Here is a 115343-nt window from a genome sequence, read left to right as displayed (position 1 = left end):
CAGACGCCGGAACAACGGCTTCAACCTCGATTTCCAGACGTCCAAGCAACTGACGCACATCAGACTCGGCCTGAACAATCTTCGACTCATCAAAGCCCAGGACGTCCGACTTGTTCAGCAGCACGATGACATGTCGGATACCGATCAGGCGCAGCAACATGGCATGACGCCGCGTCTGCTCCTGCGCGCCTTCCTGAGCATCCACGACCAGAACGGCAGCTTCCGCATCAGCAGCACCCGTAATCATATTGCGCAGAAACTGGCGATGGCCCGGCGCATCCACGATCACGAACTCACGCGAGCCCAGACGGAACGGAATTCGGGTGGAATCGACCGTCACGCCCTGATCGCGCTCGATCTGAAGGGAGTCGAGCAGGAAGCTCCACTCCACCGCCAGACCACGCTTGCGGCTGCTCTCGACGATCTGCGCGAGTTTGCCGTCCTGAAGACTGTCCGTGTCGTACAGCAGACGACCGATCAGCGTGGACTTTCCATGATCGACATGTCCGACAATCACGATTGGCGTGGCTGCTGCGCGGTGTGCAGCAGAAAGAGTCTGGGTTGCGATATGATCACCCATTTTACAGATACCCCGCCACACGGAGACGCTCGAACGCATCTTCCGACTCATGATCCATGGCACGCCCGGCACGCTCGGACGTCTTGCTGCTTTCCAGTTCAGCAATCACCTCGGCCACTGTGGCCGCATTGCTCTCGATCGGGCTTGTGATGTCCTGATCGCCCAGCGAGCGATACCGTTTGCCATCCTTGGCGAAATACAGGTCCACAAGGGGAATGCCCTCGCGCTCGATGTACCGCCAGATGTCGATTTCACGCCAGGCCAGCAGCGGATGCACACGGATATGCATGCCATCTTCATACGGCGTTGCGTACTGATCCCAGAATTCGGGCGGCTGATTGCGCACATCCCAGCGATGACCGGCGCCACGTGGGCTGAACACACGTTCCTTGGCACGCGTAGCCTGCTCGTCACGACGGATACCGGCAATCACGCCACGCAGCTTGTGTTTGTCGATCATGGCCGCCAGACCCGCCGTCTTGCGGGCCGCAGAGCGCGCGGCAGGCGGCAGGGACGGATCAATCTCTTCAACCGGCGGGCAGTAGCCCAGAAGCAGATCCAGATTCCACTTCTTGGTGTACTCGTCCCGGAAAGCATACATTTCCGGAAATTTCTTCTCGGTATCAACATGCATGACCGGGAACGGCACGCGCCCCATGAACGCCTTGCGCGCCAGCCAGACCATGACGTTGCTGTCTTTTCCGAGAGACCACAGCAGCGAAAGGGGTTTCAGTTTCCGGTAGGCTTCACGCAGGATGAAAATGCTCTGAGCTTCGAGCTGGTCAAGATCATCCATGACGCGCGGTTCCGCCAGGGTGTGTGTCCGCGTCATTGTCCGCTCCATATTCATGCCGGCCGATGAATGCCGCATTCTGTCTTGGTCAGACCGGCCCAACGACCAGCCCGCCCGTCTTCTCCTTCTCCAACCGGGCGCGTACAGGGCGCACAACCGATCGAAGGGTATCCTTGTGAAACCAAAGGATGCCTTGGCAGATTCCGCCTGCGCATCTCGGATTCAATCTTTTCCGGTCCCCAACCTGCCAGGGGGTTGAGCTTCACGGTCCCATCCGACTGCGGATCCACCACCGGGAGCGCAGCGCGTGTAGAGGCCTGACTGCGCTTGCGACCCGTCAGCCAGACGTCGAACTCTGGTAACACCAGTTCCAGCGGCTCAACTTTTCGCAGGGCACAGCAGGCATCGGGATCGAACGCGGCAAGCTGATCCTGCGGATCCCGGTTTTCAAGTTCCCGCGCCGCGGGTGAAATGGTCCGTACATCCAGAAGACCCAACGTGTCAGTCAGCTCATCACGATAGGCTAGCGTTTCTGGAAAATGCCGCCGGGTATCCAGAAAGAAAACTGGTACGGAAGGATCAAGACGGGCGACTTCATTCAGCAGAATAGCTGATTCCGCACCGAACGAGGAAATGACCGCAACCCGCCCCTTCAGACTCTCAAGAGCTTCCTCAAGCGCGTGTGCTTCCGGTGTATCCAGAAGATGTCGCAGTTCGGATTGTGAAAGTGGCATTGACTGCACCCATATCCATATTCAGCCGCACCATAAGCACGGTGTGAAGGACACATAGGCGCGTAACAACCATTATTCAACTATTTTATTTTGTATAACTATTTTAAATAGTCCATATTTATATTTTTTATCGATTTTTATTCGACCCGAATTTTGGTCATTTTGGCCAATCCAGTGTCAGTTTCCCCACTGAAAACTATCTATCCTTGAAGATTTCAGGAAGTATTCCATTAGAAACCGGAATTGGCACAGATCCTGCATGCCTTTCTGGCATGAACGTTGTTTTATCCTTTTCTGGTCAGAGCTTTCCGGGCTTCCTTGTCCGCAAGTCCATGGACGCGCAGATGATGCCGGAACTGGTAATAGGTCAGTCCCAGAAGGTCGGCAGCCTGCCTTTGGCTGAACTGCGCCTCACGCAAGGCCCCTTCCAGAAGAGCACGCTCATGATTTTTGACCGTCTCGGCAAAATCAACCGGGAAAGTCTGAGGAGAATCGGCGACAGCTTCCGGAACGACCATGGAAGAGGCATGCGCCGAGACAGTCCAGTCCGGCGTCACGAATGGATCAAGAACAATCCCGTCCAATTTTCGATCAGGATTTTCCATCCGGTACACGCTGCGCTCAACAACGTTCCGCAACTCGCGCACATTGCCTGGCCAGTCATGGTCCAGAAGACACTGAAGTGCTTTCTGGGAAAAGCCGGCGAAGAGCTTACGGTCCAGTTCCGCGCTCATCCTCGTGGCGAAATGATCCGCCAGCAAAGGAATATCATCCTTGCGTGCGCGCAAAGGTGGGACATTTACAACATCAAAAGCCAACCGATCAAGAAGATCGGGCCGGAACGTCCCTTCACGCGCCATGGCAGGCAGATCCGCATTGGTCGCACCGATCAGACGCACATCCACGCGGATCGTCTCGCTGCCACCAACACGCTCGAAACTGCCGTACTCAATAACACGGAGCAGTTTTTCCTGAACGGCAAGCGAGGCTGTACCAATTTCGTCCAGAAACAGCGTCCCGCCGTCCGCACGTTCAAACCGCGAGAGACGCCGCTTCTGCGCACCGGTAAACGCACCAGCCTCATGCCCGAACAGTTCGCTGTCCAGCAGGGCTTCCGGCAACGCCGCACAGTTCAGCTTCACCAATGGCGCGTCCCAGCGCTCCGACAGGAGCGCAAGTCGGGCGGCCACCAGCTCCTTGCCTGTCCCACGTTCCCCGATCACCAGAACGGGGCGCTTCAACGGGGCAAGACGGGAGATCTGGTCCAGCATCGCCAGAAATGCCGGAGCCCGCCCGATGGGTGTCGGAACTTCGTCCGCTTGGGTGGATCTCGCCATTTCTGAGCCTCATTCGCCACTTCAGATTGTCACAACCATAACATCCCCAAAACGAGCCCGCTGACAAGACAGGTCATTGTGCTCTAATCCAGTTCTCAGGAAGGAAAGCGTCATGGGTATTTTTTCTCGACTCGCCGATATCGTGAACTCCAATCTCAATGCGATTCTCGCCACGGCTGAGGACCCGCAGAAGATGATCCGTCTCGTGATCCAGGAGATGGAAGACACGCTGGTTGAAGTCCGCAGCCAGGCCGTCCGCACCATCGCGGAACGCAAGCAGCTTGAACGCCGCGTGCGCACCATGATGCATGAAGAAGACGAATGGCACCGCAAGGCCGCTCTCGCCATCGAACGGAACCGTGACGATCTCGCCAAGGCCGCTCTTGCCGCCCGTCATACGGTCGAACAGTCCCGTGAAGGACTGGAACGTCAGATCGCCCAGGTGACGGAAGGGCTGGAGCACCAGAACGACGATATCGCCAAACTTCAGGCCAAGCTGGCGGATGCGAAATCCCGCGAGAAGACCCTGACCATGCGCGCCCGCACGGCAGAAGGTCGCCTCAAAACGCGCGAAAAGCTCTACGATACTCGCATTGACGATACGCTGGGTCGTTTCGAGCAGGTGGAACGTGCGCTCGATGAGTTGGAAGGCAAGGCAGAAGCTTACGATCTGGGTCGCAGATCCGGTCGCCCTTCTCTTCACGAAGAACTCGCTGCGCTTGAAACAGATGCTGCGGTAGAAGATGAGTTTGAAGCGTTGAAGCGCCAAATTTCAGAAAAGAAGCGTGATGCCTGATGAGAGCAGGAAGAAAGTCTGACTTATGAATGAGGACTTTGTTGGCCTTGTCGCCGTCGTCCTGACCCTGGGGTTCATCCCGGCGCTTATCCTCGGGCCACGCCTGCTGCGCGCCCGCGCAAGTGGACCTGTGAAACAAGGGAGACCAGACCCACATCTTCAGGCTGCCCTGACACAGGCCGAAGCCCATGCTACGCGTCTGGAAGAAAGGATCGACCAGCTCGAACGCATCCTCGACGAGGATATCCCGGGCTGGCGCGCTAGGAGTTCACGATGACGTCCCGCACCGCCCTGCGCATGCTGCTGCTGGCCACGCTGGCAGGGACAGTTTCTGTCCCTTCGGCCAAGGCCGCGCGCGTTTCCATGTCCGGCGAAGACCTGGATCTGGCGATTCCGTGCACAGGTCAGGTGCGGATCGTCGTGGACTCCACAATGAAAGATGGCGCGACTCTCGACAGCAGCAGCGCCACACAGGTCACCATGCGAACAGGCAAGGAAGAAGCGGACAGCCGCATTTCCATCGCCACCAAAGCCTGCGCGCCCAATGGCAAGCTGACCATCAGCGTCTCGCCCTATACTGGCGTTTCCATCCATGACAGCCATGACACAAGCTTCGTGATAAAGGGAAAGCTTGCCTCGCTGGATGCCAGTCTCGATTCCAACACCATGGACGTTGAGAATACCCAGTCTCTGGACCTGAGCATGCATGGTTCTTCCAACGTCCATATCGGCTCTCTTGAAAGAGCCGCGCAAATCGTTGCGTCAGGCACCTCGACGTTCACAGCCGACTCTGCCCAGCTAACGGCGCTCTCGGCACAATTGACCAATCAGGCCTCGTTCACGATTTCCCAAGGCGACATCGAGGCCCTGACAATCGTCACTGCGGATAATGCCTCTGCCACCGTTCTGGGCAATGCCTCCGTTGCCACAGTCACGGCCAATGGCACAGGCACCGTAAATATTGAGCGTGTCTCAGGCCCGATCGTCCGGTCCGGTAGCGGGTCTGTGCGTGTCGGCGCACAAAACGGCGTTGTCTATCGTCCGACTGACGCTGCACCTGCCGTACCTGAGACACCACCGCCAGTAACCATACCCGAACCCACTCCCACTCCCACTCCAGCGGCACCCGTCGCACCACCCCCGCCTATCGCTGCTCCTCAAACCAATACATCGCAGCCCAGTGCGCCTCCTGTGACACAGGAAAATTCTCAGTCATCAAACAGACTGACCCCAGCCCCGTCCCAGCCTGTGCAACCCCCTTCTTTGCCCTCCCAGACTATTGCCCCTCAAAGTCCAGCTCCCGCCCCTGAACCCGCAGCCCCAACGATTACACCCCCCGTCGTAAATCAGTCGGAGCCTTCTCCCCCCCAACCACCTACCACCTCTCCATCCACGGCTTCTGCTCCGTCCGAAACGCCGCATATCGATCCGGCTCCATCCGCTCCTCCTCCGACCGCTTCGAAGCCAGCCTCGGATGAGGCAGGCAAGCAAGGAGGCTGACGAATGGCCAGAATCCCTTTCCTGCTCCGTCTCGGTCAGGGGAGCGCAGCTTTTGCCCTGATAATAGCCTTTACGGCTTCCACTCTGGCACAGACCCTTCCTGAGCCACCTGCGCCTCCCAAGCCACCAGCACCACCTACAGAGAGTACGCCGTCGTCCGGCCCCTTTCTTGATCTGGCTCCCAGTTGCCTCACGGACCTTCATATCCGCGCGGGCCTTACGCCGTCCGTCCTGAGCGGAAACGCTGTTCTGACCGACACAGGTCAGGACACTCTGGAACTCAGTCTCAAAGATCAGTCCTGCAATACGGAGGGCAGTGCAGACATCCAGGTTCCAGAGGGAACAAGTCTAAGCTTTCGGGGCAATGAAACGCAGATCACAGCCACAGGCATTCTGGGGAACATCAGCGGCTTCACAGCAAATGGTGACGTTGAGATTGAACAGGCCCGTGACGTCTCACTCCGGATGACCGGATCGGGAAATGTCTCGATCAATACCCTCGTCGGCACTGTCAAAATCCAGAATTTCTCTAATGGCGATCTTTCGATCGGATCGCTAAGCTCTCCCAAGACCGACCTCTCAGCCACATCCAGCGGCGATTTGCTCATAAAAAGCGGCTGGGTTGACGCTCTCTCGATCCGCGATATGGGTTCGTCAGATATCTCAGCCCATGTCCGTGCAAAGACTGCACATGTAGCCGTTTACGGAAGCGGAAACGTCACGGTCGATCATGTCTCGGAAACCGTGTCCCAAACACATTACGGTAGTGGCAGCCTGAATGTTCAGACAGATCCCGGCGCACGCGTCGAGGCGCCGAACAGGATAGATGGAAACGCTATTGCCAGGGATGTTCTGGCCAGCGTCGGAAGCAGACTGGAAAATACGGATCTCAGCCACTCCCCGATCATTCTGAACACCCACTTGTCTCATCATCACAGCCTTCTGCGACTGATCCTCACACTGGTCATCATAGGGCTGATCCTGCGCCATGCGCGGCGCTATCGCGAACGCACCGGCCAGTCGTTTTTCGCAACTCTCTGGACCAATGCTGCCGAAGGTTACGCCTCGTTCGTTCGCAACTGGGAAGCACGGATGCGGGAACGGCGCGGCGAAGAAGCCCATACACCCGTCGAGCCGCCCCACGTTCATTATACCCGCCGAGCCGTAGATCTCTATCAAGAGATCATTCACACCGCTCGTGAACAGAAGCAGCGTCATGCCAGCCAGACAGGTCCTGCCACTCCAGATACTGTAACCCTCAGCCCGGCGCTGATCCGACTGAACGACCGGCTCTCGCGCCTCGAACCAAGGCTCGCGCGAATGGAACAGTTCGTCACGTCTCCGGATTTCGCTCTGGAACGGCAGTTCCGGGACCTGGAGCGGTCGGCTTGAACAAGACAGACTTTGACGTAGGCGGTTGGTCAGGGTAGGGGCAGAAGGGTGAATGCCGTTCTTGATCCCATAGCGGCCCTTGGCCGTGCCGTCCTCGGCCTCGTCCGCCAGTCGGGCGCTCTTGCCATGTTTGCGCTGGAGGCGCTGTCGCATCTGGTGCGACCGCCGTTCTACTGGCGCATCTTCCTGTCCACGCTGATCGAAACGGGATTTTTCTCCCTGCCGGTCGTCGCGCTGACGGCCCTGTTCTCGGGAGCGGTCATCGCCCTACAGTCCTATGTTGGCTTCGGGCAGTACCATGTGCAGAGCGCGATTGCCGGAATTGTAGTGCTGGCTGTCACCCGTGAGCTTGGTCCCGTTCTGGCAGGCCTGATGGTCGCCGGGCGTGTTGGCGCGGCCATGTCTGCCCAGATCGGCACTATGCGCGTCACAGACCAGATCGACGCACTCACGACGCTTTCGACAAACCCCATGAAATATCTGGTGACGCCGCGTCTGCTCGCCGGAACGATAGCACTGCCCTGCCTCGTCATCGTGGCGGACGTTCTGGGTGTCCTGGGCGGTTTCACCGTCTCGGTGGCAAAGCTCGGATTCTCGCCTTCTACCTACATCACAGCCACGTTGGACTCGCTAAAAACCATCGACGTTGTCGTGGGACTGGTCAAAGCCGCCGTCTTCGGTTTCCTGATCGCCCTGCTGGGCTGCTATCATGGCTATAACAGCCGTGGAGGCGCAGAAGGCGTCGGCTCTGCAACGACCGCTGCGGTGGTAGGAGCCTCCATCCTGCTTCTACTCTTCGATTATCTCCTGACAGATCTGTTTTTCTCCCAATGAGCACACCAAAAATCCGCATCCGCGGCCTCTCGAAGGCTTTCGGCTCCAAGGTCGTGCTTGATGGGATCGACCTCGACGTCGAAACCGGCACCTCGATGGTCATCATTGGTGGCTCAGGTTCCGGAAAATCCGTCCTTCTGCGCTGCATCCTCGGCCTGATCCAACCGGATGCCGGCACGATCGAGATCGATGGCGAGAATATCCTTACTGCGTCTCACAGCCGACAGGAAGCCATTCGCCGACAGATCGGCATGCTGTTCCAGAATGCCGCCCTCTTCGACAGCATGAGCGTGGCCGACAACATCGCGTTTGGTTTGCGCGCCAAGCATTCTGATCGTGATGGCCCAGTCCCGTCCCGCGCCAAGGCACGTGAACTGGCAGGAGGCATCCTTCAGCAGGTGGGTCTCGACCCGTCTGTCGGCCAACTCAGCCCGTCCGAACTTTCCGGGGGCATGCAAAAGCGTGTTGGGCTGGCGCGCGCCATCGCCGGCCAGCCCAATATCCTCTTCTTTGACGAACCAACCACCGGACTTGATCCGATTATGGGGGCAGTTATTGATGGCCTGATCGTGGATTGCGTGCAGAAACTCGGTTCAACCGCCATTGCCATTACGCATGACATGGCCTCCGCCCAGCGCATCGGGAACAGGGCGGCCATGCTCTATCATGGCAAGCTGGTCTGGCAGGGGCTGGCTGCGGATCTGATGAATTCCGGTAATGCCATGGTGGACCAGTTCACCCATGGCCGCCGGGAAGGGCCAATCACCATGGAACTGCGGAAGTGAACACGTTCCGCCGTCCACCGATTTCCAAAAAAGTCTGGCAGCGCCTTGGTCTGACCTATCTTATCGCGCTGCCGATGCTGTTCATCCTGTTCATGCATCCGCCCAAGACCCAGAACCTGCTCATCCAAGCGCTGATGCTGCTGCTGATCGTCACGGCAGCCCGGATCATGGCAAGACTCATCATCCGCTCGGACGATTAACGCCCCCGCTGACTGGATCATAACGGGAACACTCCCTATATCGGGAGGGCATCCCGCCCCCCATCCAGCGAGACATCCCTTGGCCAAGAAACCTACAGCACGTTTTGTCTGCCAGTCTTGCGGAGCAGTTTACTCCAAATGGGCGGGAAAATGCGAAGCCTGTGGGGAATGGAATACGCTGGTTGAGGAAGCGGCTGAACCAACAGCACGCAAAACCGGAAAACTGAGTTCAGGCCGGCTACAAACAGTCAGGCTCGACGGGGAAGCCAAACCGCCGCCGCGCATTACGACAAGCATTGCAGAGCTGGACCGTGTTCTTGGTGGCGGCCTTGTGCCAGCGTCCGTCGTGCTGGTGGGCGGCGATCCGGGGATCGGCAAATCCACCCTGATGCTCCAGACAACCTGCGCCCTGGCCCGAAGCGGCCACAAGGTTCTGTATGTCTCAGGCGAAGAATCCGTGGATCAGATCCGTATCCGGGCGCAGAGACTGGAGCTGGCCAAAGATAGTAAAACGTTGGACTCACTGGATCTCGCAGCCTCCATCAATGTTGGGGACATTGTAGGGTCACTGGAAAACGATCGCTCTCACACGGTCGTCGTCATCGATTCCATCCAGACCATGTGGCTTGAGAGCGTAGAAAGCTCCCCCGGCTCTGTCGCGCAGGTTCGGGCCAGCGCCTTTGAACTGATCCGGCTTGCAAAGACACTTGGTTTTGCTCTGATCCTGATCGGACATGTCACGAAGGAAGGGTCTCTCGCTGGCCCGCGCGTTCTGGAACACATGGTTGATGCGGTCATGTATTTCGAAGGCGACCGTGGGCATCAGTTCCGTATCCTGCGTGCCGCCAAGAACCGTTTTGGCGCAACGGACGAAATCGGCGTCTTCGCCATGACGGACACCGGCCTGACGCAGGTTCCCAATCCTTCTGCCCTGTTTCTTGCAGAGCGACGGGGCAATATCGCTGGCTCTGCCGTTTTTGCCGGACTGGAAGGGACACGGCCGGTTCTTCTGGAAGTTCAGGCGCTACTGTCTCCCAAAGCGGGTGATGGTGCTCCTCGCCGTGCCGTCGTGGGATGGGAAACATCCCGGCTCAATATGCTTTTGGCCGTTCTGGATGCACGATGCGGCCTGAAGTTAGCCAACATGGATGTTCACCTGAATGTTGCAGGTGGCCTGCGCGTCAATGAACCCGCAGCGGATATGGCTGTTGCCGCTGCGCTGATTTCCGCCGCAACTGGGCAACCGACCTCATCGACAGCAGCTTATTTTGGTGAGGTCGGACTCTCTGGCGAGATCAGGCAAGTCAGTCAGGCTGACCTGCGCCTGAAAGAAGTCGCCAAGCTGGGTTTCGGGGAAGCCATCCTGCCAAGACGTGTATCGACCGCATCTGCACGCGCGAAGCCTCCTACTGGCCTTCGACTACATGAGATCGGTCACCTGACTGATCTTGTAGAAATGCTGACGGAAGACAAGAAAAGTTCCCAATAAGCAAACGTAATAATTTCTAAATTTAACGAATTATTACCGAACCAAACAAAGATAATTATGATTTAACAATCCGGAAGACACTTATCTTCTGGCATGCAGCAATTCCGAAGCTGACCTGTCGACTGTTCCTTCTCACACAACAAGGAATTCTCATGTCGATATCTTCCAGTATTTCTACCAACCCGAATAATATAACAGTCTTTTCAGGCGGGATAATTCAAAGTTCTTCAGAGACCAAGAACCCAACAGAAATTTCTGCTGGGACAACAGTTTCGGGAATCACAGCCTCAGGTATTACTCAGTATGTGGCAGGATCTGCCGTCAATACGATTGTCACAGGAAAATATCAGACGGACCCCAGTGACTGGAACGCTTATTTCCAATCAGGAACACAAATCATTCAGTCCGGGGGTGTGGTTTCCAACACGGAAGTCAAATCTGAATTCTACAACTACTACCATCTCCTTAACTCCAACAGAACATCTGCCTCTCAGGTCGTACAAAGCGGGGGCAAAGCCTTCGATACGACCCTGACGGGAGATGCGACAACCATGACACCAGGAGTGGGTGGAAGATACTCACTGGAAACTGTCTCAGCACTTCAGACTGTGGAAAGTGGAGGCATGGCCAGTGGCATTCATGTTCAGAGCGGTGGAGTTTCCATTGTAAATTCTGGCGGTGTGGCGAGCGCCACAACATTGAGTGGAAGCACAGAGCATTTCTTTCTGGCAACTTCCACAACTGACCAGAATGCAGGCACCAAAACAGTTCATATCAAAGGCGCACAGATTGTTTTTGGTAGTACGACGGGAGTGACCATCTTTTCTGACGGGCTACTGGAAGTCGCAGGAGAAGCTACCCAGGTCGTCATTTCAAGTGGTGGCCTGCTTGCCGCAGAAAAAGGCAGTACTCTCTCGGGAATCTCTGTCAGTAGTGGCGGAACTCTCGAAGTCGATGCGGGTAGCACAATCGTGGATCCGGTTTCCGTACAGAGCGGCGCCATTTTTATTTTTGATGGTACAGACAATACCAGTAACACAATCAGTGCCAGTATTGTTTCCAAAAGCGATGATGCTGCAGGGACTGCAACGCTGGAGGTTATTTCCGCAGGCGCCACAATCAGGGAAATTGATGTCCAAGGGGACTTTTCATCTCCCCTATACTTTACCCGCGCAGCATCAGGAAACGCGTTTGAAATGGGATTTGGCACCCCCTGCTACTGTCCGGGAACGCTGATCGCGACCCAAGAGGGAGAAATCCCTGTTGAAAACCTCCAGATCGGAACACGGGTCCAGACAGCATCAGGAAAGATTCGCCCGATCCGATGGATTGGACGACGTGCATATGATCCAATCTTCACCTACGGGAACAGGGATGTCCTGCCAATTCTGTTCCGAAAAGGCTCTCTGGGAAACAATCTCCCGCGTCGGGATCTGACTATTTCCCCCCTGCATGCGATGTTCGTGGACGGCTACCTCATCCCCGCGCTGCATCTGGTCAATGGGCTATCCATCATCCAGATCGAAAAACCCGATCAGATCAGTTATATTCATATTGAATTGGAAACCCACGATATTCTTCTGGCGGAAGGTGCGCCTTCGGAAAGTTTTCTGGATGACGGTTCACGCGGGATGTTTCACAACGCTCAGGAATACAGCAAACTCTACCCGGATGCCCCCGTTCTTCGGGCGCAATATTGTGCCCCACGGCTGGAAGATGGACCAGAACTAGCCCACATTCATCAACGCCTGAAAAACTTTGCGTACCACCATTTTTCTCAAAGTGCCGCGTGAAGAGCAAAGGATAAGCCGGAACTGTGTCGAAGCCTCTGGTCGGTTATATTGATGTCTGTGACCGGGAGCGGGTCGCAGGCTGGGTTGTCGACCTGGCGGCAGAAGATCATCCCGTTCGCCTGCGTATTCTGATGGACGGCCACCTTGTTGACGAAAGTGACGCCAAGACGTTTCGGGCTGACCTGCTTCACATGCCAAGGCAAGGTCAATGCGCTTTTGAATGTGTATGGCCTGAGCCCCTCCCTCATGAAGGGTGCATGATAGAAGTCCTGGACAGCCTTCTTGATCGACCCGTCACGGGATCTCCATTCTATATTGAGCCTCTCCCCAGTAATCTTGCAGGATCAATCGACAAGACCGATCGGCTCCATATTGCCGGCTGGGTCCGTGATGACCTCAACCCGGAACGGACAGTCTGGCTGACAGCCGTCATCGACGGAAAATCAACCACCCGTTTCCCAGCCAACCATTTTCGACGAGACCTGCGCGAAGCGGGTCTGGACTCCGGCCGCTACGGCTTCGACTACGTCTTCAGTGCGCCGCTGGACCCATTGAAAGATCACGATATCCAACTGTTCCACGGTCAGGAACGCTTTGGCACACCCATCCACATTCCCAGATCCCAGATGCTGGACGAGTCCTTCAAACGCCATTTCTCGACACTGATTCACAACCTGACAACGGATCAAGCCCGCAGTGACGCTCTATCCTTCCTGACTTCAACCGCTGACACTCTCCGCAGCAAGAGTGGGGCAGACCTCGTCAGCCTCAGGGAACGAAATCTGAAACAACGGGCTACACGCCGCCAGGAAACAGTCGCCCCCATCGCCCCTTGCGCCCTTTTCATTGATGACCGCGCACCTGATCCGACGTTTGACGCAGGCTCCGTCGCCTTGCTGTCTCATATCCGGGCTGCACAGGCTCTAGGCTATATCTGCAACTTTATTGCTTCCCGACAGCCCCCTTCAGAACAGGATCGGATACGACTGGCCGCATTAGGCATCACTTGCCTTATGCCCCCTGTTTTTACAGGACCGGAAGAGGCGCTCAAACGCCTCGGAACGGGTCTGGAAGTCGTTTATCTGCACCGCTTGAACAATGCTGAAAGCTACACCGCTTTAACGCGCGCCTTTGCCCCAACAACCACACTGATCTGGAGCATCGCAGATCTGGCCTCATTGCGCCTCCATCGACAAGCTACCGTGGAACGACGGCCAGAACTTGACCGGGTGGCAACACATCTCGAAGTGCGCGAGAACATGTGTGCATGGACTGCCGATCATGTTCTGACGCATTCTCCCATTGAAGCCGAATGGCTGGAGCGCGTTGTCCCAACAGCCAATGTCCATGTCGTTCCCTGGGCCGTTCCCGTCAAACCCCGCACACGTCAGACATCCCAAAAACCCATCATCGCCTTTGTCGCGCATTTTGGTCATGCCCCCAATACGGATGCAGCCAAATGGCTGGTGCTGGACATTCTCCCTAGGCTGAAAAAGCACGTCCCGAATCTTGTCTGCCGTCTGATTGGCAGCACCATGCCCCATGCCGTCCATATGCTGGCGGAGGAGGGCGTAGAAATCGTCGGGCATGTTTCGTGTCTTGAGCAGGCTTTGAAAGATGTCTCTCTTTGTGTCGCCCCTCTCCGCTACGGCGCAGGCATCAAGGGTAAGGTTCTGGAAGCATGGTCTGCGGGCCTGCCAATCGTTATGACACCCATCGCAGCCGAGGGATTGGTCGACAGCAATGATCCTGTATGGCGGAAAGCAATTGCTGAGACAGCCGAGGACTTTGCCCAAAAAACTGTAGAATTCCTGAAACCCGCGGCAGCAAGAGCACAGGTTACAGCGGCCCGGAAGTTGCTACGCGAACGCTTTTCGGATGCTGTCATTCAGACCTTGCTGGAAGATATTTTTCCTCCTGTTATGGAGGACGTGAGTCCTCTTCCAGAAGATACGTCCAAAACGGTTCTGAACTGATTTTCTTTTAAAACCTGAACGTCACATTGGACTGCGCGTAACTGCCACTCTGTGCGCCCGCTCCCCGCAGACTTTTCGACGCCATGAACCGCGCACCATAAACCTGCCACGTCAGGTGATGGTTGAGCTGTAATGTCAGAGAAGCCTGCGGCACAACGCCCACATACCCTCCCCGATAAGACCGGGCGAATGTGTAGGGACCAGACGAACTCCAGATGGCTCCATTTGCATTTTGCCGCCACATGAAAGGCGCTTTCAACCGTAGAGACGCGAAGCCTTTCCATGGCGTGATGCTCACAACAGGCGAAAGGCTCACCAGATTGGATGGCGAAACATAGGTTGTCGTGTCCAGATAGTTCGTCTGTGGATTGAACGGTGCCATATACGTATGAATTGTGCCGTTCTGACCGTCTGACCCACCAGAGTACACATCTGCCTGCATCCCCAGAAAAGGGTGCAACGGTGATGGCGTATGGCGGTATCCCACAATCGTATTCACGGCCCAGGCCCGCACACTGCTTTTCCGTTCAGTGCCTGCGTACTGAAATGTACCGCTCTGATAAAGCGCGCCCACCGAATATTCGACTGAAGCCGATGTACCGTACCAGCGAAACCCCAGATTACCTCGGGACGATGTTCCCTTAAGAGCACGAGAAGCCGTCGGCACGGCAGAAAGTCCGCTGTTATAGCGATATCGGATATAGAACAGATCCAGGAAGGAGTGCACCTTCTCTCCGCCAACCGCAAAGGACGGGACAATTATCGTAGTATTGCCACCATAAAGTCGCGTTCCGTAATCTTCCATATTGTGAAACATTAGACGGCTATCAGTTTTGGTCTGGACAAAATCGTACGCGTCTACACGAATACGGGGCCAAAGCGCATAAAATCGACCGCCATTCCATGACAGCGGAACATTCGGCGTTTCACGATTATAAAGCATGTAAGACGGAGCATCGAGAAACTGCTGGCGCCCAAACATAAATCCGCTTTGTGCCCCAGCGACTTTGCCTTTTAATTCGATAAAGCCCTGTTGCAGATCCAACCTCTTCCGATAGGTCGAACCATACCCATATCCTCGCCAACCGCCTGCATCCGCATTGATAAGCTGCCCGAAAAGCCGCACATGCTGACCCAAATGAAGATCGGCCCCCAAAAGATTGCGGACACCAAAACGTCCTGAATTCGCCTTGCCGCTTCGCCCCAGAAATGGGTCTTCCTCATACCAGTTTCTCAGACGCGACTCTCCAGACAGGGTTAGCCAAATGGTGCGGCTGTTATTCAGCGCGATGAATTTCAGGGGATCGAAAAAATCTGTGCGTTTGCTCTTATCCCGCAAATAACTCCAGTCCTCTGCCCAAGCCGCCGCACCGTAGCGACCAACCGGACCAAAGCCTGCCGCTTCACCGTTCCCATAGTTGAAATCGCCCCAAGGGCCCTGATGACCGTTTGGTGCGCGATTCTGCTTTGCCGTGATCCGGCGGGGCTGCCCCACGACACCGGCATGAGGATAATCCTGAATGATTGGCCGTTCGGTTGATGGAACCTTGATCCATTCCTCATCGGCAGGTGGCTGCTCCAATGGGTTAGTTTTCAGGATAGCCGTCTGAGCGTGTGCCTGACTCCCAAGCCCTGCGACCAGAACGAACAGACCGGCAGAAAGACGCCTTTCCTGACGGTAACGGGGAACAGAAAAGACCATTGAGACCCACGGATCGGCGAAAATGAACCAGAACAATGAGTGAGCCTCATATTACACATTATGCAAAGTGTAATTTTATTTATAACTTTTTTATATAGTTATTATTAGTCCGGTCGACTGATGACCATTTGCCCGCGCGTCAGGTCCCGGAGATAATCCGTCACTGTATCTGCATCCTCAACAGGAACAGCCAGCGTTAGCCAGGCTCCTTCCGCATCGAAATCGCAAAGGGTCTTTTCAGCACGCCATCCGGGCAGCTTGGCTTCAACCTGAGCATAGACCGAGAAAGGGCAATGAAACCGCAGAGGCAGCGTTTCAATACGTTCGATTTTGGCCGCTTCACGCAGGCAGGCGGCGGCGGCCCCACCATACGCCCGGACAAGTCCACCGGCCCCAAGTTTCACGCCCCCGAACCAACGCGTCACAACGACCATCACATTATCGAAATCCTGCCCCTCAATGGCAGACAGGATCGGGCGTCCGGCCGTGCCGGAAGGTTCTCCATCATCGCTCGTGCGATACCGCTGTCCGGTCCGAAAAGCCCAGCAATTGTGTGTAGCATCCGGCACCGCAACCTCGTTGAAGAACGCCAAAGCCGCTGTTTCATCAGGCACAGGAGCAGCGCGCGCAAGGAAAGTACTTCCCTTGATCACACTTTCATGTTCAGCCATGCCATCGAGAGTCCACGTCATGGCATCCATTGTGCCTCATGATGGCGGAAATGTCAGGTTGGGGTAGGGAAATGCTGCCCGTTCTGTTAAGGGTAGGCCCCATGTTTTCGGATCTGATCGGCCGGCTGAATGCCGCCTGTGCACGTCGTGCGCCACTGGTGGTGGTTCTGTTTGCGCTTCTCTGTGCGGGATGTGTCGCACTAAGTATCACGCGCCTCAGTGTAACAACTGACACGGGCAAGATGTTTGCCAGCAGTCTGCCCTGGAAACAGCGGACAGACGAGATGAACCGTCTCTTCCCGCAGGATGACAATCAGCTTGTTGCCATCATCGACAGCCAGATTCCGGAACAAGGCCGGGCAACGGCCCGGGCGCTCGCCGCCGAACTGAGTAAGGATCATGACCATTTTGAGCTGGTCAGCCTTCCGGGTGATAACCCCTTCTACAACAGCCATGGCTTTCTGTTCCTTGACAAGAAAGATCTGGAACCGCTGCTTGACTCCATCGTCTCTGCCCAACCTTTCCTTGGAACTCTGGCCGCAGATCCATCAGCCCGGGGGCTGTTTGGTGCTTTGGGCCTGATCGGAGACGGTATCAAGGCAGGTCAAGGTATTCCCAGTGGTTTTAATGGTGCTTTGGATGGATTTGCAGAATCCCTGACCAAAGCCGCAACAGGCCATCCTCAAGATCTCTCTTGGCAGAATCTTCTGGTTGGACGGCTTGCTGAACTGGGCAGCCGGTATGAGTTCGTCGTTACAAAACCGAAGCTCGATTACAGCTCTCTTCAGCCCGGACAGGGCGCAACAACCGCCATGCGTCGGGCTATCGACAACCTCGAATTCGTGAAGTCCGGGCAGGCTTCAGGCGCCATTACAGGCGAGGTCAAACTGAACGACGAGGAATTCTCGACCGTCGCGCATGGCATGGTTCTGGGGCTGGTGATTTCACTGGTTCTGGTCGCACTTTGGCTGGTTCTGGCCGTTCACTCGATCCGCGTCATTGTTCCAATTCTGCTCACGTTGATTTCCGGTCTTCTCCTCACAACAGGCTTTGCGGCTCTGACGGTGAAGGAACTGAACCTCATTTCTGTCGCCTTCGCGATCCTGTTCGTCGGGATCGCTGTGGATTTTGCCATTCAGTATTGCGTTCGCTTTCGCGGACAACGTCATGACGACGGCACAATGCCCACCCTCCACGACGCGATTGTTCTTACCGGGCGTGAAAGTGGAGCCCAGATTCTTGTAGCCTCTCTGGCAACTGCGGCGGGCTTTCTCGCTTTTACGCCGACCAGCTTCATTGGTGTTGCCCAACTTGGCCTGATTGCCGGGTTTGGGATGCTGATCGCGTTCTTCTGTACCATGACACTTCTACCGGCACTCCTTTCCCTTTTCCGGGCGAAGCTCGGTGCCGGGGAGCCGGGCTTCACATTTATGGCGCCAGTCGATCATCTGCTACGCCATAAACGGAAGAAAGTTGTCGGTATCTTCGCGCTTCTCGGTGTTGTCGGCGTCGCCCTCATGCCGTTGTTGAAATTCGATGCAGACCCTCTGCACACGAAAAACCCGAACACAGAAGGAATGCATGCGCTTCACCTTCTGGAAGACAACCCGATTACCACTCCGTATTTCGCACAGCTTCTGGTGCCAAACAGTCAGGACGCAGCAAAAAACGCAGCAGCTTTTTCGAAGCTGCCCAGCGTGCATGATGTCTTGTGGCTGGGAGCTCTGGTCCCTGATGACCAGACCGACAAACTGGCCATGATTGAAGATACAGCTTCGATCCTTCTGCCCACCATCACTGTTCAAACCCCAGCGCCAGAACCGGATGCCGCCGCCATTCGTGCTGCTGCCTTGGCTGCCTCCGTCAAACTTAATGACGTCAAAGCACAGCTTCCCGCGCCGCTGGAAAAGATCCGTCAGGCGCTCACAGCTCTCTCAACCGCGCCGGATGCCACACTGATCAACGCCAGCCACACCCTGACGCGCTTCCTGCCTGACCAGCTGTCCATGCTGCGTACTGCCTTGCAGCCTCAGGCGATCACAATCGACAACATCCCCGCAGACATTCGCAAGGATTATGCCCTCCCTGATGGTCGCCAGCGCCTGACCATTCACCCGAAGGGACAGATCTCTGAAACCCCCGTGATGCACCAGTTCGTGTCCCAACTGCGTTCGGTCAATCCTGATATCAGTGGTCCGGCCATGGAGATTACAGAGAGCGCCAATACGATCGTTCATGCGTTCACTGTGGCTGCTATTTCCGCGCTCATTATGATCAGCATCATCCTGCTGGCTGTCCTGCGCCGCATCCTCGACGCAGCCCTTGTGATGGCGCCGCTTCTGCTTTCCGCGCTACTGACTGTCATTCTGATCGTCACAGTTCCTGAAACGCTGAACTACGCAAACATCATTGCCCTGCCACTGCTGCTGGGCGTCGGCGTATCGTTCAATATCTACTTCGTGATGAACTGGCGTGAAGGGATCAAAGGCCCCCTGACGTCCCCGACAGCCCGCGCAGTCCTATTCTCCGCCCTGACAACCGCAACGGCCTTCGGCTCTCTGGCAACCTCAGCCCATCCGGGGACAGCCAGCATGGGACGACTGCTACTGATGTCTCTGGGGTGCACACTGATCTGCACACTCTTCTTCGTTCCAGCCCTGCTGCCCAAACGCCCTATCGACGAAGCCTAAAAACAGAAACATTCCGTCATAAACTTTTGAGGGTCCTGGAAACCATGACCCTCGTCCCTCTGTTGAGATCTTCACATCAATGAAGGATCTCTCCATGACCCCAGATCATTCGGGGCTTCCGCGCGGCATAGATCATGTCGGCGTCACAGTTCCAGACATCAATCTTGCCATCAGGTTTCTAGAGGCCGCACTGGGAGCCGTTGCACTCTATCGCAACGTCACCCATGCCACGCCTCAACAAGGTTCCCAGACGGAAGCCATTCTTGGCCTGCCACAAGGAACAGTCGTGTGGGAAATGTGCATGATGTCCCTCGGTCATGGACCAGGGATCGAACTGTTCGAAATGCACGGTCCCGATCAGCGCACAGCGCTTCGTGCCAATGATTTCGGACTTCAACATTTTGCAGTTTATGTTGATGATATCCGTGCTGCCTGCGCTCGCTTCATCAAAGCCGGTGGCGAGCTCCTCACCGACCCACAAGGTCAACCCTCCCTCGAAGCTGGTCCAGGAAACATGTTCTGCTATGGCCGTGCTCCATGGGGCATGATCATCGAACTTCTCTCCACCCCCAGCCGGGAACGCTTCGATGATATTGCGCCCACCAAACGGTATCAGCCTCCTCCACGCCATGAGGAATCATAAAGCATGCGACGCGTTCTGCTTTCCCTCACCGCTATATCTGCACTTGTAACCTACACACACGAAACACTGGCGGCAGATCCGCCACCTCCTACAACCTATTATTGGCACAACTGGACGGACCATAATGGCGTCAGTCACATGACACACTGTCCATTTCATAATTACGTTCTGAAAACCATGTCCAAACCGGCTGGTCCACAATGGCAGGATCACCTCAAAGCAGGACAGGCACAGGTCATCTCCACGGTGCAACCCGCTCACTGGAATGGAAGCTGGCACCCAGATCCGAAAGTTCAATGGATTATTCCCCTCAGAGGAACCTGGTACGTTACGGCCATGGATGGAACCCGTGTCGAGATGGGACCAGGCGATGTGTCGCTCGGAGAAGACCAGATGAGCCGCAAGGATTTAAAAGGTCATGTCGGCCATTTTGCAGGCAACGTCGGTGATGGTTCCGTTACTTTGATGGTTATTCAAACGGACGAAACCCCAACCGTGGATCAACCATGTCGATTTAAGTGATTCAATATTCATACAAAATATTTACAAAAACTTTTAATTATAAAAATTTAAAATACCTTATTAATATCAAAAATATTAATCCATTACATTAAAAACAGTACATATCATAGATATTTAGCATATCAAGATCTTCAAAACAGAAAAACTGCTCAATACGCAATCAAATTACGCGTTTTTTCAGCAAATCCCGTTTCATAAACGTAAAAACAAACGCAATGCAGATATTATAATATTCACAGAAAGATCAGAAAGTCATCCAGATCTGGCACCGCGTGCCTTTAGGTTACACTAGAAAAAGCGCAACAAAAACCCCCAAGATCAAAGAGTTTTTATCAAAACGATATCGAAAAATTCTCATACATAAAAATATTTTACATAAGGATTGAACTATACTTAAGAAACACAAACATGAGCAATTAACACACTTTGAAATAAATGTGTTCATTATGACACACACATGAATTATTGATGTTTATTCTATTTGTTTCTATTGCGGATCAGTGACGTTTCCTCTCAATTTTGTAACCGAAGATACAATTGAAACGTTACGCGCAAGGAAACCGATTCTCATGTCAGAGTCTCCACCCAAGCAAGGTCGCTCCGGGATTTTCTGGGGTGTTTCAACAGGCTTTCTAAAGATTACGCTTCTGGCAGGCATTTCATATTGCGCAATCCCAGTTACAGAAGCCAAAGCACAGACTCCCACCAGACATCATTCAACAAACAAAAAAACTTTATCCAAAGTTACTGCACCTGTTCAGCAGTCGGCTCCTGTCGCTACGACATTGACGGCACAGCATGTACAGAAAAAAGATCTGCAACAGGTCGAATCTGCCCGGTCTGAACACGTTACAGTAACAGGCTCACTGTTACACGATCCCAACGTCAACAGCATGTCACCCATCACACATATCAGCCGGGCAGACATGGCGCGGCGCGGGTTTGCTAACGTAACCGACGCGCTACAGGCGCTGTCTTCCAATGGTGCGGGTAGCCTGACCAACGCTTTCTCCGCGAACGGCGCCTTTGCGGGCGGTGCCTCTGCACCTTCGCTTCGTGGTCTGAGTTCAGATTCCACGCTGGTATTGATGGATGGACAACGCCTGTCTTACTATCCGCTGTCTGACGATGGCCAGCGTAACTTCGTTGATACCAACTGGATCCCGTCATCCATCATGGAATCCACAGATGTCCTGGAAGACGGCGCGGCAACCCGTTACGGTGCTGATGCCATTGCAGGCGTCATCAACTACGTAACTCGCAAAGAAATCAAGGGTTTTGAAGGCAATGCCGAAGGCGGCCTGTCTCAACGCGGCGATTCCGGCCACCAGAAGCTTTATGCAACTTATGGCTTCGGCGATCTGCGGCGGGATGGATATAACGTCTATATCAACTCCGAATACCAGCAGGATGATGCCCTCTATAACCGTCAGCTAGGGTACCCTTATAAAACCGGAGATTTGACCAAACTTGGTGGCGAGAACGGAAACACCAACGTTCTTGGGTCTGATGGCTCCATCTCGAATTTCGGTGCAACTCCCGCAACCGTAGTCCGTCCAAGTAACGGTAGCACCAGTGGTGTTGGACCTTATCAGCTATTGAACCCGTCTGCCGGGTGTGGCTCTTTTGGCTCACTAGTCAGCGGATATGTAGCTGGAACACCTACAGGTTCTGTTAGTCAGGCCTGCACCCAGAATTCTGTGGGCGATTATTCCCAGGTCTCTCCGTCCCTGCGTCGTATTAACGCTACAATCCATACAACAGTGCAGGTTACCCCGCGTTCCCAGTTGACCGCGATGTTCACTTATTCTCAGGCGCTTTCCACTTACACCGGTACACCTGTCAGTATTCGTGTACAGTCTCAGGCTCGTGCAGCGAATACCCTTAGCACACCTCTGCCCGTGTATCTGCCGGATGGATCGCTTAACCCGAACAACCCGTTTGCAGCACAAGGTCAGGCGGCACAGGTTATTGGCATGTTCAGCGATATTCAGCGCGTGAACACCCAATTGAGCCAGAACTTCCGCGGATCCGCCCGTTACAATGGTTCCGCTGCCTCCAACTGGGGGTCTGACTGGAATTACGACGTTAATTTCGTCGGCATGAACACAACGCTTGAACAGACCATTCTTGGCGTCCCGACAATTCGCGGAATTCAAGAGGCCATCACCAATGGCACCTACAACTTCGTCGATCCGTCCAAAAATACGAATGCCGTTCGCAAAGCCATTGCGCCGCCGAACGTCATGAATGCCCGTACGCAGGAATATTCTGGCGAAATGTCGCTTAGTAAGGGCCTGTTCAAACTACCTGGCGGAACGGTCGATCTCGCGATTGGTGGAAACGTCCGTTACGAGTCTCTTAACGACCCCAGCGCTAACCCCTATGATCCGTCCGATCCAACAGCGCAGTACACGGGTGCGATCAATCCGTTCAATGCACAGGGCAGCCGCTGGGTTGAATCCGGCTTCTTCGAGTTGGGCCTTCCGTTCCATAAAATGCTGTCTGGCAACATTGCTGGTCGATACGATCATTATTCGGAAGGCTTCAGCCACTACACACCAAAAGCAGGACTGATCTTCACACCCGTCAAGCAATTCTCACTGCGCGGCACGTTCTCTCGTGGCTTCCGCGTTCCAAGCTTTGCGGAAACGGGCGGCTCCAACGTCGGTTATACAACCTATCAGCCTCGTAATCAGGCTTGGCTTAACCAGCATCTCAACCCGAACGGGACACCGGATACCTATGCTCAATCGTACAGCATTGGATCAAACGTTGCTGGCAACCCGAACCTCAAACCAGAAATTGCCACCAACTTCACTGGCGGTGCACTCATCAAGCCAACCGACTGGCTGAACCTCAGCTTTGATTACTACTACATCAAGAAATCAAATTATATCGCACCAAACCCGGTCAGCACGACCTCTGTTGCTGAGGCCTATTTAGCTGGTGAATCTCTACCACCCGGCGTTAGCGTCACTCCTGACATTGTCGACACCCAGCATCCGGGTGCGCCACCACGCCCTGCCCTCATTAATCTTGGCTACCTAAATACCAATAAGGTCGTCACAGATGGTGTAGATTTCAAAATTTCTGCAACATCCCGTCTACCAGGTGTCCTGCATGATGTGCGCTGGATCAGCACTGGGAGCGCTACGTATGTGCACAGCTTTAATCTGACAACACCTGACGGGCAGGTGCAGCATTACGCTGGAACAATTGGTCCTTATGGTGCCGTTTCAGCATCCGGCACGCCTCGCTGGCGCGCAAACTGGTCGAACACCTTCATTTACAAAAGCTTAGCTGTTACACCGACCGTTTATTACACCAGCGGCTATAAAACAGTAGCTGAAGACCAAACCGGAGCCGGTACCCGCAACACCTGCTCAAGCTTTGCCTCCATTCAGCAGGCCTATACGCCCAACCAGTGCCATACAAAAGCATTCTGGGATGTGGATCTGACCGTCAACTATCGGATCAACGATCGGTGGAACGTTTATGCAAACGTTTATAACCTGCTTGGCTTCAAATCCCCATACGACTTCGCAACGTATGGTTCGTATCTGTACAACTCTGCATGGAGCCAGAAGGGCCTTGTCCTGCGCTCTTTCCACTTCGGTGTGAATGTATCTCTCTGACCCCTCCTCAGAGAGCCAACAAAAAAGGCCGGGAGTTTTCTCCCGGCCTTTTTTGTTTCTACACCTAATTAAGGTTCAGGTGCTTTCTTTGACCTTGTGCTTGACCTTCACATCATGCCCCTTGAGCATTCCCTGCCAATACAGCCGCGGAAAAATCTCTGTTTTCAGCAGCCAGGCAAAGCGGCTCGGCTTACGCTGGTCGTATGGGAAACTGGGAGCAACCTTCCCACCATACAGGAACTCTGCGAGCACAACCTTGCCGTAAGCAACCGTCAGCGGGCAAGCACCATAACCATCATAGGCACCTGTCTGCGGCCGACCATCCAGCGAAGCGAGGAGGTTTGTCACGACAACTGGTGCCTGTTCACGGGCTGCAGCAGCCGTTTTGGCATTGCTCGTGCCCAGAACATCTCCAGCCCCGAACACGGTGTCGTATTTCACATGGCGCAGGCTTGAAGGGTCAACATCCAGCCAGCCGCCCGCGTTGGCCAGCGGGCTTTTCTTCACGAAATCCGGTGCGCTCTGTGGCGGGACGACATGCAGCATGTCGAATTTACGGATGACAGTTTCGTCCGTTCCAACGATCTGGAAAGTCGCTTCCCGCTTCTCACCGTCCACCTTGATGAGATTTTCCTTTTTGTGAAGGTTGACCCCATAAAAGTCGATCTGGCGCTGAAGAGATGGGACAAAATAGCTCACCCCGAATAGGGCATCTCCCGCAATTGAGAAATCAACTTCCGTACGGTGGAGTGACCCTTCCTTACGCCAATGATCGCTGGCCAGATACACGATCTTCTGGGGCGCACCTGCGCATTTGATCGGCATCGGAGGCTGTGTAAACAGAGCCTTCCCGCCATCCAGATGGCGAATGCACTCCCAGGTATAAGCAGCGGTTTCGCGCGAATAATTGGACGTCACGCCATTACGGCCAAGCGTTTCGGGAAGGCCCTCGATCTTGTCCCAGTCCAGTTGCAAACCCGGGCAGACGACAAGGCGGCGATATTCAACAACACGCCCGCTTGCCAGCGTGACAGTGTTTGCATCCGGCTCGAATGACACGGCACTATCCCGAAGCCAGGTAACGTCTTTCGGGATCAGCCCACCTTCCTGGCGCAGCGTTTCCGCCAGTGTCATGACGCCTGCACCAACGAGCGTCCAGCCTGGCTGGTAAGCATGCGTCGTTGAGGGTTCGATAATCGCCACCGAAAGATTGGGGCGCTGACGCTTCAGTTGAGCAGCAATTGTGATGCCAGCGGCACCACCACCAACAATGACAACGGAGAAGCGATCCTGTGGGGTCGGGTCTGACATGTTCGATGCTCCAAAGTCACGGGACTGACGATAAGAAAACCCTAGGTCAAACGGGCCAGTCTTTCCGTCAGACGGGTATAGAACGCGTCGGAGTCAACGTGATCAATCCACAACGCATTGCAAGGGCGATCGGTTACTTTCCAAAGGTCAACAACACTCTGTCCAAGACAGAGCGGGGCATCAACCTCAATTTCAACATTGCACTCCCGACCGCTGAACAGGTCTGGCCACAAAAGCCAGCCAATTGTCAGTGGATCATGCAAAGCACCGCCTTCCCAGCCATACTTCATCTTCTCAAAGCGGTCTTCCGCTCCAAGCATCCGGACGACCATATCGCCAATCGGCGTTTTCAGGTCTGCAATCGATGCAAGTCTGCGCGGCGTAGCAATGGCACGATGAGTCACGTCGAGCGGCAAAAGCGTTGTGGGAATACCTGCCCCCATCACGATCTTCGCGGCATGAGGGTCAACGAAGAAATTGAATTCAGCCGTTGGGGTGATGTTACCACCTTCCCTCTGAGCACCGCCCATCGCCACGAGATGGGCAATTTTCGGGGCAATGTCAGGGGCATGCGTCAGGGCATGAGCCAGATTGGTCATCGGACCCAGGCAGACAAGCGTGATGCTGCCTGCGGGCTCTTTCCGAAGCACATCGACAAGATGCGTTGCCGCATCAATCGCCTGCGCACGAAGCCGGGGTTCAGGCAGGTTTGCCCCCCCCATTCCCGTTTCCCCATGCACATGCTCAGCGCTGATGGGCGCTTTATGGAGCGGACGGGCCGCTCCGGCATAGACAGGGGCTTCCTCGCGTCCTGCCAGTTCAAGCAGGGCACAGGCGTTCTTGGTCGTCTGTGAAAGCGGTACGTTACCGGCGACGGTCGTGATCGCGTCCACCTGCAATTCTGGCGAGGCCAGCGCCAGCAGAATCGCCACAGCATCATCCTGTCCCGGATCCGTGTCAATAATGATCCGGCGTGGGCTGACCTGCGTCATCATGCGTCTTTCGCGTCGTCCTTGAACCAGGCTTCAACCGGCCCAGTGACCTTCAGCGTCATCGGACGGCCCTTACGGTCAACAGCCTTGCCTACGGACAGACGAGCCCAACCTTCGCTGATGCAATATTCCTCAACATTGGTCTTCTCTTCGCCCTTCAGACGAACGCCAACACCGCGCATCAGAACGTCTTCATTGTAGTACGGGCTGTCCGGGCTGGCGCACAGACGATCGGGAGGGGTATCGCTCATGGTCTATCCTTTTCTTACTGTGCCTCTTCTGTAGCGCCGGATGGCCAGTCCTCCAAGTCAGGAAGGCTCCCCGCAGACAACCTCCGCTGCTATGATGCGTTTTCCTGCGCTGGAGATCACAAGCAGCCATGACCCTGATCCGTTTTTGCAAAACACTCAGTACAACGACTCTTTTCGCACTGTCCCTCGCCCTTCTCTCAGCGTGCGCGTCTCAGGACGATGGGGATTCCTACTCGCTGAGCGCACCGGTCGCCGCCGGGCAGGCCATTCAGATCGATCATATGATCTCTCATATGCCGGGACAGGCCTGGCGTCTGACATACCGAAGCTCGGATGCCCGAAATCCCAACCAGCTTGTACGCGTTTCTGCTGAAGTCCTGATCCCACGCGGCACACCTCCCGCTGGCGGCTGGCCTGTTCTGGCGTGGGGACACGGAGAGAGTGGCCTTCACCTGACCTGTGCCCCTTCAGTCATGGGTCTGGGAACGGTGCAGGAGCATTTCTATGCGCCATGGCTGCAACAGGGTTTTGCGATCGTGGCAACGGATTATCCGGGCCTCGGAGAACCGGGGGATGCCCTGCTGCTCAATGCGCGTTCTGAAGGCATGAGCATGCTGGACTCTGTTCGCGCCGCCCATGCCCGCTTCCCGGATATCTCCCTGACAACCGTTCTCAGCGGCCATTCACAGGGCGCTCAAGCAGCCCTTGCAGCCTCCGCCATAGCCACAACTTATGCACCGCAACTGCATATCGTCGGAACCGTCGCTGTCGCGCCGCCTTATCTTGACGCGCAGGGTGTGCAGGATCTTCTCCGTCCGCGCAATCCGCGCAGTTTCTCGCCAGTCGTGCCCGAACTTCTGTCTCTGGGTGCGTCCCTATCGCAAGCCGATCCATCTTTTGATCCGAACGCCGTCTTCACGACGCGAGCCCTGGCGCTCATGCACGACGCTGCCACAACATGCAGTTCAGACTTCTTTCCCATGGCCCACCGTTCTGGCCTGACGCCGGCCACCATGCTGCGTCCCGGTGCGGAAGCGGTTCTGACACCTGCGTTGAAATGGGCAGAATATCCCTCCCTGTCACTTTCCACGCCTGTTATGATCGCAACAGGGACACAGGACCTTCACTCTTACCCCAATGAGCAACAACGTCTGGTTTCTGCCCTCTGTGCGGCCGGGACATCCGTCACCCATCACACTTATGGCGGCGCAAGCCATAACGGGACACTCAGTTCCGTAACGACAGATGCCCATACGTTTGTGCGGACTCTCATGTCAGGTCAAACGCCCCCCAGCAGTTGTCCCGCCCGGTGAAAATCCTGATCACAGGTGCGGCTTCTGGCATTGGTCGAGGGCTGGCGTGCCGTCTGGCCCGAGCAGATCAGCACCTTGTACTGGGAGACTGTGACCCTGAGGGTCTGAACGAAACACGACGTCTTTGCGAAGACCTGGGCGCCACTGTCAAAACCCGCATTCTTGATACGCGGGACCGAGAGGGCATGACCGAGTGGATTCATGCAGAAAGTATCATCCGACTGGACATGATCTTTGTCTGCGCTGGCATTACAGGCGGCCTTCCGCCATCACACACGGCCATTCCTACTGTGGAACGCGAAGAGCATGCCCGTCTCATGATTGAGACCAATCTTCTAGGCTCCCTGAACACGCTCTTCCCAGCCATGGACGTCATGAAGAAGCAGGCTCTTGATCCAAGCGGCCGACGGGGCCGGATCTGCGTGGTCGCTTCCGTCGCCGGGTTTGTGTCCTATCCCGGTACCCCATCCTATTCTGCTTCCAAGGCAGCGCTTGACCGCTTTACGGTGGCAACCGCTCCAACACTGGAAAAATCCGGGGTTACCCTAACCAGCGTCTGCTGTGGCTTTGTAGATACCCCAATGGTTAGAAGAAACCGTTTCCCTATGCCGGGGCTGGTTTCAACAGACACAGCCGTACGCCAGATTCTCCGGGGAACACTGCGTGGCAAGCGACGTATCACCTTCCCGAAATGGCTTGTTCTTGGCGCAAGGCTGACGGATCTTCTGCCGCCACGACTGACAGAACTCTATTACTGCCGCCAACCCTCGGCCCAACCCCACGGAATGCCAGATTACTGATCATTCTCATCGCACGAAATGACTTTTCGTGTCCTAATGGTAATGACCAAAAAGCCGTAATCGAGGATAAGCTGTCGGCATGAATTTCTGCCGCCTGTTCATTGATCGCCCCGTCGCGACGACCCTGATGTCCATCGCCATCTTCATGGCGGGTCTCATCTGCTATCCTCTACTACCTGTTGCGACGATGCCCGATGCAACGACGACCAACATTATGGTCGTGGCGACCCAACCAGGCGCCGACCCACAACAGATGGCAACCTCCGTCACGACGCCACTGGAGCGTCGTCTCGGCTCAATTGCCGATCTGCAACACATCGAGTCCGATACCAGTCAGGGGCAAGCGCAGATCTTTCTGGAGTTTTCTTCTTCCCGAAATATCGATGGAGCCCTGCGAGACGTTCAGGCCGCACTCAGAGCAGCACGGAGTGACCTGCCTTCCGGTACTCTGGATGACGATCCTCAGGCGTTCAAACTCGATGGAAGTGGCTTTCCGGTTTATCTGCTCAGCATCACAACCGATCAGCTGACGCAGGCCGAGCTGTATGATGTGGCGAATATTCAGGTCAAACCCTACCTTGCTCAGGTCAAGGGCGTCGGTCGTGTAGAAGTCGTAGGATCATCAAACCCTGCTGTTCGCGTGGAACTCAATCCCGGCCCCCTCTACAAATGGGGTATCGGATTTGAAGATATCCGGACCGCGCTCGCCTCGGCCAATGCCTTCACCCCCAAAGGCTTCATCGACAGTCACGGCAAGCGGATGTTGCTGTCCACCAACGATCAGGCGGTCAGGGCGGACCAGTATCAGGATCTGATCGTCGGCTACCGGAACAGCTTCTACCCCGTTCGCCTCAAAGACGTTGCCAAGGTCTATGACGGCGTTCAGGACGTTTATCAGACCAGTTACATCAATGGTCACCGCGCCATTACAATGGTCGTCTCAGGGCAACCTCATGCCAATACCGTAGAAATCGTCAACGGAATCAACGCCAATCTGGACAAGCTGAGAGCTGGACTACCAGGAAGCGTAAAACTGGTTGTAGGGCTGGATACGTCTCGCTCCGTCCGGGCCGCCCTCGACGATGCCAAGGAAGCCCTTGTCATCTCGGTTATTCTGGTGGTTCTGGTCATCCTGCTGTTCTTCCGGAAAGTGATGACGACCGTCATTCCTGCCGTCACGGTACCGATCGCCCTGTCAGGCACACTCGCCGCCATGGCGTATTTTAACTTTACGCTGGACGTCCTGTCCTTGATGTCTCTGACAATCGCTGTCGGGTTTGTGGTGGACGATGCAATCGTGGTGCTGGAGAACATCGCCCGTCACATGGAAAACGGAATGGACCGTTATGAAGCCAGTATTGTCGGGTCTTCCGAGATCGGGTTCACGGTCCTGTCCATCAGCGCGTCCCTCGTAGCTGTCTTCATCCCGCTTCTTTTCCTTCCGGGAACCGCAGGCTCGATCATGTTCGAGTTCTGCATGACCATGATTTCCGCCATCGTGATCTCGATGTGGCTGTCCCTTACGCTGACGCCCATGATGTGTGCACGTATGCTGGAGATTGACCATGGAACAGGTCCTCGCACGGGCCTGAGCGGTGCGATCATCCGCGTTACGGAAGCAGGCCTGGACGGCATGGTCCGCCTGTATGCACGCTCCATGCACTGGTGCCTTCGCCATACGGTCCTGATGGGACTGACCCTTCCTCTCAGCTTCATCCTGCTGGTCGGGTCTGTCATCATCATGCCAAAGGAGTTCATTCCTGAGCAGGACATTTCCCTGATCGGTGGCCGCATCAAAGGAGATGCGACCATGTCCTTTGATGAAATTGATCGCCGATTGCGCGCTGTCGGAGCCATCGTCCAGAAAGACCCGGACATTACATCAACCACGATTTTCAGCGACGACAAGAATTCGGGTGAACTTTACCTTCACCTCAAGGAAAAGAGCGAGCGCGCTCCCGTAGCCACGGTCCTTGCCCGTATTCGCAAAGCCGTTCCGGTTCAGCCAGGCGCAGACGTCATGTTCTGGAATGTCGGTGGAAACAGCCAGGGCGGCAGCAGTCAGAAAAACACCGGCGCCTACCGTTATGTGCTCCGCAGCGAAGATATTGCCAGCCTGACCAGCTATCTGCCAAAGATGTTGGGGGCCCTGCGCGCATCAGGGAAGATGATCAATGTTTCATCTGCAACAGAAAGCCAGTCCGTCGCTGCCTATATTACCGTACACAGGGACACAGAAGCGCGATACGGCGTAACGCCTCAGCTTATCCAGAATGTCCTGTATGATTCTTACGGTCAGGCCATTGTTTCCACCATTCACCTGCCCCTCACGACACACCGTGTCATCATGGTCCTTGATCCCAAATATCGGACAGACCCGAATACGTTGCATCAGATCTGGATTTCGACTTCGGCTGGGACGGCTGCCGGTGGCGTAGCATCAAACCTGATCCGGGCCAAAGCCTCTACCACTGCTACGGAAAGCACCTTCACGTCCCTTGCTTCCTCATCTATCCAGAACTCTCTTGCCAACCAGATTTCTGGCAACAAATCGAGCGGTTCAGCCGTCTCGTCTTCGACAGAAACCATGATCCCGCTGGATAATGTGGCCTCCGTTCTGTGGAAGCAGCAGCCACTCGATGTTACCCATCGTTCCGGCTATTATTCGACAGCAATTTCCTTCGATCTGGCTCAGGGTGTCACCTATGCCCAAGGTGTCAAACTGATTCAGGACACCATGAAGGAAACGCACGCTCCTGACGGTATTCTGGGCGAGTTTACAGGCACTGCAGGTGATACGACCAAGGTCATGATCAATGCTCTGATCGCTTTCGCAGCCGCGATTGCTGTCATGTATATCGTTCTGGGTATTCTCTATGAGAGCCTGATCCATCCCATTACCATTCTTTCAACGCTTCCCTCCGCTGGCATTGGCGCGGTCATAGGACTGTGGTGTTTTGGGCTGCCCTTCAGCGTCGTGGCGGTCATAGGGATTATTCTTCTGACAGGTATCGTGAAGAAAAACGCCATTCTGGTCATCGACTTTGCGATCCATGCCGAACGCTCTGAAGGATTGTCTCCCAAAGATGCTATATTCAAAGCGTCCATCACCCGCTTCCGCCCCATTCTCATGACGTCCCTCGCTGCTGCTCTTGGTGCCGTACCGCTGATTATCGGGCATGGGTATGGTAGCGAAATGCGTGCGCCGCTGGGTGTGTCCGTGCTGGGCGGAATGATCGTGAGCCAGCTTCTCACGCTCTATACGACGCCTATTGTCTATCTCTGGATGGATGCGATTGGGAAATGGATGCGCCGACTGAGTGCAAGGATCGTACAGCGTATTCACCGGCTGGGCCGTTCCAGCTCCCAACCAGAGAAAGCCTGACTTTTCAGAGTGTCGGCAGGCTTACCGCCTCCGGGCGGTTCCGGCTGTCAGCAGAGAGAGGCGTGATACCTGGAATGACTTCTACTTCCGTTCTGCCAATAACACGCCCAGTCAGAACCATACGGCTGCTTGCATTATAGACATGCACCATGTCGCCCTTTCCACCTGCTTCCATGACAGTGCCTGACACAGTCAGGTGCAGGCTTGACTGGGAGTAGGACAGAACGACCTGTGATCCTCTTTTGACAAGCTGCGGATGAACAAGCTGCGAAGAGGCGAGAACCTGTCCGGCAGACAGGCTGCTCCTTGTTTCCAACCCCACGACATCATCTATCGATTGCAACGCATCATCCGGAACGTCCGAAGACCTCACCAAGGTTACACTCACATCTTCAGGGAGAATGGGTTGCCCCGGCCGAACGGAATGCCGGAGCGCAACAGCTTTAACTTCCATCGTCACCGTGCCGGTAACAGGAAATGCGGTGCCTTTCCCACCTGTACTTGAAGGGATTTCCATACGAACACTGAAATGTCCTCCCCCATGAGGCGGGCGATCAAGATGCAAAATAGTCGGAGCCGCTGTCTCCTGAGCAGGGACAGGAACCGGTTTAAAGCCGGCCAAGGTTATTTCAACATGCGCATCTTCCGGGAAGTCGAAGCTTTGCCTCAACACGGGCAGCACATCGTCTTCTTCAATCATCCGGGTTGCGCGCGTTACGGTTGTGGAGACGAGAGGCGAAGCGTCTGGCCAGTCCACCCCGAATTGAGCAGCGATCGCTGTAAGCTGAGGTCCACCGACAACGTAGTTGCCTCCCAGCGCGGGCGCATCGCCAATGTCAGCATCCTGCCCGGCGGTCAGACCAGAAAACAGATCGGACAAACGAACCCGTGGATGGTCGACGCGAATATTGGTTCGCAAAGTTGCTGCATGCACAGACCCAGAGGCGAGCAACGCCAACAGGGGTAGGCACGACAACCCACGCCCCATGATTAACGACCACCCAGATTGTTAAGGGTCTGCATCATGTCATCAGCGGAAGTGATGACCTTGCTGTTCATCTCATAAGCACGTTGCGCTGTAATGAGATCAGTAATTTCCGTCACAACATTGACGTTGGAATTCTCAACATACCCCTGCATGACACTACCGTAGCCGGTCGTGTTTGGTGTTCCCAGCATCGCGTCCCCAGATGCAGTGGTTGGCGTGAACAGGTTCTGCCCCATGGCATCCAGACCGTTCTCGTTGGTGAAAGTCGCGAGCTGGATCTGACCAACCACCGTGGAGTTATTCTGCCCGGCAACCGTTACACTCACCTGCCCGGACTGATCGATGCTGACGCTCTGGGCATTGTTGGGAATCGTGATGGTCGGGCTAAGTTGATAGCCGTCCGCTGTGACAAGCGACCCTGTATTATCCATCGAGAACGTACCGTCCCGGGTGTAGGCCAACTGCCCTGACGGAAGCTGGATCTGGAAATAACCTTTTCCCTGCACGGCAAGATCCAGAGAATTGCTGGTCTGCTCCAGACTGCCTTGATCATTGATGCGGTAAATTGCTGCAGTTTTTACGCCGAGGCCAACTTGTGCACCGGACGGAACCGTCGTGCCCGTATCGGAAGAGCTTGTGCCGACACGGCGAATGTTCTGATAAATCAGATCCTGAAACTCGGCACGCGAGCGCTTGTAGCCTGTCGTGCTCATGTTCGCGATATTGTTGGAAATGGTTTCAACGTTGGTCTGCTGGGCCTGCATGCCCGTTCCGGCGATGTCGAGTGCGCGCATGGGAAATGTATCCTTGTCCCGTCAGGAAAACTGTCAGGCTGAAACCTGAACGATTTTGTCGATTGCGTTCTGCTGGCGGGTCGCTTCGGCATTCACGAACTGCGCCATGAAATCAAAATTGCGCTGGATATCCATCATCTTCGTGACTTCAGACATCATCTGCACATTGCTGCCTTCGAGCATCCCCTGCATGACCTGCGGGCGATCAACAGCATTGGTTGGCTGGTCAGAGCGCAGAAGATGGCTGCCTTCTGCCTGAAGCGTATTGTTGTCCCGTGCGGTTACGATTCCGATCTGTCCCGCCTCGCCGGTTTCAGTTAAAATCACACCATCCGATGAAATCGTTAGCCGATGATCGGTTGTTGGCAGGACGATGGGCTGCCCTTCGCGGTCCAGAAGTGCATTACCGGCTTCATCGACGACTGTTCCATCCTGCTGCTTTTCAAAGCGCCCGGCACGCGTCAGTCGCACACCGTTGGCCGTCTGCACCTGAAAGTAGCCTTCTCCGCCCAAGGCAAGGTCAAGCGGATTCCCGGTCTGCTGCAGATCGCCCTGCTGGAAATCCCGATAGGTTGCACGGTCCTGCGTATAAGCCTGCGTCTCAGAACCCGTGGGCTGGTCAGCAGCATGCTGTTTAGACAAATAATCGCTGAACAGGACGCTTTCGCGCTTGTAACCAACTGTCGAGGCATTCGACATATTATCGGCAACGACTGACATGGCGCGCTGCTGGGCATCCATGCGCGAAAGGGCAATATAGGTACTGTTCTCCAAGACTGAAGCTCCGGCATCCCGCTGTCAGGAGAGCTTACCCGTCAGACCCTTTCCCAATCGTTAACCAGCATGATCAGGACGAGTCGTCCTGACGATATGGAGAATAAGCCGCAAGGGCTTCTGCTTCATCGCGAATGGCCGCACGCTCCTCCTCCAGAAAAGCAGCTACAGCATTGCGCAGGCCGGGATCAGCAATGGTATGAGCAGAATGTGTAAAGGCTGGCAGATAGCCACGCTGGATCTTGTGCTCCCCCTGAGCGCCGGCCTCAACGCGGCTCAGACCATGAGCAATCGCAAAGTCGATGGCCTGATAGTAACAGAGCTCGAAATGCAGGAATGGCCAGTCCCCTTCACATCCCCAGTTCCGGCCGAAAAGCGCATCCCGGCCCATCAGATTCAGCGCCCCGGCCACAGGCTTACCCTCATGCTCGGCCATCATCAGAACCACACGGTCCCCCAATCGCTCCGAAAGCAGCGGGAAAAACGCTTCCGAAAGGTAAGCGCTCCCCCATTTTCGGTCGATCGTGGATTGATAAAAGCGATAGAACACGGACCAATCAGCGGGCGTGATATCCTGTCCACGTCGCGTCACGAAGGTCAGTCCGCAGGACTGCGCGGACTTCCTTTCTTTGCGCAAGGCCTTGCGTTTACGGGAAGACAAGGCGTTCAGGAAGTCTTCGAAACTGCCATATCCCTGATTGTGCCAATGATACTGTACGCCAAGCCGTGTCAGGTATCCTGCTCTTTCGAAAGCCGCCATGGACTGTTGGTTACAGAAGGTCGCGTGAACGGACGACAGACCTAATTGGGACGCAGCCTGCATAAGCCCCGCTGCGAGAGCCTGCCCCACAGCGTCTGGGTCTGGCAGGTCTTTCCGAAGCAAAAGACGTGGCCCGGGGACAGGAGAGAAGGGAACAGCGCACTGGAATTTAGGGTAATACCGGCCCCCGGCGGCTTCATAGGCCCGCGCCCAAGACTGATCGAAGACATACTCTCCCATGGAATGGGCTTTTCCATAGAGAGGAGCCAGTGCCAGAATGGTTCCGTCCGGGGTACGGAGAGCAGCATGACGCACGAGCCAACCCGTTCGATCCGCAACGGAGCCACTGTCTTCGAGTGCAGATAAAAACGCGAATGAGACGAAGGGATTTTCATCTCCGGCACAGGCGTCCCATTCAACAGAACCAATGTCGTGAATGGACGCGTGTAGCGTCAGAGACCACTCCGGCTCCGAGGCGTTATTCATGAGGGCTGATCCTGCAAATCTGTCTGACGCATCTGGATAAACGTGTGGCTCAGATGAGGAAAAACAACCTCAGCCCTCTAAATGGTGGGAAGCCTTGAGAGCCTCCCACCTTGGCAGCCTCAGACGACTTCGAACAGAGCTTCGACTTCAACCGGTGCATTCACCGGCAGGCTCGGAACACCAATCGTCGAACGGGCATGACGACCTGCGTCACCAAAGACTTCAACAGCCAGATCAGACGCACCGTTCATGACAACAGCGTGCTCGGTGAATTCCGGCGTGCAGGCAATGAAACCGCCGAGACGCACAACGCGCTTGATGCGCGACAGATCACCGCCCAGCGCTGCTTTGGCCTGAGAAATGACGTTGATCAGGCAGGCGCGGGCGCAAGCCACACCAGCATGGTTGGACACTTCATCGCCCAGCTTGCCCGTGATGAGCAACTTGCCATCGACCAGCGGAAGCTGGCCGGACACGACGAGCAGGTTCCCCGTCAGAACGGTTGTCACATAATTGGCGACTGGTGCAGCAGCCTCCGGCAGGGTGATTTCGAGAGCGGCGAGACGATCTTCAGGCGTGTTGGACATGGATATTTCTCCTGTGAATGGGCTGTCATGTTGAAGCGCCAAAGCCATAATGCCAAGAGTGCTTCACGTTGAAGCACCTTCTTCCCCGGCGAGCGTACGACGACTGCGCTCCAGTTCCTCGGCGTATCGGCGAAGCGCATGCTGTTCCGTGAGGATACCCACCACCTGCCGTGACTGGAAATCTTCGACGACGACGAGGGCATCAGCTTCTGCACGCTCGAACAGTTCCACAGCTTCGCGGACCGTCAAAAGCGGTGTGAGCATGGCATTTTCGAAGTGTGCCAAGGCCATGACGGGTGTGGCGGCTGGCGGAACAGCTTGCAGTTCCGCCACATTGACCATTCCGACATAACGCCCATCCCGATCCAGAAGAACAATCCGCTGCGCCGACCCAAGAGGAAAAAGAGCCTGCACCCTGTTGAGCGGTGTGTCGAAGAGGATCGTCCTGACCTGTCCGCGCATCATACGACGGACATTCAGAGAGCGCATCCAGCCAATATCCACAGCGGAGCGAATGGATTCACCCCGCAGATGAAAGCGCCAGGTTGCGAAACTATACCCGAACAGGCGCCGGACAGTCAGTAACGAGAGCACTGCGGCCACGAAAGTCGCACCACTCATGGAAATACTACCTGTCAGTTCCAGCAGCAGACATACCATGGTCATGGGGCTGCCAATGATGGCCACTGCCATGGCACTCATGCCGATCAATGCACAGGCTGTCGGCGAAACGGACGCCAGACCCAGCCATTCGAGCAGGGCCCCGTACACGGTTCCCGCCAGCGTTCCGAGATAGAGAGAGGCAAAGAAAAGACCGCCCCGAAAGCCGGAGCCAATTGAGATGCAGGATGCCAGAGCTTTGAGCAACAAGAGGCCCAGAGCCATCCAAGGTGTGATCCACCCTGCAAACACTACACGCATTGCATCATGCCCAGCAGACAGAACTGAAGGGTGAAGAATGGCGAGCCCTCCCACAAGACATCCGCCAACGGCAGGTTTCAGCCAGACAGGACCAGGCAGAAGCCGAAACAATGTTTCCGTCTGGGTGACGCAATACATGACGCCAATGGCTGTGAGTGCGGACAGTACGCTGATGATGACAACGCTGAAACTGCCATTCCATGTTAGCACGCCAGGGTCCGCGATCATGACGGCGGCAGGCATATGCCCGAACAGATGTGCGACGCCGACGCCTGCGAGCGCAGCAATCGCAACGGGAGACAGACTGACCAGCGAATAGGAACCGATGACGAGTTCGAAGGCGTAAAATGCCCCGGCAACAGGAGCATTGAAAGCAGCCCCGATGGCCGCGCCCGCCGCAGCTCCAACCAGAACACGCAGATCTTCACGCCGGACACGAAAGGCCTGTCCGATCCGGGAGCCCAGAGCAGCAGCGATCTGAGTAAAGCCTGCTTCGAGCCCGATAGACCCTCCAACCCCGTTGGAAATAACGGTCTGCAATGCGACGATCAGACTGTCACGGACAGACATGCGGCCGCCATGAAGGGCATTGGCTTCGATCGGATCGACGGGCCGGCGGGGCATGATTTTGCTGAAGACAACCCCAAACAGCCCCAGAGCAATACCGCCCAGCGTCAGAACTAGCAGAACACGCCAGGGAGGCAACCATGTCAGGCCAGACAGATGGCCATTCATGGTGTTGCCTCTACCAAACAGAACACTGTGCAGAGACAGCGTCACGGTTGTTATCAACACCACGCAAAAGCCCGATACCGCGCCAACAACCGCTGCCAGAACAGCGAGCCAGATTTCATCGGCACGAACCATCGCTCGCAACGTCACGGGGGCCAGAGCCGGATGACGCAGGAGAGAGCGCATGTGACGCTTCAGACGAAAACGCAATTCGTTACGGGCGGGACTGGTGGACAAGTGGTCTCCCCGACGGCAGGTGTAGTTCTGTTTGGCCGCAACGCTGTTTTCAATCAACTGCTGTCACGGAAGGATCATGCATGAAACTCAATGCCATCGAACGTGGGGATGGGCCGGAAACCGTTGTTTTCCTGCATGGTCTGTTTGGCAGAGCCCGTAATCTCGGGTTTCTTCAGCGGGAAGCCTCCCAGACATTCCGGACGATTGCCCTGGATCTCCGCAATCATGGGGACAGCCCGCATGGTCCCGTGAGCTACCCCGCGATGGCACAGGATGTTCTAGAAACACTTGACGATCTTGGGATCGAGCGTTTTTCGGTCGTCGGTCATTCGATGGGCGGGAAGGTCGCCATGATGCTGGCACTTGCTGACCCGGACCGGGTAACGCGTCTGATGGTGGCGGATATGGCTCCAGCCCGGACCCAGAAGGGCCATGGGGACATGATTGCAAAACTGGATGCGATCACTTTTCCTTCAGAACTGACACGGAGTGGCGCGCTGGACCTTCTCGAACCTATTACCGGAAGCCGGGCCGTCGCCGAACTGATGGCACAGAATGTCTCTCTGGATGGCGCTCCGGGATGGGCGATCGGATTTGATGAGATTACGCAGGGAATTAGTCTGATTGAAGGCTGGCCCGATAGCCAGGCAGCGCCCTATGACGGGCCAGCCCTGTTTCTACGCGGCGGCAATTCAAACTACGTCCGGCCCGAACATCACGCTCTGATCCACGCTCTGTTCCCTCAGGCCCGGATTTTGACGTTGGAAGGCGCCGGGCACTGGCTGCACGCGGAGCAGCCACGCTCGTTCATTGCGACAATGATGGCGTTTCTGACCGGCCAGGACGTCTAGCCCGTAAGTGTGTTGAGGGCAGCTTTCTTGCCCTCTTCCGCAACCCGCCAGCAATACCAGGCAAGAGCAGACCTGTGCGGAGAAAAACAAAGCGTTTCGTTCTTGAGATTTTTAGGTTTAGGAGCCGTCTCCATCTTCTTGATCCGTCGCCAGCCTTCCCGCACACCAAAATCATCGACTGGCATGACGTCCGGCCGGCCCAACGTGAACATCAGAAGCATCTCTACAGTCCATCGGCCCACACCGCGTAAAGTCACAAGGCGCTGAATCAGATCTTCATCTCCAAGCGTTTCCGCCTCCAGCCGTGTCGGTACCAGACCCTCCAGCCGAGCCTGAGCCACGCCTCGCATGGCGATCTGTTTGCTTGCAGATAAACCGCAGGCCCTCAGTGTATCTTCCGGAAAGGCCAGCAAAACCTCTGGTGCTGGGGGCGGCCCAGTCTCGGACGCTGCGGGCCCAAGAAGGCACAAACGACCGAAAATTCGTCGGGCCGCCGCACCATGAAGCTGTTGTCCGGCAATGGCTCGTAACAGCGCATCATAAGGGTCCTGCCCGTCATCTCCACGCAGACGACAGGGCCCAATTCTTCTGATCGCTACAGCGACATCCGGATCAATGGAAAGAGACGATATGAGAGGGTCTGTCATGACGCTGTTTTTCCTGCGAGGTCTGTGGCGCTTTGTCTCTTTCGTGAATGGCCCATTACTGCCATGATAGCATCAGACGCAACGCCAACCCCCAGACCGGATACCAGCCTGCCGGATGACAAACCCGCCCGCCCTGGTGCACAAAGCCTGGCAATGACGTGCCGCCACCTTCCCTCTTCTGAGTGCGCCCGCCCCCTATGAACGGCAGCGTACCTTCTGACAGCGCCAGATCAGGACGCCGCGAACCCAAACTGTTCGCGGGCAGAACGCGCGCGGCCACTGCGCCTGCTCATGCGCCTTCCGGTCTTCGTTCCCGACTGAGGGATTACGTTCCGCCTGCAACAGCCGTTCGCCCGGTTCTGACGCCGATGATGCGGCCGCAGACCATCGTCGAGCCGGGACCTGTCATTCCGTTCTGTATTTCTGCCGGTATTCATGCGGCAGTTCTGTCGCTTCTGCTCACGCAGCATCATGCCATGCATGGATCGCCTGCTGGCAGCGAACCGCAGGTCGAGATGGTGTTCGATCAGCCACCATCCAAGAGTAGCATGCAGGGACCGCGCGCTCATGAAGAAGGAGGGGCACCGCCGCCGCCCTCCCCACAAAGCCCGGAAGAAACCCAGCAGGAGCAGCAGCAACCGGATCAGCAGCAATCCGCGCCGACGCCAGCCGTCCCCACGCCAGAAACGCCGTCGGCCCCGCCCGTACCGCAGGAACCATCTGCCGAACTTCCCAAGACAGCGCCCAGTCCGGCTCCTGTCACCCCCGGCAATGCGCCGAGCCAGCGGAGCCAGCAGACGACGCCACATAGTCATCGGGCCCATCGCTCCGTCCGGCAGAGCAACAACAATCCGCTGTCTCACCCAATGGACTACTCCTTCGGAGAGCAACCTTCGCCTTATCGTCATCGTCGTGGGCGTCCGGCAGGATCTGGCGGCCCGATCGACATGTCTCTCGGGCCACTCAGCATGAATGGTGCCATCAACGCGCCTTATCAGACCCGCACCAGCGTCAAAGGCGTCAGTGAAGATTATGGCAGCGAGATTGATCGCTGGATCCGCTCGCATATGTACTATCCGGAAGACGCGGCCCGGGCTGGCGAGGATGGACCGTCTTCCGTCCATGTGGTTCTGGATCGTTTTGGACATGTAAAAACTGTCCGTCTGACGGGTCAGTCTGGCTCTTATTCTCTGGATGCCGCGACCACCGGCATGTTCCAGGGCGCGCATCTGCCACCTGTTCCGCCGGACATGAAGGGCGATCACTTCGATATCGACGTGACAATCAATTATATCCTGATCCGCCGTTAAGCCACTGTTTCGACATCGTGGAAGTGTTGCCCTAAACTTCCCGATGTCCCTTTACCACTCCGGAGCCCCGATGCGCCGTTTTCTGCCTGTTCTGCTGCCACTCTGTCTGGCTGGGTGCTTTGATATGCCCCATCCATTTTCGGACCCCGGCCAGCAAGCCCGGCAATTGGCCACAGCGAATCTTCCTCCCGCTCGTCTGGCAGTTCCTACGCCTGCGGATTCACTCCTTTCAGACGATGCGGCTCAACTCTGGGCGCACGCTCTGGCCGAAGCCATGGTGGCGCAATCCGTTCCAGCAATTGCCCAGCCGAAGAAACCAGGAGACTGGTGGGTAAAGATGAGCGCGCACACACATAATGGCAGCGTCATTCCCCATTACGTGATCATGATGCCAGACGGTAAAGCCCGAGCGGAAAGCGACGGGCCTGCTGTCGATATGGCAGGGTGGAGTGCCGGGGACGCCATGGCACTCAAAGGCGCGGCAACACAGGAAGCTCCAGAACTGGCCAATCTTCTGACCGGCATTCAGGCAGACATGATGCAGCAGGATCAACACAGCCTGATGCACCGCGCGGCACGGATTTATTTCGCTGGCGTCAGCGGTGCCCCTGGCGATGGAGACAAGTCTCTGGCGCGTGCTTTTTATTCATCGCTACCAGATGCGACAAATTCGGTTCAGACAGAGCCCAAAGGGACTGATTTCACTGTTCGCAGCGTTGTTAAAATCGCCGATGGTGGCTCTCTTGACGGCAAACCAGCCCAGCACATCGAAATCGCATGGCATGTTCTGACGCCAGACGGCAAGGAAGCTGGCGCTGCTACGCAGCTTCACGATATTCCGGCGCACTCTCTTGATAGCACGTGGGGAGATACGGCAGTCATGGCTGCCGAAGAAGCCGCTGGAGCCGTACGAACCATCGTGACCAACTATTCCGGTCGCGATCACACGCCTTTGCCTGTGGCCAATCCGACAACCAAAAAATAAAGCGTCTGAGGCGCTTATAAAAATCTCTGTTTCATAGAGTAACACTCCGATAAGACTTCGTGGCTTTTAAATGCTTCGGAGTTCTTGCATGCGTTCGATACGGGGTCAGGTTTGTCTGACTATTTTGGGACTATCTGGCCTGACTGGCTCCTCGGCCTTCGCAGAAACGGCTCCAGTGGTCGCTGTAAATCGTGAGATCGGTCTTTCCATCACTGGATCTTTTCAGGACGCTCTCTCTTCCGACACAACATCCTACGTTGGAACCACTTATACGAGTACCGGAAGAGCGCGCTCGTATGAAAGCGGGTGGAACAGCGACAGTCGGCGTATCGGATGGACGCCGGGCTTTCGTGCAGACAGTTCTGTCATGTTCGACGCTTTCGGGATCAGCAATCTTTACGCCTCTGCGCAATTTGGGCTGCAGGACGGACAGAGAAATTACAAATATCATTTTGCTTCGCACACTACTGCCAGTGCTCCCTACACATTTCGTTTTGGAGGCAAGGACGACGCAAAAGCGACGTCAACGCGCGGTGAGATTGGAAAGGGCTTCCTGCTGCTTTCCCAGTCGCTGCTTCTGACTCCTTTTGCTCAGGGCGGCTATCTGTCCAATGGTTTTGACAACTTTGGGGACTTTGGAAGCTTCTTTGTGGGAGCAGGCCTCAAAGCAGATTACGCTCTGACTTCACGCCTCGTTTTACGCGGACGCTTTGGTTGGGCCGCAGTTTTGAAAAGCCACACAGGATATGACTATGGGCTGAGTTCATCGGCACATTCCCTTTGGCAGGGCGGATTAGGCGTGGACTATCGTATGACGCAGCATCTGCATCTGACTGCTGGAGGAGATTATTCCTATACCCACCGTGCGCAGGCTGACGCCAGCACTACCAATACTTCAAACAGCATCGGAATTTACAGTTGGGGAAGTCTTCCTCATTTTCAGAACTACTCCAGCAGTCTGTCGAATGACGTGACATTGCATGCAGGCCTGGCTTATCAGTTCTGATCAGGACTACGGCGCACGATCCAAAGTAGTGGTGCGCCGTGTTCCCGATACTACCCAAGGGCGAACTCTACCAACTCGGCCGCAAGCCTTTCAGGGTCAGGAATGCGATAATTCATGTGGAAGCCATGGCCTGCCCCCATACGTTCCAATCCCACAGAATCGTAAAGATATCGGGCATCATTACTATTGGCCATGTCAATCAGACACTGATTAACCCACATATCAGGCCCATGAGCCAAGGTAATGACCCTGCGCTGCGGAAAAAACGCACTCATGTGAAGGCAGGAGTCATTATAGGCAATCACAAGCGGATTTGACGCCCAGAGCTTGAGTTGCTCCCGGAATGTCATCTGATGGGGATGAATGATCCCAATTCCCCGTTCCCGCAGGATGGCCGTCAATGCAGCTTCGTTTTCAACCCGGACATTCCCCGTTTTCAGGGCTTCCTGTGAGAAAAACAGGACCCGCCCCGGCTGAACCTGTGCCCCTTCGGGGAGCAGCTGGCGCCCCAGGTGATGGGTCAGATCTGCAAAAACGGAATGAACCAACGAGAGTTCTTCGAAAGCAGCAGAGGCTACGGTGATTCTGGGGAAGCGAACGGGAGCAAGAACTCGCAAAAAATTCTGCTCCGCCAGACCCAGCGCAGTCACGATATCCCGGAAGTAATCTTCCTGCATCAGTTCTGCGATGGAATGTCGACTGCTGAACGCAACACGGAGTCCAGTTCTGCGATAAGGCGGCAAACTCCAGAAACGGGAAAAAGAGTTGATCAGAAAATGGCCGCAGGATGACTTATCCAGATTACCTGCAAAGACATAATCGAAAGCCTCACTGACAACAGGGCACTCCGGGATTGACTGGGTAGCCCGTGCACATAGCGGCGTATGCAGCCCTCCTGCTCCCGTATAGATCATGGCTTCCGGGACTGTGCGGCCTGAAGGGTCAAAAAGCCCCCATTCCGGCCCACTTCCGGGAGGAATGAACACAGCGTTCCTGACTTCCCGCTGATTGGGAAGGTCCTGAATCAGAAGCTTTCTGCCAACGAAACCCGTACAGTCTTTCAGGGGCATATCCTGACCTTTCCGTAGCATGGAGCGACCTTCGAAAAGGCCGCACAGACAGTCTTCTCATGTGTTTCGCCTGCATCTTCCTCCACATCAAGTCTACCTCTCAGCACAAAGAATGATGCAGAACAGATGACAGCGGGGAAGCACACTGTTAGAAAGCGCGCAATTCTCCCCCTGACGGATACCGGACGAGGCCGTTTTCATGAAGATCGTTGCCTGCAACAGTAATCTGCCGCTGGCCCGTGCGGTGGCGAACGAACTGCGGATGCCGCTGTGTAAAACCGTGGTCAAGCGCTTTGCCGATGGTGAAGTGTTTGTCGAGATCCAGGAAAATGTCCGAGGCGAGGATGTTTTCGTCGTGCAGAGCACCTGCATGCCGACAAACGATCACCTCATGGAACTTCTGGTGATGCTGGACGCGCTGCGTCGCGGGTCCGCCAAGCGCGTCACGGCTGTCATGCCGTATTTCGGCTATGCCCGTCAGGACCGTAAGTCTGGCCCCCGTACGCCCATCAGCGCCAAACTGGTTGCCAACCTTCTGACGGAAGCTGGCGCCAACCGTATCCTGACGATGGATCTGCACGCCATGCAGATTCAGGGTTTCTTCGATATCCCGACGGACAACCTTTACGCAGCGCCGCTCTTTGTCCGAGACCTCAAGACACGTCTGCCAGACCGTGAGCTGATGATCGTCTCCCCGGATGTGGGCGGTGTGGTTCGTGCCCGTCAGTTGGCGCAGCGACTGAACGTCGACCTGGCCATCATTGACAAGCGTCGTGAACGCGCTGGCGTTTCAGAAGTCATGAACGTCATCGGGGATGTTTCCGGGCGCTATTGTGTGCTGGTGGATGACATCGTGGACAGTGGCGGATCGCTCTGCAACGCGGCCAATGCCCTGATGAGCCGTGGTGCGGAAGGCGTTGAAGCCTATGTCACTCACGGCGTTCTGACTGGCAATGCGTGCGAACGCGTGAAAAACAGTCCCTTGAACATGCTGACCCTGACGGACAGTATTCCAGCCACCCAGGCGCTACTCGATACGCCAAACATTCGCCAGATTACGACTGCTAATCTTCTGGCTCGCGCCATGAGCGCTGTCGCAGACGAAAGCTCGGTCTCCTCTCTCTTCGACTGAGTTTTCCCCAACTCCGAAGGTTTCACTATGCCGAAGATCATTGCCAAGCCTTACTGGTATCTCCGCCATGGTGAAACTGACTGGAATCTCCGTGGCCTCTCACAGGGCCGGACAGATATTCCCCTGAACGCTACCGGGCTTGCCCAGGCTGAGCGAGCCGGGCAGGTTTTTGCAGGCTTGTTCCGCAATGGCGAAAAGCCATTCGACCGGATTGTCGCCTCCCCCCTCTCCCGAGCGCTTGTCACAGCAGAACACACCCGGGATGCCATTCGTTCAAGCGGCGGCCCTAACCTTCCTCTGATTATTGATCCAGAACTCAAGGAAGTCTGCTTTGGTGTTCAGGAAGGCCAGCCTATGGGAGAGTGGTACGACCCATGGATTGAAGATGGCTACACTCCCGAAGGTGCCGAAAGCTTTGCGACCCTTCAGGCGCGCGCGGTGGGAGCCGTAAATCAGGCCCTGCAAGAAAACGGAACACCCCTTTTCGTAGCGCATGGTGCCCTGTTTAGGAGTTTGCGCGCCGGAATGAACCTTCCTGTGAATGTTCGACTGCCCAATGCCATTCCACTCCACCTGACTCCTTCAGAAACCGGCTGGTCCATTCTGCCCCATGTTCCGGAGACAGTGTAAAGGCAGACTGGGCCTTAAACGCCATATGGGAAATAAGAAATTTTCAGTGTCCGTATTGGAATCGATACGTTTAAGTGCTTGCTGCACTTTTGCCTCTTGTGTGTATCGTCGGAGACATTTAGGCCAGAAAGGACTTTGATTTACATACCGGAACTTGTCCAATGGCGCGTTTACGTCTTCTGGTTGCCCTAACGGCTTTCAGCGGGCTGGTCTCTCCAGCTCTGGCTCAACCACAACCGACACCATTATCATTTCCTCCGGCGGTGCCTGACCCGCAGGACAAGCCTTTCCCCGGCGCACTATCAGTTTCGGTTGATGCAACAGATACCGCGCATCATATCATGTCCATTCATGAAACGGTTCCGGTTCCGAAAGAGGCCATACAGAAGGGTGAAATGATCCTTTTGTATCCCATGTGGATCCCGGGAGATCATTCTCCTACCGGCGTTATTGAACAGCTTGGCAGCCTGAAGGTTCAGTCTGGCGGAAAAACCATTTCCTGGAAGCGCGATAACGTCAATGTCGCAGCTTTCCACATTCCGGTTTCCGCAACCACACCGACGCTGGATCTGCATTTCCAACTTCTGTCACCCGTGACGTCCGATCAGGGCCGCGTTGTCATGACGCCTTCAATCGTGAATGTGCAGTGGGATCAGGTTTCGCTTTATCCGGCTGGCTATTTCACGCGCGACATTACGGTAAAGCCGAGCGTTCTGGTTCCACATGGCTGGCAGATTGGCTCCGCTCTCCGCGCTCCTGCTTACGGCGACGAGACCCATTTCAACGCGACAACCTACAACACACTGGTTGATTCCCCGATCTACGCGGGCCGTTATTTCCGGAAAATCGACCTGACAGGGCCGGACCATGTGCCAGTGGCTCTGAATGTCGTAGCAGATGATCCAGACTCCCTGAATGCCACTCCCGCGCAGATCGAAGCGCATAAAAATCTGGTCCGTCAGGCGACGACGCTCTTTGGCTCCCATCATTACGACCATTACGACTTCCTGCTGGCTCTGACGGAAGAGCTGGGTATGATCGGTCTTGAACATCATCAGTCCAGCGAAAATGCGGCGGCTCCGGGATATTTCACAGAATGGGACAAAACCTTCCCCGAACGCGACCTTCTGGCGCATGAGTACACCCATTCCTGGAACGGAAAATATCGCCGCCCGGCTGATATGTGGGCGCCGAACTTTAACGTTCCGCAGCGCGGATCCCTACTCTGGGTTTATGAAGGTCAAACTCAATACTGGGGCAATGTTCTGGCAGCCCGCTCAGGTCTCGTAACCAAAGATCAGGGTTTCGAAGCACTGGCCTACATGGCAGCGACTTACGACAATCAGTCCGGCCGTCTCTGGCGTCCACTTGAAGACACCACGAATGATCCGGTCATTGCCCAGCGTGCCCCTTTGTCATGGCGGGACTGGCAACGCTCAGAAGATTATTACGTCGAAGGCCAGTTGATCTGGCTGGACGCTGACACATTGATCCGCAAGCTGTCGAACGGACAGAAGTCTCTGGATGATTTCGCCAAAGCTTTCTTCGGCACCAATAATGGCAGCTTCATTGTCAGCCCCTATCAGTTCGATGAAGTTGCTGCGACGCTCAACAGCATCCAGCCCTATGACTGGGCGAAATTTCTGCATGACCGTCTGGACACGATCCAGCCCCATGCTCCACTCGATGGCCTGAAGAACGGTGGCTACAAACTTGTTTATACGGACAAGCCAACGTCCTTCATCAAAGCCTCGGAAGGAATGCGTCACGGTCTGGACCTGACATTCTCTCTGGGAATGAGCGTCACCAAGTCCGGCAAGACCGCTCGCGTTCACTGGATGAGCCCCGCCTTCAAAGCTGGTCTGACATCTGGGGAAACCATTCTTGCTGTCAATGACATGGACTACACCAGCGAACGTCTGCGTCATGCCATTACAGACGCCCAGAAAGATCCAAAGCAGACGATCCGTCTAATTATGAAGTCAGGAGAGCATATCAATATGGTTTCCATCCCCTATCATGAGGGTCTGCGTTATCCTCATCTAGAACGTGTCGATGGCACCACTGATTACCTGAGCGCTATTTACACGCCGCGCTAAGGACACAGTCGGGATGGTTTTATCCATCCCGACTTTCAACCCAGGCTATGATAAGACGCCAGAAGGGCCTGTAATTTCGTGGGGCTTTGTGGACGCCCCAGCAGATAGCCTTGAGCAAAAGCAATGCCGTTCTGCTCCAGCCAGCTCAATTGTTCATCCGCTTCCACACCCTCAGCCACAACGTAAACATTCATGTCACAGGCAAGACGCGCAATCGTCCGTACAATGGCTGCAACTTTCTGAGACTGGACAATGTCTCTTGTAAAAGACGCATCAACCTTGATTCCGTCTACATCAAACCCTCGCAGGTAGGTCAAAGACGAATACCCGGTTCCGAAATCATCCAGTACCAGTCGAACGCCTATCGCCCGGATGGCTGCAAGCTGCGTCAGGGTCCGCGCTGTCTCAGCAAGAAATACACTTTCCGTGACCTCCAGAATCAGCCGCTCTGCCGGAAAGGATGTTTGTAAAAGACAATCTTCAATCAGAGATGGCAACCGACCGGAACGAAGCTGTTTCGGAGAAATATTGACTGCCACAGGCAACGGTACAGACCAGTTCATCGCTTCACTGCATGCCGCATACAAAACATAAGCGCCAAGCTCTTCAATCAGATCACAACTTTCTGCTGTCGCAATAAACGCATTTGGACCAACCACGCCGTCCGTTGGATGTTGCCAGCGAACGAGCGCCTCCACGGAAATCGGCCTGCGTGTGAGGGTATCAAAAATAGGCTGATAATCGAGAAAGAATTCATTTCGCTCCAGAGATTTTGTTAAATCATCTCTCAATCTGATCCGGTTGAAGTAACTGACTTCCATCCCCGGCTCGAAAAGACAGTAAATATTTCGCCTCTCCTTGGCGGCATATAGAGCGAGGTCAGACCTTCGGAAAAGAATATCTGTTGTTTCTCCATGAACAGGAGACACTGCAATCCCGATACTCACACTTGGCGCCAGCGTAACCTTACCGGCACTCAACTCCTCATTCAGAGTTCGAACGATATCCTGACTATGTGCAGTAGCTTCTTGTTCATTGGCATCCCGGAGAAGAACAGCAAACTCATCACCACCCAACCTTCCGATCAGATGATCGGGTCCAATCACACTCCGAATCCGTTCGGAAAGCGCCTTGAGCATCGTGTCGCCCACTTCGTGCCCGAATTCGTCATTGATGGGTTTGAAATGATCCAGATCAACCTGCAACAATGCAAATGGCTGTTGCTTCACGCAGCAGTCACTCATGAATTCCAGGAATGCCGTCCGGCTTAGAGCCCCCGTCAGATCGTCATGCATTGCCAGATAACGAATACGCTTCTGGGCTTTCCGTTGTTCCGTAATATCCGATACAACGCCCCGGAATCCTAGAAATCTGCCATTACGACCATGCACAGGATAGCCCGTGAATGTCAGATATCGTTCATCGCTGTCCTGATGAAGGATAACCGGAAGATCTTTGAAAGCTTTACGCTGATGGATGTGATCATCAATATCGGGCTGCGCCGGATGTTCAGACTCCAGCCCCAGTGTGCCCAAAGCACGTCCTTCAATCTCTGCTGGAACAGCCTGGAAGAACTGACACATGCGCGCAGTAACATCCCGCAGACAACCATTTTCATCTGTTTCCCAGAGCGAGTCCGATACAACCTGCTCGTACTCTCTCAGAAAGACCTTTAAAGTTTCGTGTTGTCGTTGCAGATTCAAACGGCCGATGGATCGTTCCAGGAACGTCTTGTTCATATAAACGATGCCAATAAAGGCGAAGGCCAGAAACCCGAAAAATGATAATAATGCGACGTTTTCAACCGGTTGAAGCGTTACCAGCGCGGCAATGGTACAAAACAGGCTGACCGGAAGAAAGAAGGCCAGAGCTGCCCGAATTGGCACACCCAGCATCGGCGTTGAGACCAATCCCATAATGAGGCCGAAAACAGCACCTTCTTCACTGGGATGCTCAACCATCATCGCAAAGATATTGACCAACCCGCCCCACACGACCCCCAGAACGAAAAGAATTCGAATGGATGTCCGGATCAATGCATCATGATTCTGGTCCCGACGCCATCGAAGGCTGGCAGCAATCAAAACAAGATAAAGACAGATAATTGCAATATAGAACGTAGAAACCAGCAGCCGGAACCCATTCCCAAACCTCAGGATAAAGAGGGTGCTACTGCTGATTCCCAGAATGGAAAATAACCAGATGACGTGCGACAGAACCGATGCCTGCTCATGACGGAGCGAGGATAAATTTTCATCATCCTGACCAATCTGGAAAAGCTTCCAGATATTTATCAGATACTCGATAGATGAAATTTTTATCGATTTACTATCGCCCGACATTATTTTCTTATTTTACCCAAGGAACTGGAAACAGCATCCAGGATTTTTTCTGATAATCTGCATAAATACCACCAAGATCTGACTGAATAAAACGACGTTCTTCCTGATACGCCAGAAAACCATACCAAACGGTAAACAGAATCATGCCCAGCCATTGCCATGCACCAACACTCAAAGCCGTACCGGTCCAGAACAGGAGATAAGCCAAGTAGAAAGGATGCCGGACTATACGATAGGGACCAGTGCAGTAAAGCTGATGGGGAGCTGCATCATGATGGGCGACATCTGGCCGATTTCTGCGTGTTATTGCGATAGTCCACCAGAAAAGTGCCAAAGCGGAAACAAAAAGAAATACTGTTCCTCCCACTGTCCAGACATCTCCGTGAACAGAGCGCAGGGAAATCAGAAAGAGTCCGTAGAAAACGAGGCTGCATGCAGACAGGACCTTCATCGGAAAGGGCATGCCATTACCCATCTGAAAGTGTCCGCGCACACCCCAGCTGAATGAGAGAAAGTTCAGGGCGGAGAGAATGAGAACAAGAATGGACATTATGCGGCTCCTCGCAGCCAAAGGGCGACACTGTCGCCGGAAAGAAGACCTTCGAGACCGTCGGTAGCACTCGTGAATGGGTCGATCAGAGGAAAAGAGGCCCGGATTTCGTCATACCGTTGCCGGTTCGATGACATGAGCTGCATCGGGCAGTTCAGCCCTGGATAAGGACGAAGTTCCGTCTCAGGCTGGTAACCGAGCCGTTTGTAAAACGACACATGGTTTTTCCGGACACAGGCAAAACCTACCTGAGCATGAGACATCATGCCCAGATAACCGGCTATCCGATATAGCAGGAACACAAGCCCCTGATTGTTCTGCGCCGCAGGGCTTCGAACCAGTCGGGTGAGCTCAAGACCTCGTCCTGGCCCACTGGGGGAAAAGGACGCATCTTTGAGAATTCGCTTTACGGCCTCGGGAAACGTATCGGCTCCCGGAGAGCGCAGATCACTTCCGGAAACAAGAAAAGACACTCGAACAGAAGCCAGAGGAACATCGTCCCTGTAAATAACTACCGTGCGGCTGTTGGCCATTCCATCATAATCATCGATGAAGCAACCACTCTCGTTCGGCTCTATGTACCCAGAATTTAGATAGCTTTCATACCTCAGACGGTATGCGTCTTCTTGGGTCTGAGGATCAACCGCAAGCTTCGCGATATAATCCGGCGAGCTCAGCCGTCGAGGCAATCGGGTGTGAACCGACGCACCCTGGAGGATTGGGGTAATTTTGAGAGACATCTCTTGTGTGCTCCATGTTGTGGGACACACCAAGAGTATTTGCTGGCTGGCCTGCGGTCAGGCATCTTGCAGCCATTATTATGTGAGGAACCAAGATGGCCGAGTTCGAGCCAGTCAGAACGATACCGGAATTCCGGAAACTAGATGATGCCGACATTCTGGAAGGCTATCTGGACGGCTTCCATGGAACAACAGAACCAGGGTCTGACAAATCTCCGTCATACTGCCATGGCTGGCTGAATGGGCAGGTCGATGCCGGCTTCAGAGATCCATCAGAGGCTCAGAACGAGCTTGCACAGGCTTTTCAGAACCTCTGAGAAAAGCAGCCCGTGACCTGTACGTCACGAGACTGCCTCTCTTTTGTGCCTTCACCACGGAACAAGCGACTTTCCGAGTGCCTTCTGCGCTGCCGGCGTCATGCCCAGATCATTGCGGTTCCACCATCCCCCACCAAGAGACTGGAACAGAGCGACACTATCCGAATAGCGTGCCCCCTGTGCCTGCACCAGAGCAAGCCGCGCCTGGGCATTCGCCTGTTGAGCCTGCAACACCATAAGTTCGCTGACATCCCCGAGACGAAGCTGCGCGTGAGCGATTTTCAGGCTCTGAGCTGTCGCGTCATAAGCACTCTGATTGGCCTGCAAAGCGTCTGCATCGAAATCCAGCGCGTGCAGACTGTCAGCCACATCCTGAATGGCAGACAAAACGGTAGCCTTGTAGGTCTCGTTCGCCTGCATCAGATTGTCGCGCGCCTGCCGCTCCGCATGAAGCAGGGAACCGCCCTGAAAGATTGGCTGCATCACGGTGGCGGCAATCGTCCAGTTTCCATAGCCCGGCTTGAAAAAATCGCTCATTGTGCCGACGGCCTGCCCGGGCAGCGCACTAAGTTGCACGTTCGGTAAGCGGTTGGCGATCGCAACGCCGACCTGTGCACTGGCTGACTGGATCTGAGCCTGAGCGGCCCGAACGTCCGGCCGCTGGTTCAGAAGGTCGGACGGCAATGACACTGGAAGCGTCTGAGGCAGAGTGAACTGTTCAAGCCGGAACTCTGGGAGCGGTGAGTTAGGTGCCACACCGACCAGAACGGCCATCTGGTCCCGCGTCTGTGCCAGTTGTAGATTCAACCCCGGAAGTGTGGCTTCAAGCTGCGCAACCGATGCAAGCTGGGACACCATATCCTGCTGGGATGCATCCCCCAACTTCTGACGCTTCGTAATCAGGGCCAGTGTAGATTTCTGAGACGCAATAAGATCCTGCGTCGCGGCAATCTGAGCCCGGATGGAAGCTTCCTCAATCGTGGCATTGACCAGATCGGAGATCATTGTCAGGGCTGTGGCTTCAAGCTGAAACTTCTGGATTTCCGCCTGTGCACCCGCGGCCTCGATGGCCCGGCGCGTTCCGCCCCAGAGATCCGGTACATAACCCACCGTCAACTGAGCCGTGTGAACATTATAGAGCCAGGTATTGTTGTTCGGAACCGGTGAGTAAACGCGAGACGTCTTGTTCCGTGTCGGGTTGAAGGATGCCGAGAGTGTTGGATACAGACCGGCCCCTTCGATGCGCCTTTGTTCCCAGGCTGATTTCAGACCTGTCTGCATGGCTTTCAGGGACTGGTTGTTCGCCAGTGCCTGCTCAACCAGCGTATTGAGCGATGGATTCTGGAAAATTTCCCACCACTTACCCGGAATATCCACGCCAGTCTGAAATGTCTGGGACACACCAGCACCAGTACCGCCATGGCCAGCCGTGGCTGTGCGCGGAGCGGACTGATAGTCCATACCCTTTGGTAAGTCAGGCTTATGGAAATCCGGGCCAACAGCACAGCCCGCCAGAACCAGAATCCCTAGAAAAGCCGTCGAACCTTTGAGAAGCCGCTTCATGACGGGGCTCCATTTTCTTCAACAGGTTTGGCACGACGGGCATTCCGGCGCTCAACCCACATTTCGAGTTCACTGAAATAGACAGGAAGCGCAAAGAGCGTGAGAAGCGTGGCAATTCCTAGACCACCCACCACAACCGTAGCCAGTCCACGCTGTACGTCCGTACCAACACCTGTCGCCATGGCAGCCGGCAACATACCGGCACTGGCGACCGTAGCCGTCATAAGAACCGGTCGGAAGCGTTCTCCAGCCCCCATGATTGTCGCAGAACGAACGGGATGACCTTCTGCGCGATGCCGGTTGATGCTGGAGATCATGATGATGCCGTTCTGCACCGCGACACCGAACAGGGCGATAAATCCAACAGCTGTGGCAATGTTAAGGGTTTCTCCACGCACATGCAGGGCAATCAGGCCGCCTAGCGTTGCTAGAGGCACGACGCTCAGAATGAGCAAGGCATGACGGATCTTGCCGAACTCGATGAACAGCAGAACCAGCATCATGGCAAACATGATGCCCAGAGCAATGCTCAGGCGCTTCTGGGCGCGTTCCTGCTGCTGGAAGGTTCCAGCCCATTCCAGCGTGTACTTTTCCTTGTCGTAGTGGACGGATTTCTCAATCTGTGCCTGTGCATCGGCAAGATACTGCGACAGGGGACGCTGACCGTTATCCACGCGGATCGTAATCTGGCGATGGCTCAATTCATGGGCAATGTTGCTCTCACCCATCCGCAGTCCCACATGTGCGACCTGCGACAGGGGAATATAGGCGCCTTCCGCATCCAGCAGAGGAAGCTGGGCAAGACTTTGAAGATCTTGAGCATCTTTACGGGGAATACGAAGCGTCGCGTTGTAGAAGCGATCATCTTCATACACCGTAGAGATCGCCGCATCACCGATGCCATAGGACACCATATCAGAAATATCGGAGACACTGATCCCATAACGGGCGGCCGCCAGACGGTCTGCCGTCACGGCGATCTGCGGGATCCGAGGTTCCTGGAAGATCGACGCTTCTGCCGTTCCCGGCACCTGATGCAGGACATCCACGATCTGCTGGCCAATCCGGCGCAGTTCCTGAAAGTCGTTTCCGTAAACACGCAGGACGAGCGGACTATGTGCACCGCCCACCAGATCACTCATGTTATCCTGAATAGGCTGGCTGATACCGAAATCAATGCCCGGAACCTGCGCAAGTCTGGCCCGCAGACGCTTGACGAATTGTGCCTTGTCTTCCCCTGAAGGCCATTGATCATAAGGTTTGAGACCGACAGGCATCTCGATATGAGACGGCGTCCATGGGTCCGTCCCATCATCAGAACGGCCAAGCTGCGTGATGGCGTAAGACGTTTCCGGAAACTCCCGAACTGCATTCCGCAATTCGTTGGCAATCTTTTCGCCTTTCTCAAGAGAAATGCCGGTAGGCATCTGCACCTGAATCCAGAGAGCACCCTCATCCAGATCCGGCAGAAACTCGCGCCCGATCGTCATGCCAAGGAAGACGACCGCGACCAACGCGCCAGCACCGCCAATATACGCGATGAATGGCCGGTCGATAAAATGACCCAGCCAATGCGTGTAACGCTCATGCAGCCATTCCAGCGGCTTGTTGCGCCAGATATGACGTGGTTTGCGAAGGGCCAGAAAGCTCAGGGAAGGAATCAGGGCCAGAGCACAGAGCAATGCGCCAAGAAGTGCAAAGCTGACCGTATAAGCCATCGGACGGAACAGCTTGCCTTCACTGCCTTCGAAGGCGAAGAGCGGGCTGTATGCGAGAATAATAACGAGCGTGGACGAGAAGATCGCATGTCCGGCCCGCTTGGCGACGGTCAGAACATCATCCGCATTCAGAGCTTCGGTCGGGCGTTCTTCACGGATGCGGAGGATCGTCTCCATGATGACAATGGCACCATCCACGATCACGCCGAAATCGACAGCGCCCAGCGAGAACAGATTCGCCGCCATGCCGAAGAAATGCATGAGCGTGAACACAACCGACAAAGCGAGCGGAATGGTGACAGCCGTAACGATGGCACTGCGGGGACTTCCCAAAAACAGCGTCAGGATAACTCCAACCAGGAGAATACCCTCGATCATCGTTTCCGTGACCTTATGGGTCGTGGACAGGACAAGGTTGTCCCGATCCATGTAAGGAACGATGCGGATATGCTGAGGAGCCAACTGCTTCTGAAGCTTGGCAACGGTCTGATGCAGATCTTCCAGCACCACGGACGGATTCTCGCCGCTCAGCATGGTCACAACACCCTCGACCATATCGGGGTTGTGGTCTTTACCAAGAATCCCTTCTCGCACCTGATGACCAAACTGGACCGTGCCAAGATCACGGATCAGGACAGGCACGCCATGACGCTGGGCGACGACGATGTTCTCCATGTCCGCCAGAGAGTGGATCATGCCGATACCGCGAACGATGTAAGATTGTTCGCCGCGGGAGACACGCCCACCACCTGCATTGATATTATTGTTGCGGATGGCGGTCAGAACATCTTCCAGCCCCACTGAATAACGCATCAAGGAAGAGGGTGTCAGAACAAGCTGGTACTCACGGGTAAAGCCCCCGAAATTATCAACACTGACAACGCCCGGAACATGCAGCAGTGCCGGAATGACGGACCACTTCTGCACATCCGAAAGCTGCATCAGGTTCTTGTCATCTGATTCCAGCGTATAGCGGTAGATTTCGCCTGTCGGGCCGGAAATCGGACCCAGCGTTGGCTGCGCCCCATTCGGAAGGGCATTGCTGGCCAGAATGGTTTCTACTTGCTGACGCGCCCAGAACACATTTGTTCCATCACGGAAGATCAGCGTGATGAGAGAGAGGCCGAACGTGCTGGTGGAACGACTGTCCGCCACACCCGGTACACTGGCCAGCATCCGTTCCAGCGGAATTGTGACCTGCTGCTCCATTTCTTCGGCGGCAAGGCCAGACTGCTGGGTCGTGACCAGAACGCTGACAGCCCCAAGATCCGGGTATGCTTCAACAGGAAGAATGCGCCACGCAAAGCTGCCCATAAGAGCCAGCAGAACCGCAGCGAAAAAAACGATATTCCGGCGCACGAAGCACCAGGCAATGAAACGTTCGATCATGATGGCTGGCCTGTCCGGTCAGTCGTCGTTCAACAGGATGGCGCCGCTTGTCACGACACGCTCACCTGCTGAAAGGCCGGACAGGACACGAACATCGTCACCTTCATCATACGTGATAGTCACGTCCTGCCTTTTGAAAACACTCGGAGATGTCTCGATGAAGACGGACACCTGATCGTTGTTCATCAGCAATGCGGATTTCGGTACCAGAATGGAGGCTTTTGCAGGAACCCCCAGCTTTGCTGACGCAAAAAGTCCAGGGCGCAAAGTACCATTAGCGTTGGGACACACCACGTAGGCATTGACGCGCCGTGTGTCTGGCTTGAGGGCAGGATCCAGGGTCGCCATGGGCCCGGAGCAGTGCCGTCCGGGCATTGAAGGGAATGTGATATCCAGCGTAACGTTCCCAACGAGATCATCAGTACGGTCTTCCGGCACAGCCGCAGCAACCCACACAGATGAAAGATCCAGCAGCGTCATCTGAACAGCCGTTGAATCAGTAATATTCTCCCCGACAGCCATAGTCGTCGTCGCCACAACGCCATCAACAGGAGAAACGAGGGGAACCTGCCCCTGAGCGGCATAATCAGAGCGTGCACCAAGCACCTGGAGCCGCTGATGTGTGCGTTGGGATTCAGCTTCTGCCTGCGAAAGATCGTTACGGGCAGATTCAAGATCTTTAACAGCATTGCCACCGGCAGCCAGAACACCACGGGCGCGGTCATAAGCACGCTTCGCAAAATCCAGCGCGGCGCGGGCGCGACGATCGTCCGCCCAGGCCTGATCGAGATCGCTGGCTGCGATGGTTGCGAGAACCTGTCCACGGGAAACATGCTGCCCAAGCTGAACCGCCACACTCATGATGCGCCCCGTCGCAGGTGCAAGCACATTCACCTGATGATCAGGGATGGGCACGACCTGAGCTGGCAACACAAGTGCTGTTGTGTCGTCCGCCGACACAACAGGGGTTATAACCAGACGCTTCTGAAGGGGGCTGCCGTCCCTGACAACAATACTGCCGTTCTGCCGAGTCAACATGGACGCAACAGGTGCGACCACATGCGAAGGGGCAAACAGATGAGTTCTCAGAAAGAAACCAAGAAGAAGGACAAGAATCAGCAGGCCACCGGCCAGAGCGCTGACGCGCGCAACACGCATACTTTTTGAAAACCCCGTATCTGCTGGACAGCCTCTGCCGCAACGGCGACAGAAGCAGAAACCGCCCTGCTATTCCTGAACCCCGACGTTTTCATGGCAGGACATTATCCCGCCACCATCAGATCGGAACCACTAGAAGCTGAAAACTCGGATTTTCTAAAGCCTCTCTGCAACGCATTGCAAAAATTTTATGCTTCTGACTTAAAAATTACATAAAAAAAACGGCTCATTCAAAGAATGAACCGCTTTTTCCGATCACCTTAAAACACCGGATCAGAAACGATATTCGATACCCGCTGCGACCGTCGTCGGGTTCAGGCTGTCGCGTGCATGGATATACGGACCAGAAGCTCCACCGCGCTCGTTGACGAAGGCAGGCACAGAAAGCCACATCTGCTTGGCGTCAAAGTTGAAGAACCAGTTGCCGACGAGCTGATAATCGAAGCCGACATTCGCTGCCGGACCAACAGTCGTACGAAGATCAAGCTTCTGCACAGCACCGCCAGCCGGGCTGATGTTGTGGAAGAAGGCCAGAGTCAGGCCAACACCTGCATACGGATTGAAGCGCTTGTGCGGACGAAAATGCCAGGCGAGGGTCAGTGTTGGCGGCAGAACCCATGTGCTTCCCAGATCAACCTTACCGAGAGCAGTGTCTTCAGCAGCCAGTTCATGACGGGTACTGGCAGCGATCAGATCAAGAGAGATATGATCCGTGAAGAAATACTCGAATGTGAATTCCGGAGCGACCTGATTGGTTGCCTTGACCCGGCCACCAATCACTTTCACGCGGGAAGACGTATCCTGCGGCAGCACACCCAAGGCTGACAGACGGATCAGGAAGTCCCCCTTACCGAGACCAATCTTCGTGTTCGCGCAGGTTTCGAACAGACCGCAGTGACCAGAGGCAGGCGGCACGATATTGACCTGCGGAACAGGAGCGGCCGTCATGGGAGCTGAAACGGTAGCCTGCGGGGCTGCTGTCTGTGCGAAAGCAGGAGTAGCCATCAGGCCCAGGGCAGCGACCAGCGCGAAAGCGGAAGTCTTCATAAGGGAGGTTCCATCAACAATAGTTGACCTCAGAAAGCACTCCTCCCTGTCCCTCACCTTGACCTGGATCAAGTCTGGGGAATTATGTGTTATAGGTGTGGCGGCCAGAAGAAATGTTTCATGCCGGAAGAGAACAAAGAGTCATGACGTCGTCGCGCAACCCGGAAGAAATTCATGATCGTTGCTCACGTTGCATCGGTCGGAAGCACAGTATTTGCAGCGCGATTGAAGACTGTGATCTTGCAATACTGGCAAGCGAGTCTTCGAGAATGACCGTTCCTGATGGTCGATCTTTCATAGAAGAAGGTTCTCCGGCACACGATTTCTTCGTTGTCACTGACGGACGGGTCAAGCTATTTACACTTCTTCCTGATGGGCGCCGTCAGATTACCGGGTTTGCCGAAGGTGGAGACTTTCTCGGACTGGCGGCTTCCACGAGCTATGCATTTGGCGCAGAGGCGCTCGGCACTGCGGTTCTGTGTCGATTTCCACATGCCTCCATGCAAAGACTTACAGATCGCTTCCCAAACCTTGAACACCGGCTCCGACAGGAGGCCTCGCGGGAACTCAGCCTGATGCAGGCCAGGCTGACGCTTCTGGGACGCAAGACCGCTCGGGAACGGCTTGCAACCTTTCTCATGGAACGTATCCACCTGCTGGCCCCGCCATGCCACGCAAATGCTTCCCAGGTTGAATTCGACCTTCCTATGCCCCGCACAGATATTGCCGATTATCTGGGCCTGACTATTGAAACAGTCAGCCGGGTACTAAGTGCCTTCAAACGTGAAGGTCTCATAAACATTCGCGGCATCACACACATTACAATCATGCAACCTGAGCGCATTTCTGCCATTGCGGAAGGCCTCGAATAGTCGACTCATCAAGGTGAGGCCACATTCCCGCCATGATGAACTGGTGTCTTCCTGCCAGACATTTACAGGAGACTTCATGAAATCCCGTCTTTTCTTTCGTTCCATGCTCGCCATCAGCCTTCTGACGGGCTCCGCCATGGTGGTCTCTCAGGCGCATGCCGCAGATCCGGCAGCAGCCACGCAGAGCAGCACCAGCCAGAATGATTTTCTTGGAAACCTGACAAAGAAAGAAGACAGCGTGAATACGCGTCTTCAGAACTACCAGACACAGTCCAAGGCTGCGCAGGAACAGCGTACCCAGAAGATCCAGTCTCTCAAGGATCAGTACACGAATGCTCCGGCCAATCAGAAGGCTCGCATCCAGAAGCAGATCAATAGCGAACGCGACAAGCTGAACACCGCGCGCGCAGAGCAGACGGAAAAACTTCAGACGCTGAAGAATGCCCCTCAGGAGCAGAAGAACCGCCTGAATGCTCTCGGCAAGAAGACCCGCAGCGACGCAACCAATTTCCTGAACGGCGGTCTCTGAGACTTTCGTTGTCAGCCGGGCTTTTTCCCGGCTGACAGTTTCCAGATTACAGACTTCTAAATGCGGCCATGGCCCGGTCTCGGCCCTCTTTCAGGTCTGCAACAGGTCTCGGATAGGTTTTCCCAAGCGTAATGCCTGCTCTTTCGAGGTCATCCTCTTTCGCATTCCAGGGTTCGAACAGGTCTTTGCCAGACAACTTCTTAAGCTCTGGAACCCATTGCCGAATGTAATCCCCCTCCGGATCGAATTTTACCCCCTGCCGCGTCGGGTTGAAAATTCGGAAAAATGGCGATGCATCTATGCCGGTCCCTGCGACCCACTGCCAGTTCATGGCGTTGCTTGCCCAATCCGCATCGACAAGTGTGTCGCGGAACCATGCCTCACCCTCACGCCAGTCAATCAGCAGATGCTTTGTCAGAAATGAGCCAACAATCATTCTGGCGCGATTATGCATCCAGCCGGTTTTCCATAACTGGCGCATCCCAGCGTCTACAACAGGGACACCCGTTCTTCCCTGCTGCCAGGCCAACAGGTCTTTTTCACTCTTACGCCAGGGCATCTTCTCAAATTTTTGGCCAAGGCTGGTGTCAGGTAAGCGCAGCTGATGAAAGAGTGTATATTTCGCAAACTCCCGCCACCCAACTTCGGAGAGAAACAGGCTTGCGCCCTCATCATGGACACCTTTCTTTTGAAGAGCGCCCCAAATCTGACGGGGAGAAATAGCGCCTGAGGCAAGGTAAGGAGACAGCCGCGACGTCCCTTCCCGACTCAACTCATCACGCCCCTTGCTGTACCGAGCACAATCATGGCGAACGAAATCCTCAAGGTGCTCATGCGCCTCCTTCTCCCCCGGCTCCCATGATGTCCGTAATCCACCCGCCCAATCCGGGTGCGCAGGAAGAAGGGACGCCTCATCAAGACAGTACTCACCCAAAAGATCGTCTGCCAAAGGATGAAACGACAAAGTGGTCGGAGCATCAAGAGGTTCTGGCACATCATGCTTCTGAAAACCTTTCCAGAACGCTGTGAAAACCTGATAGAATCGTCCTTCCTTGGTCTGTACCTGTGTTGGGTCCAGCAGTACCGTGCCCCAGAATGCTTCGGACATGATCCCATGCTTCTTAAGCGTGGAAGCGACCCGGGCATCCTGTTCGCGCTCTTTCTGATGCAACCGATGATGCCAGTAAACGCTCTGTGCGCCGGTATCATGAGCCAGTCTTGGAATCAGTTTCTCAACCGACCCAGCAAGCGTCAGAAGCGTGCCTTGATGATGGTTCAGCGCCCTTCTGAGGTCTGTCAAAGCACCATGCAACCACCATCGCGCAGCTCCTCCGAGCTTATGAAGAGCCGGTGTTTCGTCATCAAGAACATAGACGCAGATCAGAGGCTGCCCCGTTGCCGCAGCAGCCTGCAACGCTGGATGATCAGTCAGCCTCAGATCCTCCCGAAACCAGACAATGACAGGAGAAGCAGGCGTTTGGTGACCTTTGGCAGACATTGGATCCTCGCTATTATGAAGAGGGGATAGCGTCTGACAGGTCCTTTTGTTCACAAGGTTATGAAACTGCCTTATCTGTTATGTTTCATTTTGAAATATTCCAATCACACAAAATCCTTACCGTCGATGAACTTTCTCTTTGTAAAAGCGTTTTGCCTCCGAACGCTCTTTCGAAGGAGTTATACCGAATGTCCATCAAGTCCATCGCCCGTGTTGCACTGTCCCTGACGCTGCTGTCCGGTGCTGCCGTTTCGCTCTCGGCCTGCAACACTGTTCATGGTGCTGGTCAGGACGTGAGTGCTGTGGGTCACAACGTGTCTCGCGGTGCAAACGCAACACAGGACGCCATCCAGCGCCATACGGATGCATCCACACACTGATCTTTATTCGTTCAGACGAGAAATGGTTATTGATCAACCGCCGGGGGTCTTCGCCGGCGGTTTTTTCATATCCAGCTTATAATATCCATAAAATCACAAAATCTGAGACTTGAGGGATTTTTAACATCTTTGAACGTGATTCCACTTGTAATCCGTCATTTCCCGGTCTCATATCTCAATCTGAACAGACGTTCTCGGGGCGGGGTGAAACTCCCCACCGGCGGTATTGATGGACTTTGGTTTGTCTGAGCCCGCGAGCGCCTTCTTCTTTCAGGGAAGATGGGTCAAGCAGATCCGGTGAGATTCCGGAGCCGACGGTCACAGTCCGGATGAGAGAGAACGCAGCGCTTGCCCAATGTCAGGCAGGAGAGGGTGTGTATTGCACTCTTCTCCAGCACTGGTCATCGGTTAAGGGCGGCGTGCGCCCTGCGGACGTCCCTGATTGGGACCGAAGACCGCAGCCTTGTTGAAACAGACCGCCTTTTCCGCATCTTCAAATCTCGCAACCATCCGGGACGGCTTTCGTGTGGCTATTGCCCAGGCGGTAGACACGCTAGGAGCAACCTCCCCTAATCCTTCCGTTGGTTGTGCTCTGCTGGATGGCAAAGGCCGCATCCTGACGGTTGGCGTTCATCCGAAAGCTGGTCAGCCACATGCCGAAGCCATGGCACTTGCGCAGGCACGGGATGTTGGCGTGCTTGAGCAAGCTCGAACAGCAATTGTGACACTGGAGCCGTGTAATCATACGGGTCGTACGCCACCATGCAGCGAAGCTTTGCGCAATAGCCCGATTGAGCATGTCTGGATTGGAGTTGCCGATCCTACACCACAGGCAGCCGGGGGGGCTGCGCGTCTTCGGGAGATGCCAGGCGGACGGAACGTCACATTTCTGAACGATGTCCCAGAACTGACCGATCTTCACCGAGACTGCCGTGCTTTATTGGCCCCTTTCCAAAATCGTGTGACACGTCATCGTCCTTGGATCAGCGTGAAGCAGGCTCTGGATCAGAACGGATCTATGATTCCGCCAGCCGGTCAAACAACTTTTACATCTGTGGCCTCCCTGACGCTTGCACACAGGCTTCGCCGCGCAACAGACGCTATCATCACGGGTGTTGGCACCGTTCTTGCTGACAGACCGCGCTTCACAGTGCGTCGGGTACGAGACCACGCCGATCGCGCAAAACGTCTCTTGGTCGTGTGCGACCGGCATAGGCGCCTTCCAGCGGACTGGAAAGCTGAAATGGAGCAATCCGGGTTCGATATTCTGACCAGTACGGACCTTCTGGCTGTTCCCACCATGCTGGCGGATCGTGGCATGAACTGGGCCATGGTGGAAGCCGGTCCCGCTCTTCTGAAAAGCGTTTCGGATGCAGGCCTGTGGGACGACTGGCTGACCATTCGCAAGGATGGCGACACCGATCACATCACACTTCAATCGCGGGACGAGAGCCCGCTTCGACTGCTGAGGGAAAACACATGTTCTCTGGAATCGTAGAGCGTCTGGGCACTGTCCGTTCCGTCTCCCTCCGGGACAAAGCCATGGACCTGACCATCGAAACGGGCTTTCCGGATCTGGAACTCGGCGAGAGCGTGGCGATCAATGGTGTTTGCCTTACGGTCGAGACGTTCGATGCCACCGGTCTCGCGACGTTCCACCTAAGTGGCGAAACATTATCCCGCACGCCACTGGATCAGCTCAAGGCCGGCTCGAAGGTCAATCTCGAGCGTGCGGTCGCGGCCAGCACACGCCTTTCCGGGCATATCGTGCAGGGACATGTTGATAATGTAGCGACCCTCGCCAGTGTTCAGAGAGCTGGAGATTCCTATGCCCTCCGCGTTTTTGTACCTCAGGATCTGCGCCAGTATGTCGTGGAAAAGGGCTCCATCACCTTTGATGGTATCAGCCTGACGGTCAACGACCTGCATGACGGGATTGTTCGGGGAAACCAGACGGGATTCGAGGTGGGTCTGACCATCATTCCCCATACCTGGGAACACACAAACCTCTCTTCCCTGGAAATCGGTACCCGGATGAATGTGGAGGTCGATGTGCTGTCCAAGTACGTTGAGAACCTGCTCCGCTTCTCCCCTGCATTTGGAAAGGTTGCATCATGAAGCCATCGCTGAAAGCCGCCATTGAGGCAATCCGCGCAGGCGGAATGGTCGTCATGGTGGATGACGAAAACCGCGAGAATGAGGGTGATCTGGTTATGGCGGCACAGTTCGCCACACCAGAAGCCATCAACTTCATGGTGCGCGAAGCGCGCGGACTCGTCTGCCTTCCTCTGGAAGCCGAGCAGGTAGATCGTTTGGGACTGCCCCCAATGGTCAGCCGCAACCGTGACCCACGCGGTACAGCCTTTACGGTTTCCATTGAAGCGGCCACGGGTGTCACAACAGGCATTTCCGCTGCGGATCGTGCCCGGACAATTGTGATCGCGGCCAATCCGGATGCAACAGCTAAGGACGTTGTTTCTCCTGGTCACATCTTTCCCCTTCGCGCTCATCCAGAAGGTGTGGTTGCGCGTAATGGGCACACAGAGGGCTCGATCGACATCGCGCGCCTCGCAGGCCTTGAGCCAGCGGGGGTGATCTGTGAGATCATGGCAGATGACGGCAGTATGATGCGTCTGCCGGAGTTACGGCGGTATGCGGCAAAACACGGCCTGCCGATTGTTAGCATCGCGGATCTTCAGGAATGGTGCCTTGAGCATGGACGTGGTCCTGTAGAGGACGCCCAACTCATCAGCACGCCTGTTCCAGCCGCTGGGGAAATGATTGCGGCTTCGGCTCTGCCCAGCATTTTTGGCGGCCATGATCTGCGTATTCATGCCTTCCGGGCCGTTGACGGCGTGGAGCATGTAGCACTGGTGAAGGGCGATCCGTCCAAAGGGGTGCCGCTTGTGCGTCTGCACTCCGAATGTGTGACAGGTGATGCACTTGGCTCCCTGCGTTGCGACTGTGGCGCCCAGCTTCGGGAAGCTCTGGAGCGCATCTCCGCTGCGGAGTCTGGCGTGCTGGTCTATCTGCGAGGCCATGAAGGCCGTGGTATCGGCTTGGCCAACAAGATCCGCGCCTATGAATTACAGGATGCCGGCATGGATACCGTCGAAGCCAATGAAGCTCTCGGTCTGCCTGCGGATGCGCGGGAATGGGACGCCGCAGCCGATCTGCTCCGGCATCTGGGCGTAACCTCCCTGCGTCTTCTGACAAACAACCCGGATAAGGAATCCAACCTTGTCCGCTTCGGATTTGACGTTCAGTCTCGTGAACGACTGGAAATCGAAGCCAACCCTTTCAACCGGGCCTATCTCGCTACCAAGCGAACACGGATGGGTCATTTTCTTCAGGAACAGCCCGCATGAGTAAGCATATCCCCGTCGCACCTGACCTGCGCCTTTCGCCTGCACCCAAAATGGCCATCATCGTCAGCCGCTTCAATACAGAGATTACGGGCGGCCTGAAGAATGGCGCGCTTGAGTGGATGGAAGAGCGCGGCATCACAGATGTGGATGTTTATGATGCCCCCGGTGCCTTCGAACTGCCTCTTCTAGCGCAAAAGCTGGCAAAGTCGGGAAAGTATGAAGGTGTGATCTGCCTTGGTTGCGTCATTAAGGGTGACACAGCGCACTTTGAGTTTATTTCCCTTGGGGCCACCATCGGCATCATGCAGGCTCAACTTGCAACGGAAGTGCCAATCGCTTTCGGAATCCTGACGACCTATACAGAAGCTCAAGCTGTTGCCCGCTCCCGCCACGATGCAGAAAATAAAGGCCGTGAAGCTGCTGCTGCGTGTGTTGAAAGTGTTTCGTTTCTTAGGGGTATATGACCCCAGACATTTTTTAAAACCCAACCTGCATGGAGACACTGGATATAGTCTGTAAAAATTTATAGGCTATATGAGTTAACTAGAAAGGTTTTACCTTGATGCTGAATGCAGTCTTAACTCATGACTTACAGGTGGAGGGTTCGAAAAACTCTCTGTTTTTGATGCTTTCTATGTGATTCCCTTTCTTTGGTTTTGGTTGAGGGAATGCCGCTATGAAACAGCTTGGTTTCTTTGATGTTGAAGAGCGGCTTGCCCGTTTGAGCGGGCTTGGCGATCAGCTCGAAGCGTTCTCCCGGACAGTGGATTTTGAAGTGTTCCGCCCTGATCTGGAGCAGGCTTTGGCCTATTCAGACGGCAGTAAAGGCGGGCGTCCGCCGTTTGATCCGGTACTGATGTTCAAGATCCTGGTGATCCAGACGCTGAACAATTTGTCTGATGAACGGACGGAATATCTGATCAACGACCGCCTCTCTTTCATGCGCTTTTTAGGTCTGAGGCTGTCGGACCGTGTGCCTGATGCCAAAACGGTCTGGCTGTTCCGTGAACGCCTGACCCAGGCGGGGGCCATTGAAAGACTGTTTGACCGGTTTGACGCGACCCTGCGGAACGCGGGCTATCTGCCGATGTCGGGCCAGATCCTGGATGCAACATTGGTAGCCGCTCCAAAGCAGCGCAATACGAACGCTGAGAAAGCCGACCTCCGGGCAGGACGTACCCCCGAAGACTGGCAGGACAAGCCGGCAAAGCTGTCGCATAAGGATCGTCATGCACGATGGACACTGAAGTTCACGAAGGCGAAGCGTCAGGATGACGGGACGATCCCCACAACGGATCTGGCCATTCCGTTCTTTGGCTACAAGTCCCATGTCTCCATCGACAGGAAGTTCCGGTTCATCCGGAAATGGAAGACGACAGATGCCGCCGCCAGTGATGGTGCGCGATTGCGAGAAGGGCTGTTGGATAACACCAATACGGCCTCAAGCGTCTGGGCAGACACGGCGTATCGCTCCAAAGCCAATGAAGACTTCATGGAAAAGCAGGGATTTGTTTCGAAGGTTCACAGAAAAAAACCGCATCTCAAACCGATGCCCCGGCATATCCAGAGATCCAATGCAGGAAAGTCTGTGATCCGATCTCGTGTCGAGCATGTCTTTGCCGATCAGAAATCGCAGACGGGACTGTTCATCCGAACTGTCGGTATCACCCGGGCCACCATGAGGATCGGACTGGCCAATATTGTCTACAACATGCGCCGCTTTCTCTTCCTCGAACGATTGAGCGCGAGCGCGTAGTCATCCAGCGGGAAACAGCACTCGATCTGCTCAAAACGCAAACAGAAAACGCCCCAAAGAACCGTCAATCAAATCGCCAAAACCCAGAAATCACGGGCCAAGCACATCAATTGATGGTTCTTCGATCCCTCCACTTTTCTCGAGGTTCTTTTCCCACCTCCGATTTTGAATGCATCGGACATACAGAAACGGAAATTTCCGAATTTGGCCTTCCTATCGTTCCAAAAGACCGAGCCCTTTGGCATAACTGGGATTACATATGCCCAATAATTCTTTCTTGGAAAAAAGAAAAATACGATTATTACGTTGTTACTGAGTCCGATGTTGCAGTGAATTTACCAATTTCTCTTCTCTGTCAGAAAATGCAGGAAGAAAATATTGATCTCATTGTTGATTTCATTCATAAGCCCACGCCCGAGTGGATCTGGTATAAAGACGCTTTAACTGTCAGCGATAATCCTCTTGGATGCCTTCTTTGTGTCTCGATTTTCTCACACAAAGCGCTCGAACTCATAACCAATCAACGTTTGAAGATGGCTGCGGATTACGCGGACGGTACCCGCACCATCTGGCCCTTTTGTGAAACTGTTGTGCCTGCAACCATAAGAGACGCGGGACTGAAAATTGCGGATCTTAAAGATTTCGCAAATTTAAGCCATTTCCATTTCGGGGAGAAATACTCAGAGCATAATCCGGTCGTTAACGAACCTGGAGGCTTTGTGCATTCAGTTATCTCGGGCAAAAAAATCATCGATCTGACGCTTTCCTCACGACCTATCCGCAACTTTATAGATGAGTTACCAAGCAACGAACTTTCACTGCTTCATGAAAATCAGGCGGACGTTCAAAAATCCATCATAAACAGATCTCTTAACGAACCCGACTATGCCGCTACCGCAGTTTTTCCAGAAACTTTAATATAAATATTTACGACAAAAATAATGTTGCCCAATACAAACCCGTTGCGACAAGTTCTTTAAGTATCTTTTCCCAATCTCACATCGCTTCTGAGGCAGACAACCTGACCAATCCTAGGTGGACAGGTGAATTTTCATTTCATACAGACTGCGAACATAATCCCTGGGTTGTTGTCGATCTTCTGGAAAAAACCTTTCTTAAATCGCTTCTTATTGAAAACCGTCATCTCCATTCTGAGCGATTTGATGACTTCACCATTGAAACCAGTCTTGATAGCGAAATATGGCGTACCGAATCTTTTGAACTTTCCAATCACCCTACAGACAAGAAGATTTTTGTTACCTTCAGAGCACCGCCTTCAGCACGTTTTCTTCGTATTACCAGTCTATCCAATGATTGCCTGCATCTACGCTCTTTAAAAGCACAGTCGCTGCCGCTAGGGCCAACTCAGGATCTGTCTCCTTATGCCATAGCTGACATGAGTACAGTTTCCTCCTACTCACAATCAGATGACACACAGGTGGAAGCTTCGTCTCTTTTCGTAGGGGCAGACGATTACAGCATCCATTCCAAAAATGAGTCATACCCTTGGTGGAAAGCCGAATTCGACCGACTGGTTGTCATTGAGCGCGTTAGAATATCCATCCGTTCCGGATGGAACCGGCGCTTTATTCGCTTTGCATTCGAGACGTCTACCGATGGCAAAATCTGGACTGTCATACGCCTGGTTATGGACGGAAAAAGTCCTTCCGAAGCTCCTCAGAATGAGGTTATCTGGTCTCCGTCCAACCCAGCTGCCACACGCTATTTCCGTATTCGGTTACTCGAAAACGGAATTCTGAACCTGCGACAGATAGAAATTTCCGGTCGCCCGGCTCTCTAAAGTATTTCTCGAAAGGTCTCATCTGTCTCATAACTGACAGGATCCAGGCTCAGACCTATCGTACAACCAGTGTGGTTACAATCGACGATAGACAAATTCAGTAGTTGCGCCTGCATGTGTAACCGCTTCTTCAATTCTGTTATGGAATGGAGAGCGGCTACAGACCGGATCCATATTCGCCGCATTTCCTGTCAGGGCCAATGCCTGACAACGACATCCACCCCAGTCGATCTCCCGGCGATCACAGGCGCGACAGGCTTCCGGCATCCAGTCCGTTCCCCGGAACATGTTGAACAGGCGGGAATTATTCCAGATGTCGGCCAAAGATTCATCCCGGACGTTCGGAAACGTCACGTTCGGGATAATTTCTGCCGCATGGCAGGGAAGAACACGGCCCGATGGAGAGATGTTCACGAATCTTTGTCCCCATCCCCCCATACAGGGCTTGGGTCTGTCTGCATGATAATCAGGCGTTACATAATCGATGGCCAAGCCGCCTTTGGCACGCTCTGCTTCAACGGCGCTGGTCGATTCTTCAAGTTGTTCCCGACTTGGTAGAAGAGCATCCCGGTTCTTCAGTCCCCACCCGTAATACTGGGTATGAGCGATCTCCACACGGCCGGCTTTCAGTTCGCGGGCAAGTTCGAACATCTGCGGAATCCGCGCAACATTTTCCCTATGAACAACGAAATTCAGCGTCATAGGAATACCGGATGTCTGAATCAGCCGAGCAGCCTTCAGCTTGCGTTCCTGCGCACCTTTCAGGCCCCCAATGCGCTCGGCCCCCTCTTCCGTGACATCCTGAAATGAGAGCTGGATATGATCCAACCCGGCCTTATCCAGAGCCTCCAGCTTGCTCGCGTCTAGAAGAACACCAGACGTGATAAGATTGGTGTAAAGATTTAGCTTCCGCGCCAGCGCGACCAGCTCGACCAGATCCGGTCGCGCCATAGGTTCGCCGCCAGAGAAATGGACCTGTAGAACGCCCATCTCCGCAGCCTGCTCCAACACTCGACGCCAACCAGCCGTATCCAACTCCGCCGCCTTCCGCTCCAGATCCAATGGATTAGAACAATAAGGACAGGCAAGCGGGCAGCGGTGAGTCAGTTCAGCCAGAAGGCTCATCGGTGGCTGGGGCAGGGTCATGCGCGAAGAACGCCCTTTTCCGTCAGATCAGAAAGAAGCGCGAGAACATCCGTTGAGATGACCTCACGTGGGGCAGAGAACTGTTCTGTCAGTTTCCCGATAATGGTACCGACAGTCTGCTCTCCATCCACAAGACCCAGGATATGTGGGGCGGCACCTTCAATAATGAAAGCCTTTTCGGGAGCCTGAACGAGCCAGAGATCCCGGACGCGATCATGTTGCAGACGATGACCACGCGCGAAGGACAGGACGGTATCTTCCGTCACACTCATGGGACGAAAGAACCCGGTGGAATATGCCCCTCCACATACGCGTAATCCAGCGCATCAAGCATGGACCATAGAACGGAGCACTTGAACTCCAGAGCACCCAGAACTTCGCGCTGTTGTTCCGGCGTACGGGCATTCTCACGCACATAAGCCAGTGCAAAATCGGAATCCCGAGGCGCCTGTGTAAGACGCGGCGTGAAATAGGCGAGCGTTTCTTCGGAAATGAAGTCGTAGTGACGCAGCATCCCCGAGACACGTTCGCTGATGATCGTCGGGGAAAACAACTCGGTCAGGGACGAAGCAATTGCGGCCAGGATGGACTTGTCCCGCACGAAATTCACATACGCATCCACAGCGAAGCGCGTTGCTGGAAGCAAGCCGTCCGTGCTCTCCACATAGTCCCGATCAAGGCCCAGACCGTCCGTCAGTACGAGCCAGCGCGCGACACCACCCGTTCCCGGCTCTGTGCCATCATGATCCTCGATACGGCGACGCCATTCGCGGCGCAGCTCGGCGGTCGGCAGGCGAGCAAGGAGCGTGGCGTCCTTGGCCGGGATCTTTGCCTGATAATAGTAGCGGTTCAGTGCCCAGGCCTGCACCTGCTGCTTCGTCAGCAGACCGTCATGCAGTTTGCGATGGAACGGATGACGGTTGTGGTAGCGCTCAGCCCCGATCTGGCGGAGGCGGGCTTCGAGCTGGTCAGGGGTCAGGAGTGTCATGGTGTTTCCAGTCTGAAAGTCATGCCGTCTTCGGACACGGTCCACCCCGCGTTCTCGACGTCTTTGCGTTCCGGACTGTCTTCCATCAGAACCGGGTTTGAGTTGTTGATGTGAATCAATACTTTACGCGGTTTTGAACAGGACGCGAAGCACTCTACAGGGCCTCCACTGTCCCGAACTGAAACATGCCCCATCCGCTGACCTGTTTTCGGGCTCAGGCCAGCACGGATCATTTCATCGTCGCGCCAGAGTGTTCCATCGAAAAATAGCAGATCTGCCTGGGAAGCACGTTCGATAATTTCTGGTGTGATGTGGGCACAGCCGGGAATGAACAGAACCGTCTGCATTCCATCTGTGATCGAAACACCCAGAGTTTCATCAGGCCGCGACCCTTCTGCCTCAGCGTAAAGGGGAGCCTTCCCAGGGACTGCGAAGGCCGTCAGCGTCAGGCCAGACGGAGTGCCATCTTTCAGGTTGAGTGCTGTCGGTGCGTCCAGCTTGAGAGTCACACGCGGGACAATCGCAGGATCAAGCGCGCCGAAAATAGGATTGGCAGCCAGTTGGTCCAGTGTGGACTCGCTGCCCATCAGCGTGAAAGGCTCACGCTCACGTAGAGTCAGGAGGCCTGTGATGGCGTCGATTTCACCGCAGGTCAGGATGACACTCTGGATCGGCGTGCCACGAAGACTGCCCTGATGATGAAGGGCTGGTGTCTCGATGATCTGCTGCCGCAGGTCGGGAGAAGCATTGAGAACAAACCAGTGTTCTCCATCGGCACTCACGGCAATGGAGGCCTGAGTGCGAGGGCGTGCGCCCTGTCGCGTGCGGGCGGCAACACATCCCGGCGCTGCGGAGTTCCATTGGGGGAATCCACCGCCGGCCGCGGAGCCGAGCACGATGACATCAATCATTTTTCAGAAAACCGTCTGGTAGGCGTCAACAGAAAAACGGCCGCCCCTGTGGGAGGCGGCCGCCATTTCCCCGAAAAGGGAAAGATGATTACTTCTTCTCGCCGCAGACGTACGAGTTGATTTCTGCGCCCAGCGGAATTTCGGTAACTTTCGGCGTGTTCCAAGCCATGGCTGTTCTCCTAGCTCCAGGTTCGCCAACGGAGCAGGCCCCCGTCAGCTCTGATCATTATTTAGTGACCTCTTCCCACTGGAGTTCAAGAGGGTTTTTGGGCAGAACACGCAACTGTGTCCTCTGTCAGGTCTTCTCACCTGAACATCATCTCCTCCGATTCAGGCACCAAACATGTCCGGCCGTTCGACTGAGCCTTCCGCACTTCCCAGCCAGAAAGGCTCTCTTCCGCCGGAAGATGACGCCCCTTGTCCTCTTTCGGACTTTGTTAAAGAAGACGAGGATCTGCCGGACCCCACGCTGGATCGTGACATATTGCGTCAACATCTGAACGTCCGGGATATCTGTGTTCTGATCCTGACGATTCTGGCCGTTTTCTATTCTTTATATTTCACAGCGCCCATTCTTCTGCCTTTCGTCTTCGCACTGGTGGTCAATCTCATGATGATTGCCCCAATGCGTTTCCTTCGACAGAAGCTCCACCTCCCCAAGCATCTGGCTGCGTTGCTTCTGATCGTCGCCATGTTTGGTGTGGTGGGTGGTATTGCCACGACGATCTCCGTTCCTGCAGCTGGCTGGATCTCCCGTGCTCCACAGACCCTTCCGGCACTTCAGAGCAAACTAGCCGTTCTGCGTGGCCCTATTGAAATGATGCAGCGAGACTATCAACGACTGTCCGGAGTGTTTGGCGGGTACCGCCCTTCAGGCTCTCATGCCGTCACGGCCCCTATTGGCGGAGAGACAGCGTTGAGCAAGTTGGGCACCTCTGTTCTTGCCGGCACACGGGAAGTCGCCGGAGGATTTTTCTCCATGCTGCTGATGCTGTTCTTCCTCATGACAGAAGGAGATACACTGCTCCGGCGTATCGTGGAAATCATGCCGACTTTTCGGAAGAAGCGCCGGCTGGTTCAGATCACAACCCAGATTGAGCGCAACGTATCTCTTTATTTGGCGACCATCACCATGATGAATTTCCTGGTGGGTCTGGCGAACATGATCCAGTGCTGGGCGACGGGAATGCCCAACCCTCTGCTCTGGGGTGTTTTGGCTTTTCTATTGAATTATATCCCCATCATCGGCCCGCTTACGGGTGTTGTGGTATATTTTTTCGTAGGGCTCTTTACCTTTCCATCCCTGCTTTATGCACTAGTTCCCCCATCCATCTACCTGCTGATCCATGTGTTGGAAGGCGAAACGATTACGCCGATGCTGCTGGCTCGGCGTTTTACGCTCAACCCCGTTTTTGTTATGGGATCACTGCTCTTCTGGGACTGGATGTGGGGAATTTCTGGCGCGTTCCTGTCCGTTCCAATGCTCGCGGTCTTCAAGATTGTCTGTGATCATATCGAAGTCCTCGCCCCGCTTGGACATATTCTGGGCGGCTCCCGCAGACGGTCACTCAGCAGCGCCATCACGGCACAACTTCAGTCCGAACCCTAAGAAGGTTGATTTGAGGAACATCTGGTCAGACAGGGGGTTTTCGGGGTAGAGGCTGCGGCATTGTCCGGCACAGGAACCATCTCAAGGAGACCTCCATGACCAAACAGTCCCGACGCGGCGTCTGTCTGGTGATCTCAGCCCCCTCCGGTGCGGGTAAATCCACGATCGCCAATGCCCTGCGTGCGTCAGAACCCAGCCTCAAGCATTCTGTCTCTGTGACGACGCGGAGCCCTCGCCCCGGTGAAGTAGAGGGCATTCACTATCACTTCCGGGATATCGAAGCCTTTCGTGCGATGGCTGAGGGCGGCGACCTTCTCGAATGGGCAGAAGTCTTCGGCCGTGGGTACGGCACTCCTCGATCCCCCGTAGAGGAAGCCCTGGATGCTGGTTATGACATGGTGTTCGACATCGACTGGCAAGGACATAGGCAATTGCGTGCTGCGCTTCCGGAAGATGTTGTAAGCTTGTTCGTTTTGCCTCCCTCTCTGGAAGAACTCGAACGTCGCCTTCACAAGCGCGCCTCTGACGACCCTTCTGAAATCGAAAAGCGCATGAACGCTGCACTCAATGAAATCTCGCATTGGGCAGAGTTCGATCATACGATTGTCAACTCCGATCTCGATACCGCCATCTCTCAGGCGCGGTCCGTTCTAACAGCGGCACGGCTCACCACGCGACGTCAACGGAACCTTGTGAATGTTGTAGCGGGATTTAATCCTTCGCGCTGATTGGTCCTATCTTCACATAGAGTGCCTGCAAGGCTGCCCTCAGATAACGGCAGCCTTTTTATGACCTACCCACAAAACGACAAAACATTACGAAATAACAATTATCATAGTATATCGTAACGATTTCATTATGAATTACCGGGACAGCATCAGCTGCATCAAATTCCGTTCCGGGAGTCGCCAGTATGTCATCAAGACGTCTCTTTTTTCTTACAACAACATCCCTACTGGCATCTTCCGTAGAATCACAAGCTCTCGCAGCAACAGATCCTACCGTTGTTCAGGCGCCTCCTTATCGAGCAGCCAGCCATACCAACAGGATGCTGTCCAGGGAAAAGCAACAGATTGTTCATTCCCAGGCAACGCAGGCTGGCAACAACGAAACCATGATCGTTACGGGAACGCATGCAAGCAATAAGCATGCGCGTGAAAGCACGAGTCCGGTGACTGTCGTAACAGCCGCTACACTTCGTCGTTCAGGTCAAATGAATCTGGCTGACGCACTGACGCGAACCTACGCCTCGATCAACGTCTCTGCCAAGGGAAGCGATACGGCTGCTCTGACGTCCTCTATACGAATGCGCGGACTGAATCCGAACCAGGTTTTGATCCTGATTGATGGAAAGCGTCGTCACGTCACGGCCAATATCGTGCAGAATGCCGGACCACAGTTTGGTTCCACGCCGGTTGATCTCAATATGATCCCGGCCAACATGATCGACCACATTGAGGTTCTCGAAGACGGCGCCGCCGCAATGTATGGTTCGGACGCGATTGCTGGCGTGGTGAATATTATTACCAAAAAGCAGGACCATGGTCTGAACATGTCTGCACAGACTGGTGCCAATGCCTATAACGGTGATGGGTGGCAGTACCAGCTTAATGCAGATGGTGGCTTCAAACTTGGCCACGATGGCTTCATGCACATCAGCGGGCAGGTCTATCATACAGACCATTTCGTTGCAGGAGCAAAAGATCATCGTCTTCTGGGGTACTGGCCTGCAGGAGCCAACACGAACGGTTATTACACCGGCGTTGTGGCTAACGCGCGAGGCGTGCCCACAGACTCCAACAAAATCATGAGCACCCCGGAAGAAACCCGTGAAAATCTGGGTATTGATTTCGGAAAGCCCATTACAGAGAAAATCGATTTCTACGGGCAGGTTACATATGCCCACCGTCATGCCGAAGCCATTCAGAATTATCGCGTTCCCAGCATTGCACCAACACTTTACCCATCCGGTTTCTCGCCGCTCGAAGTCATTGACGAAGATGATTATGCAGGAGAACTTGGTCTCAAAGGGCACGATTTTTATGGCTTCGATTGGGATCTGAGCACCGTTTATGGCGCCGACCAGGACAAAATCAGCAACAAGAACACAGCCAATACCGGTATGCTGGGATCGACCTGCAATAACGGTAACGTGGCCAATTATTCCTCAAGCGGTTGCGGTTGGTCCCCAACGACTGTTCGTGCACTAAACTATCGTAACGCGCAGTGGACCAATAATCTGGACTTCCGACGCAAGATTAATATTTTCAATACGGTGCCGATGGTTCTGGCTTTTGGCGGCGAACATCGTCTGGAAATGTATGACATCGTTGCTGGTGAACCCGCATCCTATGAAGTTGGCGGAACGCAGGGTTATGCCGGTCTACGCCCCCAGAATGCAGGCTCCTGGAGCCGTAACATCTGGGCCGCATATATCGATGGTGACTTCCATCCGCTGAAGCACTGGGATCTCGATTTCGCAGGGCGTTTTGAGCACTACACAGATGTTGGCAATGCCCAGAACGGCAAGGTCTCAACACGTTATGATGCGACACCGTGGCTGGCATTCCGTGGTACGATCAGCACCGGCTTCCGTGCTCCAACACTTGCGGAACAGCACTACAGCACCATGAGCGTTAGCCCGACCAGCGCCAGTGGTCTGCTTCCCGTCAGTTCTGCTGCTGCCCGCATTCTTGGCGCCAGCCCACTCAAGCCGGAATATTCTGTCAGTTCCAGCGGTGGTGTTGTAGTGGAACCTGTGAAAGGCTTCCATGTGGAAGCGGACGTCTACCAGATCAATCTGCGTAATCGTATTTCACAGGGTGGTACGACCAAGGGTCAAGCGGCCGTCGATGCCATTCAGGCTATGGGTTATGCTCTACCTGTGAATTCGTTTGATATAAGCAATGTTTCTGCTTATTATTTCGCAAACGTAGCAAGCACGCGAACGCAAGGTCTCGATATCAAAGCAGATTATACGTTCCATCTGCACCGTTATGGCAATCTTGCACTAAGCATGGCGCTAGACCTGAACCGTACCCGCATGCATCATATCGCAAGTGATACGAATGGCAGCCCACTGCTTAATGCACAGACGATCGGCTACCTTACAACAGGCTATCCGCGCAGCAAGATTATCCTCAACGCTTATTATACTATTGGAAAATGGGATCTGAATGTTCGTCAGACCCGTTACGGTGAAACAACATCCATGATGACGTATCAAGACTGGACGCCAGCTTCCGCAACGTGCCCCGCATCCGGTGGAGCGCTCCGCTACTCCAACACCTGCTTCGCTCAGTTCAAGAATACCCCTCGCTGGCTGACAGACCTTGAAGTCGGTTATCGCTTTAACGAACATTGGCATGTCGCTGTTGGTGGCAACAACGTCTTCAACATTCGTCCGCGCAAGCTGCCTGAAGAGCTAAGCTCCTACGGTGCTGCTGTCTATGACTCCAACTCGGCACAGGTGCCGATCAACGGCGGTTACTACTACGGTCGTATCAACGCGACATTCTAATGCCCAACAGGACCGGTGAGGAAAATATCCTCACCGGTTTTTTCTTATTTGGTCGTATAGCCACCGTTGACGAGAATGGTCTGACCCGTCATCCACCATCCATCAGACACAAGCATTCGCACAAACGGCACAACATCCTCAATATCCGTCAGACCCGTTTTACTCAGTGCGGATAAAGCCGCCGCTGTCTTGTGGTATGCCACGGCATCCGCACCTTCCTGTCCATAAAAGAAGGGCGTATCCATTGGTCCAGGGCCAATGGCATTTACGGAAATACCACGCGCTCCATATTCCTTGGACGCCGCACGGGTGAAATGCTCCACCGCTGCCTTGCTGCCTGCATAAGTGGAATAGAATGGCGTGTAGGCTCCCAGAAGGGATGTGACGAGCGTTAGAAGCTTACCGTTGTCTTTGAGATGCAAACCGGCTTCCTTGATAAAAAAGAATGCCGACTTCGTATTCACATCGAACATCTCGTCAAATTCATCTTCAGACGTCTCGGCGATCGGTTTCTTCAGAACCTTTCCGACGGTATTGATGGCAATATCCGGCTGGCCAATCGCCGCCACAGTCTCTCTGAACAGGTCTGCGTTTCCGGCTGCTGTTCTCAGATCTTTCTGAAAGGCTACGGCCTCGGCGCCAGCCTGCCTGAGTGCGGCAAGGGTTTCATCCGCAGCGCCCTTTGTTTCTGCGCTATTATAGTGAATGGCAATGGCACGCACACCTTGAGCCGCAAGGTCCCGGGCAATAAGCCCACCAAGATTCTTGGCACCACCGGCGATAAGAGCCGTTTTTCCCTTCAGCGTATGATCTGCCATGATTGGGTCTCCATCTTTCGCAATTAAGGCCCACAGGCTACCGTCCTGCGAAACAGGACCAAGACCCTATTCCTGATCACACCTGTCAGGAATTTCGAACAAACCTTCCCCAATATGACGAGGTTCTCTTGGATCGGATCGACCTTTTCCGCATTTTCATCAGAGTGGTTGAAACATCCAGTTTTACACGGGCCGCTGACATGTTGAACATGCCTCGATCCACTGTGTCCACAGCCATCCGGGATCTGGAAATCCGGACACGAACCCGGCTTCTGGCCAGAACCACCCGCGCTGTTTCTCCCACGCAGGATGGCAAAAAACTCTATGAGCACTGTCTGCGCCTTGTCGCAGATGTGGAAGACATCGATACTTTGTTTCGAAAAAAAACCGATGGGCTTTCAGGTGTTCTACGCGTCAATCTTCCAGGCCGGATCGGACGGTTGATCGTTACGCCGGCACTGCCAGACTTTTTGTCCTGTCACCCCGACCTCTCCATCGAACTGGGCATGACGGACCGTGCCGTCAATCTCGTAAAGGAGCAGACAGACTGCGTCCTGAGGGTCGGACCACTTCAGGACTCAGAACTTATCAGTCGCAGGATAGGCGAACTCACCCTTCTGAATGTCGCAAGCCCCGCTTATCTGGAACAGTCTGGCACCCCGGAGCACCCGGATGACCTGACCCGGCATCATGTTATCCGCTACGCATCTCCTGTGACTGGCCGTGTAGAACCCTGGGAATGGATGGAGAATGGCGTAAATAAATCTGCCCTTCCTCCAGCCCGCATCACGGTTGATAACGCGGAAGCCCTGATTGCAGGTTGCCTTGCAGGGATGGGATTAATCCAGGTTCCCGCCTATGACGTGCAAGAGCATCTTCGAAACGGAGAGCTTGTGAGCGTCATGCCAGAATGGTGCGCAGAGCCCTTGCCGATGTCCATTCTCTATCCGCATAAGCATCATACCACGGACAGAGTTACAACGTTCGTGGAGTGGCTGGAGCGCCTCCTCAAACGTCATATACTCCCAGGCTGACGTTACTCTGTGGTCGTGTCACGATCCGTTTGCGCTGCTGCCTGAACAGCCGCTGCGAAAGCCGTGGCATTTCCCATCGCATCCGCCATCGTCGTCGGCATCAGGATGGTCGTCCCGCGGTTCTTGTTCATTTCAAAAACGCGATTGATCTGAAGAATCTGCAGCGCAATTGGTGAAGCTTCATACGTCTTGGCCGCAGCGGCCAGTTCCACAGCCACCTGCCGTTCCGCACTTGCCAGCGTCACCCGGGCGGCACGCTCACGTTCGGCCTGTGCCTGTCGACTCATGGCGTCCTGCAGATTGTCTGGCAACTGAACATCGCGGATTTCCACGGCCTGAACCGTAACGCCCCATTCCCGGGTCTTAACCTCAATCAGGTATCGCAATTCATCATCAATGCGTCTGCGGTCTTCCAGCAGAACGGCCAGATCCGAACTGCTGACCACTTCGCGCAGGGTCGTCAGCGCCACCATGGAAACAGAGCCTTCGTAGTCATCCAGTTCTGTAATAGCCCGCAACGGATCATGCACCATCCAGAATACGACCGCATCCACATCCACGGGTGTTGTATCGCGCGTCAAAGTCTGACGTGTGTGGACAGGCACTGTTCGGATACGCTGGTCGACCACTTCACTGATCTGATCAACAAACGGAATAATCAGAAACAGACCCGGCCCACGCAGTCCCTGGATCTTGCCTGCACGAAGAACCAGCGCCCGTTGCCAGGAATTGCACATCTTCAGAGACAGAAGAACAAACGCCCCGACAATCGCGCCAACAATGACAAATCCGATCTGGCGGGTCGCAATCTGAAGACCCACCCCGATTAGAAAACACAGGATCGCCAGTGCTGCTGCCAGCCCATTGAAGGGCAACCCACGACCTCTCCGGGATGAGGACGACGGAAATGTTGGATACTGAATCATGACTGTCCCTTTCCGGGGCCCGACACTGGCGCAATAGAAGATGAAGACTCCAGAAGTGTCTTCATCGCCTGAAGAACATAGTCTGGCTCAAGCCCCAGAGCATGGCTTCGGGCAATCGTTGAAGCTGCGAGATCCATGACCTCGCGCTCCCTCAGACCTGGATCTGGCTGGGGCGGATGGATGCTAACAAAACTGCCACGCGCCCGGAATGTCTCGATGGCTCCAAGTCGCTCTAGTTCCGCGTAAGCACGCTGAACCGTATTGAGATCGACCTGAAGATGGACAGAGAGCGCCCGCATTGTCGGCAACTGGTCTCCGGGTTTGAGCAGCCCGGACCCGATGGCCGTCAGAATACGCTCCCGCATCTGAACACGAAGCGGCAAACCTCCGGTCATCAGAAGCGGCGTGGGAAACAGTAGTGTCTCTATGTTTGCAGACATACATACAAGATAGTCATCATAGCAATCTTTCCGTCAAGAAATTTTGGAAGACCGCCGCTTCGTGATATGCGCTGCTGTTCTCTTTTCATTGGCTGCGGACAGCAAGGACAGACGCCTCATGACAGCGCCTCAGACCGGAACGGACACTTCAGACCGGAGCGGCTCTCCGCTGATCCTCGCCCTCCCGAAAGGGCGGATTCTTAAGGCGTTAGCCCCTGTTCTGAAACGAACCGGTATCGAGCCGGATGCGGATTGCCTTGAAGAAAGCAGCCGCCGCCTGCGGTTCGGGACATCCTACCCCAATCTGGATGTCGTCCGCGTCCGCTCTTTCGACGTGGCGACCTTCGTGGCTTATGGCGGCGCGCACATTGGCGTCTGTGGGGCTGATGTTCTCATGGAATTCGATTATCCAGACATCTATGCGCCCCTGGATCTCGGGATCGGCGGCTGCCGTATCTCCGTCGCACGCCCCAAAACTGTGATCGAAGATCCGGCCGCCTCTCAGTCCCGCCTGCGTGTCGCAACAAAATATCCGACCATTGCCCGCCGTCACTTCGCCTCCCGCGCCATCAATGCAGAAATTGTACATCTGAACGGTGCCATGGAACTTGCACCGACCCTTGATCTGGCCAGTGTCATCGTGGATCTCGTGGATACCGGTTCCACCCTCCGCGCCAATGGTCTGATGGAGACAGAGACCATCGCACACGTCACAAGCCGTCTGATCGTCAACCGCGTGGCTCTCAAGACACGGCCCGAGGAAATTGGCCTTCTGATCGAACGGTTCCGTGCCGCCCTGAGCGAAGAAGCAGCAGCGAAATGAAGCGCCTCAATACCCTCAACGCCGGTTTCGAAAACGATTTTGCCAGTCTGATGGCTGATCGCAGCAGTGAGGAACGGAGCGTCGCCGAGCCGGTCCGTGCCATTCTGACGGATGTCCGTGCCCGTGGGGACGAAGCGCTGTGTGACTATACAGCCCGTTTTGATCGTCTGACGCTTCCGGCTGACAAACTACGGATCAGCGCGGAAGAGATTGCCCGCGAGGCAGACCGTGTGCCTGCGGATCTGATGGAAGCTCTCAAAACGGCCGCCCGCCGCATCGAAGCCTTCCATGCGGCCCAAATACCAAAAGATCTGGATTTCACGGATGACGAGGGCATTCGTCTTGGCATGCGCTGGACCTCCCTGGATGCTGTCGGCCTCTATGTTCCTGGTGGCAAGGCGGCCTATCCGTCCTCCGTTCTGATGAATGCGCTACCCGCTCGTGTTGCAGGTGTGCAGCGCGTGGCCATGTGCGTTCCCTCGCCCGATGGTGTGCTGAATCCACTGGTTCTGGCCGCCGCCCGTCTGTGTGGTGTTGAAGAAATCTATCGCATTGGCGGCGCTCAGGCTGTGGGCGCCATGGCTTATGGCACTGAGCGTATTGCTCCAGTTGATCGTATCGTCGGACCAGGCAACGCCTTCGTGGCCGAAGCCAAGCGTCAGGTCTTCGGCCACGTTGGCATAGACAGCATCGCCGGGCCGTCGGAAGTCGTCGTCGTGGCGGACGGCAACAACGACCCGCGTCTGGCCGCAATCGACCTGCTGGCACAGGCCGAACATGACGAGCAGGCCCAGGCTATCCTCATTACGACCGATGCCGCTTTCGGGGACGCCGTGAGTCAGGCCGTTTTGACGGAACTTCAGACACTCCCCCGCACAGCCATCGCAGCAAAAAGCTGGGCTGACCACGGCGCCGTCATTGTCGTGAAGGATCTGAACGAAGCAGCACGTATCGTAAACCAGTTGGCCCCTGAACATCTGGAAATCCTGCTGGATGAGCCCCGCGCCTTTAGTGCAAAAGTGCGACACGCAGGAGCCATCTTCATGGGACGGTATTGCCCGGAAGCCGTAGGCGACTATGTCGGTGGTCCCAATCACGTTCTGCCCACAAGCCGTACAGCCCGCTTTGCATCCGGCCTGTCCGTCTTTGACTTCATCAAGCGTACGACAACCATCGAAGCCGATGAATCTGGCCTGAAAAAGATCGGCCCAGCCGGCGTGGCACTGGCACAGGCCGAGGGTCTGGACGCACACGCCCTGAGCCTCAGTCTGCGTCTGGATCAGCTTGGGATCTAACACGTCTGCTCGTCGTTCTACCGCGACGGGCAGATCTTCATCCCACTCACTTCCTGACAACGACGCCCCTGTGCAGGCTGAAATCCCCCTACATAGACCTCAAGTGTCCCAGGCTGTTGCTCGGTAGTCGGCATTTCATGATCGCATAACAATCCTTTAGGCGTGCGAGACAAGTAAAATGTGTTGATCGGCCTACCTTGTTCAGCAGACAGGCGAAAAACGGTCATGATCCTATCCGCATCGGGCCCATAAAGGTCCAGTCCACAACCTGATACGGGATAAACAGCCACCTGACGCGAGGATGTGATCAGCCCAGTCAGAACCAGTGTATCAGGCGTAATGGGAAAATCTGCATTCCAAAGATCATGCGCCTGCGCCCTTAAGGAACGCGTATCCAAAAACTGTAACAATGCGCAGAGAACCAACACCGCGCTCCCGACAGGCCTTGAGAAAGCACGGGATGAACGGATAGCCGCAATCAAGAGCCCGTAACCTACTGGCCAGAAACACCGCCCACTCGATCGAAAAACATCTGCAAGCGGCGGCAACAGGGAAATATGCCAAAGCTTGTAAGATCCTGCATATCCGGTGTTGGAAATTGCATAGAGCGTCATAAGACTCAGAAAGAACGATAATCCAGCATGTCGCTTTGCAGCGTTCAGTAATATCCGCCTGCAAAACACAAGATCGCAGATCAGAAGAGCAAGCAGCCCCCCTCCAAGATAAACATATCCTTCAAAGGACTGGGTCTGCAGACCGTAATGCAGCCTAGGAAAATGCTTTAGCAAATCCGATTGCATCGGCCAGACCGGTGACAGGAGGTTCATGGAAAACAATCCATACCCCCCAGCGCCATGGGCATAGCGAAAATATCCCAACATTTTACTCATGACTAAAATAAGGGCTGCGCTTCCCGCGCAGGTGCATGCAACAGCACGCCATTCCTTCCGCCGCATCCACAGCAGCGTTAAAAACGAGGATGCAATAGTTCCAAAGGCCAGCAACATCAAAATGGGATGAATGAGCAGACAAATCCCAAGAAAAAACGGTGTTAAAACCAGAGCCCATGTTCTGCCTTGCACAAGCGAAAAATAGAGCGCGAAAGCCAGAAGAAGCAGGAACTGGCCCATCAGGCTAAGGTGAATGATACGGCCTAGAAAAAATGGTATACAGAGCGCCATGGCAGCACCGGCAATCAAGGCGAGGACTCGACGTTCTCCGGCAGCCGCAAGAGCTAAAACAGCTGATACAGCCTGCATAACAAAACAGAATATCAACCAGAACCTGTAAGGTACAAAACCTACAGGAAGCAGTACAATGAAAGGTTTGAACAACAGAAGCAGCAAAGGCGTGCTGTCTGTCATCGCCACGCTTGCTCCCTTCGGAGCAAAAAGAAATTTCGTGTCCAGCAAGGGCCAGTGCCAAACATCATTCAGAAAATAACGTTGCCCAGCCACAGCCTGGATTCCATCCTGAAATACCGGAAAGCGGCTCAGACTCTCCAGCGAAACCAAATGAATTCCTTCGGCTCCCCCCAGGAAAAGGGCGACAATAATGGTCCAAACCAGTGAAGGCACTCTGTTACGAAACGGTTTCATGCTTTCCTTCGCCAGGCGGGACTAATCCGTAGATGATTGCGCTGCCCCAGCCTTCACGACAAGAGACTCCCAGTCAGCAGCCAATCCTGCGGAAGTACGTTAACAAAACGCATCCTTGAACGAAGAGAACCGATCTTTTCCTGCAAAAATGCCCCAAAAGCTGCGTCAAGCTTGACGTTTGGCCCGACAGTCCGCACATAGCGGAACTGGATTTTCAGGCTCCCATCGGCGCCACTGCCTCGCGCAGACCTCTACCCTGTCTCTGTACCAAGGATTCTCATGTCAAAAGAAGACCTCATCGAGTTCACCGGCACCGTCATGGAACTGCTGCCAAACGCCATGTTCCGCGTCACGCTCGACAACGAGCACACAATTCTCGCTCATACGAGCGGCAAGATGCGCAAGAACCGTATCCGCGTTCTGGCTGGTGACCGCGTGAATGTTGAAATGACGCCATACGATCTCTCCAAGGGCCGGATCACCTTCCGCTTCAAGTAAGAGACTGCGGCGCATGGCCCCCTCCCAGCCTTCACTGTCGGACTCTGACAGTCTGAAGCGCCCGGCGCTTGTTCTGGCTTCGGCCTCTCCCCGCCGTCTCGCCCTTCTGGGTCAGATCGGCATCGTGCCAGATGACGTCGTCAGCACGGACGTGGATGAAGAACCCCGCCCAGGTGAACTGCCCCGTGCGCTGGCGCAGCGTCTGGCCCGTGCGAAGGCGGACTACGCAGCATCACAGCGGCAGGATGCCGCTCTGGTCATTGGCGCTGATACGGTTGTGGCTGTAGGTCGGCGGATTCTTCCCAAGGTGGAAGACGAAAAGACAGCCCGCGCCTGTCTCCGCCTCCTGTCTGGCCGGAACCACAAGGTTTTGACGGCTGTTACCCTTCGCCCGACCGCGGGTTGGGTGGACGGCGTGGCCAACGAGCGTCTGGTGGAAACGTCCGTTACGTTCCATCGCCTGACAGACACTCAGATTGATGCCCTGATCGCTAATGGTGACTGGCAAGGCAAAGCTGGCGGTTACGCGATTCAGGGTGCGGCGGCTGCGCATATCCGACAGATTGGCGGAAGCTACTCCGCCGTGGTCGGGCTTCCGCTGTTTGAAACGGCACAGCTTCTCCGCGGGCAGCCCCGTCGTCAGGGTGGGTGGATCGCGTGATTGAAATCCGCGCCGCCTGTTCCCCGGGCGAGGTACGGATTGCTGTCACGGACCAAGATACGCTTCTCGATATCGGGCTCTGGCGCCCAGGGCGCCCCGATGGTCTCGACGACTGGCATATCGCACGCGTTCAGACGGTAGCTCCGGCTCTGGGTGGGGCTTTCGTCACGCTCCATGACGGAGAAAGCGGCTTTCTTTCCTGTCGCGATACGCTGGTACAGGGACAATCTGTCTCCGTCCGTGTCAGTCGCTCTGCGCAAAACGGGAAAGGCCTGCGTTTTCGCAAGGTAGAAGAGCCTCTTCAGGACAGCAGCGATACACCACGGCTCATCGTCCGGGGACCTACACCTCTTGAAGAACTAGCCGACCGGTATCCCGATGCGTCACTTCATATTGATGACCCCGGCATCGCAGCACGACTGCCTGTGCGACTGCGCCCAAGACTCCAGCGATGCCAGCGAGTCTTTGACAGCACCTTAGAGAGCGAATTCGAGGAACTGCGGTCTGAAACGGCTGATCTGGGCCTGCTAACCGCTAGCTTCTTTCCCACTCCCGCGCTTATTGCGATTGATCTCGATAGTAACGCCAACCCCGACTTCAAAGGGAATGTCGCCAGCTTTCCTGCATTAAGCCAGCAGATCCGTCTCAGAAATCTCTCCGGCACGCTGCTCATCGACCCCGCAGGCGTCAAGACGCGCAAAAGACCTGCGCTGGTCAGCTTCCTTCGCGACGCCATGGCGCTGGACCCGCTCAAGCCTCAGGTTCTGGGCGCAACACCGTCGGGCCTGCTGGAAGTCACCCGCCCACGCAAACGTCCCCCCTTGCATGAACTGCTGTTCTCCCCACATGGCAGGGCGCTGGCAGCGTTACGCACCATTCTGCGGGAAGAGCGGAAAGGCCGCTTTCTGACGGCATCTATCCCCCTCATCCGGGCACTGGAAAGTGACCCGGATGCCCTGAACGATTTCATATCCCGCCGCGCCGCTCCAATAGAGCTGGTTCTGAACCCGAACGCGGCGCCTGAAAGCTGGAGCCTGTCATGAGTGCAACCTGCCCCATCTGTCATCGCCCCACGGAACCCGCCTTCCGGCCGTTCTGCTCCCGCCACTGCGCAGACGTAGATCTGGGCCGCTGGTTCAGTGGAAATTACCGCGTTCCCTCTTTCAGACAGGACAATGAGGAAGAGCTGGACAATAATCCCGAATCGAAGGGTTGATCCCGAACGAATCATGAGCTACACCCCGTTTCCGCAGCGGGTGTTTCACCTTAAGCCCGGTGCCCAAGTAGCTCAGTTGGTAGAGCATGCGACTGAAAATCGCAGTGTCACTGGTTCGATCCCGGTCTTGGGCACCATTTATCCCCTAAAATTTGGTAAAATGCTTTTTTGGGCCTGCTACCGTCTGCTCTGCGTCAGACCTTTCCTGTGCATCAAGACAGGCCATGGCTCCGCGAGATATATTACGGGAAATGCTTTGGTGCTGAAATAAAGCGTTTGCTGATGGCGGACACCAGATTCAGCCTCCGTCACACAGCTGCCCATCCAACCAATTCAATACGCCCTTTACCAGACTACTCCCGGTCCACAGGTTCAATCTGCGTTGGCAGACGTCGATCAATCCACTTGACCAGCACACGCAGAACAGTATTCGCGCCAAGGATGAATGCGGTCAGCAATGCCGCTTCTGCAATCATGTCGCAGCCTGTACAGGCTCCAATCGCCGCAGAGCACCAAAGCGTGGCTGCCGTGTTAAGGCCACGGACATTCGGACCATCCTTCATAATGACGCCCGCCCCCAGAAACCCTACCCCCGATACGACATAAGCAATCACGCGAATGGCAGAGACATCTCCGCCAATTCGCTCGGCCAGATCCACGAATGCAGCCGCCCCAATCGCAACGAGAGCATTCGTCCGCAGACCCGCCGTACGCTGCCGGAACTGTCGCTCTGCACCGATCATCGTTCCGAACACAAAAGCCGCCAGATAGCTTCCAAAAGTATCCAGGAAAGAATGAGCGTCAAATGTCTGGGTAAAATGCACGTCCCTCTCCTTTTCAAAATGCCAGAACCTTCAGCTACATCGCCGTAGACCGATCCATGGTCTTATGAAGCGGATATAGACTCAGGTTCTCAACGGCTGCACCGGCATTAATCGCCTGAAGGCTGAGTGTGTCCAGCGGGCTTGAAGGGAACACCAGCGCCGTCCCGACAGTCGGTCGGTAAAGATCATCGATCTGCGTTCTGATGACAGGCTGATTCACTACCGCAGAATGGTTCCCCGGTTCCTGATGAGAATTGCTTGATTCATCACGATGGGGTGTCAGTGCCGAGATAGGAGTCTCTTCGGCAAAACGGGAAGCACTCACGAAAGCCCCACGGTCAGAATTGAAGCCAGGGCGTCGTGGTGGCCCAATGAAAGCCTATCATTCTGATCCGTCATACCTGACAGCATACAGAACCTCACGGCATCCGACACTCTTTCACGAGAATGTCCATCATGAATGATAGAGAGACCAATTGCATGTTCATTGCGAATGCAGACATATGTTTTCCATGAAGCGTTTTGACCCTTTCCTCATGGCCCTGATCTTCGCGATTATTCTGGCCTCTGTTCTGCCCTGCCGAGGACAGATGCAGCATATCCTCCAGCAGGCAGTGACCGTCCTGATCACCCTGATGTTCTTCTTTCAGGGGGCCAAACTCCAACGTCATGCGATTGTCGAGAGCGTGCGGGACTGGCGGCTTCAGGGAACGGTGCTTCTGTGCACTTTTGCTCTTTTCCCCGTTCTGGGCGTAGGACTGCACCTGCTGTTCAAAAATATTTTCCCGGATGCCCTCTTTGGTGAAGACCTATGGTCCGGTATTCTGTTCCTCTGCTGCTTGCCTTCAACAGTTCAGTCCTCCATTGCGCTGACCTCTATCGCCCGCGGTAATGTCCCAGCAGCAATTTGTGCCGCTACAGTTTCAAATATTGCCGGTATTGCCCTGACGCCCCTCCTGACAGGCCTCGTTCTTGGCCATGGGAATGCTGGACATTCTCCGCTGGACAGCGTGCTGGACGTCGCAAAAGAACTTTTGCTCCCCTTTCTTCTGGGTCAGATCCTACAGACATGGGTGGGGCCCATTGTTCGGCGGCACAAATTTCTCATCTCCTTCACCGATCGCGGCTCTATTGTTGTTGTCGTTTACACAGCCTTCAGCTCTGCCGTGGTTGAAGGAATCTGGCATCGCGTTTCGATGACCCACCTTTTTGAAGTTGCCCTTCTGGACAGCGCACTGCTCGCACTTGTTCTGTTTCTCTCACATGCCATGGGCAAGGGCATGAAACAGTCTATTGAGAGCAGTATTACCTTGCAGTTTTGCGGTTCAAAAAAATCTTTGGCCTCGGGAGTGCCAATGGCCAGCGTTATTTTTCCGGCAGCGTCGGTAGGAATTATAGTACTACCTCTAATGATATATCATCAAATCCAACTTTTTACCTGCACACTTCTTGCGAGGCATTATAGTAGACGACCATAAAAAGAATAAAAATTCTATTTTTTGAAAAAATAATTTTATAATAAGATTATCAAAGTCGTTTCTTTTCGTCACGAGACGATCTTTGACTGCCTTGTATCTATCTTTCACTGTCATCCCATCTTCAAAAATGGGGCTTTCACACGATGCTGCTACATTCTTCGGTGATCAAGGTGCCAGTTGAAGACCAGAAAGACCCCTCCTCTATACCGGACGGCTTCCCTCAGTCTCTTCTTTGCCAACTCTTTCGTATCAGCCAGTTCAATGACATTCATGAGCGCGCTGCAGAACTCCGACTCCCTCTCCTCCTTGGAAAAAAACGCCTGAACCGAATTGAACGGATCCGAAAAGCCGGAACCCTTTTTATTCATGTTCCCAAAAATGGCGGAACTTCTCTTTGTACCCAGCTTTATGACTGCCCCATGATGCACCAGACAATCAGATATTACCGAAGGGTCACACCGGATCTGTGTCGGAATCTGCCAAGCTTCGCTATCTGGCGTGATCCGGTAGAACGCTTCGTTTCTGCCTGGGCCTTCGCCAGAAAAGGCGGCACAGAAACTGTTAAAATTCATCCGTCCGTTAACAACCTTTACAGATCGTTTCACACACTCGATGACGCCATTTCATATGTGGAAAACCAGTCCTCTCCATATGCTGTAGACCACGTCTTCCGTCCACAATCCTGGTATGTATGCGAAAAGGATGGAACCCTCGCTGTTGACACTCTTTTTCCAATGGAGAAAATCTCACAGCTCCCTGATCTGCTTCCTGTCATGAACGGGCAAACCATCCTGCATCTGAACCAGAATCCACACTCTCAGAACGTCACCGCCGAGCAGATCCGTAGAATCCGTAAAGTTTATGCACAGGATGAAGCTTTACGTCCCTGATGAGCAAGAAAGCGAAATATTCTGGTATTTCTCTGAACTGTCACAAAACATACGTGTATTGCCCTATAAATGGCCATTTGCAGCCAAGCTTGTGGCGAAATTACCATATACCCTATGTGTCATAGTATGACTCGCATCATCTAATTGATACCATTTGTAAACCGTGGTTTTCCTCTGCCGAACCACCATGTCTGGCCGAGAAAGACCCAACAGACGATGCGCCTTACACGCCTCCTCTCGACCTCTGCGCTGATTGCATTCGGTACAATGCCGGCGCTTGCGGCTCCCGCTTCGGATGTTTCTGATGTGAAACACCACAAAGCTAAGCCAAAAACGGAAATTTCTGCTCCATCCATGATGGGCAACACGGCTCCAACCGACGTGCATGAAGAGCATGTCTCTGTCAGCGGTCACCATGCATTTGACGGTGTAACCCGTCGTGCGGTCGGTGGCGGTCTGATGGAGAAGCAGGATAGCGCCAAGTCTGTTTCGGCCGTATCTCGTGACTTTATCGAGAAGCAGGTACCGGGCGCAGACCCAATGCAGCTGATCTCCCTGCTTCCGGGCGCAAACGTATCGTCCGGGGACCCGGCAGGTATGACGGGCAGCTCCATGAGTATGCGCGGTCTCGACCAGTCCCAGATCGGTTTTACACTTGAAGGTTTCCCGATCAACGACATCGGAAACTTCGCGGTCTACTCTCAGGAAATCGTGGACTCCGAAAACCTGCGGACAGTTCGCGTTGCCCAGGGTTCGGCTGACCTTGACAGCCCGCACATCAGCTCAACAGGCGGTGTGGTCGACATGTACATGATCGACCCGCAGATGAAAGCTGGCGGCCGTCTCGGCGTCAGCTATGGTTCCTACGATTACACCCGTGGCTTCCTGCGTCTCGACACGGGCAAGATTGGTAACACCAATCTGCGCGCCTACTTCTCTGGTTCTTATGCTACGGAAGGCGTCAACAACAGCGACGCGACAAACCGCAAGCTGCACGCCGAAACCAAGATCGTGAACGACTGGGGCGACGGCAACCGCGTCTCTCTCGCCATCGTTGGTAACCGCCTTTACAACTACCTGACTCCCAACGTGAACATGGCCTCTTGGGATGCCTATGGTCGCGGGATCAAGGATCGCTATGTTGCTCCGGGCAAGAATGCTGCTGGCCAGAACATTTCCAACACGGTCTGGAATTCGACCTATAATCCAAATGCTTCTGACCACGGTGCATCGTATTACAAACTGCACCAGAACCCGTTCACCAATATTTATGCCAGCGCACCTTCTACCTTCAAGCTAGCAGATCACCTTGTCCTGACAGAAACACCATATTTCTGGTACGGCGACGGTAACGGCGGCAGTGCGTACTGGACGAATATGGACAAAATCAATTACGGAAGCACATCACTTAAAGGGACCCTTGAAGGAAAAGGCGGTGGTTACCGTCTTCTTTACAATCCCTCCAACACTCAGACCTATCGTCCTGGCGCTGTCACGAAGTTGACACTGACGACGGGAAACAACCGTCTGATGGTTGGTTACTGGTTTGAGTATGCCAAACAGCTTCAGTCAGGCCCATATTCGGGTGTCGGGCAAGACGGAAATCCATGGGATGTTTGGGGGGCTGCGGCAAACGTCGTACTCTCGAACGGTCAGACCTATATGTACCGTAACACCATTACCCAGACGCGCGTTCACACCATGTTCATCGGTGACACGCTGTCTCTGCTGAACAACAAACTGACGATCGATGCCGGTTTGAAATACTCCATCGTGATGCGCAGCGGCACTAACATGCTGCCGGATACGTCAACCGGGCGGAACACCAGCAAAACCTATTATGAACCCCTGCCAACCGTTGCGATCCGTTATCAGATCAATCCTGAGAACCAGATCTTCGTTTCCGGCGCGACCAACTTCCGTATGCCGACCAATTACTCACTTTACGATGCTGGCGCTTATTATGCTGGCTCCGGATATGCAACCCACGCCAACCTAAACCAAAATCCTGAAATTTCGATTTCGGAAGAAGTAGGCTACCGTTACACCGGTAAGACGATCATGGGATCGATCACCTACTTCCATTACGACTTTACAAACCGCCTGATGTCTTCCAGCCAGTGCATGGACGACGCCTGCACCAATTACTTCTCCACCAACGTCAACGCTGGCGGCCAGACGACCAACGGCGTCGATGCTGAAATCGGTACCCGCCCGATCTTCCGTTACTTCCGCCCATATGTATCTTTTGAATATGTTGATGCCCGCCTTGGCAGCAATCTTCAGGCTGGCAGCGGCTCTGGCATTGACTATCTGCGCACCAAGGGCAAGTTCGCACCGGAAACGCCAAAGTTTCAGGTCGGCTTCAACCTTGACTACGACGACGGTCACCTCTTCGGCGGCTACAACCTGAAGTATGTATCCCGCCAGTACTCCACGTTCATGAACGACCAGTCCATTCCGGGCTATGTTCTGATGAACGCAAACATTGGTTATCGCTTCAGCAACCTCGGATTCCTTCAGGCTCCGAACGTCCGCATCAACTTCTCCAACCTGTCCGACAAGGCCTATCTCGGCTTCGTCAAGGGTATTCAGACCAACGCCAAAAGCCAGCCAGGCATTTTTGGCAAGACGATCAGTGGTTCAACGCCGACTTATGCCATTGCCGCTCCATTCGCAGCGATTGCAAGCGTCAGCGCTGGCTTCTGATCTTTCAGAAAGCAGCGAGTTCCAATCCCCATGCCAGTTCTCTGGCATGGGGATTTTTTTATGGACGGCAAGCAACCATATTACCCGCCGTTGACAGACCCGTTGTCCTACACAGATATAGGATAAAACCCCGTCGTCACGACGTTAGAGGACTCTCATGGCCAGCAGAACCAAATCCGCAGAAAAATCCGTAGTGGATATTTATCTGGAGCGACTGCAGGACCATCTGTCCATTGAAACCAAAACGATTGAAACTGTTCTTTCCGAGCTACCCGTTTGCGCATGTTATGAAACCCTGAACCACCAAATGAGACAGGATCTCGACATGCGGCGCGCTCATGCCGAAGACATCAAAGCCCTATTGGATCGACATGGACAGCCTACCCCAGCAACTCATGAAACAGTCTCTTCAATTCTAAACACCGTCTCCAGCCTCTTTCATAACGGGGAAGACAGTGACCTTCTTAAGGGCGTCCTCACAAATATCAGTTATCGATCCTATCAGGTCGCATCTTTGGATATCCTGTTACTTCTGGCGGGACGTCTGGGCTTCGTAAGTGACATCGCGATTCTCAAGCGTCTGCATACAGAAGAGAATATATCCCTTGACCTCCTTCGTAAAAATTTTCCCGATATACTTACAGAATATTTGTCGACCATTTAATATAATTAGCAATAGATAATAATATTTATAAATTATGAAGTCATTCCGAAATTGGCAATTAACTAACCATCATCCAGAAGGGATGGATTCTTCAAAAATAATTTAATCTAAAGATTTCTGTTTCTTTTTCAAAAAAAAGACCCAAAATGTCTCATCGAAAGCCACTCCCTGCCTTCTTCGAACATTTATGTGGCGCATGAGTCTCTGAAAGAGAAATCTCGGCCGCTACATTAGAAGTTTTCTTAGAGTTTTTTTGCCATGTCCAAAGATGGGCGTTCATCAGAGCTGCCCGCTCGCATTATTCCGCTTGCCACACTTCCCGCCCCTTCACGCGGTTTTGAACCTGTTGTGCAGCGCATACCAGCTTCCTGGCTTCACAAGCGAGAGACACTTACAAAATGCTTCGCACAGGAAAAAGCACTCGTTCTTCTCAGTCCCAATGAAGGCGGAATTCTCTATCTGAGTGCTAGCCACCTTTCTGCGGCTCCTGAAGATGAGGCTGTTCAAGCTGCCTTTCTTTCCTTTCGGGGAAACGGCATTCTGGCTCTTTCCGTGCGAAAAGAAGCGCTTCTCGCTCAGTTGCCAGTCTTGTCCGGGTTGCCGCCTGTCACAATCCAGACCAGATCCGGTCCGGGTCATTTCCTGTTTGTGACCTGCAACCTCATTATTCAGGATATGTTGCTCTCATCTCCGTTGCAGACTCAATCGCGCATTCTCCAACATTTGACGAATCTGCTTCTCACAACCGTTCTGGACGCGCTTGATCTGGATCTCTCAACTGAAGGGCGCCGGCGACATCGACAAAAGCACATCCGCGCCTATATCGAATCTCAGCTGCACGAGCCTGACCTGACCCCGCAGGTCATCGCAAAAGCTTGTGGCATCTCAACCAGAGCACTTTATCTTCTATTCGACGGAGAACCGGGAGCTGTCTCTGGGTGGATTTTAAGCAGACGCCTTGAACGTATTCACAAGGATCTTCAATCCTTGGATTTTGCCTCAGAGACTATTGCCGAAATTGCTCTTAAACATGGCTTCAGAAATGCCGCGCATTTTTCGAGGCGTTTCCGTCAAAAATTTGGCCTGTCTCCCAGAGAGGCCCGGCCAAAACGACTTACCGGGTAAGTCAGATAGAACCTGCATTATTCATATTTCTGACAAGACGGGTGGTTGATTGTCCATTCACAAGATCGACCAGAGCCACCCGCCCCCCGCATGATTTTACGAAATCACCGCCAACGACCTGATCTTCGGTATAATCTGAGCCCTTAACCAGAACGTCTGGTTTGATTGTCCGAATAACGTCCAACGGCGTCTCTTCATCAAACAGAATAACAAGATCTACCGCACGTAACGCGCCAATAACCGTGGCCCGTGCCTCTTGTCTCTGAATTGGTCGACTTGGCCCCTTCAAAGCGGCAACCGACCGATCCGTATTCAGAGCAACAATCAGTTTGTCTCCCTGACGCGCAGCTGCCTGCAACAGGGAAATATGACCCGGATGAACGAGATCGAAACATCCATTCGTAAAGACAACCCGCGCACCATGCCGCCGCCAATTTTCCGCGATACGCGTCGCTTCCTGTACGGTGACCAATGCCCCATTCTCTGGAATTTCCTGTCCCAGTTCGCGCGAAAGCTCTTCTTTCGAAACTGTTGCTGTTCCAAGTTTTCCTACCGAGAGGGAAGCTGCTGCCGTCGCTATGACCACCGCCGTTTCCAGGTCCTGCCCAGCGGAAAGAACAGATGCGACGGTCGCAACGACCGTATCACCGGCTCCAGACACATCGAACACTTCTGATTTCCGTGCGGCCACATGCTGATATGTCCCATCACGCCGCCACAGGGTCATGCCATCTTCCGACCGGGTAATCAGAACATCCCCACCAAACTGGCCTGACAAAGCCTTTGCAACCGCCAGAACCTCTGTATCTGTCCGCGCAGAAAGCCCCGTCGCCTGTTCAGCCTCAAGTCTGTTAGGCGTCACCAAAGTTGCGCCAGCATAAGCTTCAAATGTGCGCCTCTTGGGATCAACAAGAACCGGAATCCCTTTTTCTCGTCCGGCCGCAATAACAGCTTTAAGAACAGCGTCATCAAGAACGCCTTTTGCGTAATCTGAACAGACCACAACGTCCGTATCTTCTATGGCTTTTTTGGCAGCCTGAATCAGACGTTGGCGAACGTCTTCGTTCAGAGGAATGACTTTTTCCACGTCGATGCGAACAATCTGTTGTAAGCCACTGACAACCCGCGTTTTTGTAATTGTTGTCCAATCAGGCGATGAAATAATTCCTTCCTGACGAACAGACGGCCATTCATCCAGAGCATTTTTAAGCTGTTCCGCAGCCTCATCATGACCAACAAGCCCGATCAGTCTGACTTCTACGCCCAGAGCAGCCGCATTGACTGACACGTTCGCAGCACCACCTGGGACACGTCGGATTCCATCATTCAGAAGAACCGGCACAGGCGCTTCCGGAGAAATCCGACTGACACTTCCAGAGACATACTGATCCAGAAGAAGGTCTCCAATGACCGTAATGCGGCCGAAGCGGAAATCATCAATCAAGACCAGTCTCTCCAGAACATGAAATGGTTCAAGCCCAGCAGTCGTCTCACAAGGTCTTACAAAAGAAAAGAGCGGAGGATGTTTCCCCCGCCCCTGCTCTATTGCTCATCTGTTATCAAGCCAGATGATCAGGCTGCCGCTGAACCAGCAAGAAGGCCTGCCAGAAGGCGCGCAAACCCGGTCGGATCAGGAAGAGGCTCACCTTCCTGAACACGTGCCAGATCCAGCAGCACACGCGCCAAGTCCTTGATACTCTCGCCTTTCGACACCCGCTCGGAAAGAGCTTTGATCAAAGGGTGCCTCGGATTGATTTCCAGAATAGGCGGTGCTTCTGGAAGAGCCTGGCCCGATCGACGCATCAGACGCTGCATAGCCAGATCCGGGCCTCCCTCCGACGTAATGACGACAGCACTGTCCGTCAGGCGTACTGTTCCACGCACGTCCTTGACGGTATCGCCCAATGCTTCCTTGAGGGTCGGAACCAGCTTTTCCAGATCGGCAGGTTCGACGGTTTCATCCGCATCTGTCGGGAATTTTTCCAGATCACCATGCGAATACACGACAGAACGCAGGATCTTGTCGTTATAAGAATGGAGCCGTTCCGGCCAGAAACCATCAACAGGATCTGACAAAAGAAGAACCTCCAGGCCCCGGGCCCGGAATCCCTCAAGCTGTGCAGACGCCTTCAACGCATCAAGATTATCGCCCGTCAGGAAGTAAATGACGTCCTGACCCTCCTTCATACGCGAGATATAGTCATCAAGCGTGGTCAGATCATCACTCTGAGTCGTGTGGAAACGAGCGAAACCTGCGATTTCCTGACGGTGCTCGCTGTCTTCCCACAGACCTTCCTTGATAACTGCACCGAAGTTCTCCCAGAACGCCGTGAAAGCATCATCAGCTGTCTTCGCACGGTTCTTGATTTCAGTAAGAACGCGCTTGGTAACAGCCTTGCGAATGCGGGCAAGAACAGGAGTTGCCTGAAGCATTTCGCGAGAGACATTCAGCGGTAGATCTTCCGTATCTACGACGCCCTGAACGAAGCGCATCCAGCTTGGGAGAAGGTCGGCTTCATCTGTAATGAACATACGGCGGACATGAAGGTGAATCCGACTTTCCCGCGACTGCTCCATGAAATCGAAAGGTCGGGCACTCGGCAGGAACAGGAGAGCCGTAAACTCCGTGGTGCCTTCAGCATGCCAGTGCATGGTCGCATACGGCTCGTCAAAAGCACGGGCAATGTGACGATAGAATTCCGTATACTCCTCAGGCGTAATTTCTGACTTTGGTTTACGCCACAGGGCTGTACCCTCATTGGCAGCTTTATCTTCCGTCGTGCCGTCTTCCTTGGTTTCCCTCAGAGTAATAGGCCAGGAGATATGGTCAGCCCATTTGCGGATAATCGACCTTAGACGCCAACTGTCCAGAAACTCATCAGCATCGTCCTTCATATGAAGAACGATATCTGTGCCCGGCGCAGAACGGGTTGAAGGCGTCAGGGTAAAAGAGCCCTTCCCGTCCGAAGACCACGTCCATGCTTCATCAGAACCGGCCTTGCGGGATGTGACGTCGACACTGTCTGCAACCATGAATGCGGCATAGAACCCTACGCCAAACTGCCCAATCAGGCTTGGGCGGTCTTCTGCCTTTGCTGAACTGAGCTTTTCGCCAAAAGCACGGGTTCCGGACCGGGCAATCGTCCCCAGATTTTGAGCAAGCTCATCATGGGTCATGCCGACGCCATCGTCAGAAATGACCAACTCTTTCTTGTCTCTTTCCGGCGTAATGCGGATACCCGCATTTTCCGGCAGAGCAAGAGCTGAGTCTGTCAGAGCTTCAAAACGACGCTTGTCGGTTGCATCCGCAGCATTGGCGACGAGTTCACGGAGAAAGATCTCACGATCCGAGTAAAGGGCATGAACAACGAGATCGAGCAGACGTCCGACCTCGGCACTGAATTCATGCTTTTCAGCCTGACCCTGGGTTGCATTCATGGCTACAAATCTCCTTTCAGGAAAGTAATCTGGATATGCGACGTCAGGCCGAGTTTTTCAACGCTCCTTAAAGATAACTTGCAAGAGTCATGCCCTTCATGTCCGCAATGATGGAATAAGACGCCTGTAACTGATTGCTGGTGTCGTTAATCTGCACTGAAACCTGTGCGAGATCAGCGTCTTTTGTTGTTCCCAACTGCGTCGTAAGCGCGGATTTCATCTGCTCCAGCATAGCACTCTGAGTGGTGAGGCTATTCTGCTGAACACCCAACGCTCCGCTCATATCCGATAGACCATCTATCGCTGTTGTGTTTGTATCCTGAAGGCCCTGAATAAGCTGGGTATAATCTGCAGTTCCGGGGTCCACTGACCCAAGCGCTGCGACAACCATCAGGTTCCGCATCAAATCCCGAATGGGCGAACCTGTGGAACTCCCGGAAGACGCGCTTCCCTGCGTGGCAACTATTCCTGCCGTTGCTGTCTCATTTTTTCCCGTCACAATCTGTAAATTCTGTGCTGATGCTGTTGTGGGGTCTGTCGAAAGCGATGAGGAAAATGGCTGATTGTCAGCAGTGTTCCCCGCCAATGCCAAGGTTGACGACAGAACTGAGGACGCATCTGCTGTTCCCAGTTGGTTCACTGCCTGAGAAATGGATGATGCCAGATCAGAGTTTCCTGGATCACCACTCACCGGTGCTTCTGAAGACTGTAAGCCGGAGAATATATAGCTGTCTCCCTGCTGGGTATTAAGCAGATTACCAAGCGACGTAAGAGCTGTTTTAGCCTGCTGGGCAGCAGTGTCTATTGCGCTTGAGGACATACTCCCGGCGAGGGTGGACAGTGTTTCATTCAGATCACTGGCAATGGTCGAAATCTGGCTCAGAACAGACTGCGTTGTGGTTAACCTGTTCTGAGCAGTCGTAATATTACCACTCCATGCACTGACCTGTGTGATAGCAGGCTGAAGTGCCAAAGCCTGTGCCCGCGAATTTCCAAGTCCTGCATAACTGTCTGACACTACACCGGTGGAAGCCTGTGCCTGCAAACCATCCTTTTTCTGAGACAGTGACGTCAGATTCAACGTCTGCTGAAGAGAAACGCCGCCATACCCAAAAGAAGTCACTGTCCCTGTCATTTTCAGCTTCCAACCGCATTCAGAAGTGCCGTAAACATACTCTGGACAGAGGAAATAACTTTCGCATTTGCGGAATAGGCATTCTGCAACGTCACGATATTAGCCATTTCTGTATCTACAGAAACGCTGGACGTTCCAGAAAGACTTGAAGACAAGCTGCTCTGTGTTGTCTGAGCAAGAGAAAGGTTACTGCTGGCTGTATTGGCCGTTGCCGCTTGGTTAGCAGTCAACGATGTCGCAAGCCCGATGAGACTTTGAGAACCACTGTACCCCGTGGACAACTGACCAGTCATTCCAAGGCCGGTACTCGGTGCTTCCGTCTGGCTACTCCCATCTGATTGGGTTGTACCAAATGCATACGACAAAACGTTCTGGATAACACTCGTACTACCAGAAACAAGCAGGGACGGATCATCCTGATAGGCTTGAGAAACCTGGATATCCTGTGCAAACCCTGCACTTCCTGCCGGGGTGATCTCTGTTTGGGATGCTCCAGGAACAGTGCCATCAGAGGTAGTGAACAATGTCATTCCCTGCGCACTGAAACGACTGGCCGCTGTATAAGCCAGGGAATCAAGTTGAGCCTGCATTGTTGGAAGAGTTGTATCACGCAGAGTGATATTAGCCCCCAGGGTTCCGCCTGTCAGATGTCCGGTAATATCTTTTCCATTCAATGTAATAGCTGGAATGGAATTAACGTCTGACGTTCCTGGATAGCTCATACTGGTCGAAATTTGAGCTTCTGAGGTCGTCAGAGGCCATGTGCTGGACACCGCATTGGTCGCTCCTGACGTCGTATTATGCGTGGGCAGCGTCAGACCATCTGATGTCGTAATGGACATGTCGCCGTTGGTTGACACTTTCCATGAAACGCTCAAATCACTGGAAAGCGAAGATAATGCCGTGAACCGTTGATTTTCCAGATCAGCTGTATCAAGACCCTGACTTTTCAACGTCATGATTTTTGTTGAAAGATTTCCGATCGTTGTCAGGTTGGTATTGATATCTGACACAGATGAAACAACAGCATCCTGTGCGTTTTGACGCTGAGTCTGCGTCGCTTCTGCCAGGGCGTTGAGCGATTGAGCAAAACTACTGGCAGCAGCAAGAACCGTACTTTGGGTTGTCGAACTGGAGGACGTTGCCGTTAGGGATGTCAGTGCTGATTGAAGATTTCCCAGTTGGTCTGAAAGCGTGCCACTACTGCCCGACGTCGCAGATGTAGACCCCTGAAGAGCGGTGATGGCTGAAAGGGAATTGCTGGTCGCTGTGTATTCTGCCACGTCAGCATTCTGTGAATACATGGCGGCCTGAATATTCGTATTCGTCGCCAGAGTCGTCGTTGCCCGACGAACACCACCACCTGTTCCATCATTGACAACAGACTGAACGTTGGCGACTTCCTTGATATAGCCACCTGTAGATGCATTGGCGACATTTTGGGATGCCGTGGACATTCCATACTGCACAGCCTGCAGGCCGGATGCGGCAATCGAAAGTGAATCTGTCAAACCCATGATTCAGATCTTCCTTCCATGCAGCCTTACTGGATCATCGCCAGAGTGGTCTGAAGAAGCTGGTTGGCTGTGGTGACGATCTTTGTATTCGCGCCATAGGCCTGCTGGGCTACGATCAGTTTGGTCAGATCGCTGGTGAGATCTGTCGTGGAGCTTTCGGTAGAACTGGTGCTCAGCGTGCCTGCGCCATTTGTATTGACGGCATTGACAACCGGTGCCCCTGAAGACGCTGTAGCAGTATAGGCCTGTCCATTCTGCGCCGAGAGACCATTCGGGTCTGCGAACGTGGTCAGTAGAATCTTGGCCAGCAGTTGAGACAGACCATTATCGAACGTCGCCATGACTGAGCCATCTGTCTGCATCGAAAGACCGGTAAATGTTCCGCTTGTTACACTGTTCGTCGTCATGGTCGGATTTGTGCTGTAGCTTCCGCCATCCGTCGAAAGGCTAACTCCCGAACTGCTTCCAATGGTTCCAAGACTGACCGTCATGTCCTGAGGCGACCCTGTGTAAGAAAATGTCGCTGCAGATCCCGTTGACTGGGCGGCCCCGTTTACGGAGGCCAGTGTGCCGTCACTATTAAATGTTACGGTCGCCGAGTTACTGGCATCCGCCGAATTACTGACAGTCCATGTCAGAGGGTCTGAACTGGATTGCGCCCAGTTCAGGCTAACAGTCTGGGCATTTCCCTGAGTGTCATAGGCCGTTGCCGTTGAGGTGTTGCTTTGGCCTGTTCCTGTCGTGCTGCCGATAGCCGCAGAAAGCGAAATCGTCGTACTTTTCGTCGGCTGGAATGCAACCGAGTCCGGGATATGGATCGGAGCCAGCGTGCTGCTCAACGCACCTGTCGACCCCACCTGATAACCCTCAAGGTAATAGCCAGATGTGTTGACCAGATAGCCTTGATTATTTTTGGAAAAATCACCGTTCCGGGTATAAAACTGCTGGCTGTTAAATGTAGGGGCCGTACTAGAGCCCGTACTCCCCGTTGGCTGCACAACATTGAAAAATCCGTTCCCGGAAATCGCAAGAGAGAGCGTATTGGTTGAGGAAACAACCATGCCCTGCGTATCTGTATGCTGCCGGGTTGTTGCGGCGACACTGTCGCTGAGAGACTGCCCGTCACTCGCCAGGTCATTACTCGTCACATAGTCCGCAAAGCTTGTCGTGGTGGCCTTGTAACCCGTCGTCTGGCTGTTTGCGATGTTGTTGGAAAGATCGCTGAACGCATGAGACTGGGCGTTGAGGCCACTGACAGCTGTGTTGAGAGAATTGATGATCGACATGGCGGACTCCGACAGAACTGAGGCTTCGGGCCACGCGCCCGATTGGTATCTGGCCTGACAGTTCCACAGGAAGCGTTAATGAAACCTTTACATGCTGGCTTTTTCCCAGAAGGCTTGGCCCTTTCCCTTGCTGATACTCTTCGAGAGTTCCACCAAACAAAGCATGATGACCTACTGGCTCTTTGGGCTGGAACAAGGCAATATATGAAGACATGCCAGTACCATCCGATGACTCTTCGAAGCCCAGAATCCCTGACGATTCTCCCGTAAAACCTGCAAGATTTGTGCAGGGCAGCATCATGCGCCACGTCATCACGATGGCTGGGACAGGCGCTATCGGTCTGATGGCTGTTTTTGCGGTCGATCTTCTCAATTATTTCTACATTTCCCATCTGCACGACCCTGCCCTGACGGCAGCCATCGCCTTTGCGACATCCCTGAGTTACGTGCAAATCTCGGTCTCAATTGGCATGACCATTGGTCTAGGGGCCTGCATCGGGCGTCTAATTGGTGCCCGACAGCACGCTGAAGCCCGGCGACTGGCTTCAGCCTTTATTGCCGTCATGGTCGCCATTGCAGCTGTTCTCGGTCTTCTGACGGCGATTTTTGCAACGCCGCTTCTTCAGCTTCTGGGCGCGCGGGGAACTGCTCTTCAAAGCGCCGCCACATTTCTTCATGTTGTCTCCCCGGCTTTGCCTCTGGTCTGTCTGGGGATGGCACTTTCCGCACTTCTTCGCGCGGTTGGCGATGCGAAGCGTTCAATGCGCATTACCCTCACCGGGGCACTGGTTTCCGCCATTCTTGACCCATTGATGATCTTTGTTCTTCATCTTGGCCTGGAAGGCGCAGCGATCAGCACCATCCTGTCCCGGTGCGCCATTACGGCCAGCGGTTTCCTGAATCTTCGGGGGCACGCCATGCTTGAGTGGCCAAAGCGTGACGCTTTTGCCCCGGCTCTCCGAAAGATTGGTGGAATTGCTGTTCCAGCGATCGCGACCAATCTCGCCACTCCTACGGGGGCCTTGTTCGTTACTCATGCGATGGCGCAGTTCGGCCTGAATGCCGTCTCCGGTCAGGCCACCATCGACAGAATTGTTCCTGTTGCCTTCGCCCTTGTCTTTGCACTGACAGGATCTGTGGGGCCAATCATGGCACAAAACCTTGGCGCAAGACAATTTGACCGCGTCCGGGAAGCCCTAATGGCAGCCCTTAAACTCACCGCCCTGTGCGTCGGAACGACCTGGTTCGTTCTTGCCGCCGGGCACAATATCATCCTGCATATGTTCAACGTGCAGGGCATTGGCGCGGAAATTGTTCGGTTGTTCTGTTGTTGGTTGGTGCTCAGCTATATGTTCGTTGGGCTGCTCTTCGTTGCGAATACAGCCTTCAATAATCTTGGCCATCCCTTTTACTCGACAGGCTTCAACTGGGGACGGGCAACCCTTGGCACCATCCCTTTCGTATGGCTGGGTTCAGGCTATGGCCCTATAGGCATTCTGATAGGACAATCTCTGGGCGTCGTGATTTTTGGAACGCTGGCTGTTTTGACCGCCTTCCACGTTATTGGACGCCTGGGGCATCATCAGACGCATTGAGATGCGGAAGCGCTCAGGCCTCCGCATCCATACGTTTCTCAGGGCGCCGGGTTGGAGTGCACCTGATGGATCTCATTGATCTTCGCCTCAAGCTCCAGCGTGATCTCAAGATCAACAGAACCAAGAATGGTCTTCAACTGCTCTGTACTGGTCGCACCAATAATATTGGACGTCACAAACGGACGTGATGTTACAAAAGCAACGGCTAGCTGGACAGGATCCAGTCCTTCTGCCTGCGCCAGTGCATGGTAGGCCTCGATTGCGACATCCACCCCAGGCTTCTCGTAGCGCTGGCCACGATTGAACAGCGTCGTGCGTGCTCCAGCCGGCCGAGCCCCGTTGAGGTATTTCCCGGTCAGATACCCCTGAGCCAGTGGAGAGTAAGCTAGAAGTCCCACATTTTCCCGCAGGCACATTTCTGCAAGACCGATCTCGAAGGTGCGATTGATCAGATTGTAGGCATTCTGAATGGACGCAACCCGCGGAAGCCCGGTTTTCGAAGCTGCTAGAAACTGCGACACACCCCAAGCCGTCTCATTGGACAGCCCAACGTGCCGGATTTTACCCTCTGCAACCAGATCTGCCAGAGCACCAAGGGTCTCCTCAACAGGCACTTCATCAGCATCTGGCAGGTCACGGAATGTCGTCCCGCCTTCCCCGAACAGGCCTACTTTCCGGTCAGGCCAGTGAAGCTGGTAAAGATCCAGATAGTCTGTTCCCAGCCGACGCAAAGAGCCTTCAATGGCATAACGGATTTGTGTCGGCGTTAGCCGCGCTTCTTCCCCACCAGGCCGGAACCAAGGCGAAGAGCTGCGCCCGACAATCTTACTGGCAAGAACAATTTTGTCTCGTCCCCCGCGCGCTTTCAGCCAGCTTCCAACAATGGTTTCAGTCGCACCATAGGTCTCGGCGCGCGGCGGAATAGAATACAGTTCGGCGGTATCGATAAAATTGATACCGCTCTCAAGCGCCATATCGAGTTGGGCATGACCTTCAGCTTCAGTGTTCTGCTGTCCAAAGGTCATCGTCCCAAGGCAGATTTCACTGACTTTAATGCCAGTGCGTCCAAGTTCACGCTGTTTCATGTAGGAGCCTGATAAAAATATACAGAAGGATGAAGTGTGATGTTTAGCACAGCCAGACCAGTGACTCACTCTTGAGAAATTCTTGATTACCGTAACAAGAGCTCTTCATCTGATCGTGCTATTTCTGTTCGAAAACCTTTTGGTAAAAATTCAGCTCTCTTACCAAAGCGTCTTCAACAGCATTTCGGTCTCGAAACCCATGCCCTTCCTCTGGATAAACATGCAATTCTGACTGTTCGAGTTTTGTACTCATTGCCTCAGCCTGTGACAGAGGCACGACCTTATCTGCCCCTCCATGCAGGAACAGGACTGGAACATTGATTTTGGCAGCATGCGTTATGGGAGAACGTTCGAGGTACACAGCCTCGTCTTCTGGATAGCGCCCAATCAGACCATCCAGATACCGAGCTTCAAACTTATGCGTTTCTTCAGCCAGCGCCCGAAGATCCGTCACGCCGTAAAGCGACGCCCCGGCAGCGAACAGGTCTGAATGAGCCAGCGCAGCCAGAACAGTCAGGCCACCAGCACTACTGCCCCGGATGACACATCTGTCGGGATCCACCAGCTTACGCTCAATCACCGCCCGCACACCAGCCAGACAGTCTTCCACGTCCGCAATGCCCCATTGCAAATCCAGAGCCTGCCGATATTGACGCCCGAACCCTGTTGAGCCTCGGTAATTCACATCAAGAACCGCAAAACCGCGCGATGTCCACCATTGAACCTTAAAAGCAAAAGCCGGATTGGCCCGCCCTGTCGGGCCGCCATGAGCCATTACGATCAACGGAGGTTTTTCGCCTTCCGCAAGACTGAACGAACTACTCGCCGGTGGATAGAAAAGAGCGTGAGCTTCCTTACCGTCTGACGTCGGGAAGGAAAGTGGCTCAGGTTTGGAGAGATCGTTCTGCGTCACGCCGTCGGGAAAAGAAATGCTTGAACGAAAATATTCACAAGCACCGCTCATATCGCCAACGGCAAGAGCGGGAGCGGCATCTTCCGCAGCATTGATCCAGGCGAAATCACCATTCGTCAGTGGCTCCGGGACATTAACCGGAGATTCCATCGAAACATCGTGCCACTGGCCTTCTGAGAAATGCAGAACACAATTCCGGCCCTGACGAATCCCCAGTGCCAGGAGCTCTCCATGTGCGAGCGGCAAAAGCGTTCTCTGGCCAAAGACCCAATGTGGAAGACCGATTTCTGCATCTACCGGAGGAAGAAAATAGCCCGTCCAACTGTCCCCATCACGAATAAACCGGAGAGGCGACCAGCGTCCATAGGCATCGGATGTTGCATAAAGTGTTCCATCCTCCGCCCATCTTGGTTCGATAATGCTGCATTTCTCGTCTCCACTCAGATCCGTCGTCGGGCCTAACGTCAAACTGCTTCGATCCAGAGACGCCACATTTAGCGTTGTCACCGTCCAGGGCATTTCCGGATTCTGCCATGAAAACCATGCCAGAAAAGCACCGTCAGGAGAGGGACGCGGTGCAGCATAGAAGTCTGCTCCTTCTGCAAGCGCCCTCTCCGTTCCCGTCAGATCAACATAGACGAGCGTGGCGACTGGTATTCCGATGCCATGCGTCTCCCGAACACAGAAAACGCCGTTTTCCCCCCGATCCCATGTCAGATCGGCATAACGTCGTTCTGGCACGCATTGCCCATCAAGCACCCGCAAACAGCCCGCTCCATTACTGACCCAAAGGCCACCAGTTTTCCGATCACTAAAGACCACTTCGGGTTTGCCGTCGTTCAGCCGAACATCCCACGCACCACCGCCATATTCATGAACACGGGTGCCAACACTCCGCTCAGAAGGCGTCAGGTCCACCAGAGTGCCATCAGGTCTGCGACCCACAATGACCGATCGTCCCTGTTCTTCAGGCCGCGTCTCCAGCCAGAAAATCCAGTCCCCCGCAGTTTTCAGTTCAGTGAAAGAGAGCGTCCGTCCGGCAACAAGATCCGGACCGACCCAGGAAGGCCAGTTTCCAGCAGTGAAGGAGTGGCAAAGCTCAGTCATTTTTCATCCTGTGTCTGATGTCCTAGTATCGTAACCGGCGGCTTTGTCTTCCGCCATCTTCTCTACGGGATCACGACACTGTTTCACCTCACGCAATTTCTCGATCATCTGCTCCAGCAATATGGTTATGGCGTCATTGGCGTGACGGTCATGCTGGAAAGCATGGGTTTGCCGCTTCCCGCAGAGAGCATCATCATCGCAGCCTCCCTGTATGCTGGCAGCACGCACCACCTTCATATCGAGTGGATCGCATTGGCTGCGGTCACTGGTGCCATCATGGGGGATAATTTCGGATATCTGCTGGGTCACCATTTTGGCTACAGCATCCTGAAAAAGCACGGCAAAAAAGTCGGACTGACGGAAGAGCGTCTCATGCTGGGACGATATCTTTTCCGCAAGCATGGCGGCATTGTTGTTTTCCTCGGACGTTTCGTTGCGATCCTAAGGGTTTTCGTTGCCCTTCTGGCCGGAGCAAACCGAATGCCCTGGCATTCGTTTCTCTTTTTCAATGCCTTGGGTGGACTGTTCTGGGCTGGCGGCTATGCCTTCATCACTTACGAGTTGGGAAAGCAGATTGAAAAGATCACCGGACCGGTTGGCATCGGCCTCGCGGCCATCGGAGTCTGCTGCCTGATTGGAGCGTTTCTCTTTCTCAAAAAGAACGAAAAACGCCTGACGGATGAAGCCATGAAGCAGGCTGAAGAAGAGGAAAAGCATTCACATTCGAATGCGAAAGACAAAGGAAACCACGGATGACACGCTCCCCTCACGCGGCCTGGTCCCTCGACACACTGGAACGTCTGGATGGCCGGACCGCTCTCATTACCGGCTCAACAGGGGGGCTTGGATTTGAAGTGGCCTGTGGTCTGGCACAACGGGGAGCCTTCATTATTCTGAGTGGACGCAACCTTGAGAAAGGTCGTGCTGCTCTGAACCGTTTGTATGAGCGAGTGCCCAGCGTTCAGGGACGCTTCGAAGTTCTGGACCTTGCTTCCCTTGCTTCGGTCGCCAAATTCACAACAGCTTTACGAGACAGGGGTCAACCGATCCACCTGCTGGCCAACAATGCAGGTATTATGGCCCCCGCATCCCGACTGACAACAAAAGACGGGTTCGAACTGCAATTTGGCACAAACCATCTTGGTCATTTCGCTTTAACAGGCCGGTTATTGCCCCTGTTGGCTGCTGGCAATGCTACTGTCATGACCGTAGCCTCCCTCGCCGCCCTCAAGGGAGAACTACCATTTGGGGATCTGAACGCACGCCACCAATACAGCCCCATGGCGCGCTACAGACAAAGCAAATTATCCAACCTTCTCTTCGCTGCTGAACTGAACCGCCGGGCTCATAAGGCTCCATGGCCTATTCACTCACGGGCAGCCCATCCGGGCTGGGCCGCCAGCAATATCGTTGCCAATAATGGTGCACTGGATACAGCAGGCAACCCAATCAGCCGTTGGGGACGTCGCATTGCCCGCAGTTTCGCGGGACCAGTATTTCACGCTCTAGGACAGACGGTAGAGGAGGGAGCCTGGCCGCTCCTTTATGCTCTGGCGTCTCCAGAAGCGCGGGATGGGGAATATTATGGTCCGCAGGGAAAAGCTGAACGCACAGGTGTGCCAGGAGAGGCAATCTGGCCAGAGCTGGCTAAGGATCATCACCTGGCTGCACGGCTCTGGTCAGTGTCCGAAGAAATGACAGGTGTCAAATATGGTCTCCTGTGAGACCATATTCTGGTGTTCAGTCTCCGTAACCATTCGGATGGGCTTCACGCCACCGGAAGGCAGTCTCAACGATCTGGTCCAGCGTTCCAAATTTCGGCTTCCACCCGGTCTCTTTCTGAAGTGTCGTTGAATCAGCAACTAAAATTGCAGGATCGCCCTGTCTGCGTGGAGCAGCTTCCCAAGGGACTTTTCTACCACTGACCCGTTCAACGCTCTGAATGATTTCAAGGTTGGAATACCCGCGGCCATTGCCGATATTGTAAGCAACGCTTCGGGTTTCAATTTGCTCAAGGGCACGGATATGAGCGTCTGCCAGATCCGTTACATGAACATAATCCCGCACGCAGGACCCGTCTGGGGTGGGGTAGTCTGTTCCAAACAGCTGAAGGGAAGGACGACGTCCAAGAGAAGCATCGATTGTCAGAGGAATAAGATGCGTCTCAGGACGATGATCTTCGCCTGCTCGACCTTCTGCATCTGCTCCGGCAGCATTGAAGTAACGAAGGCTAGCACTTCGTAAACCATAAATAGAATCAGCCCAGTGCAGAACACGCTCAATCAGAAATTTGCTTTCTCCATAGGGAGACCCAGGAGCGATCAGAGCAACTTCCGAGATCGGCTCCGAGCGTTCCGGCCCACCAAATAAAGCTGCTGTAGATGAGAAAACGAGTTTTTTGACGCCCGTCTCAGCACATGCCTGAATCAGATTCAGTGCTGTTAAATAATTCTGACGAAGATAATAAAACGGTGTCCTTATGCTTTCTCCTACCAGGGAAAGAGCTGCAAAATGTAAAACACCGTCCCACTTGCCCTGCGCAACTACCGAATGGGTAGCTTCATAATCTATTAAATCAATCTGATGAAACAAGACATTCTCTGGAACGGCTTCCCGGTGCCCAGTGCTAAGATTATCAAGGACAACAACCTCGTGCCCGGCATCGAGAAGTGCCAGAACGACATGACTGCCAACAAATCCCGCACCACCGGTAACAAGATAACGCATAAGTGAAGCTACCCTCTTCCTGTTCCCTGAATTCAGTTAATATATTCGCCACCCTCGAGCTTTCTTGTCCACTCCACATCCCAGCCCGGACCTATTTCTTCTCTCCACTCAAACCTTTTAATTTTAAATAGGAATGAGAAAAACTCCAAAAAATAATCCTGTATTTTTATATGATAGTATATTCAGCACAATTATCCACAATATTTCTTATAATAGGACTAGATTATACTAATTTAGTCCTATCCCGATATTCAAATGAACGTCCAAAGCAATCCTGGCACACGATATGAAATCTCTTCTCTGACAGAAATGGGAACAGAGGCGAGAACCCGAAGAAACTCTTCTGCGGTTGGGGCAACTGCCGCACTTACAAGCCATACAAGAATATCGTGAGACGTCGTCTCTTTGCCAGGAACAAAAGGAAGCGGAGCACGATTGGCAGCGTAGGAAATCTTCTCCGCAGGAAGAAGGCTAAATTTCTCCCATTCACTGACTTCACGGCGTTCTGCCGCGACCTGTTCGATACCCTGCGGCAGATCTCCGTTAGGATTAGGTATAAAGACCAGATGCAAGCCGGTGACGGGATTATAGGCAGCGTATTTATTTTCTCCGACAGGGCGGAGATTATAAACCAGTTCGCTTGCAAGACGGTCATCTCGCTGCATGTGCATAAGACGATGGGTTCCTGGTTGCCCATCTTCTTCATAGAAGAACGTCAAAACATTTGGCGTATCATTATGAACCGCTGCATATACTGGAACCAGATGGCTCTGTTCAGCAATATCGGCAGTCGTATGCATGATTCGATTTTCATTCGGAAGCAGGTAGAGGCTGGTGTCAAAAGCCGACTTCACCTGAAAGACAGTCGCCCTTCCATCTCCACGAGGTGCAAACATGTTTTCACCCTCAACCTTGTACCAGGTATCTCGTAGTGTTGAGATGGCACGGTCAAGCATGACACGGTAAATATCTCGCAAAATACGGTGAGTTTGAGGGATGAAACGCAATGGCTCGTGATCCGCCAGTTCATTGCGATTAAAATGATCCCAGTACACCGTGGAATCACCAACATCCGCGTTCAGACGTCTTTTAATCCGCTGGATGTAGTGTTCCATGCTGCGGCAGATATAATGCATGACAAAGGCATCATTCCAGTCGATGTCCTGATTTGCATCCTGTCCATTGACCAAACGACCGTCAGGCCTGACGTAACGATCTACCGGAATGTCATACCAATGAGGGTTATGGTAATGATCACCCAGTTTTTCGGGACGTACAAAGCTCTTGATCAGGCGATTATCGCCAAGTTCTGACGTAGAGTGCTGAACAAACGCTTCAACTGTTGTAATTTTAGGTCTTACGACGCGGTCAGAACTTCCTTGAATACGCCATGACAGAGCAACCGCATCAGCATGATCAAATTTTGAAAAGAATTCAGGCAAGCTATCTTGATGCTTCAGGTAGACATATTCATCGCCATCGAGAAACCCTATCCAGTCGTAATGACCTTTGGCCATCTCGGCCGCAGCCATGAAACTTTTGCGCTGCCTTTGATAAAAATCAGGCTCCTCAATAGGATCTGTCCGCATGGCTCTTACGTCGCAGACAGCCGCAGCAGACTGGATGATATCCCAGGTTCCATCGGAAGAATGATCATCAAAAATGAAAAACGTTTTGACGCCAAGTGCTCTATGCCAGGCAATCCATCCCGCAATGTCAGAAAACTCATTTTTGACAAAGAGCGCTATTGCTACGGTTGGAAAAGCCGTCATCTGCCTAGATCCACTTCAAAATGACCAACACGGTAAGTCTGTTTACGTTAACACCTAAGTGAGAAAAACCATATCACTCCGGTCGCATTAACCAAAATGAGGCTTCAAAAGCAGAGTTTCTCTATCTTTTTTCTGAAAGAAAAACATCCATTCAATCATGGCCTGACAACAATCATGATAACAATAATAACCATAAGAATAGTTGGGATCTCATTCGCTGTTCTATAATACTTTTCTGAATGGTTATTCTGATCTTGAAGAAATAATTTTCTCCATCGACTGCATGCGCCATGAAATCCCATTAAAGCAACCACGCAAACCAGTTTCGTCCACCACCAAACGCTGTGCCAGTCTACCAAACCCGGAACTGAGGCCATAAGGCCACCAACAACAACTGTGACGATCATCGCCGGTGTCATGATCTGCCGAAGTAACTTGCGTTCCATAATCTTGAAACGCTCACTTTCAGAGGTACCCGGAACTGTTTGTGTATGGTACACAAACAACCGAGGCAGGTAGAATGTTCCTGCCATCCACGCCGTAAACGCCATGATATGCAGGGAGAGAAACCAGTTCAGGTGCGTGGCAAGGAAATCTGTCATGCCTGTTTCTGGCTTTCAAGCACATCACGAAGCAGTGGTACCAACTGAGACAGGTGGGTAATTTTCACAAAACCTGGTGCAGGCCAGAACGAAGGGAGCGGCAGATCTTCTGAACGAAGTAATACACAGCTCATTCCAGCCTGGCGAGCAGCTTCTGCGCCTGTATCGCTGTCTTCAATCACAACACAGTTTTCTGGCAGAACACCTTCGCTCCTTGCCGCGTACAGATAAACTTCCGGAGACGGTTTCGGCGCATTCATGTCATTCGCTGAATGTACGCGGTTTTCCGGGAAAAAATGTCCCATTCCAGCACGCTCAAACTTGACTTCCATCTCTGCGACAGAAGAATTTGAACCCACACGAAACGGCATTCCCAAAGACCGTATTCCCTGCATCATTTCAGGCGCCCCATCTACAGGTTCAGCCATTTTTTTCATAATGCGTACAAGATTATCACGCATTTTGAATGCCGTATTTTTTGGAAGAATACGGCCTAATTCGCCTTCCAGTTCTTCTACAATCTGGGGCAGGGCTTTGCCCGCAAAACGGTCATGAGCGACCTCATCCGAAATATCCAGACCAAGGGAACGAGCAAATTCTGCCGTTGCTTGACAAGACGCCCGCTCGCTGTCCACGAGCACGCCGTCGCAGTCAAAGATCACCAGTTTTAACTGGCCTTCTCCGTCAAGAGCCGTCGTCATACCGCCCTCACTGCGTCAACAAGAGCACCAACATTTTCAGGTGGCGTATGCTGCATGACACCGTGTCCAAGGTTGAACACGTGAGGTCGACCTTTCAGGGAATCCCGAATGGCCTTAGCTTCCCGTATCATAGCTTCTCCGCCAGAAAAAAGCGCCATAGGATCCAGATTACCCTGTAGGGTAATGTCCGGTACCAGCTCTGCGATCTGGGCAGGGTCTGCCACTGTATCCAGGGCCAGTGTGTTCACGCCAGTCTGCGCTGCATAGTCCCGCACCATGATTCCCCCCAGACGCGGGAAACCGATAATCGGCGTCCCGGGATGGATCTCCCGGATATGACGCACAATCTGACGAGTCGGTTCGATAACGTAGCGCCGGAATGCTGCAGGCGGCAGAATGCCAGCCCAGGAATCAAACAGCATGACGGCTTCTGCACCCGCTTCAATCTGACCACACAGCATCTCTGCAGTACTGACCGTGAGAGTTTCGATCAAGCGGTCGAAAAGTGCCGGTTCGGTCTGCATCATCTGTCGGGTTGCTGCAAAATCGCGTGATCCACCGCCCTCAACCATGTAGCACGCCACAGTGAAAGGACTGCCTGCAAACCCTAGCAAAGTCGTAACGTCGGGAAGAGATTTGCTCAGACGGGAAAGAGTTTCCCGCACAGGAGCTGTGGCTTCCATTACACGTTTCGGGTCCAGCCTTTCCAGATCTGCAGCAGATCGGACCGCACCCAGAACCGGGCCACGACCATCAATGAATTCGAGCGACTGGCCCATGGCCCAAGGCAGGATCAGAATATCTGAAAACAAGATGGCTCCGTCCATGCCATAACGGCGAATGGGTTGAAGCGTCAGTTCTTCGGCCATGTCTGGTGTCATGCAGCGGGTTAGAAAATCAGCCTTGTCCCGCATGGCCCGAAATTCGGGAAGGTAACGGCCAGCCTGACGCATGAGCCAGATTGGCGGGGGCCAGACAGCTTCACCCTTGAGCGCTCTGAGAAGCGGTTTGGATGAGGGGGAGAGGGGTGCGTTTTCCGAATTCATGCCGCTCACTAACCATGAAAGAAAAAAGAAAGAAATCCTGGAGGATAAGATGATCCCTGTGGAAACTGGGGTACCCGGCTTTCTGAAAATGTACCCCGTCTTACTCACACTGTGTACAACTCCGAAAACCGCAGCGATGCAAGGGGCTCAGGATTCTATCCCGTTTTACTCACAGACCCTCTGTGTACAACCCCCAGTTTCGAGAGGTGTACCCAACAATCCACGGTACTCGGTACCTCATTCGGGGACTCCGAGTACTGTCCCCATGTACCCCAGTACTGACACAATCTTTTCACCGGGTCATACGCAGTACTCGCACAGACACATGCCGTCGATAGTTTGGAGTCGCATCTTATGACCACACTAAGTACTTCATTGATTCTCGCGAGCGGATCTTTGGCTCGACGAGTACTTCTGGAAGAAAGCGGTCTGACACTTCATCTTCGGCCCGTGGACGTGGATGAAGAAGATTTGCGAGCGACCTGTGAAGCAGAAGGCAAGTCTCTTGGTCAGACCGCAATGACTCTGGCAGAAGCGAAGGCATTGAAAGCTGCAGAAGCAGGGGCGGAGACAGATCTGATCATTGCGGCAGACCAGATCCTTGATCTGGATGGGACAGTATTTGCCAAGCCCAAGACACTGGAAGAGGCGAAACACCATTTAAGGACACTGAGAGGCCGGACACATCGCCTCCAGACGGCTGTGGTGCTTTATCAAGGTAATCAGAAAATTTGGGAGAATCTGGCTGTTCCAGAACTAACCATGCGAGAGTTCTCCGATACTTTTCTGGAAACCTATCTCAAACGGGAAGGGGAGGCCCTTCTGGGCTGTGTCGGGGCTTACAGGCTTGAAGGACCGGGCGTTCAGTTGTTTTCACGCATTATAGGAGACCATGATGCTGTTCTCGGGTTGCAGCGTCTCCCTCTTTTGCAGGCTCTAAGAACGCAGAATGTACTTCTGACTTAAAAAGTGCTTTTTTGGCTTGTCAGCGGAAAAGCATCCTTATATACCGCCCACACACGGCTTCGCCCCAACGAGGCCGTATATGAAACAGTGGGGCCATAGCTCAGTTGGGAGAGCGCTTGAATGGCATTCAAGAGGTCGTCGGTTCGATCCCGATTGGCTCCACCAGTTTCCCTAGGATTTTCCACAAAAATTATGCAGTCAGCCATAGTATGATTACGGCTGGGCATAGGTCAGCCGGGTGGCTTGACCAGATCAGCAATCATGCCCCCTGTTGCCAGTAACGCATCCTGAGGAGCTAGTTTCAGGAGGAGGCCACGATCTCCACCGTTTATAACAACGGGCGGTCCGTCCATGGCGCTTTGCTCGAAAGCTGTTGGTACGACGCTGCGCTGACCGAACGGACTGACACCTCCGATCCTGTAACCTGTTCTCTGCTCGGCATCCGGACGCGAAAGCATCTTGGCCTTTCTTCCACCAAAAGCCGTCGCTACGCGCGCAAAATCCAGTTCCCGATCTGCGGGAAGAACAACGCAGGCGGGGCGCCCGTCGATCTGCACCATCAGGGTTTTCAGCACATGATCAGGTGCCAAGCCCAGCGCAGTGGCAGCAGCCACCCCCAGCTTTCCGGCAGACGGGTCGTAATCATAGATGCGGCGTTGATAGGTAATCCCCAGAGCATCCAGGGTTAATGTGGCTGAAGTGTCCTGTTCACTCATCAGTAAAGTCTCGTTCTTTGACATTTTCTTGAAGGATGACACCTCGGGTGAGGGGATGCTAGGGTCGCGACTTCTGCAAAAGAAAGAACAGGATGTTATGGCTGCTGCTATTCTGGCCTGCATGCTGGCATCTGCCATGCATTACCGTCTTCCGCCTCGTGTGCTGCCCGCTATCCAGCGGGTTGAAGGCGGTGTGATGGGGAAAGTCAGCCAGAATACAGATGGATCTGTCGATATTGGCCTCATGCAGATCAATTCACGATGGATCCTGCCCATTGCTTCCATGACACATCAGACGCCAGCACAGGTTGCAGCAAAGCTGGCTCTCGAACCGTGTTTTAATGTCGCAGCAGCGGCCATGATTTTGAGAACAGCTCTGGATAACGAGCATGGTAATCTG

The 115343-nt window shown here is 54.2% G+C and carries 104 protein-coding genes, 2 tRNA genes, 1 pseudogene and 1 riboswitch (2 of these 108 cut by a window edge); of the genes and pseudogenes, 58 read left to right on the top strand and 49 right to left on the bottom strand.

The features are described from left to right. From cysC to pspF, 4 genes are all read right to left on the bottom strand, one after another. On the bottom strand, window positions 1–580 hold the beginning of the coding sequence (gene cysC, locus AC3B6F_RS07000; RefSeq protein WP_489823813.1) for an adenylyl-sulfate kinase. It extends 1301 nt beyond the left edge of the window; 580 of the gene's 1881 nt are visible here — the first part of the coding sequence; the start codon lies at window positions 578–580; its stop codon lies beyond the left edge, outside the window. A gap of 1 nt (window position 581) precedes the next feature. Further along, on the bottom strand, window positions 582–1376 hold the full coding sequence (cysD, locus tag AC3B6F_RS06995; RefSeq protein ID WP_035729485.1) for a sulfate adenylyltransferase subunit CysD: 795 nt from the start codon (window positions 1374–1376) through the stop codon (window positions 582–584). 50 nt (window positions 1377–1426) lie between these two features. Next, window positions 1427–2107: a phosphoadenylyl-sulfate reductase gene (locus AC3B6F_RS06990; RefSeq protein WP_489823812.1), complete on the bottom strand. Its 681-nt coding sequence runs from the start codon at window positions 2105–2107 to the stop codon at window positions 1427–1429. A 284-nt stretch (window positions 2108–2391) separates the two neighbouring features. After that, window positions 2392–3444, bottom strand: a complete 1053-nt coding sequence (gene pspF / locus AC3B6F_RS06985; RefSeq protein ID WP_489823811.1) for a phage shock protein operon transcriptional activator — start codon at window positions 3442–3444, stop codon at window positions 2392–2394. A 112-nt stretch (window positions 3445–3556) separates the two neighbouring features. Between pspF and pspA the strand changes: the two genes are divergently transcribed. The 10 genes from pspA to AC3B6F_RS06935 all read left to right on the top strand — a co-directional run bounded on the left by pspA (window position 3557) and on the right by AC3B6F_RS06935 (window position 14209). Next, complete coding sequence (gene pspA / locus AC3B6F_RS06980; RefSeq protein WP_023944218.1) at window positions 3557–4240, top strand: phage shock protein PspA; 684 nt, start codon at window positions 3557–3559, stop codon at window positions 4238–4240. 25 nt (window positions 4241–4265) lie between these two features. Next, a complete protein-coding gene (locus tag AC3B6F_RS06975) occupies window positions 4266–4517 on the top strand; it encodes an envelope stress response membrane protein PspB (protein WP_489823810.1) in 252 nt (83 codons plus the stop codon). Further along, a complete protein-coding gene (locus tag AC3B6F_RS06970) occupies window positions 4514–5740 on the top strand; it encodes a hypothetical protein (protein WP_489823809.1) in 1227 nt (408 codons plus the stop codon). The genes AC3B6F_RS06975 and AC3B6F_RS06970 overlap by 4 nt, the downstream gene beginning before the upstream one ends. 3 nt (window positions 5741–5743) lie before the next feature. Continuing rightward, complete coding sequence (locus AC3B6F_RS06965) at window positions 5744–7132, top strand: GIN domain-containing protein (protein ID WP_489823808.1); 1389 nt, start codon at window positions 5744–5746, stop codon at window positions 7130–7132. Between the two features lie 48 nt (window positions 7133–7180). Further along, complete coding sequence (locus tag AC3B6F_RS06960) at window positions 7181–7966, top strand: MlaE family ABC transporter permease (protein WP_010503089.1); 786 nt, start codon at window positions 7181–7183, stop codon at window positions 7964–7966. After that, complete coding sequence (locus AC3B6F_RS06955; RefSeq protein ID WP_489823807.1) at window positions 7963–8751, top strand: ABC transporter ATP-binding protein; 789 nt, start codon at window positions 7963–7965, stop codon at window positions 8749–8751. The genes AC3B6F_RS06960 and AC3B6F_RS06955 overlap by 4 nt, the downstream gene beginning before the upstream one ends. Beyond that, on the top strand, window positions 8748–8951 hold the full coding sequence (locus AC3B6F_RS06950) for a hypothetical protein (protein ID WP_010503087.1): 204 nt from the start codon (window positions 8748–8750) through the stop codon (window positions 8949–8951). The genes AC3B6F_RS06955 and AC3B6F_RS06950 overlap by 4 nt, the downstream gene beginning before the upstream one ends. 79 nt (window positions 8952–9030) lie before the next feature. Next, window positions 9031–10440 carry a DNA repair protein RadA gene (gene radA, locus AC3B6F_RS06945; protein WP_489823806.1) on the top strand — a complete coding sequence of 470 codons (1410 nt, stop codon included), beginning with the start codon at window positions 9031–9033 and terminating at the stop codon, window positions 10438–10440. Between the two features lie 152 nt (window positions 10441–10592). After that, window positions 10593–12233 (top strand): Hint domain-containing protein, encoded by a 1641-nt coding sequence (locus AC3B6F_RS06940; protein WP_489823805.1) that lies wholly within the window; start codon window positions 10593–10595, stop codon window positions 12231–12233. Window positions 12234–12256: 23 nt separating this feature from the next. Next, on the top strand, window positions 12257–14209 hold the full coding sequence (locus tag AC3B6F_RS06935) for a glycosyltransferase (protein ID WP_489823804.1): 1953 nt from the start codon (window positions 12257–12259) through the stop codon (window positions 14207–14209). A gap of 7 nt (window positions 14210–14216) precedes the next feature. Here AC3B6F_RS06935 and AC3B6F_RS06930 read toward each other — a convergent pair whose 3' ends face one another. Together AC3B6F_RS06930 and AC3B6F_RS06925 are read right to left on the bottom strand one after the other, a co-directional pair. Beyond that, window positions 14217–15911 (bottom strand): alginate export family protein, encoded by a 1695-nt coding sequence (locus AC3B6F_RS06930; protein WP_489824000.1) that lies wholly within the window; start codon window positions 15909–15911, stop codon window positions 14217–14219. Between the two features lie 104 nt (window positions 15912–16015). Next, window positions 16016–16612, bottom strand: coding sequence for an IMPACT family protein (locus AC3B6F_RS06925; RefSeq protein ID WP_489823803.1), 597 nt, complete (start codon window positions 16610–16612; stop codon window positions 16016–16018). A gap of 71 nt (window positions 16613–16683) precedes the next feature. On the opposite strand from AC3B6F_RS06925, the gene AC3B6F_RS06920 reads away from it, so the two are divergent. From AC3B6F_RS06920 to AC3B6F_RS06905, 4 genes are all read left to right on the top strand, one after another. Beyond that, the gene (locus tag AC3B6F_RS06920) at window positions 16684–19272 is read left to right on the top strand and encodes an MMPL family transporter (RefSeq protein WP_489823802.1); all 2589 of its coding nucleotides are present in this window, start codon (window positions 16684–16686) and stop codon (window positions 19270–19272) included. A gap of 94 nt (window positions 19273–19366) precedes the next feature. Continuing rightward, window positions 19367–19915 (top strand): VOC family protein, encoded by a 549-nt coding sequence (locus tag AC3B6F_RS06915; RefSeq protein ID WP_489823801.1) that lies wholly within the window; start codon window positions 19367–19369, stop codon window positions 19913–19915. A gap of 3 nt (window positions 19916–19918) precedes the next feature. Further along, entirely contained in the window at window positions 19919–20437 is a 519-nt protein-coding gene (locus AC3B6F_RS06910) for a cupin domain-containing protein (protein ID WP_489823800.1), read from the top strand. Window positions 20438–21006: 569 nt separating this feature from the next. Next, window positions 21007–24075 carry a TonB-dependent receptor plug domain-containing protein gene (locus tag AC3B6F_RS06905; RefSeq protein WP_489823799.1) on the top strand — a complete coding sequence of 1023 codons (3069 nt, stop codon included), beginning with the start codon at window positions 21007–21009 and terminating at the stop codon, window positions 24073–24075. A gap of 75 nt (window positions 24076–24150) precedes the next feature. Here the strand turns inward: AC3B6F_RS06905 and AC3B6F_RS06900 are convergent, their stop codons facing one another. Genes AC3B6F_RS06900 through AC3B6F_RS06890 form a run of 3 tightly spaced genes read right to left on the bottom strand, consistent with a single transcriptional unit; the run spans window position 24151 to window position 26629 of the window. Then, on the bottom strand, window positions 24151–25386 hold the full coding sequence (locus tag AC3B6F_RS06900) for an NAD(P)/FAD-dependent oxidoreductase (protein ID WP_211567975.1): 1236 nt from the start codon (window positions 25384–25386) through the stop codon (window positions 24151–24153). A 41-nt stretch (window positions 25387–25427) separates the two neighbouring features. Continuing rightward, the gene (locus AC3B6F_RS06895; RefSeq protein ID WP_211567974.1) at window positions 25428–26381 is read right to left on the bottom strand and encodes a nucleoside hydrolase; all 954 of its coding nucleotides are present in this window, start codon (window positions 26379–26381) and stop codon (window positions 25428–25430) included. Next, window positions 26378–26629 (bottom strand): DUF3297 family protein, encoded by a 252-nt coding sequence (locus tag AC3B6F_RS06890; protein WP_062022112.1) that lies wholly within the window; start codon window positions 26627–26629, stop codon window positions 26378–26380. Before AC3B6F_RS06890 ends, AC3B6F_RS06895 begins: the two co-directional genes overlap by 4 nt. A 128-nt stretch (window positions 26630–26757) precedes the next feature. Between AC3B6F_RS06890 and AC3B6F_RS06885 the strand changes: the two genes are divergently transcribed. From AC3B6F_RS06885 to AC3B6F_RS06875, 3 genes are all read left to right on the top strand, one after another. Beyond that, window positions 26758–27942 (top strand): alpha/beta fold hydrolase, encoded by a 1185-nt coding sequence (locus AC3B6F_RS06885; RefSeq protein ID WP_489823798.1) that lies wholly within the window; start codon window positions 26758–26760, stop codon window positions 27940–27942. Beyond that, window positions 27939–28742 (top strand): SDR family NAD(P)-dependent oxidoreductase, encoded by an 804-nt coding sequence (locus AC3B6F_RS06880; RefSeq protein ID WP_489823797.1) that lies wholly within the window; start codon window positions 27939–27941, stop codon window positions 28740–28742. Before AC3B6F_RS06885 ends, AC3B6F_RS06880 begins: the two co-directional genes overlap by 4 nt. 79 nt (window positions 28743–28821) lie before the next feature. Then, window positions 28822–32127, top strand: a complete 3306-nt coding sequence (locus AC3B6F_RS06875; protein ID WP_426067514.1) for an efflux RND transporter permease subunit — start codon at window positions 28822–28824, stop codon at window positions 32125–32127. A 4-nt stretch (window positions 32128–32131) separates the two neighbouring features. On the opposite strand, the gene flgA is transcribed toward AC3B6F_RS06875, so the two are convergent. The 6 genes from flgA to AC3B6F_RS06845 form a co-directional block, all read right to left on the bottom strand. Further along, window positions 32132–33103 carry a flagellar basal body P-ring formation chaperone FlgA gene (gene flgA, locus AC3B6F_RS06870; RefSeq protein WP_489823796.1) on the bottom strand — a complete coding sequence of 324 codons (972 nt, stop codon included), beginning with the start codon at window positions 33101–33103 and terminating at the stop codon, window positions 32132–32134. A 14-nt stretch (window positions 33104–33117) separates the two neighbouring features. Then, window positions 33118–33909, bottom strand: a complete 792-nt coding sequence (flgG, locus tag AC3B6F_RS06865; RefSeq protein ID WP_007284063.1) for a flagellar basal-body rod protein FlgG — start codon at window positions 33907–33909, stop codon at window positions 33118–33120. A 33-nt stretch (window positions 33910–33942) separates the two neighbouring features. Continuing rightward, a complete protein-coding gene (gene flgF / locus AC3B6F_RS06860; RefSeq protein ID WP_489823795.1) occupies window positions 33943–34683 on the bottom strand; it encodes a flagellar basal-body rod protein FlgF in 741 nt (246 codons plus the stop codon). A gap of 73 nt (window positions 34684–34756) precedes the next feature. Further along, the gene (locus AC3B6F_RS06855; RefSeq protein WP_489823794.1) at window positions 34757–35929 is read right to left on the bottom strand and encodes a GNAT family N-acetyltransferase; all 1173 of its coding nucleotides are present in this window, start codon (window positions 35927–35929) and stop codon (window positions 34757–34759) included. A 119-nt stretch (window positions 35930–36048) separates the two neighbouring features. Then, entirely contained in the window at window positions 36049–36516 is a 468-nt protein-coding gene (locus AC3B6F_RS06850; protein WP_010503058.1) for a RidA family protein, read from the bottom strand. A 63-nt stretch (window positions 36517–36579) separates the two neighbouring features. Then, window positions 36580–38355 (bottom strand): chloride channel protein, encoded by a 1776-nt coding sequence (locus AC3B6F_RS06845; protein WP_489823999.1) that lies wholly within the window; start codon window positions 38353–38355, stop codon window positions 36580–36582. A 131-nt stretch (window positions 38356–38486) separates the two neighbouring features. Here AC3B6F_RS06845 and AC3B6F_RS06840 point away from each other — a divergent pair, with 131 nt between their 5' ends. After that, window positions 38487–39257 carry an alpha/beta fold hydrolase gene (locus AC3B6F_RS06840; RefSeq protein ID WP_489823793.1) on the top strand — a complete coding sequence of 257 codons (771 nt, stop codon included), beginning with the start codon at window positions 38487–38489 and terminating at the stop codon, window positions 39255–39257. On the opposite strand, the gene AC3B6F_RS06835 is transcribed toward AC3B6F_RS06840, so the two are convergent. Then, window positions 39254–39904, bottom strand: a complete 651-nt coding sequence (locus AC3B6F_RS06835; RefSeq protein WP_489823792.1) for a DNA-3-methyladenine glycosylase family protein — start codon at window positions 39902–39904, stop codon at window positions 39254–39256. The two genes, AC3B6F_RS06840 and AC3B6F_RS06835, sit on opposite strands and share 4 nt — an antisense overlap. A 197-nt stretch (window positions 39905–40101) precedes the next feature. On the opposite strand from AC3B6F_RS06835, the gene AC3B6F_RS06830 reads away from it, so the two are divergent. The 3 genes from AC3B6F_RS06830 to AC3B6F_RS06820 all read left to right on the top strand — a co-directional run bounded on the left by AC3B6F_RS06830 (window position 40102) and on the right by AC3B6F_RS06820 (window position 43205). Next, window positions 40102–41214: an energy transducer TonB gene (locus tag AC3B6F_RS06830; protein ID WP_034880784.1), complete on the top strand. Its 1113-nt coding sequence runs from the start codon at window positions 40102–40104 to the stop codon at window positions 41212–41214. Window positions 41215–41284: 70 nt separating this feature from the next. Next, window positions 41285–42199, top strand: coding sequence for a hypothetical protein (locus tag AC3B6F_RS06825; protein ID WP_489823791.1), 915 nt, complete (start codon window positions 41285–41287; stop codon window positions 42197–42199). Window positions 42200–42287: 88 nt separating this feature from the next. Beyond that, window positions 42288–43205, top strand: coding sequence for a hypothetical protein (locus AC3B6F_RS06820; protein ID WP_489823790.1), 918 nt, complete (start codon window positions 42288–42290; stop codon window positions 43203–43205). Between the two features lie 50 nt (window positions 43206–43255). Here AC3B6F_RS06820 and AC3B6F_RS06815 read toward each other — a convergent pair whose 3' ends face one another. Next, window positions 43256–44296, bottom strand: a complete 1041-nt coding sequence (locus AC3B6F_RS06815; RefSeq protein WP_426067521.1) for a glycosyltransferase family 61 protein — start codon at window positions 44294–44296, stop codon at window positions 43256–43258. A 178-nt stretch (window positions 44297–44474) separates the two neighbouring features. Between AC3B6F_RS06815 and AC3B6F_RS06810 the strand changes: the two genes are divergently transcribed. The 3 genes from AC3B6F_RS06810 to AC3B6F_RS06800 all read left to right on the top strand — a co-directional run bounded on the left by AC3B6F_RS06810 (window position 44475) and on the right by AC3B6F_RS06800 (window position 48136). Next, on the top strand, window positions 44475–45407 hold the full coding sequence (locus AC3B6F_RS06810; protein WP_007284050.1) for a ribose-phosphate pyrophosphokinase: 933 nt from the start codon (window positions 44475–44477) through the stop codon (window positions 45405–45407). Between the two features lie 27 nt (window positions 45408–45434). Continuing rightward, window positions 45435–46037, top strand: a complete 603-nt coding sequence (locus AC3B6F_RS06805; protein WP_023944276.1) for a histidine phosphatase family protein — start codon at window positions 45435–45437, stop codon at window positions 46035–46037. A gap of 161 nt (window positions 46038–46198) precedes the next feature. Beyond that, window positions 46199–48136 (top strand): M61 family metallopeptidase, encoded by a 1938-nt coding sequence (locus AC3B6F_RS06800; protein ID WP_426067523.1) that lies wholly within the window; start codon window positions 46199–46201, stop codon window positions 48134–48136. 35 nt (window positions 48137–48171) lie between these two features. On the opposite strand, the gene AC3B6F_RS06795 is transcribed toward AC3B6F_RS06800, so the two are convergent. From AC3B6F_RS06795 to AC3B6F_RS06785, 3 genes are read right to left on the bottom strand one after another with little or no spacing between them, the layout of a single operon-like run. Next, window positions 48172–50478: a putative bifunctional diguanylate cyclase/phosphodiesterase gene (locus tag AC3B6F_RS06795; RefSeq protein ID WP_489823789.1), complete on the bottom strand. Its 2307-nt coding sequence runs from the start codon at window positions 50476–50478 to the stop codon at window positions 48172–48174. 7 nt (window positions 50479–50485) lie between these two features. Then, complete coding sequence (locus AC3B6F_RS06790) at window positions 50486–51028, bottom strand: methyltransferase family protein (protein WP_426067525.1); 543 nt, start codon at window positions 51026–51028, stop codon at window positions 50486–50488. Beyond that, window positions 51028–51768 carry an N-acyl amino acid synthase FeeM domain-containing protein gene (locus tag AC3B6F_RS06785; protein WP_426067526.1) on the bottom strand — a complete coding sequence of 247 codons (741 nt, stop codon included), beginning with the start codon at window positions 51766–51768 and terminating at the stop codon, window positions 51028–51030. The genes AC3B6F_RS06790 and AC3B6F_RS06785 overlap by 1 nt, the downstream gene beginning before the upstream one ends. A 95-nt stretch (window positions 51769–51863) precedes the next feature. Between AC3B6F_RS06785 and AC3B6F_RS06780 the strand changes: the two genes are divergently transcribed. After that, window positions 51864–52085 carry a hypothetical protein gene (locus AC3B6F_RS06780; RefSeq protein ID WP_489823788.1) on the top strand — a complete coding sequence of 74 codons (222 nt, stop codon included), beginning with the start codon at window positions 51864–51866 and terminating at the stop codon, window positions 52083–52085. A 51-nt stretch (window positions 52086–52136) separates the two neighbouring features. On the opposite strand, the gene AC3B6F_RS06775 is transcribed toward AC3B6F_RS06780, so the two are convergent. From AC3B6F_RS06775 to AC3B6F_RS06760, 4 genes are all read right to left on the bottom strand, one after another. Beyond that, complete coding sequence (locus tag AC3B6F_RS06775) at window positions 52137–53648, bottom strand: efflux transporter outer membrane subunit (RefSeq protein ID WP_489823787.1); 1512 nt, start codon at window positions 53646–53648, stop codon at window positions 52137–52139. Beyond that, window positions 53645–56755 (bottom strand): efflux RND transporter permease subunit, encoded by a 3111-nt coding sequence (locus AC3B6F_RS06770; protein WP_023944290.1) that lies wholly within the window; start codon window positions 56753–56755, stop codon window positions 53645–53647. The genes AC3B6F_RS06775 and AC3B6F_RS06770 overlap by 4 nt, the downstream gene beginning before the upstream one ends. Window positions 56756–56773: 18 nt before the next feature. Next, a complete protein-coding gene (locus AC3B6F_RS06765) occupies window positions 56774–57913 on the bottom strand; it encodes an efflux RND transporter periplasmic adaptor subunit (protein WP_489823786.1) in 1140 nt (379 codons plus the stop codon). A 273-nt stretch (window positions 57914–58186) separates the two neighbouring features. After that, complete coding sequence (locus AC3B6F_RS06760; protein ID WP_211567956.1) at window positions 58187–58960, bottom strand: OmpW/AlkL family protein; 774 nt, start codon at window positions 58958–58960, stop codon at window positions 58187–58189. A gap of 269 nt (window positions 58961–59229) precedes the next feature. Here AC3B6F_RS06760 and AC3B6F_RS06755 point away from each other — a divergent pair, with 269 nt between their 5' ends. Together AC3B6F_RS06755 and AC3B6F_RS06750 are read left to right on the top strand one after the other, a co-directional pair. After that, window positions 59230–59832: a Crp/Fnr family transcriptional regulator gene (locus AC3B6F_RS06755; RefSeq protein WP_034881553.1), complete on the top strand. Its 603-nt coding sequence runs from the start codon at window positions 59230–59232 to the stop codon at window positions 59830–59832. 76 nt (window positions 59833–59908) lie between these two features. After that, window positions 59909–60361 carry a hypothetical protein gene (locus AC3B6F_RS06750; RefSeq protein ID WP_489823785.1) on the top strand — a complete coding sequence of 151 codons (453 nt, stop codon included), beginning with the start codon at window positions 59909–59911 and terminating at the stop codon, window positions 60359–60361. Window positions 60362–60407: 46 nt separating this feature from the next. On the opposite strand, the gene AC3B6F_RS06745 is transcribed toward AC3B6F_RS06750, so the two are convergent. Beyond that, the gene (locus AC3B6F_RS06745; protein ID WP_489823784.1) at window positions 60408–61859 is read right to left on the bottom strand and encodes a cryptochrome/photolyase family protein; all 1452 of its coding nucleotides are present in this window, start codon (window positions 61857–61859) and stop codon (window positions 60408–60410) included. A gap of 188 nt (window positions 61860–62047) precedes the next feature. Between AC3B6F_RS06745 and AC3B6F_RS06740 the strand changes: the two genes are divergently transcribed. From AC3B6F_RS06740 to AC3B6F_RS06700, 9 genes and pseudogenes are all read left to right on the top strand, one after another. Then, entirely contained in the window at window positions 62048–62239 is a 192-nt protein-coding gene (locus AC3B6F_RS06740) for an entericidin A/B family lipoprotein (RefSeq protein WP_007284482.1), read from the top strand. 186 nt (window positions 62240–62425) lie between these two features. Then, window positions 62426–62584, top strand: a riboswitch (FMN riboswitch). A 118-nt stretch (window positions 62585–62702) separates the two neighbouring features. Then, window positions 62703–63737, top strand: coding sequence for a bifunctional diaminohydroxyphosphoribosylaminopyrimidine deaminase/5-amino-6-(5-phosphoribosylamino)uracil reductase RibD (gene ribD, locus AC3B6F_RS06735; RefSeq protein ID WP_489823783.1), 1035 nt, complete (start codon window positions 62703–62705; stop codon window positions 63735–63737). Continuing rightward, window positions 63719–64357: a riboflavin synthase gene (locus AC3B6F_RS06730; RefSeq protein WP_211567952.1), complete on the top strand. Its 639-nt coding sequence runs from the start codon at window positions 63719–63721 to the stop codon at window positions 64355–64357. Before ribD ends, AC3B6F_RS06730 begins: the two co-directional genes overlap by 19 nt. Beyond that, a complete protein-coding gene (gene ribB / locus AC3B6F_RS06725; protein ID WP_489823782.1) occupies window positions 64354–65607 on the top strand; it encodes a 3,4-dihydroxy-2-butanone-4-phosphate synthase in 1254 nt (417 codons plus the stop codon). Before AC3B6F_RS06730 ends, ribB begins: the two co-directional genes overlap by 4 nt. Beyond that, the gene (gene ribH / locus AC3B6F_RS06720) at window positions 65604–66071 is read left to right on the top strand and encodes a 6,7-dimethyl-8-ribityllumazine synthase (protein WP_426067534.1); all 468 of its coding nucleotides are present in this window, start codon (window positions 65604–65606) and stop codon (window positions 66069–66071) included. Before ribB ends, ribH begins: the two co-directional genes overlap by 4 nt. Before the next feature lie 212 nt (window positions 66072–66283). After that, window positions 66284–67363 carry an IS5 family transposase gene (locus AC3B6F_RS06715; protein ID WP_489823012.1) on the top strand — a complete coding sequence of 360 codons (1080 nt, stop codon included), beginning with the start codon at window positions 66284–66286 and terminating at the stop codon, window positions 67361–67363. A gap of 113 nt (window positions 67364–67476) precedes the next feature. Further along, a complete protein-coding gene (locus AC3B6F_RS06710; RefSeq protein WP_489823781.1) occupies window positions 67477–68286 on the top strand; it encodes a hypothetical protein in 810 nt (269 codons plus the stop codon). Next, a pseudogene (locus AC3B6F_RS06705) lies at window positions 68283–68660 on the top strand (discoidin domain-containing protein); the annotation flags it as partial. The gene AC3B6F_RS06710 and the pseudogene AC3B6F_RS06705, both read left to right, overlap by 4 nt. A gap of 99 nt (window positions 68661–68759) precedes the next feature. Continuing rightward, a complete protein-coding gene (locus AC3B6F_RS06700) occupies window positions 68760–69164 on the top strand; it encodes a discoidin domain-containing protein (protein WP_489823780.1) in 405 nt (134 codons plus the stop codon). A gap of 75 nt (window positions 69165–69239) precedes the next feature. Here the strand turns inward: AC3B6F_RS06700 and pqqE are convergent, their stop codons facing one another. From pqqE to pqqA, 5 genes are all read right to left on the bottom strand, one after another. Next, entirely contained in the window at window positions 69240–70310 is a 1071-nt protein-coding gene (gene pqqE / locus AC3B6F_RS06695; RefSeq protein WP_489823779.1) for a pyrroloquinoline quinone biosynthesis protein PqqE, read from the bottom strand. Next, the gene (gene pqqD, locus AC3B6F_RS06690; RefSeq protein ID WP_489823778.1) at window positions 70307–70582 is read right to left on the bottom strand and encodes a pyrroloquinoline quinone biosynthesis peptide chaperone PqqD; all 276 of its coding nucleotides are present in this window, start codon (window positions 70580–70582) and stop codon (window positions 70307–70309) included. The genes pqqE and pqqD overlap by 4 nt, the downstream gene beginning before the upstream one ends. Continuing rightward, window positions 70579–71298, bottom strand: a complete 720-nt coding sequence (gene pqqC, locus AC3B6F_RS06685; protein WP_489823777.1) for a pyrroloquinoline-quinone synthase PqqC — start codon at window positions 71296–71298, stop codon at window positions 70579–70581. Before pqqC ends, pqqD begins: the two co-directional genes overlap by 4 nt. Beyond that, window positions 71295–72209: a pyrroloquinoline quinone biosynthesis protein PqqB gene (pqqB, locus tag AC3B6F_RS06680; protein WP_211567944.1), complete on the bottom strand. Its 915-nt coding sequence runs from the start codon at window positions 72207–72209 to the stop codon at window positions 71295–71297. Before pqqB ends, pqqC begins: the two co-directional genes overlap by 4 nt. Window positions 72210–72297: 88 nt before the next feature. Then, window positions 72298–72378: a pyrroloquinoline quinone precursor peptide PqqA gene (gene pqqA, locus AC3B6F_RS06675; protein WP_010502998.1), complete on the bottom strand. Its 81-nt coding sequence runs from the start codon at window positions 72376–72378 to the stop codon at window positions 72298–72300. A 174-nt stretch (window positions 72379–72552) separates the two neighbouring features. On the opposite strand from pqqA, the gene AC3B6F_RS06670 reads away from it, so the two are divergent. The 3 genes from AC3B6F_RS06670 to AC3B6F_RS06660 all read left to right on the top strand — a co-directional run bounded on the left by AC3B6F_RS06670 (window position 72553) and on the right by AC3B6F_RS06660 (window position 77338). Further along, window positions 72553–73818 (top strand): AI-2E family transporter, encoded by a 1266-nt coding sequence (locus AC3B6F_RS06670; RefSeq protein WP_489823776.1) that lies wholly within the window; start codon window positions 72553–72555, stop codon window positions 73816–73818. A gap of 95 nt (window positions 73819–73913) precedes the next feature. After that, window positions 73914–74546 (top strand): guanylate kinase, encoded by a 633-nt coding sequence (gmk, locus tag AC3B6F_RS06665; RefSeq protein ID WP_211567942.1) that lies wholly within the window; start codon window positions 73914–73916, stop codon window positions 74544–74546. 185 nt (window positions 74547–74731) lie between these two features. Next, entirely contained in the window at window positions 74732–77338 is a 2607-nt protein-coding gene (locus AC3B6F_RS06660) for a TonB-dependent receptor plug domain-containing protein (RefSeq protein WP_489823775.1), read from the top strand. Window positions 77339–77382: 44 nt separating this feature from the next. Here the strand turns inward: AC3B6F_RS06660 and AC3B6F_RS06655 are convergent, their stop codons facing one another. After that, window positions 77383–78156, bottom strand: coding sequence for an SDR family oxidoreductase (locus AC3B6F_RS06655; protein ID WP_023944324.1), 774 nt, complete (start codon window positions 78154–78156; stop codon window positions 77383–77385). Between the two features lie 128 nt (window positions 78157–78284). Here AC3B6F_RS06655 and AC3B6F_RS06650 point away from each other — a divergent pair, with 128 nt between their 5' ends. Then, entirely contained in the window at window positions 78285–79190 is a 906-nt protein-coding gene (locus AC3B6F_RS06650; protein ID WP_489823774.1) for a LysR family transcriptional regulator, read from the top strand. A gap of 2 nt (window positions 79191–79192) precedes the next feature. Here AC3B6F_RS06650 and AC3B6F_RS06645 read toward each other — a convergent pair whose 3' ends face one another. After that, a complete protein-coding gene (locus AC3B6F_RS06645) occupies window positions 79193–80116 on the bottom strand; it encodes a slipin family protein (RefSeq protein ID WP_489823773.1) in 924 nt (307 codons plus the stop codon). Further along, the gene (locus AC3B6F_RS06640; RefSeq protein ID WP_034880806.1) at window positions 80113–80556 is read right to left on the bottom strand and encodes a GntR family transcriptional regulator; all 444 of its coding nucleotides are present in this window, start codon (window positions 80554–80556) and stop codon (window positions 80113–80115) included. Before AC3B6F_RS06640 ends, AC3B6F_RS06645 begins: the two co-directional genes overlap by 4 nt. Window positions 80557–80674: 118 nt before the next feature. Between AC3B6F_RS06640 and hisG the strand changes: the two genes are divergently transcribed. After that, window positions 80675–81379: an ATP phosphoribosyltransferase gene (gene hisG, locus AC3B6F_RS06635; RefSeq protein WP_023944328.1), complete on the top strand. Its 705-nt coding sequence runs from the start codon at window positions 80675–80677 to the stop codon at window positions 81377–81379. Then, window positions 81376–82674 carry a histidinol dehydrogenase gene (gene hisD, locus AC3B6F_RS06630; RefSeq protein WP_489823772.1) on the top strand — a complete coding sequence of 433 codons (1299 nt, stop codon included), beginning with the start codon at window positions 81376–81378 and terminating at the stop codon, window positions 82672–82674. The genes hisG and hisD overlap by 4 nt, the downstream gene beginning before the upstream one ends. A 17-nt stretch (window positions 82675–82691) precedes the next feature. Here the strand turns inward: hisD and AC3B6F_RS06625 are convergent, their stop codons facing one another. Further along, window positions 82692–84272 carry a DUF6311 domain-containing protein gene (locus AC3B6F_RS06625; protein ID WP_489823771.1) on the bottom strand — a complete coding sequence of 527 codons (1581 nt, stop codon included), beginning with the start codon at window positions 84270–84272 and terminating at the stop codon, window positions 82692–82694. Window positions 84273–84551: 279 nt separating this feature from the next. Here AC3B6F_RS06625 and infA point away from each other — a divergent pair, with 279 nt between their 5' ends. From infA to AC3B6F_RS06600, 5 genes are all read left to right on the top strand, one after another. Beyond that, window positions 84552–84770 carry a translation initiation factor IF-1 gene (infA, locus tag AC3B6F_RS06620; RefSeq protein WP_007282896.1) on the top strand — a complete coding sequence of 73 codons (219 nt, stop codon included), beginning with the start codon at window positions 84552–84554 and terminating at the stop codon, window positions 84768–84770. Between the two features lie 13 nt (window positions 84771–84783). Further along, complete coding sequence (locus AC3B6F_RS06615) at window positions 84784–85431, top strand: Maf family protein (protein WP_489823770.1); 648 nt, start codon at window positions 84784–84786, stop codon at window positions 85429–85431. Next, window positions 85428–86474 carry a ribonuclease E/G gene (locus AC3B6F_RS06610; protein ID WP_489823769.1) on the top strand — a complete coding sequence of 349 codons (1047 nt, stop codon included), beginning with the start codon at window positions 85428–85430 and terminating at the stop codon, window positions 86472–86474. Before AC3B6F_RS06615 ends, AC3B6F_RS06610 begins: the two co-directional genes overlap by 4 nt. Further along, entirely contained in the window at window positions 86471–86647 is a 177-nt protein-coding gene (locus AC3B6F_RS06605) for a DNA gyrase inhibitor YacG (RefSeq protein ID WP_023944333.1), read from the top strand. Before AC3B6F_RS06610 ends, AC3B6F_RS06605 begins: the two co-directional genes overlap by 4 nt. A 61-nt stretch (window positions 86648–86708) precedes the next feature. Continuing rightward, window positions 86709–86784: transfer RNA gene (locus tag AC3B6F_RS06600), tRNA-Phe, on the top strand. A 216-nt stretch (window positions 86785–87000) separates the two neighbouring features. Here AC3B6F_RS06600 and AC3B6F_RS06595 read toward each other — a convergent pair. Both AC3B6F_RS06595 and AC3B6F_RS06590 read right to left on the bottom strand, forming a co-directional pair. Then, entirely contained in the window at window positions 87001–87471 is a 471-nt protein-coding gene (locus tag AC3B6F_RS06595; RefSeq protein ID WP_023944334.1) for an MgtC/SapB family protein, read from the bottom strand. Window positions 87472–87505: 34 nt separating this feature from the next. Further along, the gene (locus AC3B6F_RS06590; protein WP_489823768.1) at window positions 87506–87796 is read right to left on the bottom strand and encodes a hypothetical protein; all 291 of its coding nucleotides are present in this window, start codon (window positions 87794–87796) and stop codon (window positions 87506–87508) included. 187 nt (window positions 87797–87983) lie between these two features. Between AC3B6F_RS06590 and AC3B6F_RS06585 the strand changes: the two genes are divergently transcribed. The 5 genes from AC3B6F_RS06585 (at window position 87984) to AC3B6F_RS06565 (ending at window position 94337) form a co-directional block, all read left to right on the top strand. After that, entirely contained in the window at window positions 87984–88949 is a 966-nt protein-coding gene (locus tag AC3B6F_RS06585; RefSeq protein ID WP_489823767.1) for a bile acid:sodium symporter family protein, read from the top strand. A 143-nt stretch (window positions 88950–89092) separates the two neighbouring features. After that, window positions 89093–89839: a sulfotransferase family 2 domain-containing protein gene (locus tag AC3B6F_RS06580; protein WP_489823766.1), complete on the top strand. Its 747-nt coding sequence runs from the start codon at window positions 89093–89095 to the stop codon at window positions 89837–89839. A gap of 216 nt (window positions 89840–90055) precedes the next feature. After that, window positions 90056–92548: a TonB-dependent receptor gene (locus AC3B6F_RS06575; RefSeq protein WP_489823765.1), complete on the top strand. Its 2493-nt coding sequence runs from the start codon at window positions 90056–90058 to the stop codon at window positions 92546–92548. Between the two features lie 157 nt (window positions 92549–92705). Next, window positions 92706–93212, top strand: coding sequence for a DUF892 family protein (locus tag AC3B6F_RS06570; RefSeq protein WP_489823764.1), 507 nt, complete (start codon window positions 92706–92708; stop codon window positions 93210–93212). A gap of 258 nt (window positions 93213–93470) precedes the next feature. Further along, window positions 93471–94337, top strand: a complete 867-nt coding sequence (locus AC3B6F_RS06565) for a helix-turn-helix domain-containing protein (protein WP_489823763.1) — start codon at window positions 93471–93473, stop codon at window positions 94335–94337. Between the two features lies 1 nt (window position 94338). Here AC3B6F_RS06565 and rfaE1 read toward each other — a convergent pair whose 3' ends face one another. From rfaE1 to flgE, 5 genes are all read right to left on the bottom strand, one after another. Then, the gene (gene rfaE1, locus AC3B6F_RS06560; protein WP_489823762.1) at window positions 94339–95781 is read right to left on the bottom strand and encodes a D-glycero-beta-D-manno-heptose-7-phosphate kinase; all 1443 of its coding nucleotides are present in this window, start codon (window positions 95779–95781) and stop codon (window positions 94339–94341) included. 128 nt (window positions 95782–95909) lie between these two features. Further along, window positions 95910–97775 carry a molecular chaperone HtpG gene (htpG, locus tag AC3B6F_RS06555; protein ID WP_489823761.1) on the bottom strand — a complete coding sequence of 622 codons (1866 nt, stop codon included), beginning with the start codon at window positions 97773–97775 and terminating at the stop codon, window positions 95910–95912. A 67-nt stretch (window positions 97776–97842) separates the two neighbouring features. Beyond that, window positions 97843–98910 (bottom strand): flagellin, encoded by a 1068-nt coding sequence (locus tag AC3B6F_RS06550; protein ID WP_489823760.1) that lies wholly within the window; start codon window positions 98908–98910, stop codon window positions 97843–97845. A 2-nt stretch (window positions 98911–98912) separates the two neighbouring features. Continuing rightward, window positions 98913–100427, bottom strand: a complete 1515-nt coding sequence (gene flgK, locus AC3B6F_RS06545; protein ID WP_489823759.1) for a flagellar hook-associated protein FlgK — start codon at window positions 100425–100427, stop codon at window positions 98913–98915. A gap of 26 nt (window positions 100428–100453) precedes the next feature. Beyond that, window positions 100454–101713, bottom strand: a complete 1260-nt coding sequence (gene flgE / locus AC3B6F_RS06540; protein WP_489823758.1) for a flagellar hook protein FlgE — start codon at window positions 101711–101713, stop codon at window positions 100454–100456. A 299-nt stretch (window positions 101714–102012) separates the two neighbouring features. Here flgE and AC3B6F_RS06535 point away from each other — a divergent pair, with 299 nt between their 5' ends. After that, window positions 102013–103308 carry an MATE family efflux transporter gene (locus AC3B6F_RS06535; RefSeq protein WP_489823757.1) on the top strand — a complete coding sequence of 432 codons (1296 nt, stop codon included), beginning with the start codon at window positions 102013–102015 and terminating at the stop codon, window positions 103306–103308. Window positions 103309–103346: 38 nt separating this feature from the next. On the opposite strand, the gene AC3B6F_RS06530 is transcribed toward AC3B6F_RS06535, so the two are convergent. Both AC3B6F_RS06530 and AC3B6F_RS06525 read right to left on the bottom strand, forming a co-directional pair. Continuing rightward, window positions 103347–104393 carry an aldo/keto reductase gene (locus AC3B6F_RS06530; protein WP_489823756.1) on the bottom strand — a complete coding sequence of 349 codons (1047 nt, stop codon included), beginning with the start codon at window positions 104391–104393 and terminating at the stop codon, window positions 103347–103349. A 118-nt stretch (window positions 104394–104511) separates the two neighbouring features. Next, complete coding sequence (locus tag AC3B6F_RS06525) at window positions 104512–106413, bottom strand: S9 family peptidase (protein ID WP_489823755.1); 1902 nt, start codon at window positions 106411–106413, stop codon at window positions 104512–104514. Window positions 106414–106563: 150 nt separating this feature from the next. On the opposite strand from AC3B6F_RS06525, the gene AC3B6F_RS06520 reads away from it, so the two are divergent. Further along, window positions 106564–107169: a DedA family protein gene (locus AC3B6F_RS06520; protein WP_211568279.1), complete on the top strand. Its 606-nt coding sequence runs from the start codon at window positions 106564–106566 to the stop codon at window positions 107167–107169. Continuing rightward, window positions 107166–108137 (top strand): SDR family oxidoreductase, encoded by a 972-nt coding sequence (locus tag AC3B6F_RS06515; RefSeq protein ID WP_489823754.1) that lies wholly within the window; start codon window positions 107166–107168, stop codon window positions 108135–108137. The genes AC3B6F_RS06520 and AC3B6F_RS06515 overlap by 4 nt, the downstream gene beginning before the upstream one ends. 16 nt (window positions 108138–108153) lie before the next feature. On the opposite strand, the gene galE is transcribed toward AC3B6F_RS06515, so the two are convergent. From galE to hemE, 5 genes are all read right to left on the bottom strand, one after another. Next, on the bottom strand, window positions 108154–109140 hold the full coding sequence (gene galE / locus AC3B6F_RS06510) for a UDP-glucose 4-epimerase GalE (protein ID WP_489823753.1): 987 nt from the start codon (window positions 109138–109140) through the stop codon (window positions 108154–108156). 251 nt (window positions 109141–109391) lie between these two features. Continuing rightward, window positions 109392–110912, bottom strand: a complete 1521-nt coding sequence (locus tag AC3B6F_RS06505; protein WP_489823752.1) for a glycosyltransferase family 2 protein — start codon at window positions 110910–110912, stop codon at window positions 109392–109394. A 155-nt stretch (window positions 110913–111067) separates the two neighbouring features. Beyond that, the gene (hemJ, locus tag AC3B6F_RS06500; protein ID WP_489823751.1) at window positions 111068–111514 is read right to left on the bottom strand and encodes a protoporphyrinogen oxidase HemJ; all 447 of its coding nucleotides are present in this window, start codon (window positions 111512–111514) and stop codon (window positions 111068–111070) included. Further along, complete coding sequence (locus AC3B6F_RS06495; RefSeq protein ID WP_489823750.1) at window positions 111511–112215, bottom strand: HAD family hydrolase; 705 nt, start codon at window positions 112213–112215, stop codon at window positions 111511–111513. The genes hemJ and AC3B6F_RS06495 overlap by 4 nt, the downstream gene beginning before the upstream one ends. Then, entirely contained in the window at window positions 112212–113261 is a 1050-nt protein-coding gene (gene hemE / locus AC3B6F_RS06490; protein WP_489823749.1) for a uroporphyrinogen decarboxylase, read from the bottom strand. The genes AC3B6F_RS06495 and hemE overlap by 4 nt, the downstream gene beginning before the upstream one ends. Before the next feature lie 354 nt (window positions 113262–113615). Between hemE and AC3B6F_RS06485 the strand changes: the two genes are divergently transcribed. Both AC3B6F_RS06485 and AC3B6F_RS06480 read left to right on the top strand, forming a co-directional pair. Further along, on the top strand, window positions 113616–114227 hold the full coding sequence (locus AC3B6F_RS06485) for a Maf family protein (RefSeq protein ID WP_489823748.1): 612 nt from the start codon (window positions 113616–113618) through the stop codon (window positions 114225–114227). Window positions 114228–114316: 89 nt separating this feature from the next. After that, window positions 114317–114392: transfer RNA gene (locus tag AC3B6F_RS06480), tRNA-Ala, on the top strand. A gap of 65 nt (window positions 114393–114457) precedes the next feature. Here the strand turns inward: AC3B6F_RS06480 and AC3B6F_RS06475 are convergent. Then, window positions 114458–114943 carry an aminoacyl-tRNA deacylase gene (locus AC3B6F_RS06475; protein ID WP_489823747.1) on the bottom strand — a complete coding sequence of 162 codons (486 nt, stop codon included), beginning with the start codon at window positions 114941–114943 and terminating at the stop codon, window positions 114458–114460. Window positions 114944–115040: 97 nt separating this feature from the next. On the opposite strand from AC3B6F_RS06475, the gene AC3B6F_RS06470 reads away from it, so the two are divergent. Beyond that, a protein-coding gene (locus AC3B6F_RS06470) for a lytic transglycosylase domain-containing protein (protein WP_489823998.1) crosses the window boundary here: on the top strand, window positions 115041–115343 show its 5' portion. It continues 114 nt past the right edge of the window; only the first 303 of its 417 coding nucleotides appear in the window; it begins with the start codon at window positions 115041–115043; the stop codon falls past the right edge of the window.

The sequence above is a fragment of the Gluconobacter sp. ESL1110 genome (genome assembly GCF_058107395.1).
The sequence above is the reverse complement of the archived record's forward strand: the minus strand, read 5'-3'. Positions and strand labels throughout refer to the sequence as shown.

Coding starts and splice junctions, on each gene's coding strand:
- cysD (WP_035729485.1), bottom strand. CDS start 1,376: ATGGATGATCTTGACCAGCTCGAAGCTCAGAGCATTTTCATCCTGCGT.
- AC3B6F_RS06990 (WP_489823812.1), bottom strand. CDS start 2,107: ATGCCACTTTCACAATCCGAACTGCGACATCTTCTGGATACACCGGAA.
- pspF (WP_489823811.1), bottom strand. CDS start 3,444: ATGGCGAGATCCACCCAAGCGGACGAAGTTCCGACACCCATCGGGCGG.
- pspA (WP_023944218.1), top strand. CDS start 3,557: ATGGGTATTTTTTCTCGACTCGCCGATATCGTGAACTCCAATCTCAAT.
- AC3B6F_RS06975 (WP_489823810.1), top strand. CDS start 4,266: ATGAATGAGGACTTTGTTGGCCTTGTCGCCGTCGTCCTGACCCTGGGG.
- AC3B6F_RS06970 (WP_489823809.1), top strand. CDS start 4,514: ATGACGTCCCGCACCGCCCTGCGCATGCTGCTGCTGGCCACGCTGGCA.
- AC3B6F_RS06965 (WP_489823808.1), top strand. CDS start 5,744: ATGGCCAGAATCCCTTTCCTGCTCCGTCTCGGTCAGGGGAGCGCAGCT.
- AC3B6F_RS06955 (WP_489823807.1), top strand. CDS start 7,963: ATGAGCACACCAAAAATCCGCATCCGCGGCCTCTCGAAGGCTTTCGGC.
- AC3B6F_RS06940 (WP_489823805.1), top strand. CDS start 10,593: ATGTCGATATCTTCCAGTATTTCTACCAACCCGAATAATATAACAGTC.
- AC3B6F_RS06930 (WP_489824000.1), bottom strand. CDS start 15,911: ATGGTCTTTTCTGTTCCCCGTTACCGTCAGGAAAGGCGTCTTTCTGCC.
- AC3B6F_RS06925 (WP_489823803.1), bottom strand. CDS start 16,612: ATGGATGCCATGACGTGGACTCTCGATGGCATGGCTGAACATGAAAGT.
- AC3B6F_RS06920 (WP_489823802.1), top strand. CDS start 16,684: ATGTTTTCGGATCTGATCGGCCGGCTGAATGCCGCCTGTGCACGTCGT.
- AC3B6F_RS06915 (WP_489823801.1), top strand. CDS start 19,367: ATGACCCCAGATCATTCGGGGCTTCCGCGCGGCATAGATCATGTCGGC.
- AC3B6F_RS06910 (WP_489823800.1), top strand. CDS start 19,919: ATGCGACGCGTTCTGCTTTCCCTCACCGCTATATCTGCACTTGTAACC.
- AC3B6F_RS06905 (WP_489823799.1), top strand. CDS start 21,007: ATGTCAGAGTCTCCACCCAAGCAAGGTCGCTCCGGGATTTTCTGGGGT.
- AC3B6F_RS06900 (WP_211567975.1), bottom strand. CDS start 25,386: ATGTCAGACCCGACCCCACAGGATCGCTTCTCCGTTGTCATTGTTGGT.
- AC3B6F_RS06895 (WP_211567974.1), bottom strand. CDS start 26,381: ATGATGACGCAGGTCAGCCCACGCCGGATCATTATTGACACGGATCCG.
- AC3B6F_RS06890 (WP_062022112.1), bottom strand. CDS start 26,629: ATGAGCGATACCCCTCCCGATCGTCTGTGCGCCAGCCCGGACAGCCCG.
- AC3B6F_RS06885 (WP_489823798.1), top strand. CDS start 26,758: ATGACCCTGATCCGTTTTTGCAAAACACTCAGTACAACGACTCTTTTC.
- AC3B6F_RS06875 (WP_426067514.1), top strand. CDS start 28,822: ATGAATTTCTGCCGCCTGTTCATTGATCGCCCCGTCGCGACGACCCTG.
- flgG (WP_007284063.1), bottom strand. CDS start 33,909: ATGCGCGCACTCGACATCGCCGGAACGGGCATGCAGGCCCAGCAGACC.
- AC3B6F_RS06855 (WP_489823794.1), bottom strand. CDS start 35,929: ATGAATAACGCCTCGGAGCCGGAGTGGTCTCTGACGCTACACGCGTCC.
- AC3B6F_RS06850 (WP_010503058.1), bottom strand. CDS start 36,516: ATGTCCAACACGCCTGAAGATCGTCTCGCCGCTCTCGAAATCACCCTG.
- AC3B6F_RS06845 (WP_489823999.1), bottom strand. CDS start 38,355: ATGCGCTCTCTCCTGCGTCATCCGGCTCTGGCCCCCGTGACGTTGCGA.
- AC3B6F_RS06840 (WP_489823793.1), top strand. CDS start 38,487: ATGAAACTCAATGCCATCGAACGTGGGGATGGGCCGGAAACCGTTGTT.
- AC3B6F_RS06835 (WP_489823792.1), bottom strand. CDS start 39,904: ATGACAGACCCTCTCATATCGTCTCTTTCCATTGATCCGGATGTCGCT.
- AC3B6F_RS06830 (WP_034880784.1), top strand. CDS start 40,102: ATGAACGGCAGCGTACCTTCTGACAGCGCCAGATCAGGACGCCGCGAA.
- AC3B6F_RS06825 (WP_489823791.1), top strand. CDS start 41,285: ATGCGCCGTTTTCTGCCTGTTCTGCTGCCACTCTGTCTGGCTGGGTGC.
- AC3B6F_RS06820 (WP_489823790.1), top strand. CDS start 42,288: ATGCGTTCGATACGGGGTCAGGTTTGTCTGACTATTTTGGGACTATCT.
- AC3B6F_RS06815 (WP_426067521.1), bottom strand. CDS start 44,296: ATGCTACGGAAAGGTCAGGATATGCCCCTGAAAGACTGTACGGGTTTC.
- AC3B6F_RS06810 (WP_007284050.1), top strand. CDS start 44,475: ATGAAGATCGTTGCCTGCAACAGTAATCTGCCGCTGGCCCGTGCGGTG.
- AC3B6F_RS06805 (WP_023944276.1), top strand. CDS start 45,435: ATGCCGAAGATCATTGCCAAGCCTTACTGGTATCTCCGCCATGGTGAA.
- AC3B6F_RS06800 (WP_426067523.1), top strand. CDS start 46,199: ATGGCGCGTTTACGTCTTCTGGTTGCCCTAACGGCTTTCAGCGGGCTG.
- AC3B6F_RS06795 (WP_489823789.1), bottom strand. CDS start 50,478: ATGTCGGGCGATAGTAAATCGATAAAAATTTCATCTATCGAGTATCTG.
- AC3B6F_RS06790 (WP_426067525.1), bottom strand. CDS start 51,028: ATGTCCATTCTTGTTCTCATTCTCTCCGCCCTGAACTTTCTCTCATTC.
- AC3B6F_RS06785 (WP_426067526.1), bottom strand. CDS start 51,768: ATGTCTCTCAAAATTACCCCAATCCTCCAGGGTGCGTCGGTTCACACC.
- AC3B6F_RS06780 (WP_489823788.1), top strand. CDS start 51,864: ATGGCCGAGTTCGAGCCAGTCAGAACGATACCGGAATTCCGGAAACTA.
- AC3B6F_RS06775 (WP_489823787.1), bottom strand. CDS start 53,648: ATGAAGCGGCTTCTCAAAGGTTCGACGGCTTTTCTAGGGATTCTGGTT.
- AC3B6F_RS06770 (WP_023944290.1), bottom strand. CDS start 56,755: ATGATCGAACGTTTCATTGCCTGGTGCTTCGTGCGCCGGAATATCGTT.
- AC3B6F_RS06765 (WP_489823786.1), bottom strand. CDS start 57,913: ATGCGTGTTGCGCGCGTCAGCGCTCTGGCCGGTGGCCTGCTGATTCTT.
- AC3B6F_RS06760 (WP_211567956.1), bottom strand. CDS start 58,960: ATGAAGACTTCCGCTTTCGCGCTGGTCGCTGCCCTGGGCCTGATGGCT.
- AC3B6F_RS06755 (WP_034881553.1), top strand. CDS start 59,230: ATGACCGTTCCTGATGGTCGATCTTTCATAGAAGAAGGTTCTCCGGCA.
- AC3B6F_RS06750 (WP_489823785.1), top strand. CDS start 59,909: ATGAAATCCCGTCTTTTCTTTCGTTCCATGCTCGCCATCAGCCTTCTG.
- AC3B6F_RS06745 (WP_489823784.1), bottom strand. CDS start 61,859: ATGTCTGCCAAAGGTCACCAAACGCCTGCTTCTCCTGTCATTGTCTGG.
- AC3B6F_RS06740 (WP_007284482.1), top strand. CDS start 62,048: ATGTCCATCAAGTCCATCGCCCGTGTTGCACTGTCCCTGACGCTGCTG.
- AC3B6F_RS06730 (WP_211567952.1), top strand. CDS start 63,719: ATGTTCTCTGGAATCGTAGAGCGTCTGGGCACTGTCCGTTCCGTCTCC.
- ribB (WP_489823782.1), top strand. CDS start 64,354: ATGAAGCCATCGCTGAAAGCCGCCATTGAGGCAATCCGCGCAGGCGGA.
- ribH (WP_426067534.1), top strand. CDS start 65,604: ATGAGTAAGCATATCCCCGTCGCACCTGACCTGCGCCTTTCGCCTGCA.
- AC3B6F_RS06715 (WP_489823012.1), top strand. CDS start 66,284: ATGAAACAGCTTGGTTTCTTTGATGTTGAAGAGCGGCTTGCCCGTTTG.
- AC3B6F_RS06710 (WP_489823781.1), top strand. CDS start 67,477: ATGGTTCTTCGATCCCTCCACTTTTCTCGAGGTTCTTTTCCCACCTCC.
- AC3B6F_RS06700 (WP_489823780.1), top strand. CDS start 68,760: ATGAGTACAGTTTCCTCCTACTCACAATCAGATGACACACAGGTGGAA.
- pqqE (WP_489823779.1), bottom strand. CDS start 70,310: ATGACCCTGCCCCAGCCACCGATGAGCCTTCTGGCTGAACTGACTCAC.
- pqqD (WP_489823778.1), bottom strand. CDS start 70,582: ATGAGTGTGACGGAAGATACCGTCCTGTCCTTCGCGCGTGGTCATCGT.
- pqqC (WP_489823777.1), bottom strand. CDS start 71,298: ATGACACTCCTGACCCCTGACCAGCTCGAAGCCCGCCTCCGCCAGATC.
- pqqB (WP_211567944.1), bottom strand. CDS start 72,209: ATGATTGATGTCATCGTGCTCGGCTCCGCGGCCGGCGGTGGATTCCCC.
- pqqA (WP_010502998.1), bottom strand. CDS start 72,378: ATGGCTTGGAACACGCCGAAAGTTACCGAAATTCCGCTGGGCGCAGAA.
- AC3B6F_RS06670 (WP_489823776.1), top strand. CDS start 72,553: ATGTCCGGCCGTTCGACTGAGCCTTCCGCACTTCCCAGCCAGAAAGGC.
- gmk (WP_211567942.1), top strand. CDS start 73,914: ATGACCAAACAGTCCCGACGCGGCGTCTGTCTGGTGATCTCAGCCCCC.
- AC3B6F_RS06660 (WP_489823775.1), top strand. CDS start 74,732: ATGTCATCAAGACGTCTCTTTTTTCTTACAACAACATCCCTACTGGCA.
- AC3B6F_RS06655 (WP_023944324.1), bottom strand. CDS start 78,156: ATGGCAGATCATACGCTGAAGGGAAAAACGGCTCTTATCGCCGGTGGT.
- AC3B6F_RS06645 (WP_489823773.1), bottom strand. CDS start 80,116: ATGATTCAGTATCCAACATTTCCGTCGTCCTCATCCCGGAGAGGTCGT.
- AC3B6F_RS06640 (WP_034880806.1), bottom strand. CDS start 80,556: ATGTCTGCAAACATAGAGACACTACTGTTTCCCACGCCGCTTCTGATG.
- hisG (WP_023944328.1), top strand. CDS start 80,675: ATGACAGCGCCTCAGACCGGAACGGACACTTCAGACCGGAGCGGCTCT.
- hisD (WP_489823772.1), top strand. CDS start 81,376: ATGAAGCGCCTCAATACCCTCAACGCCGGTTTCGAAAACGATTTTGCC.
- AC3B6F_RS06625 (WP_489823771.1), bottom strand. CDS start 84,272: ATGAAACCGTTTCGTAACAGAGTGCCTTCACTGGTTTGGACCATTATT.
- infA (WP_007282896.1), top strand. CDS start 84,552: ATGTCAAAAGAAGACCTCATCGAGTTCACCGGCACCGTCATGGAACTG.
- AC3B6F_RS06615 (WP_489823770.1), top strand. CDS start 84,784: ATGGCCCCCTCCCAGCCTTCACTGTCGGACTCTGACAGTCTGAAGCGC.
- AC3B6F_RS06605 (WP_023944333.1), top strand. CDS start 86,471: ATGAGTGCAACCTGCCCCATCTGTCATCGCCCCACGGAACCCGCCTTC.
- AC3B6F_RS06585 (WP_489823767.1), top strand. CDS start 87,984: ATGAAGCGTTTTGACCCTTTCCTCATGGCCCTGATCTTCGCGATTATT.
- AC3B6F_RS06580 (WP_489823766.1), top strand. CDS start 89,093: ATGCTGCTACATTCTTCGGTGATCAAGGTGCCAGTTGAAGACCAGAAA.
- AC3B6F_RS06575 (WP_489823765.1), top strand. CDS start 90,056: ATGCGCCTTACACGCCTCCTCTCGACCTCTGCGCTGATTGCATTCGGT.
- AC3B6F_RS06570 (WP_489823764.1), top strand. CDS start 92,706: ATGGCCAGCAGAACCAAATCCGCAGAAAAATCCGTAGTGGATATTTAT.
- AC3B6F_RS06565 (WP_489823763.1), top strand. CDS start 93,471: ATGTCCAAAGATGGGCGTTCATCAGAGCTGCCCGCTCGCATTATTCCG.
- htpG (WP_489823761.1), bottom strand. CDS start 97,775: ATGAATGCAACCCAGGGTCAGGCTGAAAAGCATGAATTCAGTGCCGAG.
- AC3B6F_RS06550 (WP_489823760.1), bottom strand. CDS start 98,910: ATGACAGGGACAGTGACTTCTTTTGGGTATGGCGGCGTTTCTCTTCAG.
- flgK (WP_489823759.1), bottom strand. CDS start 100,427: ATGGGTTTGACAGATTCACTTTCGATTGCCGCATCCGGCCTGCAGGCT.
- flgE (WP_489823758.1), bottom strand. CDS start 101,713: ATGTCGATCATCAATTCTCTCAACACAGCTGTCAGTGGCCTCAACGCC.
- AC3B6F_RS06535 (WP_489823757.1), top strand. CDS start 102,013: ATGCGCCACGTCATCACGATGGCTGGGACAGGCGCTATCGGTCTGATG.
- AC3B6F_RS06530 (WP_489823756.1), bottom strand. CDS start 104,393: ATGAAACAGCGTGAACTTGGACGCACTGGCATTAAAGTCAGTGAAATC.
- AC3B6F_RS06525 (WP_489823755.1), bottom strand. CDS start 106,413: ATGACTGAGCTTTGCCACTCCTTCACTGCTGGAAACTGGCCTTCCTGG.
- AC3B6F_RS06520 (WP_211568279.1), top strand. CDS start 106,564: ATGCTGGAAAGCATGGGTTTGCCGCTTCCCGCAGAGAGCATCATCATC.
- AC3B6F_RS06515 (WP_489823754.1), top strand. CDS start 107,166: ATGACACGCTCCCCTCACGCGGCCTGGTCCCTCGACACACTGGAACGT.
- galE (WP_489823753.1), bottom strand. CDS start 109,140: ATGCGTTATCTTGTTACCGGTGGTGCGGGATTTGTTGGCAGTCATGTC.
- AC3B6F_RS06505 (WP_489823752.1), bottom strand. CDS start 110,912: ATGACGGCTTTTCCAACCGTAGCAATAGCGCTCTTTGTCAAAAATGAG.
- hemJ (WP_489823751.1), bottom strand. CDS start 111,514: ATGACAGATTTCCTTGCCACGCACCTGAACTGGTTTCTCTCCCTGCAT.
- AC3B6F_RS06495 (WP_489823750.1), bottom strand. CDS start 112,215: ATGACGACGGCTCTTGACGGAGAAGGCCAGTTAAAACTGGTGATCTTT.
- hemE (WP_489823749.1), bottom strand. CDS start 113,261: ATGAATTCGGAAAACGCACCCCTCTCCCCCTCATCCAAACCGCTTCTC.
- AC3B6F_RS06485 (WP_489823748.1), top strand. CDS start 113,616: ATGACCACACTAAGTACTTCATTGATTCTCGCGAGCGGATCTTTGGCT.
- AC3B6F_RS06475 (WP_489823747.1), bottom strand. CDS start 114,943: ATGAGTGAACAGGACACTTCAGCCACATTAACCCTGGATGCTCTGGGG.